The organism is Streptantibioticus rubrisoli (assembly GCF_024436055.1).
Taxonomy (GTDB): Bacteria; Actinomycetota; Actinomycetes; order Streptomycetales; family Streptomycetaceae; genus Streptantibioticus_A; species Streptantibioticus_A rubrisoli.
Genome location: NZ_JANFNH010000001.1, coordinates 505600 through 618346, shown reverse-complemented (window position 1 = coordinate 618346; position 112747 = coordinate 505600). Strand labels below are relative to the sequence as shown.

109 protein-coding genes, 6 pseudogenes and 1 riboswitch (2 of these 116 running past the window's edge) are annotated in these 112747 nt (G+C 69.6%); of the genes and pseudogenes, 54 read left to right on the top strand and 61 right to left on the bottom strand.

Features of this window, described 5'->3' with window-relative positions; all coding sequences use genetic code 11:
- The 3 genes from NON19_RS33055 to NON19_RS02995 all read right to left on the bottom strand — a co-directional run.
- Positions 1-1851, bottom strand: partial view of an Ig domain-containing protein gene (locus NON19_RS33055; RefSeq protein WP_303653209.1) — the 5' portion only. 78 nt of this gene lie to the left of the window's left edge; the window shows 1851 of its 1929 coding nt (coding positions 1-1851); it begins with the start codon at positions 1849-1851; its stop codon lies off the left edge, out of view.
- Positions 1852-2337: 486 nt separating this feature from the next.
- A complete protein-coding gene (locus tag NON19_RS03000; RefSeq protein WP_255924949.1) occupies positions 2338-2829 on the bottom strand; it encodes an SRPBCC family protein in 492 nt (163 codons plus the stop codon).
- Entirely contained in the window at positions 2817-3716 is a 900-nt protein-coding gene (locus NON19_RS02995) for an RNA polymerase sigma-70 factor (protein WP_255924948.1), read from the bottom strand. The genes NON19_RS03000 and NON19_RS02995 overlap by 13 nt, the downstream gene beginning before the upstream one ends.
- A gap of 218 nt (positions 3717-3934) precedes the next feature.
- Here NON19_RS02995 and NON19_RS02990 point away from each other — a divergent pair, with 218 nt between their 5' ends.
- Together NON19_RS02990 and phzG are read left to right on the top strand one after the other, a co-directional pair.
- Complete coding sequence (locus NON19_RS02990) at positions 3935-4858, top strand: Ppx/GppA phosphatase family protein (RefSeq protein WP_255924947.1); 924 nt, start codon at positions 3935-3937, stop codon at positions 4856-4858.
- 82 nt (positions 4859-4940) lie between these two features.
- Positions 4941-5621 carry a phenazine biosynthesis FMN-dependent oxidase PhzG gene (phzG, locus tag NON19_RS02985; RefSeq protein ID WP_255924946.1) on the top strand — a complete coding sequence of 227 codons (681 nt, stop codon included), beginning with the start codon at positions 4941-4943 and terminating at the stop codon, positions 5619-5621.
- 13 nt (positions 5622-5634) lie between these two features.
- On the opposite strand, the gene NON19_RS02980 is transcribed toward phzG, so the two are convergent.
- Positions 5635-6432 (bottom strand): endo alpha-1,4 polygalactosaminidase, encoded by a 798-nt coding sequence (locus tag NON19_RS02980; RefSeq protein WP_255924945.1) that lies wholly within the window; start codon positions 6430-6432, stop codon positions 5635-5637.
- Positions 6433-6723: 291 nt separating this feature from the next.
- Between NON19_RS02980 and NON19_RS02975 the strand changes: the two genes are divergently transcribed.
- Together NON19_RS02975 and NON19_RS02970 are read left to right on the top strand one after the other, a co-directional pair.
- Entirely contained in the window at positions 6724-7017 is a 294-nt protein-coding gene (locus tag NON19_RS02975) for a hypothetical protein (protein ID WP_255924944.1), read from the top strand.
- Between the two features lie 205 nt (positions 7018-7222).
- A complete protein-coding gene (locus NON19_RS02970) occupies positions 7223-9223 on the top strand; it encodes a transglycosylase domain-containing protein (RefSeq protein WP_255924943.1) in 2001 nt (666 codons plus the stop codon).
- A gap of 10 nt (positions 9224-9233) precedes the next feature.
- Here the strand turns inward: NON19_RS02970 and NON19_RS02965 are convergent, their stop codons facing one another.
- The 3 genes from NON19_RS02965 to NON19_RS02955 form a co-directional block, all read right to left on the bottom strand.
- Complete coding sequence (locus tag NON19_RS02965) at positions 9234-9935, bottom strand: flavin reductase family protein (RefSeq protein ID WP_255924942.1); 702 nt, start codon at positions 9933-9935, stop codon at positions 9234-9236.
- A gap of 285 nt (positions 9936-10220) precedes the next feature.
- Complete coding sequence (locus NON19_RS02960) at positions 10221-10868, bottom strand: hypothetical protein (RefSeq protein ID WP_255924941.1); 648 nt, start codon at positions 10866-10868, stop codon at positions 10221-10223.
- Between the two features lie 629 nt (positions 10869-11497).
- Positions 11498-12820: a S53 family peptidase gene (locus NON19_RS02955; RefSeq protein ID WP_255924940.1), complete on the bottom strand. Its 1323-nt coding sequence runs from the start codon at positions 12818-12820 to the stop codon at positions 11498-11500.
- A gap of 309 nt (positions 12821-13129) precedes the next feature.
- Between NON19_RS02955 and NON19_RS02950 the strand changes: the two genes are divergently transcribed.
- Positions 13130-13612: a peptidase inhibitor family I36 protein gene (locus NON19_RS02950; protein WP_255924939.1), complete on the top strand. Its 483-nt coding sequence runs from the start codon at positions 13130-13132 to the stop codon at positions 13610-13612.
- Between the two features lie 41 nt (positions 13613-13653).
- Here the strand turns inward: NON19_RS02950 and NON19_RS02945 are convergent, their stop codons facing one another.
- Complete coding sequence (locus tag NON19_RS02945) at positions 13654-14535, bottom strand: LysR family transcriptional regulator (protein WP_255924938.1); 882 nt, start codon at positions 14533-14535, stop codon at positions 13654-13656.
- A gap of 76 nt (positions 14536-14611) precedes the next feature.
- Between NON19_RS02945 and NON19_RS02940 the strand changes: the two genes are divergently transcribed.
- Together NON19_RS02940 and NON19_RS02935 are read left to right on the top strand one after the other, a co-directional pair.
- On the top strand, positions 14612-15331 hold the full coding sequence (locus NON19_RS02940) for a CTP synthase C-terminal region-related (seleno)protein (RefSeq protein WP_255924937.1): 720 nt from the start codon (positions 14612-14614) through the stop codon (positions 15329-15331).
- 134 nt (positions 15332-15465) lie between these two features.
- Entirely contained in the window at positions 15466-16080 is a 615-nt protein-coding gene (locus NON19_RS02935) for a GOLPH3/VPS74 family protein (protein WP_255924935.1), read from the top strand.
- A gap of 81 nt (positions 16081-16161) precedes the next feature.
- On the opposite strand, the gene NON19_RS02930 is transcribed toward NON19_RS02935, so the two are convergent.
- Positions 16162-16518 carry a YciI family protein gene (locus NON19_RS02930; RefSeq protein ID WP_255924934.1) on the bottom strand — a complete coding sequence of 119 codons (357 nt, stop codon included), beginning with the start codon at positions 16516-16518 and terminating at the stop codon, positions 16162-16164.
- A gap of 253 nt (positions 16519-16771) precedes the next feature.
- Here NON19_RS02930 and NON19_RS02925 point away from each other — a divergent pair, with 253 nt between their 5' ends.
- Positions 16772-17737 carry an LLM class F420-dependent oxidoreductase gene (locus NON19_RS02925; protein WP_255924933.1) on the top strand — a complete coding sequence of 322 codons (966 nt, stop codon included), beginning with the start codon at positions 16772-16774 and terminating at the stop codon, positions 17735-17737.
- A 397-nt stretch (positions 17738-18134) separates the two neighbouring features.
- Positions 18135-20084: an N-acetylmuramoyl-L-alanine amidase gene (locus tag NON19_RS02920; protein WP_372513975.1), complete on the top strand. Its 1950-nt coding sequence runs from the start codon at positions 18135-18137 to the stop codon at positions 20082-20084.
- A 39-nt stretch (positions 20085-20123) separates the two neighbouring features.
- Here the strand turns inward: NON19_RS02920 and NON19_RS02915 are convergent, their stop codons facing one another.
- The 4 genes from NON19_RS02915 to NON19_RS02905 all read right to left on the bottom strand — a co-directional run bounded on the left by NON19_RS02915 (position 20124) and on the right by NON19_RS02905 (position 23426).
- Entirely contained in the window at positions 20124-20525 is a 402-nt protein-coding gene (locus NON19_RS02915) for a thiol-disulfide oxidoreductase DCC family protein (RefSeq protein ID WP_255924931.1), read from the bottom strand.
- Between the two features lie 111 nt (positions 20526-20636).
- Positions 20637-21755 carry an amidohydrolase family protein gene (locus NON19_RS02910; protein WP_255924930.1) on the bottom strand — a complete coding sequence of 373 codons (1119 nt, stop codon included), beginning with the start codon at positions 21753-21755 and terminating at the stop codon, positions 20637-20639.
- Positions 21756-21945: 190 nt separating this feature from the next.
- Positions 21946-22053, bottom strand: a complete 108-nt coding sequence (locus NON19_RS33885) for an MFS transporter small subunit (protein WP_443729329.1) — start codon at positions 22051-22053, stop codon at positions 21946-21948.
- On the bottom strand, positions 22050-23426 hold the full coding sequence (locus tag NON19_RS02905; RefSeq protein ID WP_255924929.1) for an L-lactate MFS transporter: 1377 nt from the start codon (positions 23424-23426) through the stop codon (positions 22050-22052). Before NON19_RS02905 ends, NON19_RS33885 begins: the two co-directional genes overlap by 4 nt.
- A gap of 211 nt (positions 23427-23637) precedes the next feature.
- Between NON19_RS02905 and NON19_RS02900 the strand changes: the two genes are divergently transcribed.
- Positions 23638-25092, top strand: a complete 1455-nt coding sequence (locus NON19_RS02900) for a cytochrome P450 (RefSeq protein ID WP_255924928.1) — start codon at positions 23638-23640, stop codon at positions 25090-25092.
- Between the two features lie 40 nt (positions 25093-25132).
- Here the strand turns inward: NON19_RS02900 and NON19_RS02895 are convergent, their stop codons facing one another.
- The 3 genes from NON19_RS02895 to NON19_RS02885 all read right to left on the bottom strand — a co-directional run bounded on the left by NON19_RS02895 (position 25133) and on the right by NON19_RS02885 (position 29396).
- A complete protein-coding gene (locus NON19_RS02895; protein WP_255924927.1) occupies positions 25133-25633 on the bottom strand; it encodes an FBP domain-containing protein in 501 nt (166 codons plus the stop codon).
- A gap of 105 nt (positions 25634-25738) precedes the next feature.
- The gene (locus NON19_RS02890) at positions 25739-27742 is read right to left on the bottom strand and encodes a putative Ig domain-containing protein (protein ID WP_255924926.1); all 2004 of its coding nucleotides are present in this window, start codon (positions 27740-27742) and stop codon (positions 25739-25741) included.
- A 232-nt stretch (positions 27743-27974) separates the two neighbouring features.
- Positions 27975-29396 carry an MFS transporter gene (locus NON19_RS02885; RefSeq protein WP_255924925.1) on the bottom strand — a complete coding sequence of 474 codons (1422 nt, stop codon included), beginning with the start codon at positions 29394-29396 and terminating at the stop codon, positions 27975-27977.
- A 907-nt stretch (positions 29397-30303) separates the two neighbouring features.
- Here NON19_RS02885 and NON19_RS33285 point away from each other — a divergent pair.
- From NON19_RS33285 to NON19_RS02870, 3 genes are all read left to right on the top strand, one after another.
- The gene (locus NON19_RS33285) at positions 30304-31491 is read left to right on the top strand and encodes a cytochrome P450 (protein WP_255924924.1); all 1188 of its coding nucleotides are present in this window, start codon (positions 30304-30306) and stop codon (positions 31489-31491) included.
- Between the two features lie 4 nt (positions 31492-31495).
- Positions 31496-32494 carry an aspartyl/asparaginyl beta-hydroxylase domain-containing protein gene (locus NON19_RS02875; protein ID WP_255924923.1) on the top strand — a complete coding sequence of 333 codons (999 nt, stop codon included), beginning with the start codon at positions 31496-31498 and terminating at the stop codon, positions 32492-32494.
- A gap of 383 nt (positions 32495-32877) precedes the next feature.
- Positions 32878-33696: an alpha/beta fold hydrolase gene (locus tag NON19_RS02870; protein WP_255924922.1), complete on the top strand. Its 819-nt coding sequence runs from the start codon at positions 32878-32880 to the stop codon at positions 33694-33696.
- Positions 33697-33853: 157 nt separating this feature from the next.
- Here the strand turns inward: NON19_RS02870 and NON19_RS02865 are convergent, their stop codons facing one another.
- Both NON19_RS02865 and NON19_RS02860 read right to left on the bottom strand, forming a co-directional pair.
- Complete coding sequence (locus tag NON19_RS02865; protein WP_255924921.1) at positions 33854-35572, bottom strand: pentapeptide repeat-containing protein; 1719 nt, start codon at positions 35570-35572, stop codon at positions 33854-33856.
- A 113-nt stretch (positions 35573-35685) separates the two neighbouring features.
- Entirely contained in the window at positions 35686-35979 is a 294-nt protein-coding gene (locus tag NON19_RS02860; protein WP_372513974.1) for a Rossmann-fold NAD(P)-binding domain-containing protein, read from the bottom strand.
- Positions 35980-36195: 216 nt separating this feature from the next.
- On the opposite strand from NON19_RS02860, the pseudogene NON19_RS02855 reads away from it, so the two are divergent.
- Positions 36196-37112 (top strand): annotated as a pseudogene (locus NON19_RS02855) (LysR family transcriptional regulator).
- Positions 37113-37122: 10 nt separating this feature from the next.
- On the opposite strand, the gene NON19_RS02850 reads toward NON19_RS02855, so the two are convergent.
- Positions 37123-38379, bottom strand: a complete 1257-nt coding sequence (locus NON19_RS02850) for an MFS transporter (RefSeq protein WP_255924920.1) — start codon at positions 38377-38379, stop codon at positions 37123-37125.
- A gap of 77 nt (positions 38380-38456) precedes the next feature.
- Between NON19_RS02850 and NON19_RS02845 the strand changes: the two genes are divergently transcribed.
- The gene (locus tag NON19_RS02845; protein WP_255924919.1) at positions 38457-39029 is read left to right on the top strand and encodes a CGNR zinc finger domain-containing protein; all 573 of its coding nucleotides are present in this window, start codon (positions 38457-38459) and stop codon (positions 39027-39029) included.
- 62 nt (positions 39030-39091) lie between these two features.
- Here NON19_RS02845 and NON19_RS02840 read toward each other — a convergent pair whose 3' ends face one another.
- Positions 39092-39547, bottom strand: a complete 456-nt coding sequence (locus tag NON19_RS02840; RefSeq protein WP_255924918.1) for a protein-tyrosine phosphatase family protein — start codon at positions 39545-39547, stop codon at positions 39092-39094.
- 174 nt (positions 39548-39721) lie between these two features.
- Between NON19_RS02840 and NON19_RS02835 the strand changes: the two are divergent.
- A pseudogene (locus NON19_RS02835) lies at positions 39722-40054 on the top strand (Mut7-C RNAse domain-containing protein); the annotation flags it as partial.
- 13 nt (positions 40055-40067) lie between these two features.
- Here NON19_RS02835 and NON19_RS02830 read toward each other — a convergent pair.
- Complete coding sequence (locus tag NON19_RS02830) at positions 40068-40892, bottom strand: neprosin family prolyl endopeptidase (protein ID WP_255924917.1); 825 nt, start codon at positions 40890-40892, stop codon at positions 40068-40070.
- Positions 40893-41102: 210 nt separating this feature from the next.
- Here NON19_RS02830 and NON19_RS02825 point away from each other — a divergent pair, with 210 nt between their 5' ends.
- A complete protein-coding gene (locus tag NON19_RS02825) occupies positions 41103-42473 on the top strand; it encodes a tetratricopeptide repeat protein (protein WP_255924916.1) in 1371 nt (456 codons plus the stop codon).
- A 13-nt stretch (positions 42474-42486) separates the two neighbouring features.
- Here NON19_RS02825 and NON19_RS02820 read toward each other — a convergent pair whose 3' ends face one another.
- Together NON19_RS02820 and NON19_RS02815 are read right to left on the bottom strand one after the other, a co-directional pair.
- Positions 42487-43197: a rhomboid family intramembrane serine protease gene (locus tag NON19_RS02820; RefSeq protein ID WP_255924915.1), complete on the bottom strand. Its 711-nt coding sequence runs from the start codon at positions 43195-43197 to the stop codon at positions 42487-42489.
- Between the two features lie 70 nt (positions 43198-43267).
- Positions 43268-43372: pseudogene (locus NON19_RS02815) on the bottom strand (ketopantoate reductase family protein); the annotation flags it as partial.
- Positions 43373-43419: 47 nt separating this feature from the next.
- On the opposite strand from NON19_RS02815, the gene NON19_RS02810 reads away from it, so the two are divergent.
- Both NON19_RS02810 and NON19_RS02805 read left to right on the top strand, forming a co-directional pair.
- Positions 43420-44136 carry a maleylpyruvate isomerase family mycothiol-dependent enzyme gene (locus tag NON19_RS02810; RefSeq protein ID WP_255924914.1) on the top strand — a complete coding sequence of 239 codons (717 nt, stop codon included), beginning with the start codon at positions 43420-43422 and terminating at the stop codon, positions 44134-44136.
- A 42-nt stretch (positions 44137-44178) separates the two neighbouring features.
- Entirely contained in the window at positions 44179-44637 is a 459-nt protein-coding gene (locus NON19_RS02805) for a nuclear transport factor 2 family protein (protein WP_255924913.1), read from the top strand.
- Here the strand turns inward: NON19_RS02805 and NON19_RS02800 are convergent.
- The 3 genes from NON19_RS02800 to NON19_RS02790 form a co-directional block, all read right to left on the bottom strand.
- Positions 44581-45033, bottom strand: coding sequence for a VOC family protein (locus NON19_RS02800; RefSeq protein WP_255924912.1), 453 nt, complete (start codon positions 45031-45033; stop codon positions 44581-44583). The two genes, NON19_RS02805 and NON19_RS02800, sit on opposite strands and share 57 nt — an antisense overlap.
- A 2-nt stretch (positions 45034-45035) precedes the next feature.
- Positions 45036-45728 carry an RraA family protein gene (locus tag NON19_RS02795; RefSeq protein WP_255924911.1) on the bottom strand — a complete coding sequence of 231 codons (693 nt, stop codon included), beginning with the start codon at positions 45726-45728 and terminating at the stop codon, positions 45036-45038.
- A gap of 132 nt (positions 45729-45860) precedes the next feature.
- On the bottom strand, positions 45861-46397 hold the full coding sequence (locus NON19_RS02790) for a PadR family transcriptional regulator (RefSeq protein ID WP_255924910.1): 537 nt from the start codon (positions 46395-46397) through the stop codon (positions 45861-45863).
- Between the two features lie 122 nt (positions 46398-46519).
- Between NON19_RS02790 and NON19_RS02785 the strand changes: the two genes are divergently transcribed.
- Entirely contained in the window at positions 46520-47074 is a 555-nt protein-coding gene (locus tag NON19_RS02785; protein WP_255924909.1) for a hypothetical protein, read from the top strand.
- A 29-nt stretch (positions 47075-47103) separates the two neighbouring features.
- A complete protein-coding gene (locus NON19_RS02780) occupies positions 47104-48423 on the top strand; it encodes a carotenoid oxygenase family protein (RefSeq protein ID WP_255924908.1) in 1320 nt (439 codons plus the stop codon).
- A gap of 96 nt (positions 48424-48519) precedes the next feature.
- On the opposite strand, the gene NON19_RS02775 is transcribed toward NON19_RS02780, so the two are convergent.
- The 9 genes and pseudogenes from NON19_RS02775 to rpmG form a co-directional block, all read right to left on the bottom strand.
- Positions 48520-48645, bottom strand: a complete 126-nt coding sequence (locus tag NON19_RS02775; protein WP_255924907.1) for a hypothetical protein — start codon at positions 48643-48645, stop codon at positions 48520-48522.
- Between the two features lie 222 nt (positions 48646-48867).
- Entirely contained in the window at positions 48868-49887 is a 1020-nt protein-coding gene (locus NON19_RS02770) for a PHP domain-containing protein (protein WP_255924906.1), read from the bottom strand.
- 81 nt (positions 49888-49968) lie between these two features.
- Positions 49969-50640, bottom strand: coding sequence for an antibiotic biosynthesis monooxygenase (locus NON19_RS02765; protein ID WP_255924905.1), 672 nt, complete (start codon positions 50638-50640; stop codon positions 49969-49971).
- A 96-nt stretch (positions 50641-50736) separates the two neighbouring features.
- Positions 50737-51657, bottom strand: coding sequence for a cobalamin-binding protein (locus NON19_RS02760; RefSeq protein ID WP_255924904.1), 921 nt, complete (start codon positions 51655-51657; stop codon positions 50737-50739).
- A gap of 100 nt (positions 51658-51757) precedes the next feature.
- A complete protein-coding gene (locus tag NON19_RS02755; RefSeq protein ID WP_255924903.1) occupies positions 51758-51919 on the bottom strand; it encodes a hypothetical protein in 162 nt (53 codons plus the stop codon).
- A gap of 177 nt (positions 51920-52096) precedes the next feature.
- Positions 52097-52315, bottom strand: a complete 219-nt coding sequence (gene rpsR, locus NON19_RS02750) for a 30S ribosomal protein S18 (RefSeq protein WP_255924902.1) — start codon at positions 52313-52315, stop codon at positions 52097-52099.
- A 16-nt stretch (positions 52316-52331) separates the two neighbouring features.
- A pseudogene (locus NON19_RS02745) lies at positions 52332-52838 on the bottom strand (cobalamin biosynthesis protein CobW); the annotation flags it as partial.
- A 4-nt stretch (positions 52839-52842) separates the two neighbouring features.
- Positions 52843-53085 (bottom strand): annotated as a pseudogene (locus NON19_RS02740) (type B 50S ribosomal protein L31); the annotation flags it as partial.
- A gap of 5 nt (positions 53086-53090) precedes the next feature.
- A complete protein-coding gene (rpmG, locus tag NON19_RS02735) occupies positions 53091-53294 on the bottom strand; it encodes a 50S ribosomal protein L33 (protein WP_255924900.1) in 204 nt (67 codons plus the stop codon).
- 205 nt (positions 53295-53499) lie between these two features.
- On the opposite strand from rpmG, the gene NON19_RS02730 reads away from it, so the two are divergent.
- The 4 genes from NON19_RS02730 (at position 53500) to NON19_RS02715 (ending at position 58342) form a co-directional block, all read left to right on the top strand.
- Positions 53500-54969, top strand: coding sequence for a type III PLP-dependent enzyme domain-containing protein (locus NON19_RS02730; protein WP_255924899.1), 1470 nt, complete (start codon positions 53500-53502; stop codon positions 54967-54969).
- Positions 54959-56278 (top strand): pyridoxal-phosphate dependent enzyme, encoded by a 1320-nt coding sequence (locus tag NON19_RS02725; protein WP_255924898.1) that lies wholly within the window; start codon positions 54959-54961, stop codon positions 56276-56278. The genes NON19_RS02730 and NON19_RS02725 overlap by 11 nt, the downstream gene beginning before the upstream one ends.
- Positions 56279-56285: 7 nt before the next feature.
- Entirely contained in the window at positions 56286-57497 is a 1212-nt protein-coding gene (locus NON19_RS02720) for an aminotransferase class V-fold PLP-dependent enzyme (protein WP_255924897.1), read from the top strand.
- A gap of 86 nt (positions 57498-57583) precedes the next feature.
- Positions 57584-58342, top strand: coding sequence for a class I SAM-dependent methyltransferase (locus tag NON19_RS02715; protein ID WP_255924896.1), 759 nt, complete (start codon positions 57584-57586; stop codon positions 58340-58342).
- A 10-nt stretch (positions 58343-58352) separates the two neighbouring features.
- On the opposite strand, the gene nicT is transcribed toward NON19_RS02715, so the two are convergent.
- Positions 58353-59471 carry a Nickel transporter NicT gene (gene nicT / locus NON19_RS02710; protein ID WP_255924895.1) on the bottom strand — a complete coding sequence of 373 codons (1119 nt, stop codon included), beginning with the start codon at positions 59469-59471 and terminating at the stop codon, positions 58353-58355.
- A 34-nt stretch (positions 59472-59505) separates the two neighbouring features.
- Positions 59506-59699: riboswitch (cobalamin riboswitch) on the bottom strand.
- 83 nt (positions 59700-59782) lie between these two features.
- Here nicT and NON19_RS02705 point away from each other — a divergent pair.
- Positions 59783-60160 (top strand): ArsR/SmtB family transcription factor, encoded by a 378-nt coding sequence (locus NON19_RS02705; RefSeq protein WP_255924894.1) that lies wholly within the window; start codon positions 59783-59785, stop codon positions 60158-60160.
- A 2-nt stretch (positions 60161-60162) separates the two neighbouring features.
- On the opposite strand, the gene NON19_RS02700 is transcribed toward NON19_RS02705, so the two are convergent.
- Positions 60163-60564, bottom strand: a complete 402-nt coding sequence (locus NON19_RS02700; RefSeq protein ID WP_372513970.1) for a winged helix-turn-helix domain-containing protein — start codon at positions 60562-60564, stop codon at positions 60163-60165.
- A gap of 136 nt (positions 60565-60700) precedes the next feature.
- Between NON19_RS02700 and NON19_RS02695 the strand changes: the two genes are divergently transcribed.
- The gene (locus NON19_RS02695; RefSeq protein WP_255924893.1) at positions 60701-61093 is read left to right on the top strand and encodes a TOBE domain-containing protein; all 393 of its coding nucleotides are present in this window, start codon (positions 60701-60703) and stop codon (positions 61091-61093) included.
- Between the two features lie 19 nt (positions 61094-61112).
- Here the strand turns inward: NON19_RS02695 and NON19_RS02690 are convergent, their stop codons facing one another.
- Positions 61113-61559 carry a hypothetical protein gene (locus NON19_RS02690; RefSeq protein ID WP_255924892.1) on the bottom strand — a complete coding sequence of 149 codons (447 nt, stop codon included), beginning with the start codon at positions 61557-61559 and terminating at the stop codon, positions 61113-61115.
- A 199-nt stretch (positions 61560-61758) separates the two neighbouring features.
- On the opposite strand from NON19_RS02690, the gene NON19_RS02685 reads away from it, so the two are divergent.
- The 5 genes from NON19_RS02685 (at position 61759) to NON19_RS02665 (ending at position 68305) form a co-directional block, all read left to right on the top strand.
- Positions 61759-64158 carry a SpoIIE family protein phosphatase gene (locus NON19_RS02685; RefSeq protein ID WP_255924891.1) on the top strand — a complete coding sequence of 800 codons (2400 nt, stop codon included), beginning with the start codon at positions 61759-61761 and terminating at the stop codon, positions 64156-64158.
- A 62-nt stretch (positions 64159-64220) separates the two neighbouring features.
- On the top strand, positions 64221-65321 hold the full coding sequence (locus NON19_RS02680; protein WP_255924890.1) for a substrate-binding domain-containing protein: 1101 nt from the start codon (positions 64221-64223) through the stop codon (positions 65319-65321).
- 4 nt (positions 65322-65325) lie between these two features.
- Positions 65326-66120: an ATP-binding cassette domain-containing protein gene (locus tag NON19_RS02675; RefSeq protein ID WP_255924889.1), complete on the top strand. Its 795-nt coding sequence runs from the start codon at positions 65326-65328 to the stop codon at positions 66118-66120.
- Positions 66117-67373: a sugar ABC transporter permease gene (locus NON19_RS02670; protein ID WP_372513969.1), complete on the top strand. Its 1257-nt coding sequence runs from the start codon at positions 66117-66119 to the stop codon at positions 67371-67373. Before NON19_RS02675 ends, NON19_RS02670 begins: the two co-directional genes overlap by 4 nt.
- 143 nt (positions 67374-67516) lie before the next feature.
- Positions 67517-68305, top strand: a complete 789-nt coding sequence (locus NON19_RS02665; RefSeq protein WP_255924888.1) for a polysaccharide deacetylase family protein — start codon at positions 67517-67519, stop codon at positions 68303-68305.
- Between the two features lie 17 nt (positions 68306-68322).
- On the opposite strand, the gene NON19_RS02660 is transcribed toward NON19_RS02665, so the two are convergent.
- A complete protein-coding gene (locus NON19_RS02660; protein WP_255924887.1) occupies positions 68323-69927 on the bottom strand; it encodes a hypothetical protein in 1605 nt (534 codons plus the stop codon).
- A gap of 439 nt (positions 69928-70366) precedes the next feature.
- Positions 70367-70555 (bottom strand): antitoxin, encoded by a 189-nt coding sequence (locus NON19_RS02655; RefSeq protein WP_255924886.1) that lies wholly within the window; start codon positions 70553-70555, stop codon positions 70367-70369.
- Between the two features lie 144 nt (positions 70556-70699).
- Here NON19_RS02655 and NON19_RS02650 point away from each other — a divergent pair, with 144 nt between their 5' ends.
- Positions 70700-71134: a hypothetical protein gene (locus NON19_RS02650; RefSeq protein ID WP_255924885.1), complete on the top strand. Its 435-nt coding sequence runs from the start codon at positions 70700-70702 to the stop codon at positions 71132-71134.
- A gap of 88 nt (positions 71135-71222) precedes the next feature.
- Here the strand turns inward: NON19_RS02650 and NON19_RS02645 are convergent, their stop codons facing one another.
- From NON19_RS02645 to NON19_RS02630, 4 genes are all read right to left on the bottom strand, one after another.
- Positions 71223-71708 (bottom strand): DUF5709 domain-containing protein, encoded by a 486-nt coding sequence (locus tag NON19_RS02645; RefSeq protein ID WP_255924884.1) that lies wholly within the window; start codon positions 71706-71708, stop codon positions 71223-71225.
- Positions 71709-71796: 88 nt separating this feature from the next.
- Entirely contained in the window at positions 71797-73911 is a 2115-nt protein-coding gene (locus NON19_RS02640) for a xanthine dehydrogenase family protein molybdopterin-binding subunit (protein ID WP_255924883.1), read from the bottom strand.
- On the bottom strand, positions 73908-74909 hold the full coding sequence (locus NON19_RS02635) for an FAD binding domain-containing protein (RefSeq protein WP_255924882.1): 1002 nt from the start codon (positions 74907-74909) through the stop codon (positions 73908-73910). Before NON19_RS02635 ends, NON19_RS02640 begins: the two co-directional genes overlap by 4 nt.
- Positions 74906-75421 (bottom strand): 2Fe-2S iron-sulfur cluster-binding protein, encoded by a 516-nt coding sequence (locus tag NON19_RS02630; protein ID WP_255924881.1) that lies wholly within the window; start codon positions 75419-75421, stop codon positions 74906-74908. Before NON19_RS02630 ends, NON19_RS02635 begins: the two co-directional genes overlap by 4 nt.
- 233 nt (positions 75422-75654) lie before the next feature.
- Between NON19_RS02630 and NON19_RS02625 the strand changes: the two genes are divergently transcribed.
- Both NON19_RS02625 and NON19_RS02620 read left to right on the top strand, forming a co-directional pair.
- Positions 75655-75915: a Smr/MutS family protein gene (locus tag NON19_RS02625; RefSeq protein WP_255924880.1), complete on the top strand. Its 261-nt coding sequence runs from the start codon at positions 75655-75657 to the stop codon at positions 75913-75915.
- On the top strand, positions 75912-76130 hold the full coding sequence (locus NON19_RS02620) for a DUF6011 domain-containing protein (RefSeq protein ID WP_255924879.1): 219 nt from the start codon (positions 75912-75914) through the stop codon (positions 76128-76130). Before NON19_RS02625 ends, NON19_RS02620 begins: the two co-directional genes overlap by 4 nt.
- 5 nt (positions 76131-76135) lie before the next feature.
- On the opposite strand, the gene NON19_RS02615 is transcribed toward NON19_RS02620, so the two are convergent.
- On the bottom strand, positions 76136-76726 hold the full coding sequence (locus NON19_RS02615; protein WP_255924878.1) for a helix-turn-helix domain-containing protein: 591 nt from the start codon (positions 76724-76726) through the stop codon (positions 76136-76138).
- A 133-nt stretch (positions 76727-76859) separates the two neighbouring features.
- Between NON19_RS02615 and NON19_RS02610 the strand changes: the two genes are divergently transcribed.
- Positions 76860-77501, top strand: coding sequence for an SAM-dependent methyltransferase (locus tag NON19_RS02610; protein WP_255924877.1), 642 nt, complete (start codon positions 76860-76862; stop codon positions 77499-77501).
- 47 nt (positions 77502-77548) lie between these two features.
- On the opposite strand, the gene NON19_RS02605 is transcribed toward NON19_RS02610, so the two are convergent.
- The 4 genes from NON19_RS02605 to NON19_RS02590 all read right to left on the bottom strand — a co-directional run bounded on the left by NON19_RS02605 (position 77549) and on the right by NON19_RS02590 (position 81546).
- Positions 77549-79096, bottom strand: a complete 1548-nt coding sequence (locus tag NON19_RS02605) for an AMP-binding protein (RefSeq protein WP_255924876.1) — start codon at positions 79094-79096, stop codon at positions 77549-77551.
- A 170-nt stretch (positions 79097-79266) separates the two neighbouring features.
- Complete coding sequence (locus NON19_RS02600) at positions 79267-79770, bottom strand: LURP-one-related/scramblase family protein (protein ID WP_255924875.1); 504 nt, start codon at positions 79768-79770, stop codon at positions 79267-79269.
- A gap of 185 nt (positions 79771-79955) precedes the next feature.
- A complete protein-coding gene (locus NON19_RS02595) occupies positions 79956-80429 on the bottom strand; it encodes a hypothetical protein (RefSeq protein WP_255924874.1) in 474 nt (157 codons plus the stop codon).
- A 262-nt stretch (positions 80430-80691) separates the two neighbouring features.
- Entirely contained in the window at positions 80692-81546 is an 855-nt protein-coding gene (locus NON19_RS02590) for an RNA methyltransferase (protein WP_255924873.1), read from the bottom strand.
- Between the two features lie 323 nt (positions 81547-81869).
- Between NON19_RS02590 and NON19_RS02585 the strand changes: the two genes are divergently transcribed.
- Positions 81870-83249 carry an MptA/MptB family glycosyltransferase gene (locus NON19_RS02585; RefSeq protein ID WP_255924872.1) on the top strand — a complete coding sequence of 460 codons (1380 nt, stop codon included), beginning with the start codon at positions 81870-81872 and terminating at the stop codon, positions 83247-83249.
- A 159-nt stretch (positions 83250-83408) separates the two neighbouring features.
- Positions 83409-84653, top strand: a complete 1245-nt coding sequence (locus tag NON19_RS02580; protein WP_255924871.1) for a glycosyltransferase — start codon at positions 83409-83411, stop codon at positions 84651-84653.
- A gap of 169 nt (positions 84654-84822) precedes the next feature.
- Here the strand turns inward: NON19_RS02580 and NON19_RS02575 are convergent, their stop codons facing one another.
- From NON19_RS02575 to polX, 3 genes are all read right to left on the bottom strand, one after another.
- Positions 84823-85092: a hypothetical protein gene (locus tag NON19_RS02575; RefSeq protein ID WP_255924870.1), complete on the bottom strand. Its 270-nt coding sequence runs from the start codon at positions 85090-85092 to the stop codon at positions 84823-84825.
- A 125-nt stretch (positions 85093-85217) separates the two neighbouring features.
- The gene (locus NON19_RS02570) at positions 85218-86306 is read right to left on the bottom strand and encodes a hypothetical protein (RefSeq protein ID WP_255924869.1); all 1089 of its coding nucleotides are present in this window, start codon (positions 86304-86306) and stop codon (positions 85218-85220) included.
- Between the two features lie 66 nt (positions 86307-86372).
- Complete coding sequence (gene polX, locus NON19_RS02565; RefSeq protein WP_255924867.1) at positions 86373-88112, bottom strand: DNA polymerase/3'-5' exonuclease PolX; 1740 nt, start codon at positions 88110-88112, stop codon at positions 86373-86375.
- Between the two features lie 100 nt (positions 88113-88212).
- Between polX and NON19_RS02560 the strand changes: the two genes are divergently transcribed.
- Positions 88213-89490, top strand: a complete 1278-nt coding sequence (locus NON19_RS02560) for a pyroglutamyl-peptidase I (RefSeq protein ID WP_255924866.1) — start codon at positions 88213-88215, stop codon at positions 89488-89490.
- A gap of 212 nt (positions 89491-89702) precedes the next feature.
- Here the strand turns inward: NON19_RS02560 and NON19_RS02555 are convergent, their stop codons facing one another.
- Together NON19_RS02555 and NON19_RS02550 are read right to left on the bottom strand one after the other, a co-directional pair.
- On the bottom strand, positions 89703-90140 hold the full coding sequence (locus NON19_RS02555) for a hypothetical protein (protein WP_255924865.1): 438 nt from the start codon (positions 90138-90140) through the stop codon (positions 89703-89705).
- A gap of 15 nt (positions 90141-90155) precedes the next feature.
- Positions 90156-90713, bottom strand: coding sequence for a hypothetical protein (locus NON19_RS02550; protein WP_255924864.1), 558 nt, complete (start codon positions 90711-90713; stop codon positions 90156-90158).
- A 159-nt stretch (positions 90714-90872) separates the two neighbouring features.
- Between NON19_RS02550 and NON19_RS02545 the strand changes: the two genes are divergently transcribed.
- The 3 genes from NON19_RS02545 to NON19_RS02535 all read left to right on the top strand — a co-directional run bounded on the left by NON19_RS02545 (position 90873) and on the right by NON19_RS02535 (position 93279).
- Complete coding sequence (locus NON19_RS02545; RefSeq protein WP_255924863.1) at positions 90873-91655, top strand: SDR family oxidoreductase; 783 nt, start codon at positions 90873-90875, stop codon at positions 91653-91655.
- A 97-nt stretch (positions 91656-91752) separates the two neighbouring features.
- Complete coding sequence (locus NON19_RS02540) at positions 91753-92412, top strand: NADPH-dependent FMN reductase (protein WP_255924862.1); 660 nt, start codon at positions 91753-91755, stop codon at positions 92410-92412.
- Positions 92413-92736: 324 nt separating this feature from the next.
- Positions 92737-93279 (top strand): universal stress protein, encoded by a 543-nt coding sequence (locus tag NON19_RS02535; RefSeq protein ID WP_255924861.1) that lies wholly within the window; start codon positions 92737-92739, stop codon positions 93277-93279.
- Between the two features lie 31 nt (positions 93280-93310).
- Here the strand turns inward: NON19_RS02535 and NON19_RS02530 are convergent, their stop codons facing one another.
- On the bottom strand, positions 93311-95500 hold the full coding sequence (locus NON19_RS02530; RefSeq protein ID WP_255924860.1) for a putative Ig domain-containing protein: 2190 nt from the start codon (positions 95498-95500) through the stop codon (positions 93311-93313).
- Positions 95501-95870: 370 nt separating this feature from the next.
- On the opposite strand from NON19_RS02530, the gene NON19_RS02525 reads away from it, so the two are divergent.
- The 5 genes from NON19_RS02525 to NON19_RS02505 all read left to right on the top strand — a co-directional run bounded on the left by NON19_RS02525 (position 95871) and on the right by NON19_RS02505 (position 101059).
- A complete protein-coding gene (locus NON19_RS02525) occupies positions 95871-96875 on the top strand; it encodes a hypothetical protein (protein ID WP_255924859.1) in 1005 nt (334 codons plus the stop codon).
- Between the two features lie 104 nt (positions 96876-96979).
- Positions 96980-97606, top strand: a complete 627-nt coding sequence (locus NON19_RS02520) for a TIGR03086 family metal-binding protein (RefSeq protein ID WP_255924858.1) — start codon at positions 96980-96982, stop codon at positions 97604-97606.
- Between the two features lie 127 nt (positions 97607-97733).
- Positions 97734-98765 carry a phosphogluconate dehydrogenase (NAD(+)-dependent, decarboxylating) gene (gene gnd / locus NON19_RS02515; RefSeq protein WP_372513968.1) on the top strand — a complete coding sequence of 344 codons (1032 nt, stop codon included), beginning with the start codon at positions 97734-97736 and terminating at the stop codon, positions 98763-98765.
- A gap of 20 nt (positions 98766-98785) precedes the next feature.
- Positions 98786-100207: a glucose-6-phosphate dehydrogenase gene (zwf, locus tag NON19_RS02510; protein WP_372513967.1), complete on the top strand. Its 1422-nt coding sequence runs from the start codon at positions 98786-98788 to the stop codon at positions 100205-100207.
- Between the two features lie 69 nt (positions 100208-100276).
- Positions 100277-101059, top strand: coding sequence for an alpha/beta fold hydrolase (locus NON19_RS02505; RefSeq protein ID WP_255924856.1), 783 nt, complete (start codon positions 100277-100279; stop codon positions 101057-101059).
- A gap of 294 nt (positions 101060-101353) precedes the next feature.
- Here the strand turns inward: NON19_RS02505 and NON19_RS02500 are convergent, their stop codons facing one another.
- Complete coding sequence (locus NON19_RS02500; protein WP_255924855.1) at positions 101354-101707, bottom strand: hypothetical protein; 354 nt, start codon at positions 101705-101707, stop codon at positions 101354-101356.
- A gap of 428 nt (positions 101708-102135) precedes the next feature.
- On the opposite strand from NON19_RS02500, the gene NON19_RS02495 reads away from it, so the two are divergent.
- Positions 102136-103635 carry a DHA2 family efflux MFS transporter permease subunit gene (locus tag NON19_RS02495; protein ID WP_255924854.1) on the top strand — a complete coding sequence of 500 codons (1500 nt, stop codon included), beginning with the start codon at positions 102136-102138 and terminating at the stop codon, positions 103633-103635.
- 224 nt (positions 103636-103859) lie between these two features.
- On the top strand, positions 103860-104315 hold the full coding sequence (locus NON19_RS02490) for an SRPBCC family protein (protein WP_255924853.1): 456 nt from the start codon (positions 103860-103862) through the stop codon (positions 104313-104315).
- 6 nt (positions 104316-104321) lie between these two features.
- Here the strand turns inward: NON19_RS02490 and NON19_RS02485 are convergent, their stop codons facing one another.
- The gene (locus NON19_RS02485; RefSeq protein WP_255924852.1) at positions 104322-104969 is read right to left on the bottom strand and encodes a maleylpyruvate isomerase family mycothiol-dependent enzyme; all 648 of its coding nucleotides are present in this window, start codon (positions 104967-104969) and stop codon (positions 104322-104324) included.
- 135 nt (positions 104970-105104) lie between these two features.
- On the opposite strand from NON19_RS02485, the gene NON19_RS02480 reads away from it, so the two are divergent.
- The 4 genes from NON19_RS02480 to NON19_RS02465 all read left to right on the top strand — a co-directional run bounded on the left by NON19_RS02480 (position 105105) and on the right by NON19_RS02465 (position 107411).
- Entirely contained in the window at positions 105105-105293 is a 189-nt protein-coding gene (locus NON19_RS02480; RefSeq protein ID WP_255924851.1) for a hypothetical protein, read from the top strand.
- Positions 105294-105405: 112 nt separating this feature from the next.
- Positions 105406-106278, top strand: coding sequence for a DUF3626 domain-containing protein (locus NON19_RS02475; RefSeq protein WP_255924850.1), 873 nt, complete (start codon positions 105406-105408; stop codon positions 106276-106278).
- 66 nt (positions 106279-106344) lie between these two features.
- Positions 106345-106908, top strand: coding sequence for an RNA ligase 1 family protein (locus NON19_RS02470; RefSeq protein WP_255924849.1), 564 nt, complete (start codon positions 106345-106347; stop codon positions 106906-106908).
- A complete protein-coding gene (locus NON19_RS02465) occupies positions 106905-107411 on the top strand; it encodes a DinB family protein (RefSeq protein WP_255924848.1) in 507 nt (168 codons plus the stop codon). Before NON19_RS02470 ends, NON19_RS02465 begins: the two co-directional genes overlap by 4 nt.
- Before the next feature lie 163 nt (positions 107412-107574).
- Here the strand turns inward: NON19_RS02465 and NON19_RS33280 are convergent, their stop codons facing one another.
- From NON19_RS33280 to NON19_RS02450, 3 genes and pseudogenes are all read right to left on the bottom strand, one after another.
- Positions 107575-107808 (bottom strand): PP2C family protein-serine/threonine phosphatase, encoded by a 234-nt coding sequence (locus NON19_RS33280; RefSeq protein WP_255925026.1) that lies wholly within the window; start codon positions 107806-107808, stop codon positions 107575-107577.
- Between the two features lie 31 nt (positions 107809-107839).
- Positions 107840-107929 (bottom strand): annotated as a pseudogene (locus NON19_RS33275) (MerR family DNA-binding transcriptional regulator); the annotation flags it as partial.
- Between the two features lie 100 nt (positions 107930-108029).
- The gene (locus NON19_RS02450) at positions 108030-109406 is read right to left on the bottom strand and encodes a serine hydrolase domain-containing protein (protein WP_255924847.1); all 1377 of its coding nucleotides are present in this window, start codon (positions 109404-109406) and stop codon (positions 108030-108032) included.
- Positions 109407-109567: 161 nt separating this feature from the next.
- On the opposite strand from NON19_RS02450, the gene NON19_RS02445 reads away from it, so the two are divergent.
- Positions 109568-110836, top strand: a complete 1269-nt coding sequence (locus NON19_RS02445; RefSeq protein WP_255924846.1) for a phenylacetate--CoA ligase family protein — start codon at positions 109568-109570, stop codon at positions 110834-110836.
- A 61-nt stretch (positions 110837-110897) separates the two neighbouring features.
- Here NON19_RS02445 and NON19_RS02440 read toward each other — a convergent pair whose 3' ends face one another.
- Positions 110898-112747: the 3' portion of an acyl-CoA reductase gene (locus NON19_RS02440; RefSeq protein WP_255924845.1), read on the bottom strand. It continues 682 nt past the right edge of the window; the window shows 1850 of its 2532 coding nt (coding positions 683-2532); its start codon lies off the right edge, out of view; its stop codon occupies positions 110898-110900.

Genomic DNA, 112747 nt, shown 5'->3' with positions numbered 1-112747 from the left:
GATCACCGTTGAGCCGAACTCGCTTGCCACGTAAGGCGTCAGGTCGACGCTGACCGGGACGTACCCGGAGGTGGCATCGTGGTTGGACCAGGTGTGCAGCACCGCGATGCGCCTGCCGGAGTACTGGTCGTCGAGTTCGAGGGTGAGGGTGTCCTGCGGCTGCGCCGATGCGTTCGTGGAGTCCACGTGCAACCAGAAGGAGAAGCGGGCCCGCGTGTAGCCGGGGGTCGTCTCGACGGACTGGGAGAGCGTGTCGTCCTGGGTGGCGGTGTGGCCGAGCCAGGCGTACCCCTTGCCGGAGCGGGCGGCGTGCGTGGTGGACTGCGTGATGATCCCGGGGGCGGACTGGGTCCACCAGCCCGGATAGTTGCCCTTGGCGTCCGTGGAAACCTCGAAACCGGGATCGACGATCTGCTCGATGCCCTGGCAGCCGTACTCGGCGCTGTGGAGTATCCCGAGGCGGAAGTGGGTCGCCGCCCGGTTCCCCGCCTTGTCCTGGACCGTCACCGTGACCGTGCGGGTGCCGCGCTGGTCGCTACGGCCGTGGATCAGTCCGGTGCGCGCGTCGATGGACAGACCGCGGGGCAGTCCGGTGGCCGAGTAGCGCAGTGCCTTCGACAGCCGGTCCGTGGCGATGACCGGCACCGACACCGCTCGGTTGACCGGCTCTGTGCGGTCGCACAACGTGCTCACCACCAGCGGACGGTTGGCGATCACCGGATGGGAACCGGAGCAGGTGTGCTGGTCGTTGGACCAAGTCGTCTGGACCGCGAAGGAACCCGTGGCGAGCTGCAGGTTGAACAGCCCGCCCGGCGTTCCCTGTTGGATCCAGGCGCACTTGTCGCCGTTCTCCTGCCCGGCCGCGTCGATCCAGCCGCCGATGGCGTTCTGGTCCGTGATGGTCTCGGCGTACTCGTGGCCGCCCAGGATGCCCCAGCCGTCGAGGCGGCCGCGCGGCCCGGGGTTGATCCAGTTGGTGCCGCAGTACTTGTAGTCGGTGAGGTACGGCATGAGCGTGTACGCCACGGTGCCGTAGCTGGAACGTTCGAAGGTGTGCCAGGCACACCATGTGTTGAGTTCGTGCCAGTGGTCGGGGTCCATGCCCTGGGCGGTGGTGACCACGTACTGCACATTGCGGTTGCTGGCCGGTGTGGTGTTGCCGAAGTGCTTGGCGGCGGCCGCCGCCTCCGCGGCTATCTGCGGCTCGGTGGCTGCCTGCGGCGCGGCGGTGGAGTTGTCCACCCAGATCCCGGCGAGTGCGTTGCCGTGCGGTATGCCGACGTGCGGGGAGTCGGCGTCGCATTTCGTGGAGCCTTTGGCGGTGCTCTCGCAGTACTGGGTCATGACACCACTCCAGGTGTCGTCCTTGGTGCCGAGCCCCTTGAAGAAGGACTGCTGATAGGGCGCCGCGTTGTCCGGGTCGTTGGAGAGCGTGGTGTATCCGGCGGAGTCCTTGCCCGCGGTGCCCCACTGGGAACCCCAGTAGACGATGTAGACCTTGGGAGATCCGGACGTGACACCCACCGAGTCCTGTCCGCCGTGGTAAGTCAGGTCCGGTTGGCCGTTGTTGACCAGGCCCACGGGGTGGGCCGGGTGCTGGGTCGCGGTGGCAGTGGATCTCGCGTTCATCGTGGTGAGGGCATCAGCGGCGGTGTGCGGGCGGGCGGGCTGGACCTGCTCCCAACTGCCGTGGGTGCGCACCCAGCCCGCTGCGGCTGGATGTTGGTCCTCCGCATGGCTCGTGCCGGTGGCGACGGTGGTTCCCGCCAGCGCCAGGGCGAAGGCGATGACTGGGCCGGTCAGCTTTCCCAACGCACGCAGGCGGCCAGGGCGCGAGGGCGGTGCTGTCATGGGGCTCTCCTTCGGGGTGGGTACGAGGACGGGCAGCGTGAGAAGTTGGCGCGGGCACGCGGGCGTCACGCCGTGCGTGCCGGCGTCAGGCGCGGGTGCGGTCGCACGGGCCCGCAGGGACCACATCGATGCGCGGAGAGCGCTCCAACGGGCTGGTGAGCGAGGCCCGGTTCACGTCACAGGCGGAGGTGATGCTCCGTCAGAGCTCTTGCGTACGCTGCCGTTTCGCTGGGCGCTACTCACGTGGGTGCTCCCGAGAAGGGGCGGGCACGCGCGACCGCGTGCATGACCAGAGCATGACAGCGGTACAATTTCACATGTCACGTGGCGTCGCGCCGTCCCGCGAAGTAAAGCTTGCACAAAGGCCGGACTGACGTCAGGGGCGTCATCCGAACCCCCGTCCAGCACCCGGGGCCTGACCAAAGGCACCACCGACACCAGTGACCGGTGCTGCGGCCAGGCCCCGCCGCGAAGTTCCCGGTGGGATCAGGGCTGGTCGGTCACCCTGCCACCAGCGGGTGAGGTGCGGCTGGCCGGGTTACTCGTGAGCACCTGGTCAGCGGCGTCGAGGATCTTTCCGAAGACGTGGGCGATGAGTGGTTTGACGAGCACGCGGGTGATGGCCGCGCCGAAGGGAAGGCGGACCTCGGAGGTGGTCGTCCAGACCACCTCGGTGCCCTCGGCGACTTCGGTGAAGGTCATACGGCCCAACTCATGCCGGGCCGGTGGAAAGCTCCGATCGACGACGTAGTCGAAGTCGTACGGCGGGTTGTAGGCGGTGATCCGTTCGCGGAACCAGCCGATCAGCCATGTGTGCAAACGCACCGCACCGACTCCGTAGGGCGCGCCAAGGCCCGGTCGGGCCAGTCGCGCCTTCAGGACGAACGGGGAGCGGGTGTAGTTGGTGGTCGTGGCGCACCAGTCGAACACATCGGTGATCGGTGCCGCGATGACACGTCGCACTGTCACGGTTTCCATGTCTCGTTCCTTCTCCTGGCCAGGGGGCGCGCGATGACGGCGGCGCCCAACTTGTCGGGGTTGCGTACGGCATACATGCCATGGATGCGGGTGTCGGCGATCTCGAAGATGAGCACGTAGTCGAGCTGGTCGCCCGAGCGGCACAGCACCGCGGGCAAGGCGTTGTAGCTCGCGAGCTCGAACCTGGCTCCCGGCTCACTTGTCCTGGCGACCCCGGCGACGAACCGGGCGACCTGCTCGCGTCCCCTGACCGGGCGGCGGGCCGCGGTGACCCGGCCCCCGCCGTCGGAGATGTGGACCACACCCGGCGCCAGCAGGCCCATCAACGCTGTGACATCGCCGGTGTTGGCCGCCTGCAGGAACCGGCCGACGATCTCCTCCGCCGTCCGCGGGTCGTGCTGGAAGCGCCTGCGCCGTGACCGCACGTGTTCGCGGGCTCGGTGGGCGATCTGACGCACCGTGGCCTCCGGCTTACCGACCACCTCCGCGACTTCATGGTGCAAGTAGCCGAACACCTCGCGCAGCACGAACACCGCGCGTTCATCCGGGCTCAGTGTCTCCAGGACCAGCAGCATCGCGATGGACACCGACTCCGCGAGCACGGCGTCCTCGCTCACATCCGGCCCGGTGCGGATCGGTTCGGGAAGCCAGGGCCCGACGTACTCCTCCCGCCGCCGCCGCGCCGCGCGCAGATGGTTCAGCGCCTGCCGGGTGACGGTACGCACCAGGTAGGCGCGCGGATGCTCGATGTGCTCCCGACTGGCACGGTGCCACCGGATGTAGCTTTCCTGCACCACATCCTCGGCGTCGGCCGCGCTACCAAGAATCTCGTAGGCGATCGTGAACAACAGCGACCGGCACTCAGCGAAGTCCTGCTCCCCGCTCAACGCGCACCCCGCATGTCCATCGCCCTCCTCTGGCCCCGAACTTGATCAACCATGGAGACACCACGCAGCCCGAAACCGTGACGCCGCCGCAGGTGATACGCATCACACCCCAGGCCACCACGCGGGATCGATCGACGCCGCGCGATGACTTCAACACCGCAACCACGAAGTGTGACACCATGGTTACGGAACGCATGCCGGGTCGGGGAGGTGGCTGCATGCGCCAAACAGCGGTACTCGACGTCGGGTGCCACAGCGCTCTTCTCACCGTGGTGCGCTGGCGCCCCGGTTCGGTACTGGACCCCGTCTTCTCCCACAAGGTACGGCTACGGCTGCACGAGGCACTCGACCAGAAGGGGCGCCTGGGCGAGGCGGGGGTTGAGAGTGTGCAGCGGGCGGTGGTTGAGGCGGTGACCGCTGATCCGCGTCCTCGCCCGTCGGATCTCTTCGCCTTCGCCACATCCGTGATCCGGGACGCCCCCAACCGGGACGAAGTCATCGCCGGGATCGCCCGCAAGACAGGCATGTGGCTACGGGTGCTGCCCGGTGAGGAGGAAGCGCGGCTGACTTATGTGGCCGCCCGTACGTGGGCGGGCGGCAGGACAGAACCGATGGTGGTCCTGGACATCGGCGGCGGCACCGTGGAGATGGCCTCAGGCACAGGCGACCAGCCGCGCTTCGTACGCTCGCTGCCGCTGGGAGCCCGCATGATCACCCGGCAATGGCTGCCCGGCGGCTTACTTCCGTCCGGGCGACGCCTGGCCGAGGTACGGCGGTACCTGCGCCAGTGCCTGAACAGGCCCCCGGGCGTACCGCGTGCCGCGCGGGGCGACCGCGTCCTCGCCTGCTCCAAAACCTTCGAACAACTCGCACGGTTCGCCAACCCGCGTCGGCACTCCCACAAGCTGTCACTGCACCAACTGCGTTCGCGCATAACGCTGTTGGGTTCCCCCGGCCCAGACCACCGCATCAGCCTGCCGGGCATCTCACGACACCGCGCCGGGCAGTCTCTGGCGGGGGCACTGGTGGCCGAGAGCCTCATGGAGGCGTGCGGGGTGGAGGACGTGGAGATCTGCCCCTGGTCCACCCGTGAAGGACTACTGCTCGAACGCCTCGGCATGACAGAGGACTCTCGCCCGTAGCGCGGCCCGTCGGCTGACCGCGGCCGAACAGCCTTGCGCCGGGGAGGTAGACCCAGCGGTGGAAGATCGGCATGCTGTGATCATGGTTCAAGCGGACGCCGGTTACGTGGGGGCCCTCATGACAGCGCAGGCACAAGCACTCACCGGCGACACCAGCCTGGTACTGCCGGAGTTCGACGTTCCACCACGCGAACCGCGGGAACTGCTGCGCCAGTGGCTGGAGTCAGCCGTACAACGCGGCGTCCGTGAACCGCATGCGACAGTGCTCGCGACGGCCGACGCGGCAGGGCGGGTCTCCAGCCGGGTCGTGCTCGTGAAGGAGGTGGAGGAGCGCGGGCTGCTGTTCACCAGCTTCCGCGGCAGCCGCAAGGGCCGTGAGCTGGCGGTCTCGCCCTGGGCGTCGATGACTTTCTACTGGCGTGAAACGCTTCAGCAGCTCACGGTGCAGGGGCCGGTCGAGACGCTCACCGAGCAGGAGTCCGACGCCCTTTTCGCGCGCCGTCCGCTCGCCGCACAAGCCACGACCGCGGTCTCGCAACAGAGCCGTCCGCTGGAGAGCGAGGCGGAACTGCGCGGCAGGGCAAAGGCGTTGGTCGAGTCCGGCACCGACATCGCGCGCCCGGCCGAGTGGACCGGCTACCGGCTCGTGCCGCGGTCCGTCGAGTTCTGGTACGGCAGCCCCGACCGGCTGCACCGCCGACTGCGCTACGACCGCGCCGACGCCACCACCAGCGTCTGGACCCACCAGCGACTTCAGCCATGACGAGGAGCCGCCCCTAACACGTCCCGCGGACGTATCCGTTGTCGTGCGGGGCGGTGACTTCCCGGTCCCGCCTTACGATGCTGAGCCGATTGCCGAAGGCCGAGCATGCCTTCCGCAAGCCCTGGTCGGTGTACTCGACCACGACGACGTGGTCGGCGAACGCAGCGGCGTACGTGCCGCATTCGTCGTACTCGGCACACTCTTCGGCGACGGCGAAGTCGAGGTGGGTGCGGGAGCGACTGCTCGCCAGCTCCGCCGTGTTCTTCTGGCCGACGGCCAGACCGCGCGCATGTGCGTGGTCGGCGAGCAGGGTGACGAACGCGACGGCGTCGTTCGCGGTGAGCAGGCCGTCTGATCGGCTGTAGCTGTCGTAGTTGTCGGGCTCGACGGCGTTGAAGCCCTTCGCCGCGCATTCGTCGATCCACCGGTCGATCCTGGCCGCCACGCGGGCGCGTTTGCCGGGGGTGCCGATGTCCAGCAGCGCCTCGTTCCAGTCGCGGTCGATGACCAGCTGGCCGTTCCTGTCGTGCAGCAACAGGTCGGCGGGCCACTGGCCCTGCTCACCCGACTGGGCCTGGAACGCGTTGACGTAGCAGATGTTGTAGACCCCGGTCGCCGGGGAGGCGCTGTGGTCGCGGCTGACGATCGCCACGCCCGGCGGCGGCGAGTAGGACCCGCCGATCTGGTAGTCGAAGCCACCGTGGACGGGAGGCAGTCTCACCTTGGTGGCGTTGGCTGACTCGACCGGCCTGGCCGGTCCGGGGGTGGTCGTACGGTCGGCGCCGCACCCGGAGAGCGTCGCCGCAGCCAAGGCCACGACTGCCAACAAGGCTGCTGGCCAAAGGCGCTGGGTAGGGCCGAGTGTCGCTTGCACTGGATGACGACCTTTCACCCGTAGGGAGCTGTTGCGATGGCGGCTGCGCCGCGGTCACCGGTACGCCGACCATCTTGTCGCAGGCCCTCTCGCGCGGGAGAACGCGAGCTCCGTACTCGCGCGCCAGAGGGCGCGTTCATGCTCGACCGCGCCGTGTGAAGCGCCGACCCGGTACTGGTTTGCGTCCAGGGCCGCTGCCGGATCGTCAAGGCGGCGCTCGACGAGCCCATGTTCGCCCTCCGCACCGGGGCCGAGGAGCCGGTCGAGATCCAGGACCGCGCCCGGCGCTTCCCTGGCGGGCGCTCGTCGAGTGGCGCGCATGAGGACTTCGCGCTCACCGAACTGGCCACGGACCGGCTCATCGCCGACTGGCGTGCCGCCAATCCGCGGCGCACGCTGCGCTGGCCGGGTTTCGGACGAGCCCTGGCGGAGGTCATCCGGCTGTCCTCGCCGACCTCACGGTCCACCACGGCTCGGTGCACCGCTATGCCACCGAACGGCTCAGCGCGACCGAGGAGTTGATCGCCAAGCTACGCGATCGGCTCCTGACGGTGTGACCCATCGACCGGGTGACCTGGGGGTCAACGCCAGCTGACACCCTGGGGGTCGCTGCGTAACGCGCCGCGCGCAACAGGTTTCTTACACAGCCAGGCGACGTAACGTGCGGACTATGCCACTCATGGATTCGGGTCGGGCCGTGTCCAAGGTCCGCCTTGCCTGCCGCTTGATGGGTACGTGCATTCTGGCCGGGGTACTGGCGGCCGGTCTCGCGCTACCCGCGGTCGGCGCCATCGGGGTCAGCGCCAAGGCAGCGACAGAGGACTTCAACGACCTTCCCGACGAGCTCAAAGCACCGCCGCTCGCCCAGGCCACGTCGATCTACGACGCCGACGGCGGTCTGATCGCCACGGTCTACGACCGCGACCGGATTGTGGTGCCGGAGAACCAGATCGCTCCCGTCATGCGCACGGCGCTGATCGACATCGAGGACCACCGCTTCTACCAGCACGGTGCCATCGACGTGAAGGGCGTTCTGCGCGCGCTCAACACCAACGCGGCCAGTGGTGGTGTCGTGCAGGGTGCCTCCACCCTGACCCAGCAGTACGTCAAGAACGTCTTCGTCGACGAGGCGGGCGACGACAAGCGGGCCGTACTGCGGGCGCAGCGGCAGACCCTCGGCCGCAAGGTCCAGGAGCTGCGCTACGCCATCAAGGTCGAGCAGACCCTCAGCAAGGACCAGATCCTCACCAACTACCTCAACATCACCTACTTCGGCGAACAGGCCTACGGGATCGAAGCGGCAGCCGAACGGTACTTCAGCGTCCACGCCAAGGACCTGTCGCTGACACAGGCCGCACTGCTCGCCGGGCTGGTCCAGTCACCGTCGTCCTACGACCCGACCGTGCACCCCGCACTGGCCAAGCAGCGCCGCGACACCGTGCTGCGCAAGATGGCCCAGTACGGGAGCATCACCTCCGCCCAGGCCCGGCGGGCGATCCGCACCCCGATCCAGCTCAAGGTCAGTACACCCCGGCAGGGTTGCATCACCGCACAACAGGGTGAGGGGTTCTTCTGCGACTACGTACGCCGGATCGTGCTGACTGACCCGGCGTTCGGCAGGTCCGCCGCCCAGCGCCAAGCGCTCTGGCAGCACGGGGGACTGCGGATCCACACCACACTGGATCCCAAGGCCCAGCAGGCACTTGAGCAGTCCGTCACCTCGCACGTCTACCCCACCGACCAGGCCGCCACCGCCATGACCCTGGTGCGGCCCGGCACCGGCGCGATCGTCGCCATGGGGCAGAGCCGTGACTATGGAGTCGGCCCGAACCAGACGGAGATCAACCTCAACGTCAGCGCCAACATGGGTGGTGGCGTTGGCTTCCCGACCGGATCGACGTTCAAACCGATCGTCGCGGCAGCCGCGTTGGAGGACGGTCTCCAGCCGTCCCAGCGGTATCCGTCCCCCTACTCCATGCCCTGGCCTGACATGACCGACTGTGCCGGACACGACTATCCGCAAAGCGGCGAGGTGCACAACGACAGCACATCACTGGTCGGTCCGTTCGCCATGCCCGCCGCGATGGCGCAGTCGGTCAACACCTACTTCGCCCAGCTCGAGGCCGACACCGGCCTGTGCAACGTCGCCGGCATGGCCAGCAAACTCGGCATCACCCACCAGGCCAACGGCGCGGCGCTGCAGGTCGTGCCCTCTTTCACCCTGGGCAGCAACGACCTCACCCCGCTGGAGATGGCGAACGTCTACGCGACGTTCGCCAACCACGGTGTCTACTGCTCACCGGTCGCCATCACCTCGGTGACCACGGCCGACCACCGCGATCTCGCGGTGCCAGGGACCAACTGCACGCGGGTGATGTCGGCACAGACCGCCGACACCATCACCACCATGCTCAAGGGCGTGGTCCAGGACGGCACCGGCAAACCCGCCGGGCTCACCGATCGCGACGACGCGGGCAAGACCGGCACCACCGATGCCAGCAAGCAGGTCTGGTTCGTCGGCTACACACCGCAGTTGTCGGGTGCGACGGTGGTCAGCGACACCAGCGACACCCAGGACCTGGACGGCCAGAGCATCGGCGGCGACATCATCGACCAGGCGTTCGGCGGCACCCTCGCGGGTCCCATCTGGCGCGACGCGATGGAAGGAGCACTGGCCGGGGCCCCTGCCGGGCACTTCTCGCTGGTGCGACTCCCGCAGGGCGGTTGAGGCTCGCGGGCTAACGCAGGGCGCCCCTCACCGGGGCCATACGCGCGCGCTCGGTGTCGGGGCTGCGGTAGAGCTCCTCGTCGATCTGGGCGAGCGTGGACGGGTGCACCTGCGGGCCGACGCCGTAGAACTTCTGGAAGCTCATGATGAGCGGCCGCCACTTGTCGGGGTCGATGCGGTCAGCTGTACCGTCCATCGCTATGTCCGGGTGCACATGGACCTTCTGCACCCGCACCTCCATGGTGACGATCTGGCCGTGCAGCCGCTCGTCGTCCGCCGCCAACGGGTGCACGGCCTCCAGCACCGCCTCCAGATGCACGGGACACTCAAGGGCGCGCGGTGGCCCGACTGTCGCGGACGCCACGGGTGACAGTCCAGCGGTGCCGAACTTGTCCCGCTCATGGCGGTAGCCCCTACGTCGCTTGGCCGGGGAAACCGGGTCGGCGCCGGTGGTGCGCGCCAGGCGGTCGACGGCCACGGCCTGGGCAACGGACGGCAGGTTGAGTACGCACTCACCGGTCCGCCGCAGGTTCTGTACGGTCTGCGAGCTCGTCGCCATGCCCAGGATCGCGCGCCAGCCCAGCCAGAACACCGAGGACATGGGGGCGAGATTGGGGGTCCGGTCGGGGTTGAGCGTGCTGATGAGGACGACCGGCGTTCCGAAGTACAAGATCGCCGGTTCCATCTCGCGGTGCGGTACGGCGGGGCTCACGCGTGGGGCTCGCTTCCAGTGGTGTGTTGACTGCTACCACTGGCCACCCTGCCGCGTTGGGGTGATCAGCGCTGGCGGTGATCGGACATGGCGTTGCCGGTACGTCGTGGTGCGTCCGAAGTCGCCAGACGGGTGTGGGAGTTCGGCCGCCTTCGTTCCGACAGGGCGACATGGGATACGGCACGACCATGCCGCCCTGTCCATCACCGGCTCAAAGCCATCACCGGCCGCGATGGCCAGTGCCCTCGCGCCACACCCTGCGATGGCGTGTGTCGCTGGAGGTCGTCAGCCCTTGGCGATCTGGTACAGCCCGCGGCCCGCGCGCTGCACACGGGACGCGGCCGCCAGCCGCTCCAGCGCGGTGCGCACCGAGTTGACGCTGCCCGAGGTGTTCTCCCGGCCCAGGGCCTCGTTGACCTCACCGGCCCGCAGCGGACCGTCGGCCTCGCCCAGGCAGGTCACGATGCTCTCGCTCAATCCGCGGGTGCGCTTGCTGGCCGGAGCCTTCTTGGCGGCCGGAGCGGTTTTAACCGCCTTCACCGCCTTCTTCCGGGCCCGCCCGGCGGCCCGCCGTGCCTTGGTGGGAGCGCTGGCCTTCTTGGCCTTGGCCGGGGCTTGTTCGGCGGCCTCGACGGTCTGCTCCTGGGCCTGCCGCGGCGCGGGCACCGAGACCTCTCGCGGCTCTTCCTCCACTGCCGTGACCTGCGCCTCCACGGCTGCCTTCTGCAAGTCAGCGGTCACTTCAGGCACCGGTGCGGCGGAAGCCAACGTCTGGAGGCTGCGCAGCGCTTCGCGGACCGCCGTCTCCCTTTCGGTGACCGCCGTCAGTTGCTTCTCCAGCGTCTGGTGCTGTTCCTGCAACCGGGGAAGCTCGGCCTGCAGCAACGAGATCGTGGTTTCAATACCGTCATGTGTGTCGAAGGTGGCTGCCACCGTTGTGTTCCTCATTCGTTCGTAGCGGTTGTCAACGCGGGTCCGCGCCGTCCACGGCGGGAACCCGTGCCCCCCTTCGCGTGCACTCGTTCATGGCGCCTTGTCCACACAGGCAGGGCCACGACCGCGCACCCACTGGCGGACACCTTACGGCGGTTTACCACACTTCGCGTACACAGCGGCCTGCCGCGCACCCGAAGTTCCTCACCGCCGCCAGCAATGTCCCACTCCCGGACGGGACTTCGGCGCGGGAACGGAGTGGGGCGTGGCCCACACCACACGGACGGCAACTGGCCACGCTCCAGCCCCAGTTCCGCGCCGTAGTGCAACGGCCGGGCTGTGCGCGCATCATGCCTGCTGGAACGCATCAACACAAGGTTGATGGCCGAGGTCATGCCACGTAGCCGTCCGGATCCGCCAACGCACGGCGGATGTGGACGGCTTCGACGAGGCCCAGGCGACCGGCCTGCGCACACCGTTCGTACGGGGGACGACGACCGCACGCGGCTGTCACCCGAGGCTGTCGGTTCGTTGTGGAACAGCGACCTCTGCTGGGATGAACGGGACAACCCTCTGGTTGACGTGCTGGTTCGCGGGCGTCGGCCAGGAAGGCAGCGGCAGCGGCGCGATCAACGTGCCGACTGTCGGGCCAAAGCGCCCACCAGCAAGTCGGCGTCGACCGTGCCGAGACCGGTCGCCTGGTCGTATCCGGGTCCGGCGGAGAAGCCGCTGGTACCGGTGCGACCGGTGGTCACGTCCACGATGCCGCTCCCGCGGTGGCCGTAGAGCCGGTACAGGAGCCCGTCGATGACACCGAGGCGGTGCCCGGCGGCCTGGTCGGCCAACGCCACGATCCCAGCGAACAGCGGCGACGCCTCACTCGTGCCGTTGCCGCCCGCGGTCCAGCCGACCCGGGCCGGGTCATAGCTGGAGTACAGCCACAGGGCGCCGTTGGGGGATGCGGCCATGCTGATGTCGGGAGTGCCGCGGTGTGCGCCGACGACCTTGCGCACGGGGTTCTGGTAGGAGGGCCGGTCGAAGACCTTTGAGTGGTCTCCGCCGCTGCCTGCCCAGGCACTGTCGGGCGCGAGGCGTTTGCCTGCGTCGTCCAGGTGGAGTTCGGTGCCACCGATGGCGGTGACCAGCGGGTCGCCCGCGGGCCAGGCGGCGTCCAGCCGGTTGGCGTGCCCGCCGCCGTCGCCGGAGCTGGCGGTGAGGGTGACGCCGTGCCGGGCCGCGTTGGCGAAGGCGTACCGCAGCGTGGTCAAACTGGTGTAGTCGCCCTGGGCGAAGCCGGGGAACTCCGCTTCGCTGGTGGCCCAACTCATCGAGACCACATCGCCCTTGCCTTCGTTGACGAGATGGTTGATCGCGCTCATCATCTCCGGTACTCCGACGGGGCCTTCGGTCTCCGCGACGGCGGTCTCCACGAGCACGATGCGCGCGCCGGGCGCGATGGTGTGGGCGGCCTCGATGTCCAACGTCGTCTCGTCCGCCCAGCCGTTCTGGTCGGGGTCCTTGGGGTTGAACGGCGGTACGTTGCCCCACTTGACCACGTCCACCGCGGTGTGCGGCAGTCCCCACTGCCGGTCGAAGACATCCAGGTCGTGCTGGCAGGTGGGCGAACCGAACGAGTCAACGATGACGATGGTGCGCCCCTCGCCGGTGATTCCCCTGGCGAAGAGCGGCGCCAAGTCGTACGCGGCGCGATACTGCAATGGCGAGTAGCAACCGCGGCCGATCCGCTTTCGGCACTCGCTGGTACTCACCGGAGCGGCGAACACCGGGTCCGCCTGCCGTGCGCGCTGCGGCTCGGTCCGCGAGGTCGATAAGGCGCGCGCGGAGCCGGTGGACCCGGTCGCCGACGTGCCCAGGGCAGGCGCGAAGGCCAGCGCTGTGGAGAGGGCGGCACAGGCGAGCAGCCTACGACGCCGTCGGAAAGCCAGGTTCATGACAGTCCCCTCCCATGTGAGAACACCCGGATTCAGCGCGCACCATGGCACCACAACACGCCGCCTGCCACGCACGGTAAATCCCGTCATCTTTACTCCCCAGAAACACTCCAAGGGAGTAACGGCAACGGGGACGGCCCCGCCGTGTGCGGCGGGGCCGTCGTGGGGCTGCCACCGAACGCATCCCCCGATTGGACGAGTGTTCCTCGCCGCCGGGAAGTTCCTCGGCGAGAGTTGGAGCGGGGCGGAAGGGCCACCCGGCCATTCGTGAGTGCTTCAGCGAAGTCACCAACATCCCAGGAGCTCGCCATGCCCGTGCAGTGCGTCCAGACCGCTGGCCGGGACACCTGTCCTGAGGGCTACTACGCCCTCTACGAGCACGCGAACTACAACGCACCCTGCCCCGACGGGGCCGGTCCAACGGTGGGGCAGACGGTCATCGCCAACGAGTCCGTCGCCTCGCTCAACAGCTACGACTGGCACGCCGGATTGACCACCTCGGTGGTCAACAGAACCAAGATGCACCTGGAGTTGTTCATCGACTGCGCGTTCCGCGGCAGGTCGATGATCGTGACACCGGGCCAGTACATCGATCGGCTACCACCGTCGTTCGACAACGCGATCTCCTCAGCCCGCCTGGTCGCCGCAGGCATCCACGAGGCAGTCCTCGTGGATGCAAACGGCACCGTCACCGAACACGTCCCAGTCGGCGAAGGGATCGTACGCCGCGGCGGCCTCGTCTTCGGCGGTGCGGCGGGCGGCCAGGGCAGCGCGCAGGGCGTCCGGCCGTAGCCCGGTGCCGAGGACCTGGCGCCGGGCTGGTGTTGGGGCGGTCAGCCGTTCAAAGCGGCAACCAGAGCGCGGACGGCGGAGGTTGGAGTTCGCGGGTGGACAACTTCCGTACGGTGCACCAGTCTCGGTGCCCCGATGCGAACCGCGGCCGTGCCCGGGAGGCCGGTGGTTGACGGTAGGGGGAGGGCGGCGAGGCCGTGGCCGCTTGCCACCAGTGCCGCGAGGCCTCGTATGTCGGTGCCGTCGTAGGTGACGTGGGGAGCGAAGCCGTCCGAGCGGGCGACGGCACGGAGTTGGCCGAGAGGGACGGCCAACTCGGGAGCGTCGAGCCAGTGCGCGTCCGCGAGGTCCGGTAGGCGCAGTGAACGGCGCCGGGCCAGTGGATGGTCGGCGGGCAGCAGGAGTGCGAGAGGTTCCTCGGCAACCGCGAGGGTGGTCATCGGGCCCGCGTCCGGCAGCGGCAGCGGATCGCTGGGAGCGGCGACGCCATCCACCAGGGCCACGTCGGCCGCGCCGGTCAGTACCTCCCGCACCGCATCGTCCCGGCCACGGACCCGCACGGCCACCGCAAGCGCCGGAGTGGTCGCGCGCACATGGGCCAGCGCCTTGGTGAGTGCGGGGGTGAGCGTGGCGGGAGCGCATGCGACGGTCAGCCGTGCTGGCCGCACCTGCTGGAGTCGGGCGATGTCCGCACGGGCCGCGTCCAGGCGCAGCAGCAACGGCCGGGCGTGTTCCATCAGCCGCTCACCCGCGACCGTCGGCCCGACCGGTCGCCGTTCCACGAGTTGGGTGCCGAGATCGGATTCGAGGGCCGCGATGTGCTGCGAGACGGCCGACTGCGTATAGCCGAGGCCCTGAGCCGCGGCGGAGAACGAACGGTGCTCGATGACCGCGACGAAGGTACGGAGGAGATGTGGGTCCACGGGCATCAGTATCGCTAATGGATGATGCATGAATCATCGTTGGACGTGATGGGCCGTTGCCGCCGACGATGGGTCCATGACGCACACCGCACGTATCGCCCTGGTCGGCGACCGCTCTCCCCAAGTCCGTTCCCACGCCCGTATCCCCGCACTGCTGGACGCCCTGCGCGACCGCGACGGCCTGGACCTCGACGCCTACTGGATCCCGACCGAGGAGGCCGAAACGGCCGAGTCCGGCGGAGTCGAGGGCTTCGACGCCGTGTGGGTCCTGCCGGGCAGCCCGTACCGCAGCGAGGCGGGCGTGCTCGCGGCCATCGGTACGGCACGCAAGAAGGGCATCCCCTTCCTCGGTACCTGTGGTGGCTTCCAACACGCATTGCTTGAGTACGCCCGCGATGTCTGCGGTCTCGGCGAGGTCGTACACGCCGAGAACACGGCGCGGTCCAGCACCGAGGAGGCGCTGATCGTCCCACTCGCCTGCTCCCTGGTCGGCCATGAGGCGGCGGTCCTGGTCACCCCCGGCTCGCAGGCAGGCCAACTGATAGGCACCGAACGGACCTTGGAACGCTACCACTGCAACTACGGCCCCAACCCGCGGTACTTGGACACGCTGCGCCGTCACGGCCTGCGCTTCACCGGCACCGACGAGGCAGGCGACGTCCGGATCGCCGAACTCCCCGAGCACCCGTTCTTCCTGGCCACCTTGTTCCAGCCGGAACTGCACGGCGACGGCACCCGCCCGCATCCCATCATCAGGGGCCTGGCATCGGCAGCCGTACGGCAGGCGGCGGCCTGACCTACCCGGTGGCCTGCCGGTTGGCGGGCAGTCGCTCGTCACTGGCAGGCCAGGGCTCCTGGAGCGACAATGGCCGGGCAGGCTGGCTTGCTGGTTCTCCCGGCGCCCGCGGCGCCCGTCAGGTGGAGACGTTCATGACCACACCCCGGGACCTGTTCATCGTTTCCATGGACATCGCATCCGATCGCCCGGTGGAAAGGGGCGATCTGTCGCTCGCACTCGCCGGGGCCGAAGTGATCGACCTGCTGGCGGCACAGGCCGTCAGCCTGGACGGCGACCGCATCGTGCCGCTCTACCAGCCGACGTTCACCGATCGCCTGCTGGAACAGGCAGCGTCGTCGCTGGTACGGGACGCACCGTATGAGTCGGTCAGTGACTGGCTGTGGCGCAGGGGTCGCGATCTGTCCTCGGCCTATCTGGCTGACTTCGAGGCGGAAGGTCAGATCACCCGGCAACGGCGCCACCGCTGGCTGCTCGTCCAGTCCACCCGGCTGACGCTGGTCGACTCGCCTGCCCGCCGCCGGGCGGATGACCGCTGGGCGTCGGACGAGCCGGTCCTCGTCGCACTCGCTGCGGCGATCGGAGTCCACGGCGAGGCCAGCGCGGACTCCCCCGGTGTCACCGACGAGTCAGTGCTCACGGTGCTCGACGCGGTGGACGACGCGCTGCAGGAACTGGCGACGGAGCGGCAACGTCGGGTAAGCAGGCTTGAGAAGGCGGCCCAGGACAACCGCCAGCGGGGGTGGTGAGGCCAGCGCGGCGGATGACATCAGCCGCCTCGACGGCGCCACGCCGGGTGGCACCGTCGAGGCGAAGGCAAACACCGCGGGTCAGCGCTCGGCGATCTCGCGGAGCTCCGCGGTGACCGTCATCTGCTCGTCGTGCGCCTCCAGGAACCGCCTGGTCCACTCCAGGGCCTCGGCCTTGTCCTTCACCTGAAGGATGGCGTAGCCGCCGACGACCTCCTTGCTCTCGGTGAAGGGACCGTCAGTGCTGTTGATGCGGCCACCGGACCAGGTCAGGCGGGTGGCCTCGGAGGTAGGGGTGAGCCCGGCGGTGTCCAGCATCACCCCGGCCTTGGTGATCTCCTCCAGCAGTGCGCCCATGCGCTCACCGAACTCGGGGGTGGCGCTGTTGATGGGGTGGTTCTGCTCGTCGATACGGATCAGTGACAGATACCGCGGCATGGTGGCTCCTCAGTCGGAAGGGCGGTGACTTCTTCCCCGCCTCTCACCCTTGCGTCGAACGGGAGGGGTCCGGATCGACAGCTTCCCGAAAAAATCTTCCGGGGATCCTTCCGGGGCGGTTCGGCTCGCTGGCGCTCCGTGCGGGGCGGGCGGTCACGATGGCCGGTGCCTGCTCCTGAGCTGATCGTGTCACGCCCCCCGGCGAACGATCGGACACACGTTAGTCGCGGAATCGATCGGGAAAGCGTGCCATATGGTGCAGATCGGTTACACGATGATGACAGAGCAAGCGGGTCCCCGGGAACTGGTGGACCATGTGGTCCGGGCGGAGCAGGCGGGCTTTGACTTCTCGGTCATCTCAGACCACTACTTCCCATGGCTGGACTCCCAGGGCCACGCCCCCTACGCCTGGAGTGTGCTCGGCGCGGCTGCGCAGGCCACCGAACGGATCCCGTTGATGACCTATGTGACCTGCCCGACGCTGCGCTACCATCCCGCTGTCGTGGCGCAGAAGGCGGCGACCGTGCAGTTGCTGTCCGAGGGCCGGTTCCGGCTCGGCCTCGGTTCGGGAGAGAACCTCAACGAGCATGTCATCGGCGGTGGTTGGCCATCCGCCGCCGTCCGACAGGACATGCTGGCCGAGGCCGTACACATCATCCGTGCCCTCTTCGCGGGCGGATACGTCAACCACCGCGGCGAACACTTCGACGTCGAGTCCGCCAAGCTGTGGGACCTGCCCGAACAGCCGCCGCCGATCGGCATCGCGGTCTCCGGCCCCCGCTCCTGCGAACTCGCCGGAGAACTCGCCGACCTGGTGATCGCCGTCGAACCGAAGGCAGAGCTGCTCACCGCCTTCGACGGGCACGGCGGCACCGGCAAACCACGGGTCGGGCAACTACCGATCTGCTACGACCCGGACCGTCCAGCCGCCGTACACCGCGCGCATGACCAGTTCCGCTGGTTCGGCGGTGGCTGGAAGGTCAACGCCGAACTCCCGGGCCCCGCGGCCTTCGCCGCCGCCAACGCCCATGTGCGACCGGAAGACGTGGCCTCGGCCATCCCGTGCGGAGCCGACGTGGACGAGTTCGTGCAGGCGGTACGGCCCTACGTGGACGCCGGATTCACGGAGGTCGCCCTGGTCCAGATCGGCGGGGACAGTCAACTGCCCTTCTTCGACTGGGCGGAGAAGGAACTGCTGCCTGCCCTACGGCAGTTGTAGCCCACCACTCTGCCGTACCCGCAAGCGCTCCTCCTCTCACCGCGACCGCGCCGCTGACATCGCCCGGTCGTCAACGGCAACCCGCTGCAAGAGCTGGGCGCCCTGCGCCGGATCCAGCACGTCTTCGCGGCCGGACAGCTCGTCACGACGGTTCCGACGTGTGCGCCGGTTTCGTGAGACAGCGCTGACGGGTCGCATCGAAAGCAGTACTCAACGCCCTTTTGATGTCGCGGTGGTTGCCAGGCGGCCCTCCTGGTGGCATTGATGAAGTGGTGACATGGCGTCAAGCTGGTGGCGGCCACCCGGGCGGTGGCGGTGAGGAGGAGGTGAGCAGTCACCCGACGGGCGCCCGCGGCGCCGTGCCGCGATTACCACTACTCCATCGAAGGGCCGCGCTTTGAGTGGGCGAAGATCACGGCGATGGGCATCGGCGATCGCCATCTGCACCGCGCTGCCACTGTCAGGTCTGGTCTGCCTCCCGCCACAGGCGACGGCCCAGCCGAGCAGCGGCGCCACGGCAACCGGCAGGCAGCGGGATTTCGCCGCCGCCGCTGCCGAATTCCACGTACCGTTGCCCGTCCTGCTCGGTGTCTCCTACCGGGAGTCGCTGTGGGAGGGCCATGCCGGGCAGTACAGCACCATGGGTGGGTACGGTCCGATGAACCTCACGGATGTAACAGCCAGCATGATGGCCAGCGGCCAGTCGGGAGCCGCCGGTCGTGGCGACCTCGCCACGCTGGCCGACGATCCGGCCCTGCACACCCTCACGGCCGCCGCGGAACTGACCAAGGCACCCGCAGCGCAGTTGCGCACCGACGATCGCCAGAACATCCGTGGCGGCGCCGCCCTGTTGGCCTCGTACGAGAAGGCGCTCACCGGGGCCACCCCGGCCGACCCCGCCCAGTGGTACGGGGCGGTCGCACGGTACCTCCACTCACCGGACACGAACGCGTCCAAGCGGTTCGCCGACGATGTGTACGCGACCCTCCGCACCGGCGCCCAGCGCACCACGGCGGACGGCCAGCAGATGCGGCTTCGCGCCACCTCCGGGCAACCGGCCACCGGCCAGCTGGCGCGCCTGCACCTGCGGGCTTCCGCCACGCCGCCGACCGACTGCCCCGCCGAGCTGGACTGCCAGTTCATCCCGGCCGCGACAACGAACTACCAGCCCGCCAACCGGACCTCGGACGGACTGCGCGTCCAGTACATCGTCATCCATGACACCGAGACCACCTACCAGCAGGCCATCGACGCCTTCCAGAACCCCGCCAACGGTGCGGCGGCGAACTACGTCATGCGTGCCTTTGACGGTGCGGTGACCCAGATGGTGCCCACCAAGGACCTGGCGTTCCACGCGGGCAACTACTGGTTCAACATGCACTCGGTGGGCATCGAGCACGAGGGCTTCGCCGCACACGGCGCCACCTGGTACACGCCGGAGCAGTACCAGGCGACAGCGGACCTGGTGCGCTATCTGGCCGCGAAGTACGACATCCCGCTGGACCGCCAGCACATCATCGGCCATGACAACGTGCCGGGCCCGGTGGACGGTCACGTGGCGGGCATGCACTGGGATCCGGGACCCTACTGGGACTGGGCGTACTTCATGCGGCTGGTCGGCTCGCCCGTTGACTGGGGACCGCGCGGAGTCGGTCCGGTGGGTTCGGTCGTGACGATCACTCCCAGCTTCGACCACAACATCCAGACGGTAACGGTCTGCCCGGCCGATGACGGCTCCGGCGCCACCACGACCTGCACCGATCAAACCCAGGCGTCGAACTTCCTGTACGTTCACACCCAACCCAGCGCCGACTCGCCGCTCGTCACCGACCCCTACCTCCATCCCACCACCGGTTCCATCGGCACCACGGAGATCGACGACTGGGGTGACACCGTCTCCACCGGCCAGCAGTTCGTCGTCGCCGGACGCCGCGGTGCCTGGACGGCGATCTGGTTCAGCGGCCGGAAGGCCTGGTTCTACAACCCCAACGGGCGCAACACCACTCGCGCCTGCGACGTCACGGTGATCACTCCGGCCGGTGCGGCGTCCACGGTCGGCGTCTACGGTGAAGGCTACCCGCAGCCGTCCGAATACCCGCCGGGGCTCAATCCGTCGACCGAAAAGCCGCTCAGCTCCTACCCGTTGCCCGCTGGACAGGCCTACGTGGCCACCGCTCCCCCAGCGAACGCCGATGACTTCTTCGCCAAGAACCCGCCGGACACGGTCGTGACCGGCTCCGAGCAGTTCTACACGATCCAGTACAACCACCGCGTGGCCCTGGTGAACGCCGCGGACGTCACGGCGGACGACCCGTGGTTCCCGAGGCACCAACACGCCGGAGGCTGAGGCCGACAGGCCGGGGGCTTGGCGCTGGACCGGCCGAGGTCAGGTTCGGCCAGCGGCTCCCGGTCTTTGGTCGGCAGGCAGAGCGCAGGCTGCCGTACCGCCGGGCATCCGGTCCCTGTTGTCGGCGATGATCCGGTAGACGCCGTGCGCGACCCAGCGAATCGGAGGCAGCCTGAGCACGGCCCCCAGAACGGCCCAGCCACCGCGCGCGCTGAGCAGGAGTTTCGCGACGGCCTGCGCACCGCCGTACACCGTTCCGTGAGGAGTGATCCACAGCAGTTCGCGCTCGGCCCGGCTCTGTGTGACCCCGAGGGCGTCAAGCTCCGCGAACTGCCACGGCGTTATGCCGCAGGAGGGACGAATCCGCCTCTCAGCGAAGGTGACAGAGCTCGTACAGAATCCGCAGTCACCGTCGTAGACAAGTACAGGTTGGGTCCGCATGGTTCCATGATGCCGTGCTCAGCCCTGTCGGTTTCTGCGAGCCGGTGTCGCGGCGAACGGCATCTGGTTCCCCGCCTGCCAAGCGCTGGACTCCAACCGGCGGCATCGCGGTTATGGCCACCCCACGGGGGCGTGTTCGACGCCGCCACACCAAATGCGCTTGATGTGTCGAGTGGCGCGGATGTCCGCGAGGGGGTCTCCGTCGATCAGCACGAGGTCGGCGCGTAGGCCGGGTTCGATGGCGCCCCGGTCGGGAAGTCCGAAGTGCAGTGCGGGCAGTTCGGTCGCGGCGCGCAGCGCGTCCACGGTGGTCAGTCCGGCATCCACCAGGAGTTCCAGTTCGCGGTGGAGGCTCGTGCCGTATGGGACGTTCGCGGGCGAGCCGGGTGTGGTGTTGGCGTCGGTGCCCGCGAGGACGGGCACGCCCGCCTGGTAGAGGGCGGTGACGCTGGCGCGTGCCGGGGCGTAGTCCACGCCGGCGGCCCCCGCCCGTTCGACGATCGTCTCCATCATGGTGAGCGTGGGAACGGCGACGCGCTCGTCGGCGACCATGCGGGCCACGGCCTCGGAGTCGAGTGCTCGGTCCAGCGGCGCGTGGGTGATGATGTCGGCGTCCGCCTCCTGCGCCATCGCGTAGGCGTCGAAGGCAGCCGCGTGAGCGACAACCGCCTTGCCGTGGGCGTGGGCGGCCGCCACCAAGGCAGTGAGGGTGGGCTGGTCAAGGCCCTCGACGCCGGGGCGCTCAGCGACGATCTTGATGTAGTCCGAGCCTTCGGCCACCCGGGCGGCCACGAACCGCTCGGCGTCGGCTGGCCCGGTCACGATGCTCTCCTCGGGGATCCCGCCCAGCTTGGCGTGCATGCCACCCGCACTGATGGCGAGGGTGCCCGCACTGCGGATGTCGGTCAGCCCCGGCATGTCGCGCAGGGAGTCCACCAGGGCCGGGGGCCAGGCAGCCATGTCCAGGGCCGTCGTCACACCGTATCCACACAGCCGCCGCAGATTCTGAGCACCCGTCAAGTGGACGTGTGCGTCGATCAGACCAGGAAGCAGAACGGCGCCGCCGCAGTCGATCACCCGTGCGCCCGCGGGATCGGAGCCGATCCGGTCACCGTCGATGACGACCGTTGCGGGACCGCGTAGTTCCCTGCCGTCGAAGACCCGTACGTTCGTCAGGGCCGTTCTGTCGTTGCGGGACGTGTCGGAGGATGACGGTGCCGGTCCGGGCATTCGGGCTCTCCCCTGTCTTCCAGCTTGTCGCGGTCACCAGCCGGGCCCCCGGGTCCACTGCGGTGGTCGCGAAGGTGGGCGGTCCTTGCGAACCATCTTGGCAAACCCGTTGCGGCGCACTCAGCCTTGCGCACCATGACACGGCACGATCGCGGCCCACAGCGCGAACCGCTGTGGGCCGGGGTCGGCTTCAGAAGAGTTGCCGTAGTTTCAGTACGAGTTCGTAGATGCCGTAGGCGGACGGCAGGCCCACCCATGTCCAGCTGAGGACCATGAGCGCGGTCGAACGGGATTTCATGCGGTGGCTCCCCTCGTCGCTTGCTCCAGCGTGGACTGCGGCTCGTGGAAGCGGGGGTCGACCGGGCGGATCAGCTCGTTGGCGACGAAGCCCACCACGAGGAGCGCGATCATGATGGTCAACGAGGTGGTGTAGAGCGATGGTCCGTGGTGTCCGGAGTGCTTCGCGGCGTCGGCGATGGCGTTGACGATGAACGGACCGACGACACCCGCCACTGACCAGGCGGTCAGCAGCCGTCCGTGGATGGCGCCGATCTGGTACGTGCCGAACAGGTCCTTCAAGTACGCCGGTACGGTGGAGAATCCACCGCCGTAGCAGGACAGCACGACCATCGCGGCGATGATGAACAGCGGCTTGGAGCCGTTGCCGACCAGTTCGACCAGCAGGTACATCAGCGCCCCGGCGCCCAGGTAGCACCGGTAGATGTTCTTGCGTCCCACCAAGTCGGACAGCGCGGACCAGAAGATGCGTCCGAACATGTTCGCCAGCGACAGCAGGGCGACGAAGCCCGCGGCGGCGGCCGCGCTGACCGGTGCCGAGGTGCCGGAGAAGAAGTCCATCACCATCGGAGCGGCCTTCTCCAGGATGCCGATGCCCGCGGTGACGTTGAGGCAGAGCACCACCCACAGCATCCAGAACTGCGGTGTACGAACGGCGTTGCGCGCCGAGACATGCCCGGTGGTCACCAGCGGGCGCGGCGCCACCGCCGCGGGCTCGAAGCCGGGCGGCCGCCAGCCGGGCGGCGGTACACGGACCAGCAGTACGCCCAGCGTCATGAACACCGCGTAGACCAGACCCATCACCAAGAACGTGGCGCCGATACCGTCCGGCTTGGTGCCCAACTCGGTGAGCAGCCAGGACGACCACGGGGACGCTATCAGCGCGCCGCCGCCGAAGCCCATGATGGCGATTCCGGTGGCCAGTCCCGGCCGGTCCGGGAACCAGGCGATCAGCGTGGAGACCGGCGAGATGTAGCCGATGCCCAGACCGATCCCGCCGACGATCCCGTAGCCGACCACCACCAGCCAGTACTGACTGCTGACCGCACCCAACGCGGCGAGCAGGAACCCAACAGAGAAGCACACGGTGGAGACCGCCATCGCCCAACGCGGCCCGTTGCGTTCGACGAGCGTGCCGCCGAACGCGGCCGACAACCCGAGCACCACGATCGCGAACTGGAACGGCAACGCGCTCTCGGTGCCGTCCAGGTGCAGCGAGGATTCCAGCGGCGGTTTGAAGACGCTCCAGGCGTACGCCTGGCCGATGGCCAGATGGATGCAGAGCGCCGCGGGCGGTACGAGCCAGCGGTTCCAGGACTCGGGTGCGACGGTCCTTGGGCGGCCGAGCACTCCGGTGGGGGCGAGCAATGCCATGGACGACCTTCAGACAGGCAGGATTGACGGCGTGCCTGACACCCTAGGGAGGTCGTGTCCCCGTCAACAAGGCCGTGATCGTGACGGACCGGTGAAGTTCTGGATCACGGCACATGGCGCTCCACGTGCGTCGATCGGACCCGGTCCAGGGGCCTCCAACCTGTGGTGAGCGTCTATCACTTCCGGTCACCGAGGGTTAGTCTGTCCGGCCATGGAATCGCACGTGCCTCCTGCTTCGAGCGCCGCGGCCTCCTCACAGCTGGAGTCTCTGCCCGTCGAACCGCTGATGACCAGGGACTTCGGCATTCGTCCCGCACTGGTCTACCAGCGGTTGCGGGAGCGGTACGGTCCGGTGGCGCCGGTGGAGTTGTTCGGAGTCCCGGTGTGGCTGGTGCTCGGCTTCCGTGAGGTGCTGGAGGTGCTGCGCGACGAGAGCCGGTGGAAGAAGGACGTGCGGCACTGGCGGGCGCTCCAACAGGGCCGCATACCGTCCGACTGGCCGCTGCTGCCCGCGTACGGTGTGGACCAGTTGCTGGTCCAGGACGACCAACGGCGGGCGACGACCCGTGCCGCGGTGGACGCGGCGCTGAGGCCGTTTCAGGATCCGCGGCAGCCGCAGGCCCGCGCGCTGGCGTCCGCCGTGTCCCGGCAGGTGGATGAGTTGATCACTGTCTTCGCCGATGGCGGTGGCAGCGGATGGGTGGACCTGTGCGCCCAGTTCGCCCGGCCACTGCCGTTGATGGTGGTCAACAGGCTGTTCGGTTTCCAGGTCGAGCAGGGCGACGAGATCCTCATGGACGCCTGGCGCATGATGGATTCCGGTCCGGACGCGGCGGACGCCATCGAGCGGCTGGTGACCGCGACGACGGAACTCGCCGCTCACAAGCGGTCCCAGCCCGGCGATGACCTGACCAGTCGGCTCCTGGCCGCGGAGCCCTCGCTGACGGTGGAGCAGGTCGGCCGGGAGCTGTACGCGATACTGGTCGCCATCGCCGACACCACCAGCCATGCGATCACCAACGGCGTACTGGAGGTGCTGACCGGCAACAGCGGGGCACGGGCGAGCCTGGCGGCCGGGTTGATCGGTGAACTGGTCAACCGGGTGCACATAGCGTCGCCGCCGTGGTCCAACCTCACCTTCCGCTTCCCGGTGGCCGACACCTCGCTCGGTGGCTTCCGGGTAGCCGCGGGCGATGTGGTCATGCCGTCGATCGCCGCCGCGCACGGCGATCCGCTGTTCGCCGACGCCGTCAACCAGGACTCCACGATGAGTTCGCGCGCCCATCTCGCCTGGGGCGCCGGACCACACCAGTGCCCCGGCCGGGGCTTGGCGGACATGATGGTCAGCGCCGCGGTGGGCCGCCTGTTCGAGCGCTGCGACCTGCAACTCGACGTGTCCGTGGACCAGTTGCCGTGGCGGTCGTCGACTTATGTACGCGGAATGCGGTCGTTCCCGGTCAGGTTCCGGATGCGCGCGCAGCCGGGTCCGGTGCCGGGTACGGGGAGCGCCCGACCGGCGGCGGAGTCCGAGTCGGCGGCACCCGCGAAGGCCACGCAGACCACGGAGGGCGATGCGGACGCGGACCAGTCGCGCCCGGCTCTGCGGCGGTTCATGGCGAATCTTCGCAAGGGGGTGCCGGTGATCGGCGATGGGATGGTCCACTAGCGCCGTACCGCGTCGGGCATTTGACAGGCGCCGCCGGGAGCTATCCCGCGAAGACCTTCCGTAGGAAGTCATCGAGGTTGCCGCGCATTCGGGCGAGCCTCTCCTCCACCGTGAGGGATTCGCGGTAGCGGCTCACCAGGGCCGACATCTTCCTGCCGCGTACGTACAACGGGCAGGCAAGGTCCGCGCATATGTAGGCGCCCACGGTGTTTCCCTCACGTCCTGAGGCGCCGACCTTGCGCGCTGCCAGCAGCGAGACGCCCGATCCGGGGTGGCCGGTCATGCACAGGGAGCACAGTGTGGTCTTGGTGAAACTCCTCGGGCCGCTCTGCGGAACCCGCAGCGTGATACCCACGGTCTTCCCCTCGTACTGGGTGACGAGGTATCCGCGGTCCGGCGCTCCCGGGTCGCGCCAGCCCAGGAAGTCAAGGTCGTCCCAGGGGAGTTCGGCCAGGTCCCGCGGTAGGTTGATCCTGCGGGTTTCGCCTTTCGAGCAGTTGACGAACGAGGCGCGTATGTCGTGCTCGCCGAGTGGTTCCATGGGCGTGAAGCTAACAGCGCCGTGGGCGGGTGTCGCGTGAATATCAGCGGTCCACGGCCGTGGTGCCTGTCCCGTGATCGGGACGGGCACCACGGTTCGCGCTGCTCAGCTGACGTTGACGGCGGTGTCGTCGATGACGAACGAGGTCTGCAGCTCGTTGTCCTCGCTGCCGGTGAACTTCAGGGTGATCTGCTGTCCCGCGTAGGCCGACAGGTCGATGGTGTGCTGGGTGTAGCCGGTGTTGTGGTCGAGGTTCGAGAAGGTGGCCAGCGTGCCGAGCACCGTGCCCGAGCTGTTCAGGACCTGCACGGTGAGCTTGTCATAGGCGGTGGTCGTGCTGGTCTCCGCCGTGTCGACATGCAGCCAGAAGCTCAGCTGGTAGCTGGAGCAACCGCTGGGAATGCTGACCGACTGCGAAAGGGTGTCGGTGTGCGTGGTGCCGTAACCGTCGAGCCAGGCGTCCCAGGAGCCGCTGTGCGGCGGCTCGCTGCTGCTGTTGTTGATCACTCCGGAGGACGCTGTCCAAGGTGTCGCGCTGCCGGTCTCGAATCCTGGGTTGCCCAGCAACTGCGCGGGCGTGCAGCCGCTGGACGACGGGTTGACGGTCCAGGTGAAGCTGGCACTGCCGCTGGCGTGGGTGGAATCGGTGACGGTGACGGTGACCTGGGACGTGCCCGCCGTGGTCGGCGTACCGGATATCGCGCCGGACGCGGAGTCGATCGACAGACCCGCGGGCAGGCCGCTGGCGCTGTAGCTGAGGGTCTGGCCGGACGCCGAGTCGCTCGCCTGGATCTGGAGGCTGGCGGCGGTGCCCACCGTGCTGGTCTGGTTGCCCGGGTTGGTCACCGTGACCGTGTTGCCTGCGGCCGGGTTCACGGTCCAGGTGAAGGACGTGGAACCGGACGGGCCCGTGGAGTCCGTGGCCGTGACGGTGACGTTCGAGGTGCCCGCGGTGGTCGGCGTACCTGAGATCACACCGGTCGAGGAGTCGATCGACAGACCCGCGGGCAGACCGGTGGCCGCGTAGGAGAGTGTGCCGCCCGCGGTGTCAGTGGCCGCGATCTGCAGGCTGGCGGCGGTGCCCACCGTGCTGGTCTGGTCACCGGGGTTGGTCACGGTCACGCTGCTGCTACTGGTCTGGTTGAAGTCCGCGCTGAACGTCGACTCGATGCCGCTGAGCACGCCCGCGTCGGTGGTGATCAGACCCAACTCGCGGTTGTGGTTGAGGGAGTTGTCGGAGAAGTTCTCCGAGCCCGCGAACACCTTCGCGGTGGACGTGCCGTAGTCCGCGACGATCGCCTTGGCGTGGATGTAGAACCCGGTGGAGCTGGTGTAGGTGGTCACCTTGCCACCCGCGGCGGTGACCTGGTTGAGCTCGCCGGTGTACTTCGAGTTCTGGTTCTCCGCGACCACGCGTACGGTCACGCCGCGCTGTGCGTCGGCGACAATGGCGTTGACCAGGGCGGTGTCGCCGAACTCCTCCTCCTCGACGTCCAGACTGTGCTGCGCGCCGTTGATCAGCGACAGCAGACGGCTCTGTGAGTCGGTGGGTGACCACACCAGGTCGTCGCCGTCGGAGGGGGTGATCGAGGTCTTCGCGTAGTCGGCGTTGAAGACCTGCTCGATCGCGGCGACGTCGTTGCTGTCGCTGTCGAAGACACCGTAGTCACGCGAAGTGCTGTAGTACGTGGTGTCGAAGTTCCCGGTGCTGATGTAGGACTTGGCCCCGTCGACGGTGATCGTCTTCTGATGGGTGTAGACGTAGGCCGAGGACGAGTAGGTGACTCCGACGCCGCCCGCGGACAGCGCGCTGTAGGCGGCGCCGTTCACGGAGGTGTGCTGTGCGTCCAGGATGACGCGGACCTGGACGCCCGCCTTCTCCTTGTTGACCAGGTCGTTGACCAGGGTGGTGTCACGCAGCTCGTAGATGGTGACGTCGATCGACTTCGTGGCCGAGTTGACGAAGTCGTAGATCGCGCTTTCGCCCTGGTCCGGCAGGATCACCAGCGAGTAGGCGCTGGCGGCGTGGGCGATGGTGGGCACGAGCACGGTGGCCGCGGCTGTGGCGCCTGCTACCACGGCATGTCTCAGGCGGCGGGTGACGCTCATCCGGGGGGCTCCTCACGTAGTCCGGCAGGGGGGCAACGCGCGTAGCGCCCATTAGTAAGGCACGGGAGTCATGACTCGTGAAGTCCTCCCGGATGACCGGTAGTTGAAGATGTAGTCATGTACAGGCAAAGCGCTTCGGGCACCGGCGTCGCCGCCAAGTGCCCTTTGCGTCGGGATCGTTGCTCTGCGAGCAGGCTCACGCGACGGGCTGGCGGCGTCGGCCGCTGGCTGTCTACATGCGCTGTTCAACGGCGTTTCCGCGGACCGTCCCGGTACTGGCGCCGGGCACGGACCAGTCCCGTGGACGGCGTACCCGGCACCGCTTCCGGAGCGGCCGTCGGGTGGCCGTTACCAGAGGCAAGCCCAACTCGCCCGCATCACAGACCATTTCCGCTATCTCCACAACCGGAACCGGGTTGGCGACGAGGGCTCCGGAGAGTTCGGGCTCCGGCAACGCGACGGCACACCGACCGACCGCGTCGCCCATGCGTCGCCGTGGCACCCAGCCGTCGGCGAGCAGCGCCACCGCGGTCAGTGGGACCGCGGCCAACAGCAGCGTGGCCCCGAGGACCGCGCCCATCGCGGGGTATCCGGCGCGAGTGGACAACAGCGTTCCGGTGAGCGGTCCGCCCGCGACGCCCAGCGAGGACGCGGAGCCAGCGAAGACCACCCACCGGCCATGGGCGCCGATGGCGGCGGCCATGCCGATCAGATGGGAGAACACAACGGGGTAGACGGTGTTCCACACCACCTCTCCCACAGTGAACGCCCATGCCGTCCGGGTCGCCGAACTGGCCGCGACACAGGCCGCGATGACCGCGGTGCCCAACCCGACTGGCACCGCCCGCCCCAGCCGGGAGCCGAGCGCCCCCGCACCGACCACCTCGGCCAGACCACCGCCGAGCGCCAGGGCGAAGACGACGCCCAACGCGGCCTCGGACAGCCCCACCCGTTCCAGGCCGATGCGACTGCTGACGCTCCACAGCGCCGTCTGTACCGCGGACCAGCCCAGCGTGGCGGCCACCAAGACCAGGCCCGCCACCCGACCGGTGCTGGTCTCCGTCCGGCGCTCCGCACGCTGGGCCATCGTCGGCAGCCGCCGTACCGCGGGCAGCACACCCGCCGTGACGCAGGCAAGCGCGACGAACGGCAACTGGTGGCCGCCGCCCCGCCGTGGCAGCAGCAGATACAACCCGGCCGCGGCGGCCGAAGTGGCCAGCAGCCCCAGCACCAAGGCGCGCTGCGGGTCCGGTCGCCCGGCGATGTCGACGGAGGCCACCGCCGTGGCGGCACCGGAACCGAATCCTCCGGCGATGCTTCCGACCATCACCAGCGGCGCGCAGTCCGCGCACGCGGCGACGGCGAATCCACCGGCGGCGAGCGACAACCCGGCTCTGGCCAGCCGCCTGGGGCCGATCCTGGCGACCCGCGAGGCGAAGGCGAAACCAGTACCGGCGGAGGCGAACAACAACGCACTGCCGACGACCCCAGCCTGTGTCGCCGTCAGCCGCAGACAAATGGTCAGGCGTTCGACAACGCTCGGCAGGAGGTATCCCGCCAGCGAACCGGCGGCGTAGACGGCCACCAGGGCCAGCATGGCGGTGCGCGGCGGATGGGACGTACGGGCGGAAGGCACTTTCGCGTTCTCGATCATGATCCGGACACAGCCCCAAGTGAAACGCGCAGGTTAAAGATCACGTTAATCGGACCAGCACGCCAAATCTCATGTGCCCCCCTGGCCTTCACGGTCAGCGCCGATCCCCCGGCTGACCTGGCACTAGGACGAATCTAGGACGGCCGACGGACCCGTATCCATAGCGTCACCGTAGCGGGCCTGCCGAAGACCAGTGGGCGGGCAATGCGTGCGGAGCATGCCTTGGGATTCCGCGCTTGAGGCAACCAGGGGAGGTGGCCGGACGCTTCACCGCGCAACTAGACACTCCACACAATGCGTCGCCGGCCCTACATTCGCGGTGAGGCGAAGGGGCCGACCGGGGTGTGGGGCTTGTGGGAAACGAGACTCCATACGGCCACCCGAGGCAGCCTGATCGGGGCCGCGGCAACGCCGAGGCCAGATAGAACGTGGGTCGACGGTGGTTACTACAAGGCATTCTCGCCCTCCCAGTACGTCGGCTGAGTCGGGCGGCTCGTATCCAAGGAATGAGCCAATTGACAGTCTCTCTGCCTTTTACACAGGCTGACCTGAGTAAGCTCCGGCTTTCTATATCGCCACTCGCGGAAGCCACCTTGGCGATGCATACACCGGCCGACGGCCGCCAACATGAACATCACAGACCCTGGCTCAAGCGTGCGGAGGATCGATGCCGCCTCACCCCGGTGTGACTCGGCGTGAGTCGCATCGGAAACCATTGAGACCTCTCGGGTGTCCGTGGCCGTAGGCATGGATGACTCGAGACGGAAAGAGGGAAGTTGTATATGGAGGGGAGGCCGAGATGGCTTACAAGTGGTAATTACCAATGAGCTGGGTGGCCTTGCCTCAGGCAAGGCCACCCTCCGGCCGTCGAATCCGCTGCTCGACCCGCAGCCGTGGAGTGTCAATCGTGACTTCTGACGAGCTATTCAAGCCACTCTCAAGCGAGTTCCAAAGTGATCCGTATTCGATGTACAGGAGGCTCAGGGAGGTGGAACCAGTTCACTGGTTCGAGCCTTTGGAGTCTTGGATCATCTCACAATACGATGACTGTCGAAGAATTCTGACGGACTATCGAGGGTTCGCTGCCGACGCCGATGCCCCCGGCATCCAGAGCCTTGATCCTCCAGTGAGTCTCCCCTATAGGAGCCTGGTGCGCACCGGGCTTCGCGCTGCCGAGACGATCGAGTTTCGATCCCTGATGGCGAAGCGGGCACGCGAGTTGCTCCTCGGCCTTTCAGGTAAAGAATCATTCGACGTTATGCGCGAATTCATAGGGCCTTTCGCATTGGCGGTCCTGTGCGATCTGATAGGTGTCCCTGCCCCGCAGTTCAACGAATTCGATCACGACGCGACCGCTCTTCAACGAGCAATGGATGGCGGACTGCGCCCGGAGGTGATCTCTCCTGCGGTCGAAGCCCGGGCACGTATATCAAAGGTGATCAGCGTCTGGTTCGCAGACCACGAACCCGGACTCCTCGGCCATGTCCTGAATGGTGCGAACAATATCCAGGTCGACATGGAGTCCGTCCATGACACCGTGCGTTTTATCATATTCTCGACGTACGGCACGGGAACGGCAGCACTCGGGAATGCGGTGGTGGCCCTCCTGCAGCAACCCTCGCGTCTCAGGGGCCTGTCCGCTATTCCCGCTGATCAATGGCACACTGCATGTGACGAGCTCCTGCGCTACGACGGCCCGGTGCAGGTGACCGCGCGCCGCTGCGCTGCTCAGACCACTGTGGGCAGCCAGACCATAGCGGTCGGCGATAATTTGATTCTTCTGCTCGGATCCGCCAACCGGGATGGCCGACAGTTCGAGGAACCCGATTCCTTGGATCTCTACCGAGCGCCGAATCCGCACTTCGCCCTCGGTTGGGGTGCTCACGTATGCCTCGGCGCCAACCTCACCCTGTCGATGATGGAAACGGCGCTGCGTGCGCTTTTGGAGAACGTTCCCGACCTGATTCTCGAAGATCTGCCCCGGCGTAAGGGAATCAGCACCAGCCGCGCGTTTGCGGCGATTCCGGTCAGGCGCGGCGGGATGCCGCCGGCACCCTACGATGTGCCGTTCGCCACGCACCCTTCGAAAGGATGACCCCATGTCTGACACCGCCGACATCATGAGCGTTCGCGGAGCATGGCTACAATTGCCGCCTGCGGTGCCGCTCGATCTGGAAGCCGACGCCGAACGCCTCGGTGCGGAGGTTCAGGACCTGGTGGATTTGACCTGGGGTGGAAACCGTCCGGTCAGTCAATATGGCATCGGTGCCGAGGAGGAGTTCGACTGGAAGATAATCTCACTTCGTTCCCCGGGCGGCGAATCCGGACGTACTGATCCCGGCGGTGCCGGCCTGGAAGACTTTCTCGACACCCCGGTCATGGAGCGCTGTCCGTACCACGCTGAGATCCTCTCCGGGATTCCCGCACCCCTGTACAGCGTACGACTCATGGCGCTCGGACCGGGGGCGTCCACCCATGAGCACCGCGATGGGCGGACCAATTTTCCGTGGGGTGTGCTCCGGCTCCACATACCCGTGGTGACCCAGCCGGGCGCGGAGCTCGTCGTGGATGGTGAGACGTTTCATTGGGAGGCCGGGCGACTGTGGTATGCGGACTTCGACCGTCCGCATGTAGCCAGGAACCGAGGCTCAGCGCGGCGGATACACATCGTGATCGACTGTGGAGCGACAGTGGAGCTCCTCGAACTTTTTCCCGCCGATTATCTGCGGCGGCTCCCCTGGAGCGATGTCCTACTTTCCCGTGACGTGGTTCCGATCCAAAGATCTGAGATAGTCGGGTTTCAATGCGAGGTTGATGTTCCAGCGAACTTCCCCGACTGGTCGGACGAAACGGAGGCGCGAGCTGATCAAAGCATCTCCGGGGCCATCAAACTCATCGATGAGCGGCTGACGCTCATCATCGACGGCGCGCCCCGGTTTGGACTTGTTCACATCGGAAGCGCGGAATTCCGGTTGCAGGGGTGGACCGAAGAGCGCACCATCAAGATGGAGCTCGACGGGCAGAATCCCAGAGTTCGTTTCCGCGTTCGCTGTGGCAGGGTGCTGGAGGAGGAGATCAAAGAGGTCTCGCTCGTTTGACGACACCCGGTCGGCAGGTGTGATGGTTCGGTTCCAGCCGAAGTCGAAGTCCATGCCGCTCCCGAGCCGGGCGAGGGGACACAGCGTATCGCGGCGTTCGGCTGTCTGCGCGTGGGTGTGCGGGGCGATCGCATTCCATACGGCGTCCGTCGACCAGGTGGGCAACCGTTGTGGTCTGGGCAGCGCCGCCAACCTGCATCTGCACGTGCGCCGACCAGTGGGCACGATGCCCACGGATGTACCAAAAGGCCTTCGCCCCGTCACACCGCTGAACTCCTCGGTGGGTTCCCGGGATTACCTATGCGTGACTGATTCGCGCGGTCGCGATCCTTCGTAGCGTCGTGTTCAGCAAGAGCGACGAACCCTGAGACGAGGAGATCGAGATGCCGTTTTTCAAGACCAACGACGGAGTGCGGCTTGCCTACGAGGACTACGGCCAGGGTGAGCCCATCGTGTTCCTGGCCAGTTGGGTGCTGTCGGCCGACATGTGGGAGTACCAGGTTCCGTTCTTCCTGGAGCACGGCTACCGCTGCGTCATGCTGGACCGGCGCGGCCACGGTCGCTCTGACCGGCCTTCCACCGGATACGACGTGGACACCCGCGCCGACGATGTCGCCGCGCTGATCGAGCACCTGGACCTGGATGGGGTCACCCTCGTCGGGCAGTCGGGCGGCGGTGGCGAGGCGGTGCGCTACCTCGCCCGGCACGGCCAGGACCGCATCGCGCGGGTGGCGCTGCTGTCCACCACGTTGCCGTTCCTCAAGCTGACCGACGACAACCCGGAGGGCGTGCCGGAGGAGGCGCTCGAAGCTGACCTGGCCCAACTCCGGGCTGACCGCGCCAAGTGGTTCGCCGACCGTGCCCAGGGCTACTTCGCCACCCATCTGGGCAACAACGTGTCCCAGGCGATGGTCGACCACATGCTACGGCAGTGTCTGTCACCCTCCTTCTACGTCACCGTCGAGACACAGCGGCAGTTGTTCAACGCGGATCACCGCGCCGACCTGGCCCGGATCACCATCCCGACGTTCATCGCCCACGGGATCGCCGACCAGTCCGTTCCGATCGACGTCTCCAGCCGACGCACCGCCAAGCTCGTACCGCACAGCGTCTACAAGGAGTACGCGACCGCCGGTCATGGCCTCCACATCACCCATGCCGAGGAACTCAACAACGACCTGCTGGAGTTCATCAAGAGCTGAGTGCGCACACGCCGCCGGGGCCGCGCCGTGAACCGGGGACACGGCGCGCCCCGCACCGTTCAGTCCACGGCGAACGGCATGTGTTGGGCGCGGTGCGCACGGGCGGGAACGGTGCCCGCGCCGGGTGGAAAGGCCCCGTAGCGGAACCGTGTGCGGTTCAGTTACGGGTGAGTGTGCGGGTGGCCGCTGCCGCGATCGCGATGCCCAGGGTCCAACCGAGCACCGTCAGCACCACCGTGACCACCGCGGCCACCCCGTGGTACTGCCACACATCCGTCTGGCCGAAGTGGATGACCGGAATCAGGTGGTCGGCGGCGTACAACACGGGATTGAAGATCGAGCGGTCCTCGGTGCTGACGTGATCGGGCCGCACCGTGCTGAAGTACGCGCTACTCGCAGCCAGTAGGGCGATCGCCCAGCCGATGGCGCGCAGCGGACGGTAGCCATAGCCGACCAGCAGGTCGAGCAGGTGGCCGGGTATGCGCTGCCACCAGGGCAGCTTGGCGCGTTGTGCGCGTTGCCTGGCCAGCAGTACCGTCCTGGCCTCGCCGTCGTTGCCGAGTGAACGGTAGTAGGAAGCCAACTGTTCATACGGCTGGGCGCGGAAGCTGCCTGTCTGGCTGCGGTCGGCGCGCCGTACCTGACGGCTTATCAGCCGCAGCCTGTCCACCGCGGGGATGTAGTCGCTGAACGCGCCGTAGGTGAAGCCGTCCAGGTTCAACCGCTGTGGCCATGCGTCGAGGTCGTCGCGGATGCCGCCGACCGCGTTCGCCGCGTACAGCGTGAGCAGCGCGTCCGGGCTGTCCATGCCGCGCAGGTCCAGGTGTCCGGCGATACGGACGCCGGTGAGCCGGATCTCGCCGTCGGTGTGGAAGCGGTCGTTGAGGCGCAAGGAGCCCTCGACCACCATGCCGCCGCCGCGCAGCGCGGGCTGCCCCTCCATCGCGGTGAGCCGCGCGCCGCCGAGATCGAGCCCGCCGTCGAACCTCGCCCCCGACAGGCGCACGGTCCCCTGGGCCGTAAAGGGCCGCTCTTCGCCCGCAACCGGGCGCGGGCGGAAGGAGGCCTCGCTGGCCACCGTGAGCGAGTCGCCGTGCAGCGCCGGGCGGCCCATGCCGTTCAGCGTGGCGCCGTCCAGCAGCAGCGCACTGCCGATGTGCGCGCCCGGCAGTCGCAGTTCGCCCGATGCCTTGAGCAACTGGGCCATCAGACTGCGGCCGACGCGCATACCACCCGCGTTGAGTGATGCACCACCGGTCTCGGCATCGCCCAACTCGGCGCCCACCAGCGTCACCTGGCCGCTGATCTGCGCGTTGATCAGGGTGAACGGGCCGCGTACGGCGGCGCGGCTGGCCAACAGGCTGCCGTCGATACGAATGCCGTCCGCGTGTACGGCTCTGTCTCCCTCACCGGTGACCACGGTGTCTTCCAGGTTCAACGTGCCGCGCACATGGGCTCCGTACGCGCTGATGGTGGTCAGCCGGGACCCGCTCAGGTCTATCGATTCGGTGACGGCGCCATCGAGGTCGACGGGGCCATCGAACCGGCAACCACGCAGCAGGAGGAGGGAGTCGACCTGCCCGTGGTCCACGAAGAGTTCGCCGCTGATCCGCGCACCGGCGAGCCGCAGGGCCGCCACGGCGCCGGGTTCCGCCGAACACGCGCCGAGCAGCAAAGCGGCGATCACCTCGCCCCGTACCATCCGATCGGCGGGCCAGTCATGGGCCTTCGCCGGATCGTCCACCTCGGGATCACCAGTGCGCAGATCGACCAACTCGCCGGTGGGGAAGGCGCGCCAGACCCGGCGTTCGGTGGCGGAGAGCCTGCCGAGCCGACTCGGTACGGCGGGGTGCGAGACAACGGACGTACGACTCATGCCGATCATCTTGCCGTAGGGGTCTGACAGCTGACACGCCTGACCGACTGCCTCTCGGTGCTCACCGCCCGCTGGCGGTGAGCACCGAGGGCGCCCCCCCATCCTCAAATCCGTCAGTACGCGCTGGTCTGGCCGTTGAAGTAGTGACCGGCATCGAGGTCGGCGATGAGTCCAGGCCGCACGGGGCGCCATCCCAGTCGCTTCTGGGTCAGCGCGCTCGACGCCGGGGCGTCGAGCGAGAGGAAGGGTGCGAGCCAACCGAAATGTTCGGCTGTCCGCTCGTGGGGAACGGAGTTCACCGGCAGCTTCAGGTGTTGACCAATCGCCTCGGCGATCTGACGAACCGGTACCGCCTCCTCGCCGACCCCGTGCAGCCGTGTGCCCGCGGGTGCCGCTTCCAGGGCCAACCGGAACAGACATGCGGCGTCCAGTCGGTGCACCGCGGGCCACAACAACGAGAACCGGCCCGATGCGGCACCGCGGGGTGCTGGTCCGGTGGTTCCACCGTGCGGCCATGGGCGGCTGCGCGTCCAAGTCCCGTCCCGCGACGGGCGATGCGTTTGAGGCATCACCACAGTTGGCTTGCGGTGACTCGGCTCGACCGGTGGCGCTACGCTGGGGCCATGCCCGACTCGCCGCTGCCTTCGGCGGATCTCGATCTGCGGTTGGTGCGTTACTTCACGGTCGTCGCCGAACACCGGCACTTCGGCCGTGCCGCCGAGGCCCTGCGCGTCGCCCAACCGTCCCGAGCCGACAGATCCGCTGCCTCGAACAGCAACTGGGCGCCCGCCTGCTGGACCGCACACCGCGCGGCAGCCAACTCACCGCAGCCGGAGCGGACTTCCTGCCCCACGCCAAGGCGCTGCTGCGCTCAGCGGGCCAGGCGGCGGCGCGCGCCCGGGCCGCCGCCCAGCCCAGCCGGATCACCATCGGCTACACCACGAACCTCATCGTCACCCCCGCGGTGCGCGAGCTGCGGCGCCAGCACCCGGACGCCGACGTGCACGCCCTGCACCTGGTGTGGAACGAGGCACGCGCGGCGCTGCTCGATCACCGTGTGGACGCGGTGGTGACCCGACTGCCCCTGTCGACCGACCAGTTGCACGTGACGGCCCTCTACGACGAGCCGAGGGCGCTGCTCGTCCCCCTTGACCACCGGCTGGCGGGCAGGGAATCCGTCACGCTCGACGACATCGCCGACGAACCACTGCCCCGGGTGCCCGACCCCGCCTCGAACGCGTTCTGGCGTGTCGACCCGAGGCCCGACGCAAGGCCCGCACCCGACGGACCCCTCGTCCACGCGATCGAGGACAAGCTCGAACTCATCGCCGCCGGGGAGACGGTGGCGATCGTCCCGGCTGGCGGAACCAGCCGCCTGCGCCCCGACCTCACGGCCATCCCCCTGCACGGCGTCGAGCCGAGCCGTGTCGTACTGGCGACCCGTGCCGACGATCACCACCGCTTGGTGGCAGCCTTCCGCAAGTGTGCCCAGGACCACCTCGTCGGTCCCCGCCCCGCGAAACCGGCCTCCAGGAGCTGAAAGTCTCCGCTCACCCTGTCTCACCACGGTGGAGAACTCCGCCTCGCTCCACGGGGGTTGCGCAGCCGTGGCTCTCGATTGGGCGCTCGTTCCGGGCGGCGAGTGAGTGAGTGATCAGATACTGACCGGCGGCAAGCACCAAGCACAGCAGGGACATCGCGGCCCACAGAACCGTGGCTCCCGCGTGGTCGAGGAGTTGGGTGCCGAGGATCGGCGCGGCGACACCGGCGATGCCCCAACTGATGCCGTAGACCGCCAGGTAGCTACCCGTGCCGCCAGTTGGGGCGAGGTCGGCGACCAGGGCGTAGGCCGGACCCAGCATCAGCAGGTCGCCCAAGCTCCACACGACGATCGCCGCCATGGCGGTCGGCAGGGTGTGCGCGACCGCCAAGCCCGCCAGGCCACCCGCCAGCAGGACGTACCCAAGAGCGAGCGTCGCGGGCGCGGTCAGCGCGCTCAGCCGCTTCAGTCGCAGTACGGGCTGGGCGACGACGACGGTCACCGCGGAGACGGTGAACAGCAGTCCCGCGTCCGCGGGCCGCATTCCACGGCGTGCCAGGGACAGCGGCAGCCCCATCATGACCTGCAGGTACACCAGCGCGTACAGGGTGCCGAACACCAGCATGACGAGCAGCACGCGGTCACGCCATGGATGGCTGCCAGCGGGGCGTTCGTCGGTGTGGTCGAGCGTGCGGGGGCGGTCGGCGGGCAGGACAGCGCGCACGATGAGCGCACAGGCCAGGCAGCTCACCGCGTCGGCGACGAAGAGCCACCGCAGGTCCCATCGGCCCAGTCCGGCCGCGATCAGCCCGGCGCCCATGCCGCCCACCGCCAGGGCGGCGCTCAGCAGGCTGTACGCGCGAACGCGTTCGGCGGGTCCCACAGCGTCGGCGATCATCGCCTGGCTCGGCGGTTCGTACAGCTCGAAGGCGAGTCCGAGCAGCAGCGCGCAAACCGTCACCATTGCGATGGAGTCCGCAGCGGCGATCCCCAACTGCGCGGCGGCGCAGCCCGCCAAGCCGAACACGATCGTACGGCGGCGCCCCAGGCGGTCGGCGAGCCGTCCGCCGATGAGGCGGGACGGAATGGTCGCGAGCCCGAAGGCGGCTGAGACGCATCCAGCGGTCGCGGCGCTCACTCCGTAGTCGGTGGTGATCAGGACGGTGAGGAACGGGAGCGAGAACGCACCGAGCCGGTTGATCACTCGGGCGGCCAGCAGCAGCCATACCGTACGTGGTAACTGGCTTTGGCGCCTGAAGAGTTGCACACTCGCCTTTCGTCACTGGTGTTTTGAGCGATGTCAGTGACGCGACGCTAAACCTGGAGAGGATAACTGGTCAAGTGATGTTCGACAGTCATGTATCAGTCCTGCTGAATGCAGCTGTCGCGCTGGTCAACGCGCTGACCGACGGGCACGCGCGCGGTAAGCCGTACTCCGCACCGCGCGGTGCGGAACTGGACGCCGCGGTGCAGGCCGCGCTGCCCCGTCCCCGCGCCCGGCGCGCGATCGAGCACGAGCAGGCCGTCCATCTCGCGCGGACCGCACGGGAGATGCGCGAGGTCTTCGAGGCAGTGAGTGCCGGATCGACGGATGAGGCCGCCGAGGCACTCAACGCGCTGCTGCTGTCGAGCGGCGCCCGTCCGCAGTTGGACCGCGCCGACGGTGAGCCCTGGCAACTCCACTTCCATGGCAGGGACGACTCGTTCGCGGTGGGATGGAGCGCCGGTTGCGCCACGGGGCTGGCCATCGCGATCGGCAGCAGTCTGGCGGGCCGCATCGGCGTGTGCCAGGCGACGCGGTGCGACCGCGTCTACGTCGACACATCGCGCAACGCCGCCCGGCAGTTCTGCTCGACGGCATGCCAGAACCGCACCAAGGCGGCGGCCTTCCGCGCCCGCCGAGCCGTGCGCCGTTGACCAAACACGTAGGCGCTGGCCACTTCGCGCACCACGGGACGCACCGCCATCACCCGGCTCCCCTACCGGCGGGGCGAGTTGACGGCGCCGACCCTGAAACGGCGGACGTAGCGCCTCTGCCAGGGGGTTTCGACGGCGTGGCGGTCATAGTTCCGCCGCACGAAGTCCACGGCCTGGCTCGCCGGTACGCCGTCCAGGACCGCCAGACAGGCCAGGGCCGTACCGGTCCGACCCCGGCCACCGCCGCAGGCGATCTCGACGCGGTCGGTAGCGGCGCGTGCCCATGCCTCGGTGAGCACGGCCTGGGCCTGTGTCTGACTGCTGGGCAACCGGAAGTCCCGCCAGCGCACCCATCGCACCTCCCAGGGGACTTCGGGAGGCTGTTCGCCGAGCAGATACACGGCGAAGGCGGGCGTCGGCCCGGCCGGAAGGGGTCGGCGAAGTCCACGACCCCGGACCAGGCGCCCGGAGGGAAGCCGAAGGACACCGGCGTCGGTGGCGTTCCAGGTCTCCATCATCCACCCACCGTAGTGCGGCTGAACGGTCAATTCCCCTGCGGGAAAACGGGAGTTGACTGCGGCATCGGCGCGCTCCAGAGCTGGACACGTCGGGCTTCTTCCAGGAGCGGATGACCGACGAGCGTCACCACGCGGTGAGTCGGGCCGCCGCCGCGGCCGTTTCACCGCAAATACCGGGGACTGCTGCGGCGGCGGGAGCTCTGGGCGGGCGCGTACGTCTACAGCCACCGTCCCGCGGAGCAACTCAGGGACGTGCTGTCCCGGTTCGCGCCACCGCTCGCCCCCTGGACGCGGTGCACGACCTGCAACGGAACGTTGCGCGAGGCCCCGAAGGAATCGGTGCACGAGATGTTGCGCGTCGGAACGCAGCGCACCTACGACGCGTTCGCGCAGTGCACTGACTGCGGCCAGGCGTACTGGCAAGGTGCTCACCATGAGCGACTGGCCGCGATCGTGGACGAGGCGGTGCGTGAGTTCGGCGTGCGGTCACCGTCCCAAAGGCCCTGAACAGCTTCGGCGGTCAGCAGCGGCCGCTGCCCTCGCCACCCAGGTGGAAGCCGGTGCGGGTGATGTGGCCCGCGTCGTACAGCGCCGGACTGGTGGATGTCACGGTCAGCCGTGGTGCGTCGCTCGAGCCGATGAGGTGGAAGCCGCGGATCCAGGAGGAGCCGTGGGCGGTGCCGGGGCGCCCGTCTCCCATCTGCTCGCATGTCGAGCCGCCTGCGTGGGCGACCTCGCCGAAGGCGGTGATGACCTGAGCGCGGGTGAAGTCACCCTGCCACAGGGAGCCGGGGAAGTAGCCGACAGGCTGCTCGTCGTAGAACAGCCACCAGTCGCCGCGCAGGTTCCGGATGGTGAACCGGGCGGACGCTCCGGCTCGTAGGGCCATGCCCGCCTTGATCCGGTGCGATACCTGGACGAAGCCGCAGGCGTTGTAGCAGCTCTCGGCGCCGTCCACCCAGTGGTAGACGAACAGATGCGGGCGCATGTCGCCGTTGAGCCCCAGGTCGACGGTCCAGCCGATCTCCACGGTGGACTTGCGGTCGGTTGACTGCACGGCCAGTTCCTGCAGGGAGTGGGACTGCTGGTCACCGGCTTTGACCCGCGGTGCCGCCTGGAGCATCCGAACGCTGGCCCCCGAGGCGTCGGTGAACTGTCTGCCGGAGACGTAGTCGTAGCACGCGCCGAACCAGCAGACCGGCCCGGAACCCGTGGTCGTGGACGGCACGAGGACCGGTTGCCGCTCAGTGATTTCGGCCTGGGCCGATGTGCCCGCGCCGAGCAGACACAGTGCGGCCGCGACGAGCGTGGTCACACTGTTGCGGATCGTTGGACGTATTCGCATGGACAGCTCCGATCACGTCACGGATGTGCTGGGAGGCGTTGAGCGTCAGGGACGGCGGTTAAGCCATCTGGTAAATCCACTTACCCGGCAGGTTAAGCTAGCGTTGGCGCAACTCGGCGCGCAATAGCCAGAGTTGGCCGACATCCCACCGGGTTCGGGAACCCGCGCCACCGGGCAGATCCACGAGGGCAGTGACGAAGGGGGAGTACCGTGCCGAAGCCGACACCGAGCGTGGAGTGGCAGGGGCCGCAGGACACCGCCGGAATAGGCCAGCGCGTTCTGCGGCTGCGCACCGAACGGCGCCTCACCCAGCGCGCGTTGGCGGAGCCGAAGTACACCGCCGCCTACATCTCCACCCTCGAATCCGGCAAGGTGCGCCCCTCGGAGACCGCGCTGCGCTACCTGGCGGACCGACTCGGCGTCAGCTACGAGGAGTTGTGCACCGGTCGGCCCGCTCATCTGGCCACCGAAGTGCGCATGCGGCTCGCCGACGCCCGACAGGCCTTCTGCGAGCGCTCACTGCCGGACGCTGCGCAGCGGTACACACTCGTGGAACGGGAGGCACACCGGCTCGGTCTGCCCTCCGAGCAGGCCGCGGCGCTGGTGGGGCTGGGTGACTGCGCCCTGGAGGCCGGGGATCTCGACCAGGCCATCGAACGCTTCCAAGCGGCCGAGGAGTTGCTGGCCGACGCCCCACTGCCGCAGCGCGTACCGGCGCTACGCGGTCGCGCCGTCGCCCACCTGCTCGCCGGTGATCTGCGGTACTCGTGCTACCTGCTCGAGAACGCCATCGACGAGCTCAACAGCGCGGGGCTGCATGACCCCAACGCCCTGCTGCTGCTCTACTCGGCCGTGATCGCCCCGTACATGGACATGGGAGCGCAGGCACGCGCCGCACGGGCCGCCGAACTGGCCCTGGCGCTCGCGCCGCAGGTCAGCGACCCGGCGCTGGTGGCGCGTATGCACCGCGGAGTGGCGCGTACCCTGCTGGCCGAGGGACGTACCGCCGACGCGGACGCTTCGCTTGCCAAGGCGCAGGAGCTGTACCAGCAGTTGCAGATCCGTACCGAACTCGCGCACTGCCACTGGATGCGCGGTTACCTGCGCGCCCAGGACGGCGATCTGACGCGGGCCGAGGCCGAGTTGCGTACCGCGCGGACCATTCTGGCCGAGCGCCAGGCCACGTTGTACACGGTGCAGGTGAATGTGGAACTCGCTGATGTGCTGCGCAGACAGGGCGAGTACGGCGAGGCCGAGCAACTGCTCTCGGACCTGCTGAGCGAACTCGGCAGTGGGCGTGGCGCGGTGCACGCGGGCGCCGCGCACCGGCTGCTCGGGCTCATCGCCGAGGAACGGGACCGCCCGGAGCAGGCCGAGGAACACTACAGGGCGGCACTCGCGCTGCTGGAGCGGGCCGGTGCGAGGGGTGACAGCGCCGATCTGTGCCGACTCCTCGGCGATTTGCTGCGCCGCACCGGCCGCGTCGAAGCGGCACTTGACGTCTACCGCACGGGTCTTGGCCACCGCGCCGCACCTGGCACGACGACGTTGGGGCCCGCCCCGGCCGATCCGCCGCTGTGACCGTTGCCCCGAATCACAGCAGGCCGAGGTCGCCCAACTCCTTGTGCAGGTCAGCCCGGGGACCGGGCGCACCTGGCATCGTGGCTGCGCTCGCCTCGCTCACCGTGGCCGCGCGTGGGCGCCGGTCGCGGAAGATCCACGCCCCCACCAGACCGCCGACCAGGCCGCCGAGGTGTCCCAGCCAGCTCACACCTGGGGTTCCCGGCACGGTGAGGGTGAGGGTGTAGGCGAAGGAGGCGGCCATCACGATGCCGATCAGTGTGTCGATCAGGTGCCGGTCGAAAAGGCCCCGGACCACCACATAGCCGAAGTACCCGAAGATCAGCCCGCTGGCACCAACGGTGTCAACGCCGCCACGCTCGAGGAACCAGACCGTCAGTCCGCTGGTCACCGCGACCAGCAGACTCAACCCCGCAAAGCGGGCCACCCCGCGGTAGGCGGCGAGGAAGCCGAAGACGAACAACGGCCCGGAGTTGCCCTCGATGTGCGCCCAACTCCAGTGCAGGAAGGGTGCGACGAGAATGTCCGGCAGCCTGCCCACATCGCCGGACACCACTCCGTAGGCCCGGGACAGGCCGTAGTGGTCCGCCCAGTTGGCGAGTTGCAGCAGCCATACCAGGGCGAGGAAGCCGAACATCACGAAGAACGCCTTCCGCGCTTCCGCGATCATTTCCTCCGCGTTGATGGGTCTACCCGTGACCGCCCGCTCACCCAGCCCGCTCATGTCCAGACGTTCCTCCCCCGGCGGGACCCTTCCCGCCGCTACCGCGCACTCTAGGCGCTCCCGGACTGGTTCAGTTCTGCGCGCTGCCCAGCTCCGCCACCAGGCGTGCCGTGACCGGGGTGGCGATGCCGTGGCGGGCCGCGGCCCGTAGGACGGCGCCGCCGATGGCGTCGAGTACGCCGCCGCGACTGTCAGCGCCAACGCGCGGTTAGAGTGGGCCCCGTGCATGACATCACGGCCGAAGTCCTGCGCTCCGGTGAGCGGTTCACCGCCGCCGTTGAGGCACTGAGTGACGCGGAGGTCCGCGAGGCCTCAACACTGCCCGGTTGGAGCCGCGGTCACGTCATCACCCATGTGGCGCGCAGCATCGACGCGTATCTGTGGCTGCTGGCCCTGGCCCGCAATGGGGTTGAGCCCGGGCCGCGCACGGATGCGGCGGCACTCGCCCGCGCGGTCCGGGAAGGCGCCGAGCGTCGGGCCGACGAGTTGGCGGCTGACGTACGCGGTCGGCTCAGTCAACTGGCCGAGGACGCCGCGTCGATGCCCGCGGAGCGGTGGGACGTTCTGGTCGCGGCACTGGCAGGCTGGCGCCATCCGGCCTGGTACACCCTGCACCGATGCTGGCGTGAGCTGGAGACCCACCATGCCGACCTGAACGTCGGGTACGCCTCGGCCGATTGGCCCGCCACGTATGCGTCGTGGGCCCTTGACGACACCCTGACCGCGCTGGCAGCACGCGGCTTCCCCGTCTGCCGTGTCGAAGCCGTCGATCTGGGCCGGTCCTGGGACCTGTCCCCCACCGGCCCCACCGTCACCGGCTCCGGTCACGCACTTCTCGGCTGGCTCAGCGGCCGTGCCTGCGCAACCGGGCTCAGCGCTGACGGCCCACTGCCGGAACCACCCCGGTGGCCGTTGCCACCGGCCCCTGGGTGGGACTGAAATCGCTCGCGATCGCCTGCGCCGCCCTGGTAGGTGTGGGAGATGGATACCGAAGCCATTGATCCCATGGCACGTCTGATCGCCGAGCGGGCCTGTGAGCGCCTGATCCTTGACTTCGTCCGGCGGCTGGACCTGGGTGAACCGGGCACGGTTGCCGAGTTGTTCACCACCGACGGTGTCTGGGAGAGGCCGGAGGGTGACCGGCGGATCCAGGGCCGTGACGCGCTCCGCGAGTACTTCAGTGCTCGGCCCGTCGACCGGCTCTCTCGCCGTATGTGCACCAACGTCCTGGTCACCGTCGCTTCCCCGACAACGGCCAGTGCCACAACGTACTTCGCGACATACCGTGTCGACGGCCGCACCGAAGGCATGCTGGCGCCCCGGCTGCCCGCGAACGTCGGGCACTACGAGGACGTCTTCCGCAAGGTGGACGGTAGTTGGCTACTAGCCAGCCGAACCGTGTTCATTCCGTTCGGAGGACCGACGGAGCGCATCGGCTAGGGGGACCGCGCGGTGCAACTGGAGCAGGTCCCAGCGGTTTCCGTACACGTCCCGGAAGACGGCGACCGTGCCGTAGGGCTCGTGGCGTGGCGTCTCCTCGAAAGTGACTCCGGCGGCGCGCAGGCGCTGGTAGTCGCTGTCGAACGCGTTTGTGTGGAGGAACCAGCCGACCCTGCCGCCGGTCTGGTCGCCGATCCTGGCGCGCTGTTGGTCGGTGGCGGCCCTGGCCAGGAGCACGGCAGTCTCCCGCGCGCCTGGTGGGGCGACGACCACCCAGCGCTTGTGGTCGTCGAGCGGGGTGTCCTCCAGCAGCTCGAAGCCGAGGGTGTGCACGTAGAAGTCGATGGCTTCGTCATAGTCGGATACGACGATGGTCACCAGTGCGAGGTGGGGCACGGCTACTCCTCGATCGCCCCGCCGATCCGGCGCAGGTGCTGGCGGAAGGTGTAGGTGGGGTCGGTGGCGCGCCGGGCCAAGTAGTCGGTGAAGGAGGTCTGTTGGCGCAGCGTCTTGCCCGCCCGGATCCTGTCGGCCTGCTCGCGTTCGGTGTGCCGGATGCGATGGGCCGTCGTCAGTACCTCCTCGGCGTGGTCGTTGGCGACGAACAGCACGCCGTCGTCGTCGCCGAAGACGACGTCCCGCGCGGTCACCAGATGCGGTCCGAACCGGGCACTGGTCAGTGCCTCGGGTTCGCGCTCATCGAGCCGTACGGGGCCGGGCGGGTAGCTGCCGTAGCTGAACACCGGTAGGCCGATCTCCACCAGTTCCGGTGTGTCGCGGTGCAGCCCCCACACCACCAGACCCGCCACACCCGCCGCCGCGGCCTCCAGCGCCGCGAGGTCACCGACGCAGGCCTCGTCCAGCCGCCCGTCGTTGTCGATGACCAGCACATCACCCGGTTCCGCTCGGCCGAACGCCTCCAAAAACACATCCACGCTCCCGTAATGCCGAACCGGCAGCGCCCGTCCCGCGATTCGCTGCCCGGGCGCGACCGCGCGAATCCCGGGCGGCGCGGCACGCAGCGGCACGCCGCAGCGCAGGCAGGCGTCGGCCACCAGTGGCGTGGACAGCTCGGCAAAGGCCTTCAGCATGGACGTCTCCCAGGCTTCTCCCCGTCACCACCTGCGGGACGCGGACTCATCGATCATCCTCACCCGCGCGGCGCTTCCGCCGCCAGTCCCATGGCGGTTCGACACCGTACCGGTCGGAAGACGCACGTACGCCTATGACCCCAGGTCCTCGCCGTCAGCGGTGATCTGCTGGGTGGCCCAGCGGGCCCACTGCTCCCGCATCTCGTGCAGCCGTAGGCCGAATTCGAGGGCGAGTCTGCCGTTGGTGGTCAGCATGCCCTTGTTGTCCCAGTCCAGAGACTTCTGCAGTTCCCGCAGCCGGGCCAGGTCGGCGGCGGCCTGCTCGGCCAGTTGGGTCAGGTGCTCCACGGCCTGTTCGGGAGTGAGAACGCCGAGGAAGAACACGCGCAGCAAGGCGGCGCTGCGGTGCACCTCCGGCTGGGCGTCCATCAACCAGCCGCGCAGTTCGGCCAGGCCCTCTTCGGTGAGCGTGTACTCCTTGCGGCCGCGCGGGCCCTCGGCGGCGACGTCGACCAGTCCGGCGTCCGCGAGGCGGGCCAGTTCGCCGTAGACCTGGCTCTGGGTGGCGGGCCAGACGTTGGCCAGCGAGGTGTTGAACAGCTTCATCAGGTCGTAACCGCTGGCGGGCTTTTCCACCAGCAGGCCGAGGACCGCGTGCCGAAGACTCATGCCAGCCATCCTACCTTCCACTGTTGACAGGTCGCCCTAGGAGGTTCTAGGTTCGACATGTCAAGATTGGAATGTCAGGGAGGTCCGGAACGGCCGGGCCCGCTGTCGAGGGGGGACCTGTCATGAACTACCTTCGCGGCTTCGTCCCGTGGATCGCCTTCGCCGCTATCTCCGCTGTCGGCTGGCAGTGGGGAGCGCTGGCCGCGCTGGTCATCGGCGTATGGCTGCTGGTCGACTCCCGTAGGTCGGGGGTGGCCGCCGACGCGCTGATCCTGGAGACCAGCACCGTCGTCTACTTCGCCGCCCTGACCGCGTTCGCGTTCGCGGTGCCCGACTCGCCGCTCAAGGCGTACGGCGGTGCGCTGTCCTTCGGCTGGCTCGCCGTCACCGCGTGGGGCACGCTGGCCGTCCGCCGTCCCTTCACCCTGGGCATCGCCCGCCGCAGCACCCCGCAGGAGTTCTGGCACACCCCGCAGTTCCTGCGCGTCAACACCGTGATCACCACCGCGTGGGCCACCAGTTTCGCCCTGACCGGCGCCGCCGTCGCCGCCTGCGAAGCGGCGCACACCGGGGCGCTGGCCACGAGCGGCTGCCAGGTCGTGGGCTTCGTCGTCCCCGCGGTCTTCACCAACCGCTACCCCAAGATCGTCCAAGCCCGCCTCGGCGTGACCCGCTGAAGTCCCCTCAACCGCCTGAGGAGCCCGCCGTGCCTGCCACCGCCCCTCATCTGCTGGGCAACTACGCCCCGGTTCCCGACGAGATCACCGTCACCGAGCTGTCCGTCACCGGCGCGATACCGCCCGAGCTGACCGGCTGGTACCTGCGCAACGGCCCCAACCCGCACGAAGCCGCCTCGGCGCACTGGTTCCTGGGCGACGGCATGGTGCACGGGGTGCGGTTGGAGCGCGGGCGGGCCGTCTCGTACCGCAACCGCTGGGTGCGGACGAGCGCCTTCACTCGCGGCGCCGGGCTCCGGGACGAGCGGGGCAACGTCGATCTGACCGCTGATGTCGCCAACACCCATGTGGTACGCCATGCGGGCCGCACCCTGGCGCTGGTCGAGTCCTCCTATCCGTACGAGCTTGACTGCCGGGTTGGCCATGAGCTGGAGACCATCGGCGTCCATGACTTCGACGGGCGGCTGCGTACGCCGATGACCGCCCACCCCAAGACCTGTCCCACCACCGGCGAACTGCACTTCTTCGGGTACGGCTGGTCGTCGGCCCCGTACCTCACCTATCACCGGGCCGACAGCCGCGGTGAACTGACCATCAGCCGACCGGTAGAGGTACCCGCGCCGACGATGATGCACGACTTCCAACTCACCACCGGGCACGTGGCCTTCATGGACCTGCCCGTCGTGTACGACCGGTCACGGGCCAGGACCGGTATGCCATACGTATGGGCGCCGGACCACGGCGCGCGGCTGGGTGTCCTGCGGCGCGACGATCCATACGGCGAGGTGCGGTGGTTCGCCATCGAACCCTGTTATGTGTTCCACACCTTGGGCGCCTACGAGGAGGGCGGCGGGCAGCGGCTGGTCCTGCACGCCATCCGCCATGACCGGCTCGGCGACGGCGTGGAGTTCAACGGGCTGACTTCACTGTGGCGTTGGACGCTCGACCTCGCGGCGGGCACAGTACGTGAGGAGCAACTGGACGACCACAGGGCCGAGTTCCCGCGCATCGACGACCGCCTCACCGGTATGCCGCACCGCTACGGCTACGCCAGCACGGCCGGTGGAAACCGGGGCGGTGCGATTCACCGGTACGACCTGCGCGAGGGCACCGTCGCCAGCCACCGGTTCGGGCCGGGTCGCGTGCCCGGGGAGGCCGCCTTCGTCCCCGCCGACGACACTCCTGGCGGGCCGGGCTGGCTGATGGCGTATGTGTACGATGCGGCGACCGACCGCAGTGACCTGGTGGTTCTCGACGCGGACGAACTGACCGCGCCCCCGGTCGCCACCGTCCATCTCCCCCGGCGCGTCCCCGCCGGTTTCCATGGCAACTGGCTGGCCGATCTGTGAGCGGAACGGAGTGGCCGGACACTCTCCCGTTGACTGAACCCGCCGCCGCGGCGAGCACCAGCCGTGTCCGGACCTCCGATGTGGCGCCGGTACGCGCTACCGCGCGAACTGCCCCACACAGGCGACGATCGCCACGAGAAGACCGAGGATCCGGATCACCACATCCCACCTTTGAGGTGCGGTCCAGTGGTCGTCCGTCTCCTCCACGTCGTGATCGTCCATCGTTCCTCCTCGCTCCTCCGAACAGGCCCCGAAGGACGGGGCCCTCGCTGGCGTGGCTGCCAGCGAAGCTGCGGGGAGGAACGTGTGGAACTGCCGAAAGAATACCGCGAGTTGGCGCGCCTGATGGGGCGATTGCTTCTGAACCCCGTTGTGGGTTGGTGACGGTGACCGGTATCCACGGCTTGGCTGGGTTCGGCTCCGTCGCGCACCTGGGCGAGGCGGCTAGTCCCGACGACTGCTGGTCCACTCCAGCAGGCGTTCGACCGGCCACGTCGTGATGACCCGGTCCGCACGGACCCCGCACTCCTCGGCACGGGCGCAGCCGTAGATCTGCCAGTCGAGTTGGCCCGGAGCGTGTGCGTCGCTGTCGATGGCGAACAGCGTGTCGTACTCAACCGCCAGGCGCAGCAGGTCACGTGGCGGATCCAGGCGTTCAGGCCGACTGTTGATCTCCACGGCGGTTGCGGACTCCGCGCAGGCGGCGAACACCGCCTCGGCGTCGAACAGTGAAGGCGGCCGCTGGCGGCCGGTCACGATGCGACCGGTGCAGTGCCCCAGCACATCCACCAACGGGTTGCGGACCGCCGCGACCAGCCGCCGGGTCATGGCCACCGGATCCATCCGGAGCTTGGAGTGCACCGAGGCCACGACCACATCGAGTTCGTCCAGCAGTGCCTCGTCCTGGTCGAGTGAGCCGTCGTCGAGGATGTCGCACTCGATGCCGGTGAGCAGCCGGAACGGAGTCAGCTGCGCGTTGAGTTCGGCGACGACGTCCAACTGCTCGCGCAGCCGCTCCGCCGACAGGCCACGGGCGACCGTCAGCCGTGGTGAGTGGTCGGTCAGCACGGTCCAGCGGTGGCCGATGTAGTCACGGGCGGCGTACGCCATCTCGGCGATCGGGCTTCCGCCGTCCGACCAGTCGGAGTGCGTGTGACAGTCACCGACCAGTTGGGCGCGCAGTCGTCGGCCGCCGCTGGTGAGTTCCTCCTCGGCGGCGCGTTCCAACTCGGCCAGGTAGCCGGGCCGCCGCCCCGAGACCGCCTCGCTGACGACCCGTGATGTGGTGGGGCCGATGGCGGGCAGGGCGGTCAGTGTCCCGGCCGCGGCTCGGGCGCGCAGTTCCTCGGGCGGCAGCGCCGCGATCGTCCGCGCGGCGGCGCGGAAGGCGCGGACACGGTAGGTGGCCTCGTGGCGGCGCTCCAGCAGGAACGCGATGCGGTCCAGCGCGGTGACGGGGTCCATGAACGACGAATAGCCACCCGGAGCGTGATCGACGCGCCGACCGGCCGGGGCGTCCCCCGTCTGGCGCAGGCACCGCCCGCCCTATCGGTGTGCGTTGCCTCCCGGGCCCAGCACGCTTCCCAGCAGGCGGTAGTGCCGCGGTTGGTGTACGTGTACGTCGCCTTCGGCGGCAGTGGGCAGGGGCGGGGGCCAGGCGCCCGTGTCGTGCCCGTGCACCGCGTAGAGGACGGCGCGATCGCCATCCGTGCCCGCGAGCAAGTGTGCGGCGCTGATGCCTGCGGGCGGTGTCCTGCGGAGGGCGGCGGCGGTGGCGTCCACCCAGCGGCGGGCCTGGTCCGCCGACGCTGTGGTGACGTGCAGCAATGTGATCGCCTCGGCGGGATCGGGGGCGCCGTCCGGGACGACGCTGTGTAGCAGCCGGTAGCGGGACAGGCCGGGACGCTCGATGCCGGGGACGGCCTGGTCGATGCGGTTGACCATGTCCTGCCGGTGCTCGCGCGCGAAGGCGAGGTGCGCCTGGTCGCTGGCCCACTGGGCATGGCTGAGCAGCACCCGGCCGTCCGCACTCGCGAAACAGCTGAGCCGCAAGAAGGCGTCGGGCCGGAACCTGGCGGACAACTCATGCCACTCCCCCAGCAGCGCCTCGGCGGCGGCCCGCTGTCGTTCGGGTGCGCCGACCACCCACTCGCTGAGCAACGTGGTACCGGCATCGGTACGGGTCAGGTCGGGAAACGGCGGCCGATGGGAGGTCACGCGGCTTTTCTCGGTGCTCAACTGGACTCCAGGACTGCTTCGCGGTCAGTGCTCGTGTGATCGGCAAGCAGCCTGCAACCTCAAGTGCGGTTCAGGTCAAGCGTCCGTCATCCGACGCGCTTCCGGGTAGCTGACCGGGGCGCCGACCCGCACGTCGTGCAGGAGGTGGGCGAGGACTTCCACGCCGCGTACCACGCGGGGGCCTGGGCGGTTGAAGTGCGCGGGGCCGTCCACCACCCAGACCTGGTCGTCGCGTACCGCGGGCAGGTCCGGCCAGCCGGGAAGGCCGGTGAGCAACTGCCCTTCCGCTTCGGTGCGTTCGGGGGTGAAACCGCACGGCATCAACACGACCGCCTCGGGCCCGGCGGCCCGTACCGCATCCCACTCCACCGGTCGGCTGTGCTCGCCGGGGCGGGCCAGGAGCGGTTCGCCCCCAGCGCAGCGGATCTGCTCGGGTACCCAGTGCCCGGCGAGCCAGATCGGGTCCAGCCATTCGACGGCGGCCACCGCCGGGCGCGGCAGGCCCGCCACCGCGTCGTGGACGGCGTTCAGCCTGCCGCGGAGGTCAGCGACCCGACGAGCCGCTGTTTCCGGAACGCCCAGTGCCTCACCGACCCGCTCCAGGCAGCCCAGCACCTCGGGGAGAGTGCGGGGCTCCAGGCTGATCACCCGCGGTGCGGCCTCCAGGACCCGTACCGCCTGCGAGACATCGGTGTAGGAGACCGCGCACACCTCACACAGGTCCTGCGTGAGCACCACGTCCGGGGCGAGTTCGGCCAGGCGGCGGGTGTCCAGCGTGTACGGGGACGAGCCCTGGTGGGACATCCCGCCCACGGCGTCGGAGATCTCCCGGCTGCTCATCCCGTCCGTCCGCAGCTCGGGGGCGGTGACCACCGGTACGGACGCCACGGCCTGCGGCGGCCAGTCGCACTCGTGCGTGCGACCGACCAGATCGCCGATCAGGCCCAGCTCGGCGACGATGTCGGTGGCCGCGGGCAGCAACGACACGATCCGCATACCGCGAGCGTAGAGCCTGTCCGGCGGAACGTCACTCCACGGCCGCCGTGGAGCGAACGGCCCTGCGGGCCGCCGGGCCGGGGCCCGGCGGCGGTCGGGCTCAGAAGAAGTCGCGCTCGACGATCTCCTCCCGCTCGATGACCTCCTCGCGACCCAAGAAGCCATCGCGCTCGACCACGGTCTCACGCTCGATGATCTCTTCCCCGCCGAAGAACCCGTCCCGCTCGATGATCTCTTCGCGCTCGTAGAACTCTTCACGCACGGCGCTTCCTCATTTCCCTCGGTGGGGCCGCCCAACCGAGTTGGGACGACCGAATTGTACGGAGATCGCCAACTCCCCCGCCCAGCAGGGGAGTCGCCGATCCGAGGCATGATCATAGGGGTGGCGGGGAGCCGCTCCGCGCACGGAGGGACTCAGAGCTCCGCCGGGAGCGCGGCGCTATGTCATCGATCGTCTGCAGCTCCGTCGTGGCTGGTCGCGCTGCTGCTGGAGGGTCACTCCGGTGACCCGGCGGCTGCGGATCTTGCCCCGGTCGGAGATGAACTTCCGCAGCAGGTCGGTGTCCTTGTAGTCCATGTACGTGATGCCTGCGGCGTCAAGGGGGTTGGCGCGCTTGCGGCGCCGGTCGGTGGCCTTGGTGGTGGTACGGCGGGACATGGCCGGAGCCTTTCCCCTCGATCTGCCGGGCGAAGGTGTCGGCGATGGTGCGCTGGTCGGTGGGCGCGGCGGCCAGACCGACCTCGGCGAGGTCGTCGCCGTTGGCCAGGTACGGCAGCACGAGGGCCGGGTCCACAGCGGTGGCCACGCCGGTCAGTTCCAGCGGGGCGCCCGCGGCGGCGATCACGGCGGCCATGGCCTGCGGTTCGACGGAGTCCCACAACTCGACGACGGCCAGCCGGTAGGTACCGGCCTCGGCGAGCCGAAGCAGCTCGGGGACCAGGTCCTCGCGCAGGGCGCAGCAGGCTCAGTCGTTCACCAACAGGGTGTGGCCGCTGCTGACCGGGCCGCTCAGGTCGCGGACGGTGCGGTACACCGTGCCGTCCGGCGCGGCGGACAGGCCGTGGTGGAGGACGACCGTACCGGGCACGGCGTGCAGGATGTCACCGATCGCCGCGCGGCGGGCATCCGCGTGCAGACCACCGACCATGGCCACCGGCAACCGACGCTCGGGCAGGCTCATCGTGCTCCCGCCCGTACCGCCGCTCGAACAGCTCAGCGCGACCCGCGGTGTCCAACACGCGCTGGGTGCCGGTGTAGAAGGGGTGGCTCGCGGAGGAGAGCTCCACGTCGATCACGGGATAGGTGTTGCCGTCCTCCCACTCGATGGTGCGCTCGCTGGTCATGGTCGAGCGGGTGAGGAAGGCGAAGTCGGCGCAGCGGTCGCGGAAGACGACGTGCCGGTACTCGGGGTGGATGCCGGACTTCATCGCGGTCAGCGCTCCTCTCGGAAGTCGACGTGGCGACGGGCGACCGGGTCGTACTTGCGCAGGGTCAGCCGATCCGGGTTGTTGCGGCGGTTTTTTCGGGTCACGTAGGTGGATGGGGTCTCCCCTGTCCGAGCGGAGTCGAGAACTTGGGGAGCTGTTCCGGCGGTGGACCTGAGCTTGATGGTCGGGCGTAGTTCGTCGCGAGCCATGGACGACAGCCCACATGGCATTGATTTTCATATTCACCCCTGCGAAGTGAACATGCCGCCCATGCCTACGTGTGCTTTCCGGCCAACCTCGCCGCCATCAGACGCATCGAAGGGGGGCGTAAAGCACCTCGCGGGCGGAAATGGGTAGACCGAAACGGTCGCTGGGTCGCCGCTGACTCAGCCCACACCAGGGGAGGGAACCTCGATGGACGTCCCCTTGTACCTGGAGCCGAGGCTGAGTCCCCGGCTGGCGTCCCTGGTACGGTCCGGGCAGTTGCTGCACATGCTCGTCGGTGGACTCGGCTCCCCGCTCAACCTGGTGCTCCCCGAGCAGATCACCGACAACCTCGCGCGCTTCCGGAACGTCTACCGTGAGCACCGGCTGGGCGGTGAGGTCTTCTTCGCGCACAAGGCGAACCGTTCCAGTGCCCTGATACGGCAACTCGCCGCCGTGGGCGGTGCGGTGGAGGTCGCCTCGCTGGGCGAACTCCAGCACGCGCTGGGCGCGGGATTCACTCCCGACCGGATCATGGCCACCGGCCCGAAGAACCCCGAGTTCTTATGGCTGGCCGCCCGCACCGCAGTCGTTGTGCACGTCGACTCCCCCGCCGAACTGGAGGAGTTGGCCGCCCTGGTGCACCGGTTCCGGCTCCCCCGGGTCCGGATCCTGCTGCGGCTGTCGTGGTTCACCGCGCCCGGGGTCAAGGTGCTGACCCGGCAGAGCAGGTTCGGCTCACCGGTGATGGAACTGGACGGACTGCTCAAGGGGGTCGAACGACACGGAGACGCCGTGGAGTTGATCGGCGTCGGCTACCACCTGGACACCACCAGCCTCACCGAGAAGGCGGTGGCGCTAGAAGGCTGTCTGCAGGCGATGGACCTGTGCCGCGCCCGCGGGCTCCAGCCGCGGGTCATCGACATCGGCGGCGGCTTCGGCGCCAACTACCTCGCCGACGGCGGGCAATGGGAGCGCTACACCACGGAGCTGACCAACGCGGTGCTGGGCAGGCGCCCGCCGCTCACCTGGCGCCAGCACGGCTACGGGCTGCGCAACGAGTCCGGAACGCTGCGCGGCGCCCTCGGGCTCTATCCGGCGTACCGGCCCGTCGCCGGTGAGCGCTACCTGGGGGCGTTGCTGTCCAGCCAAGCGCCCTCGCTGCGCGGCCGGTTGGCCACACTGCTCCTGGAGAGCCTGTACGACCTGTACACGGAACCCGGTCGGGCGCTGACCGACCAGTGCGGGCTCACCCTGGCCCGGGTGCTGGAGGTGCGGCGTACGGAGGCCGGAGAGCACCTGGTTCGACTGGCGGCCAACGCGGACGACATCGGCCTGGAGGAGCACGGGGTGCTGATGGACCCCTTGCTCATCCCACCCGGCGAGGGCCACGTCCCGGCGGCGTCCGAGCCGTTGGGGGCGTACCTCGCCGGGAACCTCTGCCTGGAGGCGGACATGATCACCCGCAGGATGGTGTTCCTGCCCCGTCCGCCCGTCCCCGGCGATCTGTTGGCCTTCGCCAACACCGCGGGCTACTGCATGGACTTCAGCGCCGACCACGCGCAACGGCAGCCCGTGGCGCGCAAGGTCGCCGTCTGGCAGGACGCGGGATCCTGGCGGTGGTGCCTTGACGAGCAGTACTGGCCGATCACGAATAACGGGGGCGTGCATGAGGTTTGACCACATCACCGAGGCCATCGGCAACACCCCGCTGGTGCGCATCGACCCCGCGGTGCACGGCCTGCGCAACATCGACCTGTACGCGAAGCTGGAGATGTTCAATCCGTTCGGTTCGGTCAAGGACCGGGCCGCCTGGAACATGGCGCGCCCCGGGCTCAACGCGGCGGTGGAGGGCGGTCAGACGGTCGTAGAGCTGTCCAGCGGCAACACAGCCAAGGCGCTGGCCGTCATCGCGGGCATGCACGGGCTGCCGTTCAAGAGCGTGACCAACCGGATGCGGGTACCGGAGATCAAGGAACTGCTGCTGTTGCTGGGCGCGGAGATCGAGGAACTGCCGGGACAGACCGAGTGCCTTGATCCCACCAACACCACCGATCCGTTGACGCTTTTTCACCAGTCACTCGCCGAACCGCAGAGCGCCTACCTGTATACCGACCAGTACTTCAACGCCCGTAACACGCAGGCGCATGCCGCGGGCACCGGCCCGGAGATCGTCAAGGACCTGGACGGGCAGGCGCCCGACTGGTTCATCGCCTGCGTGGGCACCGCGGGCTCGTCCACCGGTGTGGCCAGGGTGCTGCGCGAGCGGGATCCACGGGTGAAGGTCATCGGGCTGGTGGCGCACAAGTCGGACTTCATCCCGGGGATCCGCACCATCGACGAGGTGCAGGCGGTCGGTCTGTTCGATCCGGCTACCTATGACGCGGTGGAGTCGGTGACCTCCGATGAGGCCATCGACGGCATGCTGACCCTGGCCCGCCGCTGCGGCCTGCTGGCCGGGCCCACCGGCGGCGCGGCATACTTCGGCGCCGTCCGCCAACTGCGCTCGGTGGACGCCGAGTTGACCGAGCGCAGGTCGGCGGTGTTCATCGTATGCGACCGCATGGAGAGCTATCTCAGCTACGTCCGGGAGCGACGGCCGGAGTTGCTGGGGCGTCCACCGCGGAAGAACTCCATCGCCACGCTGTCCGACGCCGAGGTGCTGTCGGCCGCGGTCATCGACACCGAGGACGCCCTGAAGTGGATAGCCAGGGAGCGGCCGCTCATCGTCGACCTGCGCAGCCCCTTCGCGTACGCCGCACTGCACATCGAGGGTTCCGTCAACATCGTGGAGGAGTTGTTCGGCGAACTCGTCCGCGGTGGGCTGCCGTTCAGCAAGAGCCAGCCGGTGCTGCTGGCGTGCCCGGTCGGTGAGCAGTCCGCCCGGTACGCGGCACTGCTGTCGCGGATGGGCCACCCCGATGTGCGCAGCCTGTCCGGTGGCATCATCGCCTGGCGCGACGCGGGCGCTCCGCTGGTGCGGGAGTGAGGCGGCGGTGACCGCCACGAGCGACCAGGCCACCGACGTACTGGAGGAGCTACGCGCATGGCACACCGCTCTGCGCGCCCAGTTCCCCATCATCGCGGGCAATCCGGAGCTGGCGTACCTGGACAGCGCGGCGACCGCGCAGAAGCCGCGGGCGGTACTGGACGCCGTACACACCTATCTGACCACGACCAACGCCAATGCCGGGCGCGGCAGTTACACCTGGGCCAACCAGACGACGGAACTGGTACGGGACACCCGGCGGCGCGTCAAGGAGTTCCTGCGCGATCCCGCGCCGGAACGCTCCGACGTGCATTTCACCAGCGGGGCCACGGAAGGACTGCGGACCGTGGCGCGGGACTGGCTGACCGGTTTCCTCTCCGACGGGGACGAGATCGTCGTCCCGTTCGCCGACCACCAGGCCAACATCGCACCATGGCTTGAGGCACGTGACCTGCTCGCCCGACGGGGTGTGCGGGTAGCGGTGCGCCCCATGCCGTACCAGCCGGACTCCCATGACTACGAGCCGGGGGCGCTGCGCGAAGTGGTCGGCGAACGCACCCGGTTCGTGGCGGTGACCCATGTCCACCATGTCTACGGCGGTGATATGAACGTGCACCGGATCCGCCGGGCGGTGGGGCCGCACATACCGATCTGCCTGGACGCCGCGCAGAGCGTGGGCCATCTGCCGGTCTCCATGGCCGAACTCGACGTTGACTTCGCGGTGTTCTCCGGCCACAAGGCGCTGGCCCTGCCGGGCAGCGGCGCGGTGTGGGCCCGCAACGCACGCGGCCCCCGGTTCACACCGGGCGGCTGGGACGGCACCCCGAACACCAGCGGAATCGCCGGTCTGCGGGCGGCACTTGACTGGCTGGACGCCGCGGGCACCGGCCGCATCGAGCGCTGGACGACCGCACTGGCGGCCCGGCTGACCGAGGGGCTGCGTCAGCTCGCGCCGTACGAGGTGCTGGGCTGCCAACGCAGTCTGGCGGCCGGGTCCGACGTGCAGCAGCGGCGAGGCATCGTCTCCTTCCGGCACCGTGGCATCGACTCGGGCGATCTGGGGTTCGTGCTGTTCAGCGAGGGGTTCATGGTGCGCAGCGACAGCCACTGCCAGGGCAGCGCGGGCGAGAGGCAGAACTCGGTGCGGGTGAGTCTGCACGTATACAACGCCCCGGAAGAGATCGACCGACTTCTGCGGGTATTGGCCACCTTGGAGTGAAGCACACTCAGTTGAAAATCGTTTCCACCTGTAGTCTTCGTACCGCCCGAGCGGACGGTACGAGACGTTGGAGGTGGCGCGACCCGATGGGACTGAGCATGGCAACGGCCGCGCTGTGGGTGGAGCGCTGGGAGCGCCAGCAGCAACGCTACGCCGTGGATCGTGAGGAGCGGTTCACGGTGATCGCGGACATCGTTGAGCATGTGGTCCGCGACGAGCCGAACCCGCTGGTCGTGGACCTCGGTTGTGGCCCCGGGTCACTGGCCGCGCGACTGGTGCGGCGGCTGCCGCACGCGGAGATCGTGGCCGTCGACCGGGACCCGTTGCTGCTGGAGTTGGGCAGAACCCATCATGCGGCGGCGGCTCAGTTCGTGGAGGCGACGATCGGGGCGGACGGCTGGGTACGGGCCATGGCACTCGACCGTCCGCTGGACGCCGTCGTCTCCACCACCGCGCTGCACTGCCTACCCGTGGAGGTGCTGGCAGACGCCTACCGGCAGTTCGCCGCACTGGTGCGGCCGGGCGGGGTGCTGGTCAACAGCGACCACTTCGAGCCCGGCGGCGATCCGGCGTCGCGGATCGCCGTCGAGGTGGGACGCCGCCGTGCCGAACGGCGGCGGCCGCACGACCTGGAGGACTGGACGTCGTGGTGGGCGGCCGCGGCGGACGAACCCGAGCTGGCGCAGTTGCTCACCGACCAGCCCAGGCCGTCCAGCGCACACCACAACCCCGACAACGGCCTGCCCCTGTCGCATCACGTCGAGTTGCTGCGCCGGGCGGGGTTCCAACACATCTGCCCAGTCTGGCAGTTCGGCACCGGATACGTGCTGGTCGCGGTGCGCTGACCGGCGCGGTTCAGTCGGCTTCGGCCGTCGGCACGGGCCAGCGGCGCTCGACCTTGGCCAGCCGCCAGTAGGTCAACGCGCAGACCCACACCACCACGAACAGACCGACGATGACGAAGCCCACGTTGTTGAGGTCGATGCCGGAGATCCAGTTGGTGACGGCGTCGTCGAGGCTGAGTTGGTCGTGCAGGACGCCGACCAGTTCGATGGTGCCGATGAGGAAGGCGACGGCGATGGACAGGCCGGTGATGGTGAGGTTGTAGTAGACCTTGCGCACCGGGTTGGAAAACGCCCAGTGGTAGGCGAAGTTCATGAAGGTGCCGTCAAGCGTGTCGAACAGGCTCATTCCGGCGGCGAACAGCAGCGGCAGGCAAAGGATCGCGTACCAGGGCAGTCCGGCGGCGGCGCCGGAGCCCGCCATCACCATCAGCGTGACCTCGGTGGCGGTGTCGAAGCCGATGCCGAACAGCAGGCCCACCGGGTACATCTGGCCGGGGCGGGTGATGGACTTGGTCAGCCGTCCCAGGACGCGGTTGAGGAAGCCACGGGAGTCCAGGTGCTTCTCCAGTTCGTGCTCGTCGAACTGGCCTGCCCGCATGGCCTTGAAGACCCGGTAGATCCCGGCCAGCGAGAGCAGGTTGAGGGCGGCGATCAGATAGAGGAAGCCACCGGAGACGCTGGTGCTGACCACGCCGAGGGTCTGGCGGGTGCTGGAGTTGTCGTTGGTCAAGGTGGTGGCGAAGTGCGCACCGGCCGCGATGCCCCCGGCGAGGACGATCACGATGGAGGAGTGGCCGAGGGCGAACCAGAAGCCCACCGAGATGGGACGTTTGCCATCGGCCATCAGCTTGCGGGTGGTGTTGTCGATCGCGGCGATGTGGTCGGCGTCGAAGGCGTGGCGCATGCCCAGGGTGTACGCGGTGACGCCCAGACCGAGGCCGAAGACCTGCTTGCCGACGGTGTAGTGGTGGGGGGCGACCATCGTCACCAGGATGGCGAAGGCGACGACGTGCAGGGCGGCTATCACCGCCAGCAGCCCGCCGGTGCGTATCCAGTCCTTGCGTTCCCAGCGGATCAGCGGCGTGGCCGGAACGGCCACGGCCGAGGCGGAGTTTTCAGACAGGGTCATCTCAGGGAGCCTCTCCAGCACCTCGTGGACGTAGGTCGCGTGCGGTGCCGTGGCCGGTCTCCTGGCTGACGGGTCGAACGCCGACGTACCCGACCTTCCCGGCACCCGAAGGCCCCAGTGGCGTACCGCCTGGTGGTGGCGGAGGTATGCCAACTCCCCGATCACAGTGGCGAGGGCCGCTCCGGCTTCGCACCGGTCTTCCCGAACACCACGGCTGGACAACGGTAGATGTCCAGCCATGGTGGCTTCAAGTCTGCACAGGTGTGCAGGTGTGTTGGTCAACAGCGCGGAGTGGGGCGAGAATGCCACCCATGCACTTGGTTCCCCCGCAGCGCGCGCACCAGCGCGCCATCGACGAGCACACGGTGTGCGATGCCATCGAGGGGATCGGCGACCCCCAGCGGGTGCGCACCTGGGCCGAGCGCTTCGCCTTGCTCGCCGACCCAGGCCGCCTCTCGCTGCTGCTCGCGCTGTACCGGGCGGGCCCCACCGCGGTCTCCGATCTGGCGCTCGCCACCGGTATGCGGGACACGGCGGTCTCCCAGGCGCTGCGGCTGTTGCGCACCTCGGGCGCCGTGTGGGCCGACCGGGACGGCCGGGTGGTCCGCTACCGCCTGCGCGATCCCGAGATCGTGGAACTGCTCAAGGCACTTTCGGCAACGCCCGGTTCGGCGTCCGCGCACGCGTGACATCACGCCGGACGGTATGTGTAGCCGACCTGGCGTACGGTCGCGATGAGCGAGCGGTGCGCCGGGCCCAGCTTGCGGCGGAGTCTGGCGACGTGGACGTCCACGGTGCGGGTGTCGCCGACGGACGGTTGCCGCCACACCTCGTTGATCAACTGCGTCCGGGTGTGCACCCGCCGCGGGGCCGTTACCAGACGGGCGAGGAGTTCGAACTCCAGATACGTCAGGGAGATCGGCCGCCCGTCGACCGATGCCGTACGCCGCTCCCGGTCGATGACCACACCCTGCGGGGATGCCGCGGGTTCGGCAGCCACGTCGGCCGCGGGCGCCGACCGCTCCCGATCCGGCCGTGCGTACAGGCAGTTGGGGTGTCTCGAGTACCGCGTGCGGGGATAGCGAACCAGCATGGCCCCTCCTTGGCGTCGACCAGGGCCGCCAGCCTATCGCAATTGAAATTCATTTTCACCTTACCGGGGCAGCCCTGGCCGCGGAGGGCGGCGACCCGTCGCAATCGCCGCGCAAAGGGCCACTATCGTGAGGCACATGCAGTCCTACACGATCGGCCAGGCGGCGCGCCTGCTCGGCGTCAGCCCGGACACCGCCCGCCGCTGGGCAGACGGCGGCCGTATCCGCACGCACCGCGACGAGGCCGGTCGCCGTCTCATCGACGGCAAGGACCTGGCCGCGTTCTCCGTGGAACTGGCGCAGAGCACTGGAGGCGACGAGGAGGCCTCCTACACCACGGCCCGCAACGCCTTCCCCGGCATCGTCACCGCGGTCAAGCTGGGCGATGTCGCCGCACAGGTGGAGATCCAGGCGGGGCCGCACCGGCTGGTCTCGCTGCTCACCCGGGAGGCCGTCGAGGAACTCGGGCTGGAGGTCGGGATGCAGGCCACCGCCCGCGTGAAGTCGACCAACGTCCACATCGACCGCTGAGCCCGGGAACTGACGGCCCCTAGCCCTGGTCGGCCTCCAGCACCTCGTGGCCGAGCAGACGGGCGTGATCGGCGTGGACGTGGTGCAGCAGCCGGTGCGTCTCCCGGGCGAGGCGCAACCGCTCCTCCTCCATACGGGTGCGCCGGCGATTGGCGCGCACCAGGTGCAAAGTGCCGCCGGCGGCGATGCACGCACCCACGTCGCTGGTCACGTTGGTGTAGTTGCCGCCGATGAGCTCCGCGGTGGCGCTCGGGGTGAGGACGTGGACCAGCGGCAGCAGGACCAGATAGGTCCCGAGCGCGACCAGGAAGACGACGTGCGCCTTGCTGGACAGGGCGCGCGGCACCCAGGCCAGGATCCGGTCGAAGGTGTGTCCCGGGTGCGCTATCCCGGTCAGTGACTCCACCGGCCGCGCTGCCGGGTCAGTCGGCCGCTCGTCGGTGACGGCGTGGGATTCCGTGCTCATTGGGCCCTCCCCTGGGGTTCCGCTGCGTTCGGGCTGGCCAATCGTAGCCACGCCACTTGCATGGTTGCGCAAGCTTGTACGAGGGTGATTCGGATCAATCCCGCCCTTAACGGGAATGTGTGATGATAAAGGGCCGGAATGCGGCGGCCCTGATGCCGCGGAACCTGAACGGTTCCGGGTACCGAGTCGACTCTCTGCTATGAGGACGCTGCGGATCGTGACGGAGCGGAGCGTGGTGTTCGCCGGGGCGGCGCTCGCCGCCGTCTACGTGCTGGACGAGGACGCGGACGAGCTACGGCAGGCCGAGACGGTGGGGGAAGGTCCCGGCGCCTGTTACGGGCTGTCGTCCCGCTACCCCTTGTCCGGCAGCTCGCCGGTGGCCGACGCCTTCCGTACCGGCCAGCCGCGGTGGCTGGACCCGGCGGAGGTGACCGGGCACGGTGCCGGGCAGGCCGCCGTCTGGCTGGGCGCCCTGCCGCTGGGCGCCGACGGCAGGCGGCTGGGCTGCCTGGTCGTGGTGGACCGCGCCGGGGACGGCTTCGATGCCGTGCGGCGCAGCCTCCTGGAGTTGTACGCGGACCAGGTCGGCGTGCTCCTCGACGCCGCCAACGCCGCCTGTGGCGGTACACCACCGGACGCCGCCCTGCGGCACATGCGCGTCGGCTCGTTCACCCTGCTGCTGGCCACCGGACAGATAGACGCCGACGCACAGGTGCTGGAACTGGCCGGGATCGGTCAGAACGAGTTCGACGGACGCGTGGAGACCCTGCTGGCGCACACCGTTCCCGAGGACCTGCCCGCGCTGATGTCCGTCGTCGAACCGGGCCATCTGGCGCCCAGCTCACGGGAGTTGGAGTTCCGGGTGCGCTGGCCGTCCGGTGAGCTGCGCTGGCTGCGGCTGCGCTGCCGGGTACTGGCTGACGCGGGCGGCAGGCCGGAGCGGATGCTGGGTGTGCTCGCCGAGGCCTCGCATCTGCGGCCCAGCACGGACGAGGTCGCCCGGGTGCAGCGGCTGTCGGCGATCCTGGCCAACGCGATGAGCGTGCGGGACGTCAGCCGGGGCGTGGTGGCCGCCCTGCGTGAACCCCTGGGCGCCGACCGGATGGCGCTGTCGGAGTTGCACGCCAGCCGACTGGTGGTCACCGTCCTCGATCCGCCGGAGCCGTCGGCATGGCCGGAGATCTGGCGCTCCCAGTGGCGTTCGGAGTGGCCCGATGCCCCGGCCCGTGCGCTGCCCACGCTGGAGGCCGCGCTGCGCGAGGGCCGCACCAGCTTGTGGACCACCAGCACCGGCCTTGAGCCGGGGCTCGCCGACATCGGCCGTGGCGGGCTGGCGGTGCTGCCGCTGCCCGCCGACGGCCGACTGGTCGGCGCCTGCCTGCTCGGCTGGGACGAGCCGCACGAGTTCGGCACCGAGGAGCGGTCGCTGCTGACCGCGACCGCGGGCCTGGTGGGGCAGGCCCTGATGCGGGCCCGTGCCTTCGACGCCGAGCACGAGCTGGCCGCGATGCTCCAGCGCAGCCTGCTGCCGCGCAAGCTGCCCGAGCTGTCCGGCTGTGCGGCGGTCGCCCGCTATCTGCCCGCCACGGCCGGGCTCGAGGTGGGCGGCGACTGGTACGACGTCATTCCCCTCACAGACCGGCATGTGGCGTTGGTCATCGGGGACGTGCAGGGGCACAGCGCCGAGGCCGCGACGATCATGGGCCAGATCCGCACCGCCATCCGGGCCTACGCCGTGGAGGGCCATCCGCCGGACGTGGTGGTCTCGCACGCCAACCGGCTGCTCGTCGGCATGGAGACGGACGCGTTCGCCACCTGCTGCTATGTCGCCCTGGACACCGAGGAAGGCGACGCCTGGATCGTCAGGGCCGGTCATCTGCCGCCACTGCTGCGCGACCCCGACGGCAACACCGGCGAGGTGGAGGCGGAGGGCGGGCCGCCGCTGGGGGTGCTGGCGGAGGCGGAGTTCCCGCTGACCGTGGTCGGCCTGGCCACCGGAAGCGTCCTCACGCTGCTGACCGACGGCCTGGTGGAGTCGTCCAGTCTGCATCTGGACGACGGTGTGCGACGGGCGTGCGAGGTGCTCTCGGCCACCGACCCGTCCGACGTGGACCGGCTGGCCGACGCGCTGATCGGCGGCGCCGACCAGCGTGAGGACGACGTCGCGGTGCTGCTGCTGCGCTACGACGGGTTGCGGACCCGACCGCTGCGCGCGGGCTGGGCGGTGTGGCGGCTACCCGACGCCGTCATGCACGCCCGCCGGTTCACCGCGCGGATCCTGCGCTCGTGGAACGTGACCGAGCAGACGGACGCGGCGTTGCTGATCGTCTCCGAGCTGGTCACCAACGCCCTGGTGCACACCCAGGGCGAGGTGCGGCTCGACCTCACCCTCGCCGGGGAGCGGCTGCGGGTGGCGGTCAGCGACTCCTCGCCGCGCGCACCGGTCAAGCCGAGGACCGTGGACTGGGAGGTGACCGGCGGCCGGGGGCTGCTGCTGGTGGAGGCCTTGTCGTGCTCGTGGGGCGCGGTGCCGCTCAGCGGTGGCAAGCAGGTTTGGGGGGAGATCATGCTGACACCGGAGGAGACCCATCGACCTTGAGTCCGATTTTTACGTATTGCGGCTATTGTCGATGAGGAAACCACGACGGGAAGTGCCCGCGGATGAAGAGTTCTCTGGGCCGCGCTGCGGTTGCCGTGACGGCGGTGTCGATGGCCGCCGTCCTCGCCGCGTGCGGAACGGCCCGCGGCCCCCTCAACACCAGCGCCCCGGCAGGCGGCGGTGGCGGCTTCACGATCGGCCTGCTCTTCCCCGACACCCACACCGCCCGCTGGGCCACCTCCGACAAGCCGCTGATGGAGCAGAAGATCAAGCAGCTGTGCCATGACTGCACGGTGCACTACGCCAATGCCTCCGCGGACGTGGCGACCCAACAGCAGCAGATCGACTCGATGATCGCCAACGGCGTCCGGGTGCTGGTCATCGACCCGGTCGACAACAAGGCGCTGCGCGCCTCCGTCATCAGGGCACATGACGCGCACATCCCGGTCGTCTCCTACGACCGGCTGGTCCAGGGCCCGGTCTCGGCCTACTCCAGCTACGACTCCCGGCAGATCGGCCGCATCCAGGCCGAAGCCCTCCTGGCAGCCATCGGCCGCAAGGACCCGCAGATCGTCATGATGAACGGCGACCCCACCGACCCCAACACCGGGGCGCTGAAGGACGGCGCACTGTCCGTCCTCAAGGGCAGGGCCAGCATCGACGCGACGTACTACACCGGCGGCTGGATCCCGGAGAACGCGTTCAACAACATGTCCGCCGCCATCGCCGAACTGGGCCCGAACCGGATCGACGGCGTGGTGTCCGCCAACGACGGCCTGGCTTCCGGCGTGGTCGACGCCCTCAAGGCCGCCGATGTCACACCGCTGCCGCCAATCACCGGCCAGGACGCCGACCTCGCCGCCGTACAGCGGCTGCTCACCGGCGAACAGACCGTCACCGTCTACAAGTCCTTCGTCTCGGAGGCCAAGGCCGCCGCCGAGATGGCCGTCGCCCTGGGCCGCGGCCAGACGCTGCACGGTATCGCCAACGCCCGGGTCAGCAACGACACCAGCAACGACATCCCGGCCGTACTGGGCACCCTGGCGCCGGTGACCGTGCACACCATCCGGCAGACCGTCGTCGACCACGGTCCCTACACGGTCAGCCAGATCTGCACGCCCCAGTACAGGGCCGCCTGCCAGAAGGCGGGTCTCATCGGTTAAGGAGATGGTCGATGTGTCCACCACGCCCGTGCTGGCCCTGCGCGGAATCTGCAAGCGGTTCGGGGCCGTCCGCGCGCTCACGGACGTGGAGTTGGAGATCCACGCCGGTGAGGTGGTCGCGCTGGTCGGTGACAACGGCGCCGGGAAGTCCACCCTCGTCAAGGTGATCACGGGTGTCGGTCCCGCGGACGAGGGTGTCATCGAGTGGAACGGCCGACCGGTGCGCATCAGCCGCCCCCATGACGCCCAGTCCCTGGGCATCGCGGGCGTCTACCAGGACCTGGCGCTGTGCGAGACCCTCGATGTGGTCGGGAACGTCTTCCTCGGCCATGAACTGTGCAAGGGCGGTGTCCTCGACGAGGTGGCCATGGAACGCCGCACCCGGCAACTGGAGTTGATGGACACCCTGTCCATCCGCATCCCCAGTGTGCGGGTCCCCGTCGCGTCACTGTCCGCGGGCCAGCGGCAGACGGTCGCGATCTCCCGCGCGCTGCTGAGCGAACCCAAGGTCCTCATCCTGGACGAGCCCACCGCCGCCCTGGGCGTCGAGCAGACCGCCCACTTCCTCGACCTCATCGACCGGTTGCGCGAACGCGGCATCGGTGTGCTGCTCATCAGTCACAACCTGGGCGATGTCAAGGCGGTCGCGGACCAGGTCGCGGTGCTGCGCCTCGGCCGCAACAACGGCTTCTTCGACGTACTGACCACGTCCCAGGAGCAGATCGTCTCCTCCATCACCGGGGCCACCGACAACGCCGTGACCCACCGCAGGACGTGGGCGTGGGAGGCGATGCTGTGAGCACCCCGGAAGCTTCGGATCCCGATCCCACCAAGGTCACCGCCGAACGGCGCCGCAACGAGCCGGTCCGGGAACCGCAAGGCCGTCTGGGCGAGTTCACCCGCAGGCTGCGCGGCGGCGAACTGGGCTCGCTGCCGGGCGTGTTGTGCACCGCGGTGATCTGGACCGTCTTCCAGATCCTGGACCACCAGTTCCTCTCCCCGCGCAACCTGTCCAACCTCAGTGTGGACCTCGTCGGTACGGGACTGATCGCGGTCGGCATCATCTTCGTGCTGCTGCTCGGCGAGATCGATCTCTCGGTCGGCTCGGTCAGCGGGCTGACGGCGGCCGTGTTCGCCGTGCTGAACATCAACGACGGCCTGCCGGAGTGGGTGGCGATCGTCGCCGCGCTGCTCGTCGGCGCCGCGATCGGCGGCCTCCAGGGGTTCTTCTTCGCCCGGGTCGGTGTGCCCTCCTTCGTGGTCACCCTGGCCGGGCTGCTGGCCTGGAACGGGCTGATGCTGCACGTCCTGGGCGCGAGCGGCACCATCAACCTCCATGACCAGGGCCTGGTCTACGCCCTGACCAACCAGTACTTCCACAACACGGCCGCGGCCTACGGGCTGGCCGCGCTCGGGGTGGTGATGTTCTTCCTCGCCTCCTACCAGGACCGGCGGCGGCGCAGGGCCGCCGAGGTGCCGTACCGGCCGCTCGGCGAGCTCGCGCTGCGCAGCGCCGTGGTCGCGGTGGTCGCGTTCGGCGCCGCCTATGTGCTCAACCAGTTCGAGGGCCTGCCGCTCGCCCTGCTGATCTTCCTGGTCCTCGTGGTCGGCCTGGACTTCGTGCAGCGCCGTACGAAGTACGGACGGCGGATCTGCTCGATCGGCGGCGGTGCCGAGGCGACCCGGCGGGCGGGCATCAACGTGGCGCGGGTGCGGGTCTCGGTTTTCGCGATCTCCGGAACGCTGGCCGCACTCGGCGGGCTCTTCCTGGCCTCGCGGGTGGACTCGGTGGGCCAGACCTCGGGCTCCAGCATCCTGATGATCAACTCCGTCGCCGCGGCCGTCATCGGCGGGGCGAGCCTGTTCGGCGGGCGCGGCAGGCCGTGGTCCGCGCTGCTCGGCATCCTCGTCATCCAGTCGATCGCGTCCGGAATGCTGCTCATGGGCATCCAGACCACGGTGCAGTACATGATCACCGGAGGGGTGCTGCTCGCCGCCGTGGTGCTGGACTCGCTCTCCCGGCGCTCCCAGCAGGCCCACGGCCTGGCGTGACCCCGGGGGCGTTCATGCTAATGGCGTAGTCCCGACTGCCGGGGAGGCGGCCCGGTGCCAGGGTGGCGGTGTAACGCGGTAGCGGGCGTCAGCGCCCGTGGCCGCCGTGGTGGGGGCAACCGCTACGAGGGAGACGATGTCCCGTGACGGTGAGCGTGCCTCGGCGGGCTGTGCTGTACACCGGCGGTCTGGTGGCCGCGGCGGTGAGTGGATGGGGCCTGCTGGTCGATCCGCCCTGGCACGGTGCCACCGGGGCGCGGACCCGGTCCCGGTTTCCCACCCCCGGGCCCGCGCGGAGCGGGGAAGAAGGCGAGCGCGGGCCGCTGTACCACGTGGACGCAGGCCCCAAGACCATCGCCATCACCTTCGACGACGGCCCCGACCCCCGCTACACCCCGCACATACTCGACGAGTTGCGGCGCCACCGGGTCACCGCCACGTTCTGCGTGATCGGCGAACACGCCGCGAAGCACCCGGAGTTGGTGGCCCGCGCCGCCGAAGAGGGGCACACACTGGCCAACCACACCTGGTCGCACCCCAATCTGCGGCATATGCGTCCGGCGCAGATACGCGACCAGATAGAACAGGCCGCCGACGCCATCGAGTCGGCCTCCGGGGGCGACCGCCCAGGGCTGTTCCGTGCCCCCTTCGGAACGTTCACACCAGAGGTGCTGGCCGCCTGCTCGGAGTACGACCTGCGGCCGCTGGCCTGGTCGGTGGACCCGCGTGACTGGTCCCGTCCGGGCAGTGCGCGGATAGCCGCCACCGTCTTGAACCGCACCCGCACCGGAGCGATCATCATCAACCATGACGGCGGCGGCGACCGCTCGCAGACCCTGGCGGCCGTGCGCAGCTACCTGCCGAAGCTGCTCGCCGCGGGCTACCGTTTCACCACACCCGTCTCCGCGGCCGAAGACAGCGACGGCGAATAACCGGTCGTCGGCATCAGTCACCAACGGACCTTCTTCGGCGGACGGCACGACTTGCTGGGCGCCGGGGTGGGACTGTTGCCCATGGTGCCGCCCGCCGGGGCGGTGGCGCTCGCGCTGGCGCCGGGCGCCGGGGCGGAGGCGGACGCGGTGGGCGGCATACCGCCGGTACCGGTGGGCGCGCTGGGCATCGCCGAACCGGAGGGCATCCCCGAGGGCATGGCCGGGGCCGAGGGCGCGGCGGACGGCGGGGTCTTGCCGAGCGGGGCGAGGGCGGCGGCGGTGACCACACCGTTGCCGTTGGTCGTCAACGTGATCGGGTTGGCGGCGTTGAGGAGTTTGCCGCAACCGAGGTTGGTGAAGCTCTGGTTCGCCCGCATCCCCAGGAAGGTGAACAGGTTGGTGGCCATCGCGGCGTCCGGGGAGGGTGCGTTGGCGAACATCGCCTGGTCCTTGAAGATCCGCTGTACGCCCATCGGGTTGTTGAACATGTTCTGGCAGTAGGTCTTGCCGTTGCCGTTGTCGGCGGCGCCGATCGGGGGCTGGTCGACTCCGGCGCGGTACAGGTTGGTCTTGGTCTGGCTGGCGTTGGCGTTGTTCAGCGTCATCGGGTCGTTGAGCGGCACGAGGGCGATCGGGGCCTTCTGGTTGGCCGCGGCGGACAGTTCGTCCAACGGCAGGGCGGCGCTCGGCTGGTTGCCGCTGGACTGGTCCGGCACGGTCCACGGGGTGCAGCCCAGGGCCGGGTCCATGAACTTGCTGATCAGGAGGTTGTCGCTGGCGTTGGCCAGGTCGGTGGCGTTCGGCACGGCGGCCATGCCCGCGGCGTTGTTCTGGGCGGTCTGCCCCTTGGCGTTGGCCAGGTAGTGGGTCACCACGTTGTCGCTCTGGTCCTGGTCCACCACGGAGAAGTCACGCGTGGTGGGACACGGCATGCCGTCCTTCGCGGTGCCCACCGCCGGGACCTGCAACTGCTTGTTGGCGATCTGGGCGTTGGCGGCCTTGAAGAACGCGGGGGCGTTGCACTGCGCGAACTCCCCGAAGACCGAGCCGTTCAGCCCGTTGACGCACTTGCCCTGGGTGAGGCTGTTGGCCCCCGCGGCCGACTTCAGCGTCAGGTTGGTGCCGTTGAACCCGAACCAGATGCCGACCGTGGATCCCGCCGGGACCTGCGCGGCCGCCGGGGTCGCGGCCGGTTGGGTGCCCTTGTCGATCACCAGCGGGTTGTACAGCGTCAGTTGGCCGTTGTTGCCCATGATCGCCGCCTCGACGAACGCCGACTGGTTGGCGTTGGCCTCGTTGCACGGGCCCATCGCGGGGTTGGTCGCCGTCAACTGGTAAGGGGTGGCCAGGCCTTGGGCGCTCAACGGGTTGGCGGGGACGATCAGGGTGCAGTTGGGGTTGGCGGCGGCTGCGGCCGCGGCCGCCTTGGCGGGAGCGCTGGCGGCGGGAGCCGCTCCGGCGGCGCGGTGATGGCCCCCGACGGCGGCGAACACGGTTCCGGCGAGCACGCCCATGGCCAGCGGCACGCCCGCGAGGGTGAGCGTCAGCTTGGAGATCCTTCGACGACGCACCCGTTGCCGTCGCAAGGTCCTTCGGGACTTCTCGGTGCGTATGTGCGACACGTATCCGGCTCCGATCTTCGTGGTTCGGTCGGCCCGCCGTCGAACGGCCGGACCGCCCTCCACACGTACGGGCGCGCGTCGGGGTTCAATTCACGGTGCGGCAGGGTCGGTTGACAGCAGGCGGGAGAGCCATGCCCAACTCGCCGACTTTGACCGCTCGATATGTCGCCGCCGTGGAAACAACCCACATAAGCGCTGTATCGCCTTACGCGAAGGAGCCTTATGGATTTTTTCCGGTCGAGTGACCGCTCTCCAAGCTGGATTCCGCTAAGCACTTCTGTTCGGCTCTGCCGAATTCCGGTGCGAATGACGCCTGTGGGCTGGAGATGTCGGGGACGCGGCGGGCGCCTGCCGTCTTCGTACGGTTGGCGGGCGGCCGGGGCGTCTCCCCCGGTGCGCCAGCACCACACAAACGCCCTGGTGATCCGCGTGGGCGCCGTCAGGCCTGCGGCGGATCCCCCTCGTCCCTGCCGAGTTGCTCTTTGAGCCTGTCCCGGGCGGTGTCGATCTGGCCGCTGTATCTGCCCTGCGTCCGCTCGTCCAGGATGTCGTCCCCCTTGTCGATGCCCCTTCCGGCCTGCTCCTCGTGGCCCTTCAGCATCTGCTTGAGTTTGTCCAGCACAGACATGGTGGTCCTCCTTGGCTGTGTGGCCCTCCCTCCAGGGTCACCGCACAGGGCACGGTCCGCATCTCCAGGCGCTGACCGCCTCGAAGGAGTGAATCGTGCGGCGCTCGCGAGCGGCTGGCGCCGCCGGGAGCGACAGTGGAGAACATGAGATACCCGAAATTCCCCGTCACCGCGCTCACGGTCGGGCTGGCGCTGTCCACCGCCGCGATCTGCGCACCCGCACCGGCCTCCGCCGCACCGCATACGAACCGGTCGGTAACAGCCGCCCGCCTCACCCTGACGAACACGGACAACGGCCACTCCGTGACCGTACGGCGGGGAGCGGTCATCACGGTCCGTCTCTCCGGCCGCCAGGCGGACGGAGAGACATGGATGTGGAGCGCGCCGAGCGCCAGCGATCAGCATGTGCTCCAGCGCACCCTCCAGGCCACCTCCCGGGGCGGCAGCGCCAGGGCCGTCTTCCACGCGAACGCCGACGGCACCGCGACCATCACCGCCGACGAGCGGTGCGCCGCCGCACGCGGCCACATCTGCCCGCACACCGTGCTGCACTGGACGGCAACGGTCCACGTGAAGTGAGATCGGGGCCCAATATCAGGGCCCCGCAAGGGAGTTGCCAGGCGAAGCGCGCCGTTCCCCGTCGGCGGACGGCGCCCGCGGCGACGCCTCACAGTTCCTCGGAGCCCGGCTCCTGACCTTCCTCCACGATGCGCATCGCCGCCTCCTCGGCCGACGCGGCGCCGCCCGCGATCCCCACGTCGTAGGCCGCGATGTCGTCGGCCTGCTCCGCACCGTGCGGCACGCCCTCGTCGACGCCCACCAGGCGCCCCGAGCGGGCGTCGCCGACCTCGCGGTCGATCAGCTCCCCGTTGCCGCCGGGCAGGTCTCCGACGCCGTCCCCCGGGGGCTCGCCCACGTCCGGTACCTCCTCCGCGAGCCGCTGTTCGAGCGACTCGCCCCGGCGCTGCTCGCTGCCGGTGACGCCGAACCGCTCCACTGCCAGGGGCCGCTCCGGCGGTGAGTACCCCTCGTCGATGGCCGGGCGGACGCCGCGGTCGTCCAGGGTGTCCTCCGGGTCGAGGACCCCGCAGTCGTCCTGGACCTCCGACCCGTCGGGTTGGTAGACCTCGTTGGCCCACATCTCGTCCGACATGGGATTCTCCTCACCACCGGGTGAGCCGCTGTACCACTCAGACTCCTGCCCGCCATGCCTTGTCTCAACTCTGTCGCACTTTGTTCCGCTATGCCAGACCTAGCTGGTCGGCCAGCCGGGTCAGCAGCGCATCGGGGTGGATGGGCAGCGCGCGCAGCCGTACCCCGGTGGCATGGTGGACGGCGTTGGCGATCGCCGCCGCGGTCCCGACGATGCCGATCTCGCCGATGCCCTTGGAGCCCATGGGGTTGAGATGCGGATCTTCCTCGTCGATCCAGTGGACGTCGATCTCCGGTACGTCCGCGCAGGCGGGTACGTGGTAGGAGGCCAGATCGCGTTCCGCGTAGTCGCCGAACTCCCGGTCCATGGTGCTGCCCTCAAGTAGCGCCATTCCCAAACCCATTGTCATCCCGCCGATGAACTGGGAGCGCGCGGTACGGGGGTTGAGGATCCGGCCCGCCGCGAAGACGCCGAGCAGTCGGCGCACCCGGGTCTCACCGGTGACCGGGTCGACCTGCACCTCGGCGAACTGCGCGCCGAAGGCGTGGCGGGCGAAGTCCTCCCGGTCGTCCAGTTCTTCGGCGATGTCCGCGGCGACGGTGATGCCCTGCTCGGGCACCGCGTGCCCGCACTCCGCCAGGCGGCGCCGCAACTCGGTGCAGGCCTTGTGCACCGGCCAGCCCCAGGAGGCCGTACCGGAGGAGCCTCCGGCCACCGAGGCGGGCGGCAGATCGCTGCTGCCGACGCGCACCCGGACGCTGTCCAACGGCACGCCCAGGGCCTCGGCGGCGATCTGGGCGAGCACGGTACGGGCGCCGGTGCCGATGTCGCTGGCACTGACGCGCACCTCGTAACCGCCGTCGGCGGCGGCGTGCGCCTCGGCGTGCGAGGGCATGACGAACGCCGGGTAAGTGGAAGCGGCGACTCCGCTGCCGATCAGGAACCGGCCCTCGCGGCTGGTGGCGATCCGGGCGTCCCGGTCGTGCCAGCCGAACCGGCGGGCGCCTTCCCGCAGGCACTCCACGAGGTGGCGGCTGCTGTACGGCAGGCCGGTGTCCGGCTCGACCGTCGGCTCGTTGCGCAGCCGCAGTTCGACGGGGTCGAGCCCGCAGGCCAGGGCGAGTTCGTCCATCGCCGACTCCAGGGCGAACATCCCCGGGCACTCGCCTGGGGCGCGCATCCACGAGGGGGCGGGCACGTCAAGGCGGGTGACCCGGTGGGTGGTGCGGCTGTGCGGAGCGTGGTACATGGTGCGGGTGGGCACCGCGGCGAACTCCACGAACTCGCCGACGGTGGCCGTCTGGGTGACCAACTCATGGGCGAGCGCGTGGATGTGCCCTTCGGCGTCGGCGCCGACGCGGATCCGTTGGATAGTGGGGGCGCGGTAGCCGATGGTGGCGGCGAGCTGGTTGCGCGGCAGGGCGAGCTTGACCGGGCGGCGCACGGTGCGGGCGGCCATCGCGGCGAGCACGACGGGAGCTCGGGCGGAGCCCTTGGACCCGAAGCCGCCGCCGACGTGCTCGTTGACCACGTGCACCTTGTCGGCCGCCAGTCCGAACAGCCGGGCGAGGGCCTGCTGGACACCTGAGGAGTCCTGGTTGGAGTCGTAGACCGTCAGCTCGTCGCCGTCCCACAACGCGGTGGCCGAGTGCGGTTCCATCGGGTGGTTGTGCAGCGCCGGGGTCTCGTAGACCACGTCGATGCGCACCCGCGCGTTGGCGTAGGTGGTGTCGAAGTCACCGTGCTCCCGGTCGGCGGGCATGCCCACGCCAACCTCGTCGGGTTTGTAGAGACCGGGGTGGTCGGGGGTCAGCACGACATCGTGCGGCTCGCAGCGGTAGGTCACCCGGATCGCTTCGGCGGCCGCGCGTGCGGCCTCCAGTGAGGTGGCGACGGCGAGCGCGACGTACTGGCCGCGGTGGTTGATGCGTGGGCTCTGCAGCACGGTGACGAACGGGTCGTCGGTCTCGCGCAGCCGCGGGGCGTTCTGGTGGCTGAGGACGGCGAGCACGGCCGGGTCGGCCAGGGCCGCGGTGGCGTCGATCGCCGTGATCTCGCCGCGCACGACGGTGGCGGGCACCGGCCAGGCGTACGCGGTCCGGTCGGTGGGGTAGTCGGTGGCGTAGCGGGCGGTGCCGGTGACCTTCTCGCGGGCCTCCAGCCGGGCCGTGGGCGCCCCGAGCAGGGGCTTGGTGGTGGTCATCGCTGGCCCCCGGCGTCCGGCGCCGCCAGGTCGGTGAGCACGCTGACGGCGAGGCGGCGGGCGAGGGGGACCTTGTAGCCGTTGTCCCGCAGCGGCCGGGCGGCGGCCAGCTCCCGGTCGACCGCTTCCCCGAAGGCCTCCTCGGTCGCGGGCTGCCCCAGCAACGCCTCTTCCGCGGTCCGGGCCCGCCAGGGCCTGGCCGCCAGCGCGCCGAAGGCGATCCGCACATGGTGCACCATTCCCCCGCGCACCTGGAGCACGGCCGCGACGGAGGCGAGCGCGAAGGCGTACGAGGCCCGGTCACGGGCCTTGCGGTAGGCCGAGCGGGCCTCGGGCACCGGCGGCGGAAGCTCCACTGCGGTGATGAGTTCACCGTGCCGCAGGACGGTGTCGCGGTGCGGTTCGTCGCCCGGCAGCCGGTGCAGTTCGGTCAGCGGCAGCGAACGCGGGCCCGCGGCCGAGACCAGGTGCACCATCGCGTCCAGTGCGGCCAGCGCCACGGCGAGGTCGGACGGATGGGTGGCGACGCAGTGCTCCGACGCGCCGAGGATCGCCAGGTCCCGGTGGACGCCCTCTCGGGCGGGGCAGCCGGAGCCCGGCCGACGCTTGTTGCACGGCTTGCCGACGTCCTGGAAGTACAGGCATCGGGTGCGCTGCAACAGGTTGCCGCCGACAGTAGCGGCGTTGCGCAGCTGCGCCGAGGCGCCGGACAGCAGTGCCTCGGAGACGATCGGATAGCGCTCGCGCACCATCCTGCGGGCGGCGAGGGTGCTGTTGCGTACCGCGGCGCCGACCCGCAGCCCGCCGCCGTCGGTCTCCTCGACCTCCTCGAACGGCAGCCGGCTGACGTCGACCAACAGGTCAGGGGCGGCCACGCCGAGTTTCATCAGGTCCACCAGATTGGTGCCGCCACCGAGGTAGGCGGCGCCAGGAGCGTCGGTCAGCAAAGCGACGGCCGAGTCGGCGTCGGTCGGCCGTTCGTACCGGAATTCCTTCACCTAGCCACTTCCCGTACCGCACTGACGATGTTCACATAGGCGCCGCAACGGCACAGGTTGCCGCTCATCCGCTCGCGGACCTCCGGGACGGTCAGCTCGACCGGACCCGGCGGAGCGTCGTGGGCGGTGACGGCACTGGGCCATCCGGCGCGCGCCTCGGCGATCGCGCCGACCGCCGAGCAGATCTGGCCCGGCGTGCAGAAGCCGCACTGGAAGGCGTCGTGGTCCACGAACGCCCGCTGGAGCGGGTGCAAGGTGGTGCCGTCGGACAGCCCCTCGATGGTGGTGATCTCGGTTCCGTCCATGGCGACCGCCAGCAGCAGACAGGAGTTGACCCGACGGCCGTCGAGCAGGACCGTGCAGGCTCCGCACTGTCCGTGGTCGCAGCCCTTCTTCACCCCGGACAGGTGCGCGTGTTCGCGCAGCAGGTCCAACAGCGTGGTGCGGTTGTCGAGTTCACGTGAGAACCGCTCGCCGTTGACGTTCAGGGTGACCGCGGTCATGGCACCCATGGCTCGTCTCCTTCCGGTGCGTGCGGTTCCGCGGAGCAACACATCGGCACAGCGTTTCGGGCTAACCGTTCCTGACCGGCGTCAAACCGATGCGCTGTCATCTCACACCGCTGGCGCACGCAAGGCCCCACCGAACCGGCGGGTCCGCCGCGAGCACGGCACACCCGCCGGGTGTCGCCCGTGCGGGGGCATGGCAGACTCGGGCTGGGCCGTGCCGGAACCGACAGGAGGGGTTGACGTTGCTGACCCTCGACCTTCACCCGATCTTCCGGAACAACCGCGACATCGAACTCGCCCTCCGGCAGACCATCTTCAAGGCCGCCCGAACCGGCGAGACCGTCGTGGAGATCATCCCCGGCAAGGGATCGGGGCAGCTCAAGCGGCGCGCTCTGGCGTTCCTCGGCCAGAAGCACATCAAGAAGCTGTACGACCGGGTCGAGGCCGACCCGGACAACCCGGGCCGTCTCCTGGTCCACTTCAGGCCAGCCCGGTGACCGCGCCGCATCCGCCCCTGCCGCTTGCGGAGGGCGACGAGCCGGAGGAACGTCGGCGCGTCAACTGCCGCCTGTGCGGGCGGCCGTTGACCGGCCGGGAGGCGCGCCTGTGGGGACTGGGCGACGGCTGCCGCGCCAAGCTGGCGGAGCGCGGCGCCCCGCGGCCGCCGCGCACGGAGGTCGAGCAGGACGTGCTGCCCGGTCTGGCGGACTGAACAGGTCACTCGTTAGTGGGGCGGGCGCGTACGTGCATCCGTTCGCCCTGCGGCCCGAACAGGCTCAGGAACTCGACGGGTTGTGATCCGGCGTTGGCGAAGCCGTGCGGGAGCCGGGTGTCGAACTCGGCGGCCTCTCCCGCGGTCAGCACGAGGTCCTGCTCGCCCAGGTACAGCAGCAGTCGGCCGGACAGGACATAGAGCCACTCATAGCCCTCGTGCACGGTGAGTTCGGGCCGCGGGTGCCTGGTCAGCCCGACGGGCATGATGTGCTTGTAGGCGTGCATACCGCCGAGGTAGCGGGTGAGCGGCACCAGGGTCTGACCATGCCGGTTGATGGGGCGCGGGTGGATGCGGGGGTCACCGGTGGCGGGCGCCCCGACCAGGTCGTCCAGTGGCACACCATGGGCCTTGGCCAGCGGGAGCAGCAGTTCCAGGGTGGGTTTGCGCCGTCCAGACTCCAGCCGGGACAGGGTGCTCAGCGAGATTCCGGTCTGCTCGCTCAGCTGGGCCAAGGTGGTGCCGCGGTCCTGCCGCAGCGCCCGCAGTCGCGGGCCTACGGCGGTCAACACGCTCGCCAGGTCGTCGTCAGCCATGGATCCATTTGCCGATTCGGCAAGAATGTTTGTCAAGCCGGTCGGCCCGGGGCGAGGCTCTGCGGTGTGCGCGGCCCACGGATCGAGGGCGGCGCTCCCGCCAGCACCCCAAACCGCCGGAAGGAAACGGCAGATGACCGAACACACCCACTCGACCGCCGAGCTCTGGGACGCCCGCTACCGCGAAAGCGAGCGGATCTGGAGCGGCAAGCCCAACACCGTCCTGTTCCGGGAGGCATCCGGCCTCCAGCCGGGCAGAGCGCTGGACCTGGGATGCGGTGAGGGAGGCGACGCGATCTGGCTCGCCGGGCAGGGCTGGCGGGTCACCGCGGCCGACATCTCCCGCGTCGCCCTGGACCGCGCGGCCCGGCACGCGCGGGCGGCGGGCGTCGGCGACCGGATCGACTGGCAGTGGCACGACCTCGCGACCTCCTTTCCCACCGGCGAGTTCGACCTGGTGTCGGCCCAGTTCCTGCACTCCTTCGGCGACATCCCGCGAGAGGAGATCCTGCGGAAGGCAGCGGCGGCGGTCGCGCCCGGCGGGGTGCTGCTCATCGAGGGGCACTGCGGCCTTCCCACGTGGGAGGACCACTCCCACCCCAGCGTGCCGCTGCCCACCCCGGAGGAGGTCATCGAAGCGCTGCACCTGCCGGACGGGCAGTGGGAGGTGCTGCTCAGCGAGGAGCACGAGCGGATCCAGACGCTGCCGGACGGCCAGTCGATCACCCGCACCGACAACACCGTCAAGATCCGGCGGCTGGCCGAGCCGCGGTGAGCGCACCGTTCCGGGCCGGGCCAGGGCGGTCCGGCCCGGAACAGCGGTCAGGCCGGGGTGGCCGCCTGCTCGGCCCGCAGCCGCAGCTGCTTCTTGTCCGGCTTGCCCGCGTCGGTCAGTGGCAGGGCGTCAACGAAGGTGATCCGCGCGGGCTCGTACATCGCGCCGCGTTCGCCGCGCACCATCTCGCGCAGTTGCCGCTCGTCGACATCGCCACCGGGCACGCGGACGACGGCCGCGTGCACCCGCTCCATCCGGTCCTCGTCCCGTACGCCGAAGACGGCGCTGTGCAGCACCTGCGGATGCGAGTTGAGCAGGTCCTCCAGCTCCGTGGTGTACACATGGCCGCCCACCACGACGATCATGTCCTTGATCCGGTCGACGATGGTCAGATAGCCGTCGGCGTCCAGGTAGCCGATGTCACCGGTGTGCAGCCAGCCGTCCCTGAGCACCTCGGCGGTCAGTTCGGGCTGCTTCCAGTAGCCGGTCATGATCTGGTCGGAGCGCACGCAGATCTCGCCGTGCTCGCCCGGGGGCAGGTCGCGTCCGGACTCGTCGCGGACGGCGACCTCGACCCCGTCCAGGATCTTGCCCGCGGACCGCAGCCGGTCCGGCCGCGCCACGTCGTGGTCCTCGGCCTTGAGCACGCTGATGCCACCGGCCTCGTTCTGCCCGTAGAACTGCATCAGCACCGGGCCGAAGCGCCGCACCGCGTCGGCGATGCGGGTGGGCGACGCCTGGCAACCGCCGTACACCACGCTGGTCAGGCTGGAGGTGTCGGTGCGGGCCGCGTCCGGGTGGTCCATCAAGTGGTAGAGCAGCGGCGGCAGCAGGAACAGATGGGTGATGCGCTCGCGCTCGATGGTGGCCAGCACGGTCTGCGCGTCGAAGTCCTCCAACAGCACCGCGCAGCCACCGGAGTTGAGCGTGGAGTCGACCAGGAATCCGGCCGCGTGGGCCAGGGTGGTGCACACCAGCTGCCGACGCTGGTCGCCCCGGTTCTCCGGCAGCCGTCCGCGCAGGTTCCGCATCTGGCCGAACGAGGTGCATATGCCCTTGGGGTGGCCGGTGGTGCCGCCGGTGTGCCGGATGGTGCAGATGTCCTGCGGCTGGGCCTGGCTGGGGAACGGCTCGGCGGACTGCTCGGCCGCCAGCGCCAGCAGGTCGGAGCCGACGGACGCGGACCCGAGGACCAGTACGTCCTTCACCGGCACCCGGCCGACGACCTCAGCGGCACGTCCGGCCAGACGCGGGTCGACGATCAGCGCACGCGTCTCCACGTCGTCGACGATGGTGGCCTGGACCTCGGCCGAAAGCTTGTTGTAAAGGTGGTTGACCCGGCATCCGATCAGATTGGCGGCGTAGCGGGCGGCGACGGTCTCCGGCAGGTTCCCGCACAGCAACGTGACCGTCTGGCCGCGGCCTATGCCCCGGGCGCGCAGGGCGCGCGCCATCCGGTAGACCAGGTCGCGCAGTTCGCCCGCGGTCATGCGTCGCCCGTCGTGTACGAGGGCTTCCCGCCCGGGATCAGTCCCCAGCGCGTCGAGGTTGTCCTCCACGTAAGTACGGAAACCGTCGTCGGCGGCGGCAGACATCTATAACTCCTCCTAGGAACCCATAGGGTTGCCCAAGGCAACCGAATGTACGATGCACCCTCATGATCCACAACGACAAATCGGGGCATCGCCATTCGGCCCAGCGAGACCGCCCACGGCACTGCCCCGCCACACGCGGGGCACCGTGAGCGCGCTGGCCGCGGCCGTGCTCAGAGGTTGGTGAGCTTGTCGCCCTTCATGTCCTGAAGCGTGTGGTCGACGCATACCGCCAGGATGAGCAGCATCAGCGTGTCCCGCTCGCTCATCACGTCCACCGCGTAGGCGTCACGAACGGTGAACCAGCGTCGGGAGATGTGCGCCAGGGTGTTGCCGTCGTGCTGGATGTCGAACTCGCGGTCCCAGAAGTTGCCCACTATCCGCAGCCGTCGCCCGTCCCGCAGGCTGACCTTGAAGCGGTCACCGAACAGGCTGAACATCCGCTTGCTGATCCATCCGTCCAGCTGGCCGTCCCGCTTGATCAGGATGGTGTGGTGCAGGGTGAACGCCTTCTTGACGATGCTGGCCACCTGGTTGCCCTGCGCGTCGACGAGGTCGAAGGTGCGGCGCAGCCGGAGGAACTTCCGGTTGACCTTGAAGACCTTCTCCCGGTGCTCGGTCTCGATCCATGCCTCCTCGTGGAAGGCCAGCATGCGATCGCGTACCAGGTAGCGCATGGGAAAACCCCGTTCAGGTCGTTGCTGCAAGTCGACGGCACTGTGCCGCTCCAGAGCGTAGTACGCCGGAAAGGCGCGCTCCGGTTGCGTCCGAGCCGTCTGTCAGCCGCGACCCGCCGACCGCGGTCCGAGTGCCGTGGCCAGCGCCGTCGTCAACGGCACACGGGGAATCGTTTCCTGAACCGTCAGCGGTAGCGCCAGCGGCTGGGCGGGAAGTAGAACCACCGGGGGCGGCGGTCGAAGTTCTGTACCAGCAGCGCCGGGTGGCGGCGGTAGAAGCCGACGATCCGGAACTGGTGGCTACCGGAGGTGTTGAACGGGATGTTGACGTCGAGGAACGTCAACACCGAACCGTCCTGGGTGGACTTGATGATGGCCTCCGGCCCGCGTCGGCAGTTCTTCAGGATCGCCCTGACACCCTTGTAGAGGAGCGGAGTGCGGGTGGGACAGTGGTAGTGGTGGGGCCCGCCGCCGAGGGCCACCCGGCGGCCGCGGCGCCGGTCGGGGGCCACGGGGCCGTGCCCGGTGCGGTGAACCAGGGCACCGGCTGCGGGGTGCGGGACGGGTGCGGGGACCGGGGCGGCATCGGCCGCGATCGGCGCGGCGAGGGCGATGACCGCACCTGCCAGCGGAGCGGTGGCCCACCTACGAAGGCTCATGGCGAAGACCTCCTCGGGCGGCGGACGCAGGCACGTGGCTGCTGCTGAACGTTCGGAAGATCCGCACCCTCACTACGAGCTAAAGGCCATTCGGCCGGTGTCGCAGCCCGGGCCAGTGACCGGCAGTCACCCCGCCGGAGCAGCCGGAGCCCGTTCCCGGTGGTTACCACGGTGACCGGACGGCGGTGATTCATCCCGCTGGCGGAGCACGATTGGTGGCGCCGCCCGGCACCGCTGGGCAGCGGCACCGGGTGACCGGTGGTCAGCGAACGGCCACCCGCTCGGTCCGCCCGGCCCCGGCGGCGATGCGCTGGCGGGCCGCCTCGTAGAGCACCGCCGTGGTGGCGTTGGCCGCGTTCAGGGAGGTGGCCGCACCGGTCATGGGGATGCGCACCATATGGTCGCACACCTCGCGCCATGCGTTGCTCAGTCCGCTGGTCTCGTTGCCGACCAGCAGCAACGTCGGCTGGGTGAAGTCGAAGTCGAAGACATCGCGGTCACCGCGCTCGTCGGTGCCCACCAGCACCACCGGCTGACCCGCGGCCCGTCGCGCGGCCACCCAGTCGGTCACCTCGCGGGGCGAGGCGACCCGTACCGCGGGTAGTGCGAACAGCGAACCGGTGCTGGCCCGCACCGACTTGGGGTCGTAGACGTCCGCCGCGTGCCCGGCGACGATCAGGCCGTGCGCACCGAAGGCGTCGGCGGAGCGGATGATGCTGCCGATGTTGCCCGGGCTGGTCGGCCGGTCGAAGAGCACACCGAGGAAGTCATCCTCGATCGTGATGCGGTCGAGGTCGTCGGCGGGCATCCGCACCACGGCGACGACCTCCGGGGCGGACTCGTTCTTCTCGCCGAGGTCGGCCATCAGGTCGGAGGCCATGGCGATGTGCTCGGCCGGTACGGTACGCAGCAGTTCCTCGGCCCACCGCGACAACTTCCGTTGCCCGTCGTGGATCAGCGCGCGCACCGGCCAGCCGTACCGCACGGCCAGCGTGATGGGCCGAACTCCCTGGACCAGGAACTCCCCTGCCCGCTGGCGCTTGTTGCGGTTGCCCAGCAGCGCCTGCCACTGCTGGAACCGCGCGTTGCGCGAGGCGATGCGTTGCACGTTGGCCACCCGTCCCCCAAACCGTGATGACCCGCAGCCTACTCGATGGCCGCCCGCCACCCTCCGTTCCGGTTCCGGACATGTGCGGTGCACCGAACGGTGGGATATCTGAGGGGTTCGGACGGTGCCCGGCAGAGCACCCACGACCGATCGTCTACACGTTGTAGTAGCTTACCTGGCGCGTTGCCCCGTCCCCGTACGCGACCCAGAGAGCGACCGTGACGACCGACGATCGAACGCCGACGCTCGCGCCCACCGCGAGACCGACACGCCAGGCCGTACGCGGGTCAGGGGCGTCCGATGGGCGCCAACGGGCTGCGGCCGGGCCGCTGATGCCACCGGTCCCCCGGGTCGCGCTGGACGGCGGCCACGCGTGCGTCGCGGCCCCACCGGACGCCCTCGGGGCCACGCTCAAGGACCGCATCGGCGACACGCTCACCCGGCCGAGGGCGGCCGTCGGCGTATCGGTGCTCGGCATGGTGCTGTTGGTGCTGGTCGGCGCCAGCGCACCCAACAACCACACGCTGCGGGCACCGCTTCCACTGCCCCTGCTGGCACCCATGCCGGGGGGCGTCTCCACGATCGCCGTCTACACATCGACAGCGCTTTGCTGCCTGGGGCTGTTCGGACTGCTCGGCGCCAACGACCGCGGCTGGCGCCCAAGACCGCGCGGGCTGTTCTGCGTCGGTGCGGCCACCGTGGCCATCGTCACCAATCTGACTCCGGTCGGCTCCTCCGACACCGCCAGCTATGCCGCCTACGGACGAATAGCCGCGCTCGGCGGCGATCCCTACGTCACCACACCAGGCCAACTGGGCGGCGGCTACGCGCACTTGGTGAGCGGCGTGTGGCTGGGTACCCCCTCGGTGTACGGGCCGGTGGCGACCTGGTTGCAGGCCGCTGCGGCGCAGATCGGCGGCCAGCGGCCGTGGTTGACCATCTGGCTGCTGATGCTGGTGAACGGCGCCGCGTTCCTCGCCGCCGGATACCTGCTGATACGCACCGCCGACGACCCGGTCCGCGCCGCGCTGCTGTGGGTCGCCAATCCGTTGCTGATCGTGCTGCTGGTCGCGGGCGGTCATCTGGACACCCTCATCGCCGCGTTGGCGGTCTGCGCCGTCCACCATTCCCGCCGGGCCACCCGGCCGCGTGACGACCTGCTGGTGGGACTGCTCGTCGGCGTGGCCTGCGGCCTCAAGATCAGCGCGGTGCTGCTGGGCGTCGGCTTGTTGTGGCCGCTGCTGCGGGACCGCGCCTGGGCGCGGGCGGCCCGGCAGACCTCCGCCTTCGCGGCCGTGTCGCTGGCGGGCTACTACCCGTTCGGTCTGCACGCGTTGGCGCCGCTGTCGTCCGCCGCACGGCTGGTCTCCGTACCCTCGTTGTGGGCGGCCGTGCAACAACTCGGCCTCGGCGTCCTGGGATCGGCCGTGACCAGCACCGTCATCAGCCTCGCCTGGCCCGTGGTGATGCTCGTACTCGCCTGGCTGCTGCACCGCCGCATCCCGGCGCAGGCGTCGCTGGCCGCCTCCGTGCCGTTCGCCCTGGGCTTCGCCTGGATCCTGGCGGCCCCCTGGTCGATGCCCTGGTACACCGCGACCGTCTGGGCCACGGCGGCGCTGCTGCCACGCGGCCCGCTGATCCGCTGGCTGATCCTGACCACGTCCGTACTCGCCTTCAGCCACAACAGCGGCGGCCACGGCTGGACCTGGTAGCGCTCCCGCACACGCGGGCGGTGAAGTTCACCAAGCCGCCGTCTGCCGCTCATGTCCGCGAGCGGCGGACCGGGACCGGCCGCCCCTACGGTACGGCGCGAACACGAGCGGAAGCCCCGCACGCCGCACCCGGCCGTGCGCTGACCTGGAGCGGAAGCAATGGACGTCCTGCAACACGCCTCCCCCGACCACGCCCACCAAGACTCCAGGCCCCAGCCGCCGCTACGCGCACTGGTCATCACTGGAAGCGTCGGCGCGGGCCACAACGGCGCCGCCACGGAACTCGTGCGTCGGCTGGCCGCGCACGGCATCGAGGCCACCTACCGTGACTACCTCGACGCGCTGCCGCGCCGCTACCGCCGTCTGCTGCGCGACGGCTACGCCTTCAGCGCGACCCGCGCGCCCTGGGCCTTCGACTGGCTGTTCCGCAGCGAGGAACGGGACTCCACGGTGCGTGCGCTCACCATGCGGTTGTGCCGCCTGGCCTGCCGCGAGCTGGCGCGCTGGCTCGGCCAGGAGTACGACGTGGTGGTGACCACGTTCCCGTTCGCCGCGCAGAGCCTGGGCATGCTCAAGGAGGACGGCACGCTGACCGCGCCCGCGGTGTGCTACCTCACCGACCCCGCGCCGCACCGGCTGTGGGTGCACCCCCGCCTCGACGCGCACCTGACCGTCACCCAGGCCACGGCCGCCGAGGGCAGCGCGCGCTACGGCGTGCCGATGACGGCCGCCGGACCGCTGGCCCCTGAGGTGTTCGGCACGCCGGTCGACCCGGCGGACCGGCGGGCGCTGCGCGCCGAGCTCGGCGTACCGGCGGACCGGCGGATGGCCCTGCTGGTCACCGGCTCGATGGGGCTCGGCGATGTGATGGCCAGCGTGCGCGCGGTGCGCGCGGCGCCGGGTACGGTGCCGGTCGTGCTGTGCGGCAGGAACCAACGGCTGCGGCAGCGTGTCGCGGGGCTGCCGGGCGTGGTCGCCCTGGGGTGGCGCGATGACGTGCCGCGGTTGATGTCCGCCGCCGATGTGCTGGTGCACAACGCGGGCGGGCTGTCGCTGACCGAGGCGCTGGTGGCGGGGCTGCCCGCGGTCAGCTACGAGGTGCTGTCCGGCCACGGCCGGGCCAACGCGGCCACCCTCGCCCGCGCCGGGCTCGCCCCCTGGCCGCGCACCCCGGCCGGGCTGGCCGAGGCCCTGGCCGAGCAGACCGCGCGGGGCCGGGTGCGGCTACCGGTGGTGCCCGCGCACCAGCAGGCCGCGCACGTGGTGGCCGAGTTGGCGCGACGGCGGCGTGACGAGGGCAGGGGTGTCCACGTGGCGGCGCCCGTGCGGCGGCGCCTGCCGCGGCCCTGGCGGCGGCAGGTGGACGCCACCGCGCCGAACGCGAGCTCGCACAAGCCCTCGTGATCCAGGCGGGCGCCACCGAAGAGCCCGGCATTCGCGCCAGCACGGGCAGCGGCCTCGCCTCCTCGTCGTCGAGGTACGCCGTCAACTCCCTTGGTCCGCGGTCCGCTTCGACACCGAGGGGCGCCACCGCCTGATCGCCTCACTGTGGTGCCTGGCGAGCGTGCGGTCACTACACCGCCGCCTGGTCGGCTCCCACCCGGGCGTCCTCGGCCTGCATGGTGGCGCGAACCACGGCCAGGCAGGGTGAGCAGCAGCGTTCCGTCGCGGCGTGGCCCGCGGCCACCAGGCGATCGTGCACCGTCTCGACGAGTTGCTGACCGCACAGGGCCATCCGGCTGTCTTCCTTGGAGATGACATGCCACAACAGCGCCAAGCTGCTAGAAGTGTTTTCCAGGCCGCCGGTCGCATCCGGGTCGAATTCGGCGCGCATCTCGTACATTGGCCTCTCCCTGGCTGATGTCCCAGCGGGCCGAGCAGCCCCGGCCCGCCCGCGGATCCATCGAAACGCCGGGCCCCCGAATGGACCATCGGAGCTAGGCCGTCAGAGTGAACGCCGGAAGTCGATCAGCCCACGGGGCGGCGGTCGATCGGGGTGAGCGGGGTGCGGATCACCACCGGCGTACGGCGCGGCCCCGACCAGGGCGCCGGGACCGCGTCGATGTCCCGCGCCAGCCGGTACGCCAACGCCTCGTAGTTCACCCGCCAGCCACGGAAGTGCGGCCACGCCTCCTGCGGGGTGCGCTCCATGGGATAGCCCTGCTCGGTCATCCGTGCCACGCCCTGGAGGAAGTCCTCGTACGTCAGCTGTAGCGGGTCGTCGGGGCGTGGGTCGGGGTCGTAGCGGATGCCGCGGCTGTCGGCGATGTCGCGCAGGCAGACGAAGCCCGCGCGCAGCGCCATCCGTACCTCGGCCCGTTGCCGGGAGGGGTTGAACGAGAGCCACAGCGCGGCGGCGTCCATCACCGACAGCAGGGCGATCAGCCAGTTGCGGACCGCCTTGGTGGACCGGAACTGGATCAGGACCGGGTAGGTGGTGTGACTCTCGCTTAGACCGGCGCTCCACCGCTCCCAGTCGCGGAACAGCTCGGTGAGGTCGTCCAGCAGCTCGACCTGGGCGTACCGGGCGAGGATCTCCGGCCCCCACGGCGGGCTCCCGGCGCGTGCCTCCAGCAGCGTGACCTCGGTCTCCCGGCGCTGGTAGGCGGTGTAGAGGGCGGGCAGGTAGCCGACCTGCAGGCCGATCACGATCGGGCCGGTGGCGGCGCCGCAGAAGTCGATGACGTTGAGCGACGCCCGGTTCCCGCTGGCGAAGCCGAGCGTGAACAGCGACGAACCGGCCTCGGTCAGCGCGGCCCTGACGCCCAGTTGGCTCACCGCCGCCTCCAGCAGCGCGTAGCCGACCAGGAAGGAGGCCAGCCAGCTGATCAGCGTCATCACGATGGCCAGGGGCGCTACGGGGGCGAGCACCCGGTCCTTGGTCTCGGCGCTGTCGGTGCGGTCGGCCAGCCACTGGAACGGCCGGTGCACCAAGCGTTGCACGACCCGGGTGAAGCTGGAACGCGTCGGCCGGGGGATCACCAGGGTGCGCAGCACCGAGGAGAAGATCCCGAGCACAACCACCGCACCGGCGACGCCCAGCAGTACCCGCAGCACAGTTTCGTTCCTTCCCCACACCGGTCAAGACCAGGGAAGCGTACGAGGTCGGCCAACGGCTCCGTGTCACGCCGCCGCCGCTCGCCCGTGCCCCTTGCGCAGGAAGCTCCTCAACCGGCGCAGCGGCCAGGTGTTGATCACGTCGTCCGCGGTCAGCCAGCCGCGCTGCGCGGTGCCGGTCGCATAGCGCAGGTACGGCAGGTGGATCGGGGTGTGGGCGTCGCTGTCCAGCGCGAACTTCACCCCGTAGCGCTTGGCCAGCAGGATGTCCTCGTCGCACAGGTCGAGCCGTTCCGGCTGACCGTTGACCTCCACCGCGGTACCGGTCCGGCCGCAGGCCTCGAACACCGCGTCCAGGTCCACGTCGATGGGCGGGCGCCTGCCGATCTGGCGGGCCGTGGGGTGGCCGATGATGTTGACGTACGGGTTCTCGCAGGCCCTGATCAGCCGCCGGGTCTGGGCCGCGCGGCCGAGTTGGAAGTACGAGTGGACCGAGGCGACGCACAGGTCGAAGTCCGCCAGGAAGTCCTCGGGCCAGTCCACCTCACCGTCGCGCCCGATGTTCAGCTCGGTGCCGTGCAGCAGCCGCAACTTGCGGTGTTTTCCGTCGAGTCGGCGCACCAGCTCGCGCTGGGCGAGCGCCTTGTCGTCGGTCATGCGCTGCATGTACAGGTCGGGGGCGTGGTCGGTGACCGCGTAGTACGCGTAGCCGCGTTCGGCCGCGGCGGCCACCATGTCCTCCAGCGGGGCGAGGCCGTCGGTCAGGTCGGTGTGGGTGTGCAGATCACCGCGGAGTTCCTTCTCCGCCACCGGATCCGGCAGGGTGCCGGCGAGCGCGGCGGCGATCTCACCCCGGTCCTCACGCAGTGTCGGCGGGATCCACGGCAGCCCGAGCCGCTCGTACACCTCCTCCTCGGTGCGCGAGACGATCAGCTCGCCGCTGTCGGCGTCGAACAGCCCGTACTCGGAGAGTTTCAGGCGCTGTCGTACCGCCACCGTGCGCAGCCGGATGTTGTGGGCCTTGGAGCCGGTGAAGTACAGCAGGCCAGCGCCCCAGGAGTCGGGTGGTACGACCCGCAGGTCGACCTGGAGGCCCTCGGAGGTGCGGATCGAGCTCTTGGTGCCGCCGTGCGCGATGACGTCGGCGGTGTACGGCAGGTTGAGGAAGGCGTCCATGAACGGCGCCGAGTCGTCCGCCGCGACGAGGATGTCCACGTCGCCGATGGTCTCGCGCATCCGGCGCAGCGAGCCCGCGTAGGCGCAGCGGACGCAGCCGGTGAGCTCGGTGAGCCTGCCCAGCACGTCCTCCGCGGTCTGCATGGCGGTGTTGAGCAGGATCCGGTCGCCCGCCTGTCGCAGCAGGCCGATGCCGTGCAGCAGGTTCTCCTCGGTTTTCGGGCCGAAACCCTTCAGTCCGCGGAGCCTTTCCGAGCGGATGGCCTCGGCCAGCTCGTCGACGGAGGCGATGTGCAGGTCCTCGTAGAGTGCCATGGCCTTCTTCGGGCCGAGTGTGGGGATCCGGATCAGCTCGCGGACGCTGGCCGGGATACGGGACCTGCGCTCGTCCAGTGCCGGGATGTGGCCGGTGCGGAAGTACTCGGCGACCTTCTCCGCGATGGACGCGCCGACGTTGGGGATCTCGCGCAGGTGCTTGGCGTCCAGCCGGGAGACATCAGCGTGGTACCCGCCCACCGCGCGGGCCGCCTTCTCGTAGGCGCGTGCCTTGAAGGCGTCGCCACCGGTGACGGAGAGCAGGTCGGCGTACTCCTGGAGCAGCGCCGCGACCTCCTCGTTGGGCCGCACCATGGTGCCCATTTTACTGAGCCTGCCCTGACGCCGCCTGGTCACCGGGTACCGCGCCCTGCCAAGGTTTGGCATGAAACCGCCAAGTTTGGAGGAAGCGCGTATGACCCGGTTACCCACCCGCGCGGGCGCCCTGCTCGCCACCGCCGCCCTCACCGTCCCGGCCGCCGTCCTCAGCGCTCCGGCCGCCCACGCGGCCCCCGGCTGCCTCAACGCGTCCGCCCCGATCACCGTCGAGGAGCAGCGCCTGGCCCAGCCCGTACCCCAGGAGATACTGCGCCGCAGCGGATTCGACACCAAGGCACCCGACTTCCTACGGCAGTTGTGCGCGGCGGGAACGACGGCGCAGGCCCGGCGCGTCGTCACCGACAGCGGCAGGCGGCTATGGCGGGCGGCGGTGGACCGGGCGCAGGGGCGCGGGGCGGTTGGCGGGGACCTGAACAGGAGCGATGACCGTCCCCTGTACTGGGCGCGGCTCGGCATGACCGAGGACCTTCGCCGGTGGCGCCCGCGCTTCCCGTTGGGCGAACGCGAACGCGGCGCGCTGCTCGGCCAGTTGGAGCGTGCCTCGCGCGGTGAGGACTCGATCGACCTGCCGACGGGCGGTCGCACCAAGCGGCTCGTCGTCACCGGATTCGATCCGTTCACGCTGGACACCGACATCCGCATCGGCAACCCCTCGGGCGCCAACGCGCTGGCGCTGGACGGGGTGACGCTGCGGACCGCCGCCGGACCGGTCAGGATCGAGACCGTGGTCTTCCCGGTCCGCTGGGACGACTTCGCCGACGGCACGGTCGAGCGGTCCCTGCTGCCGTACTTCAGGCCCGGACCGCGGCGGGTGGACATGTTCGTCACCGTCAGCCAGGGGCGGGTGGGCCGTTTCGACGTGGAGCGGTGGAACGGCGCGTGGCGCGGTGGCTACCCCGACAACGACAACCTCTCCCGCACGGGGACGATCCCACTGCCCTCCTGGGTGCCGGGCCGTCGCCCGCAGCCGCAGTGGACGGTCACCACGCTGCCGTACCGGCGGATCGTGGCGGCACACACCGGGCCGTTCCCGGTGTACGACCACACCGAGGTCACCGAGCTGCCCGCCGGGCAGAGCACCCCGGTGACCAGGCCGGACGGGCCGACGCCGGGCTCGACGGCGCGCGCGGGCGGCGGCGGTGACTACCTGTCCAACGAGATCGCCTACCGCGCGACGCGGCTGCGGGACGCGGTGGGACTCGATGTGCCGGGTGGCCATGTCCACACCCCCGTCCTGGAGTTCGGGCCGGGCAACACCGGCGCGATCACCGATCCGGTCTTCGAGCACAACCGGCTGGCCATCCTCGCCCAACTGCGCGCCATCATCACCACGGCGGCGGGAACGCTGCGCTGAACATGCGCCGCCGACGGGCGCGCGGTGCCCCGCGCCCGGGCCGCGGCCCGCAACCGCCGCCCGTTATACGGCGCGTCGCGCCGACCGCCGCGATGACCGGCCGCCACTCCTCCCTGGTGCCCGCGTCGAGGCCGACGACCTTGCCCGCTCGTCGGCCTCCCGTAGGGCCGGTGAACCAGGGCGAACGGCGCCGTGCGGCCGTTGCGAAGGAATTAGGCGAGTTGTCCGATCGTGAACAGCGCCTGGCCTGTGGCGCCGCAGCACCAGCACGCCCGCTCGTCGTCGGCGCACGGAGCCATCGGGTGGTCGTGGTCCGGGCAGGGCGGCCAGGGCAGCGCCTCATAGCCGATGAGGTGGTCCTGGGTGAGCTCGGCGACGCGGACGGTCAACTCCGCTTCGTCCACCGCACAGTTGACGCCGGTGCCGAACAGCGCCCCCTGCGCGGTCGCGAGTCCCACGACCAGGAAGTCCGCCGGGGCGCCCGTCTCCCGCCCGGCCCACCACCGTAGTTCGGGCAAGCGCGCGCGCACCGTGGCATCGTGCCGCAGGTCGTGTCCGACCCGTACGCAGGCCCTCGCCAGGGCGGTCGGCACACCCTCCGTGGGCGTACCGACCAGTTCCCAGGAGGCCAGCTTCCGTAGCGCTGACATCACCTTGCGCGGCCCCTAACGGATCGAGGCACTGCTGACCAGGGCCGGCTTGTCGGAGGGCACCGCCTGCCGGTGCGTCGCGGCGTCGCCGCCCCCGCCGTCCACGACGTACCGGAAGACGAAACGCACGTTGGCGGTCCCGGTGCGGCCGCCCGCGTTGACCGGGAAGACACAGCTTCCGCTGGCCTGCATGTGCGGCCCGATCGGGTTCTCCGGGAACGTCCAGTGCCACAGGTACCCCGGCGGGATGGAGTGGTAGTCGCTCGCGCCGGTGAGGGCACCGTTCTTGGACTGCCAGGCTCTGCACTGCATCGTTCCGGTGGCGATCGACCGCAGGTACGGGCTGATGACCAAGGAGAACGCCACCGGGTTCGCCCGGAACGGACGACCGCCGACCACATAGGTGACCTGTGCGGTGAAGTGCCCGTTGGAATCGGTGGCTTGGAAGAACTGGTCGCCGACCTCGAAGATCTTCTCGCCGTAGTCGCCCCCGGCGACCGCCGGGATGGCCAGGCCGACGCTCGCCGCGAGGAACGCGGCGAAGGCGATGGTCAGATGGAGGACTTTGCGCACTCCGTACCGCCTTTAACCGTTTGACTGTTTGGAGATGGTTAATCCTAGGGATCGGGCGCCGTGGAACGGTGTATTCACTCTGAACGGACTGTGAGCGAGGTGTGCGCCACCCCGCGCCCGCGGAAGCGGGACCGGCACGGATGCGCGACGATGGAACCGATGACCGAGCACAGGCAATCAGAGCCCGGCGGGCGACCGCTGGCCGGATGCGTGGCGCTGGTGACCGGTGCGTCGAGCGGCATCGGAGCGGCCACCGCCATGGCGCTGGCCCAGCAGGGTGCCGCGCTCGCGCTGGTCGCCCGGCGCGCCGAGCGGCTGGCGGAGCTGGCCTCCGCGATCACGGACCAGGGCGGCTCGTCCGTCCCGCTCACCGCCGACCTGCGGGATCCGGCACAGACCCATCAGGCCGTCGACGCCGCCGTGGAGCTCCTCGGGCGACTCGACGTACTGGTCAACAACGCCGGTTACGCGGCGATGGGCGCCCTCGAAGAGGGCGACCCCGAGGACTGGGACCGGATGGTCGACCTCAACTTCAAGGCCGTGCTGCACACCTCGCGCGCGGCGCTACCGTATCTGCTGTGTGCGGCGCGGGACGGTCCGCGCGAGGTGGCCGATCTGGTGAGCGTCAGCTCGGTGGCGGGCCGGGTGGCACGGGTGGGCAACGGTGTCTACTCGGCGACCAAGCACGCGGTGGGCGCGTTCAGCGAGGCGTTGCGGCAGGAGGTCACCGGTCGCGGTGTGCGGGTCGGTCTGGTCGAGCCCGGGGTGACCCGTACGGAGATGACCACCGAAGGCACCGGCGTGGCCGCCGCCCGCGGCATGCCGGAGAGCCGCTGGCTGCGCGCCGAGGACATCGCCCGCGCCATCACCTTCGTCGTCACCCAGCCGCCGCACGCCGCGGTCAACGAGATCATGGTGCGGCCGACGGCCCAGGAGTACTGACCGCCGCCCGGAAGGCGCCCGCCGCGTCGCGGATCCGCTGTGCTCGCAGCACACTGGTCCGCAGACGGTGAGCCCGCTGCGCGGGAAGGAAGTGCCCATGTCCACGGACTCCCATCCCGGTCCGCTGCGGGTGCTCGTCTTCGGCGCGGCGCTGCGGGCCGAGTCAACAAACGCCCGCCTGGCCGCACTTGTGGCCCGGCTGATCGCCGACACCGGTGCCTCGGTGGACCTCGCCACCATGCGGGAGTTCGACATGCCGCTGTACGACGGCGACATGGAGGACGCCGAGGGCCTGCCGAGCGGCGCGCTGGTGCTGCGCGACCGGCTGGAGCGGTGCGACGCCTTCGTGATCTCCTCCCCCGAGTACAACGGTTCGGTGCCCGGGGTGCTGAAGAACGCGATCGACTGGGTTTCCCGGGTGCGGCCGCAGCCGTTCAAGACCAAGCACGCGCTACTGGTCTCCGCGTCGCCCTCCCTGTTCGGCGGCAACCGCGGGCTGTGGTCGCTGCGGATTCCCCTGGAGCACCTGGGCACCCGCGTCTATCCGGACATGTTCAGCCTCGCCAGGTCCTACGACGGCTTCGCCGAGGACGGACGACTGGCCGACCCCGGTCTGCAGCGGCGGTTGACCGAAACCGTCCAGGCGTTCCTCAGCCTCGTCGAGGCCGATGCGCGGTACGTCTGCCTGCAGCGCCGGTGGTACGAGTTCCTGGGGGACCGTACCGGCGCGGGCGTCACCCAACGAGCGGAGGACTAGGGCCGGTCCGCCCCGGGCGTCGCGCTACCTGCCCCAGTCGCCGTCGTCGTCCTCTCCCCATCCCGCGTCCCGCTCGTCGTCGCTGCGCCGCAGGTCGTTGTCGTCGTCACCGAAGAGCTCACGCAGATCGTCCATGGCCACCATGATGCCGACTGCGCGCCCGAGGGTTCACTCCACATCGCCCCGTACCGGTTGGCCGTCACCCCAACAGGTGAACGGACCATAGAATGTATGGAAACTCACCCCGAGAAGCCTAAGATTCTCCTGCCGCAACTGCTATTCTTCTGATGAATCTTAAGCGTTGAGGGAAAGGGGTAGGCGGTCATGGCCGGGGGCAAGCGAGTCTTCGTCGGCGTGAGCGGATCGACGGCCAGCTTGGCGGCGCTGCGCCGGGCGGTGGCGGAGGCGCGGCGCACCGACGCCCTGCTGGTACCGGTGCTCGCCTGGACCCCGCCGGGCGGCGAGACCGCGTACCGCAAGCACCCTGTCCCGGCCCTGATGCGCCAGTGGCACGAGGCCGCCCGCAAGCGCCTGGACACCGCGTTCGAGGAGTCCTTCGGCGGCTACCCGTCCGACCTGGACATCCGCCCGATGCCGGTGCGGTTCGCTCCCGGACCCGCCCTGGTCCAGATCGCCGACGAACCCGACGACCTCCTCGTCGTCGGCACCGGCCGCCGCGGCCGGATGCGCCGCGTCTTCCACAAGTCGGTCAGCCGCTACTGCCTGGCCCACGCCAAGTGCCCCGTCATCGCCGTGCCCCCGCCCGAGCTGCTGCGTGAACTGAGCTTCACCGCAAGGGCGTTGCGGCGCATGCCAGCCCTGGAGGCCCCGGACTGGACGGCGGCGGTCCACGCACACCGGGGCTGACCGGCGCGGGCCGGCCAGCCCCGGGCGGGGGTCAGCTCAGTGTGAGTGCGGTGTCGTCGATGACGAAAGAGGTCTGCAGCGACTGGTCCTCGGTTCCGGTGAAGGTGACGGTGACGGTCTTCCCCGCCAGGGACGACACGTCGAAGGTCTTCTGGCTGTAGCCGGTGGCGGCGTCAAGGTTGGAGTAGGTCGCCAAGGTGGTGCCGTTCGCCGTGACGGTGAGCGTGTCGTACGCCGTCGTACGCGATGTCTCGGCGGTGTCGACGTGCAGGTAGAAGCTCAAGGCGGCCTTGCAGCCTGACGGTATGGTCACCGACTGGGACAGGGTGTCGGTGTGGGTGCTGCCGTAGCCGTCCAACCAGGCGTCCCACGTGCCGCTGCGGGCGGGCTCGCCCTGTGAGGCGTACTGCCCGATGACGCCCGAACTGGCGGACCACACCGTGTTGCCGGACTCGAAGCCCGGGTTACCGAACTTCTGGCCGGTACTGGTGCACGTACCGCCGCCCGCCGGACTGACCGTCCAGGTGAAGTTGGTGGATCCGGTGGCCTTGGTGTCGTCGGTGGCGGTAACGGTCACCTGGTACGTACCGGCGGTGGTCGGCGTGCCGGAGACCAGGCCGGCGCCGGAGGCGATGGCCAGGCCGGGCGGCAGGCCGGTCGCGCTGTAGCTCAGCTTGGCGGTCGGCGAGGAGTCGGTCGCGGTGATCTGAAGGCTCGCCGCGGTGCCGACGGTGCCGGTCTGGTCACCGGGGTTGGTGACGGTGACGGTGTTGCCGCCGGGCTGGCCGCCGCCGATCGGCAGTCCTCCGGTCGGCGCGTACATCCCCACGTCGAACGTGCTGCCGCTGGGGGCGTGGGCGACCGGGATCACGGTGACGGCGTTGCCGCCGGACAGCACGGAGGTCGAGATGTAGTCGCCGAACATCCGGCCCTGCGTGGTGTTCGGCAGCCAGGCCAGCGTCATGGGACCGGCGAGTTGGGTGGGCGCCGTCCAGGTGGTGCCGCCGTTGGCGGAGGACACGTAGCCCGCGTAGAGCTGGCAGGTGGTGTCCGTGCAGGAGGCGTTCGGGTAGTAGTAGTAAGTCAACCCGATGCGGGCTGAGTTGCCCGAACTGCTGGGGTCCACACCGATGCCCGGCACGAAGTGGTCGGCGGCGCTGGTGGCTTCGTCGATCGGCACACGGGTTGGTGAGCTCCACGAGGTGCCGTCCGTCGAGGTCGACAAAATGATGTCGTTGCTGGCGCAGTTGGCGCGGAAGCGGCAGTCGGACCAGACCACGTAGACCTTGCCGGAGCCGTCGATCTCGGCGGACGGCAGCGGCCCTTCGCGCAGGGTGTCCAACCGCGACATGTCGGCGGCGGCGTCCTCCAGCCCGGCGACCGGGTGGTGCGAGACAGTGGCGATCTGCACGCTGGAGCCCCAACTGGCCCCGCCGTCACCGGAGGTGAAGGACCGCTCGCTGTCCTCGCTGCCCGAGGCGAACGGCACCACGACGGTGCCGTTGGGCTGCACGACCGGCTGCCCACCGAGCCCGCTCGGACTGTCGGCCGGGCTCTGCTCCGCACCCCACGTCGCGCCGCCGTCGGTCGACGTCCTCATGTGCTCGGCGTCACCGGCGTTGGCGTCGTCGTACTCGGTGTAGCAGTGGCCGTAGTACGGGCTGGACGGGTGGTTGTCGCACACGGTCCAGTTCTTGTCGTCGAACGTGCCGGTGGAGACGGTGACCGGGCTGCCCCAAGTGTGACCACCGTCCGTGGAACGGCTCAGGTCGACGTCGACGTTGTTGCCGGAGCCGATGCCCAGCCAGGAGACCATCCACACGTTGTCCTTGGCGTCGTAGGCCACCGAGGCGTCACTGGCGGCGGAGTACGGGCCGCCGGTGTTCGTGGTGGAGTTGGGCATGAAGCCGTGCGTCCAGGTCTGCCCGCTGTCGGTGGAGGTAGCCCAGCCGATGTTGGACGCGCCGCCGCCGGAGACCCGTCCGACCTGGAACCCGGCGACGACGGTGGTGCCGTAGCTGAAGGTGTCCGGCTCGACCTCGGTGGCGTGCTGGGCCTGCGAGTCGGAGTACGGGTCACTGCTGATCTGGGCCAGGGCGGTGGCATGCGGGGTGGGGGACGCCACCAGGGCCTGGGCGGGGAGGGCGGGGGTGGCGAACGCCATCGCCGCGGCCAGGGCACCAACGAGGAGTTGGGGTCTTCCTCTTGCCAGTCTGGACATGTCTCTCCTGACATGCAGAGCGGTACCAGTGGATGTCGACGGTCGCCGACACGGGACAGCGGGATAGTGGGCGCCACCACCGCCGCTGGGGAAGACAACAGCGCTGTCGGGAAGTCGACATGGCGCGATGGCGTCAGGTGCCGCCGCGGGGATTGCGCGCGAACTGATGTCGGACTCGGTGCGCGCGCTTCCGGCCGATGCGTCACCCAACGTCAGTGACCGGGCGGCGGCGCCGACGATTTTCAGCAGCCCCGAGTATTGCTGACACTCCTTCAGCGCGCTTGACTGGACACGGACAAGCGACTGAGCCGTGGCGCGAACCGCCGCCCAGTCCTTCGTCCTTCCCCCACCAACGCTTGAGGAGTTCGGGATGCGCAACCACAGATCCCGCAACACCAGCTCCACGCGTTCTTCAGCCAACCGCATCCGGCACACCCTGATGGTGCTGGCCGCGGCGCTGACGGCCGTACTGGGCGCCGCCGCCTCCAGCACGGCGACCCCCGCCGCCAGCACGCCGAACGCAACCCCCGCCAACCGCTCCGGCCAGGTGCGCTACGTCCACACCCACGGCCGTACGGTGCGAGTGGTGACCCACGGACGGTTCGGCGTCGTACCCACCCTGCGCGGTACGCGGACACCGGGCACCGCCGACCGGCGGCGGCCGTCCGCAGGCAGCACCCTGCAGTACAACGGCGGGCCGGTGCAGCACCAACTCGCGGTGTACCTGGTCTTCTGGGGCAACCAGTGGGACAGCGACAGCAACGGCGTCCAGGCCTACGAGACCAACCTCTTCAACGGCCTGGGCACCTCGCAGGACACCTGGTCGACCGTCACCTCCCAGTACACCGACTCCTCAGGCCAGGGGCCGACCTTCAACGGACCGGTACTGGCCGGTACCTGGGTGGACGACTCAGCGGCCGCGCCCAGCTCCGCCGCCGCCTCGGACATCGCCGCCGAGGCCACCGTCGGCGCCCAGCACTTCGGCGTCTCCGGCAACGACGTGCAGATCGTGGTGCTGAGCCCCAGCGGCACCTCCCCCGACGGATTCCCCAACTCCGGCTTCTGCGCCTGGCACGACTACAACGGCACCGTGCCGTACACCAACATGCCGTATGTGCTGGACGCCGGTTCGAGCTGCGGCGCGAACTCCGTGCAGAACCAGCTCGACGGCTTCAGCATCGTCGAGGGCCACGAGTACGCGGAGACGGCCACCGACCCGCAGCCGTCCAGCGGTTGGGTGGCGTCGGATGGTTCGGAGAACGGTGACCTGTGCGCCTGGCAGAACCTGGGCGCGATCAGCCTGCCGACCGGCTCCTTCGCCATGCAGCCCACGTGGAGCAACGCCGCGGGCGGCTGCGCGATGTCGTCCAGCTGACCTTGAACGAACACCACGGAGAGGGCGCCGCCGCGCCCTCCCCGTGACCGCGGCGTCCGATGTCCGCCAGCCAGGACCGACCGCGGCGGGGCATGCTGCCGCGCATGGCTGACCGTACTGACTGTTTCGACGGGATCACTGACCGGTTCGCGCTGTCCAGCGCCGGGTTCGAGCGCAGACTGCGCATGGTGCGCTCCGAGCAGTGGAACTGGCCAACTCCCTGTAGTGAGTGGGACGTTCGGCGACTGGTCAACCACATGACGCGCGGAAACCTCAACTACGTGGCGCTGCTCGGCGGTGCGACCGCCGCGGAGTTCTGGCGGGCGCGTGATGCCGACGCGCTGGGTGCGGATCCGGTCGGCGCCTACGCCCGGTCCGTGCGGGAGTGCGCTGCGGCGTTCGGCGGGCCCGGTGCGCTGCGGCGGGTGCTGGACTACCCGTTCGGCCGGATGACGGGAGAGCAGGCGCTCGCGGTGCGGACCACCGACAGCGCCATTCACACGTGGGATCTCACGCGGGCGATCGGCGCCGATGACGAGTTGGACACCGGCCTGGCGGCATGGATCGACGACCATCTCCGCGAGATCTACTCCGGCCTGGCCGAGACCCCCGTGTCCACCGACACCACCCACCGGGCCTTCGCCGCTCCCGGTGACCCCCTCCCCCAGGGCGCGTCGCGCCAGGACCGGCTGCTGCACCGCATGGGGCGCAACCCCTCCCACGACCGCTGAGCAGTCGGCACAGTCCACAAGCCCGGGGGGAATCACCCTGTATGGACTATTTCCCGCCGATGCCCCCAGGGTAGGAACTCCTCATGATCGTCGCGCGTCCGCGGTCAGACAGGCGAGGAGTACAAAAATGGCAACCGACCGTCCCATGCAGCTCGGCATGATCGGGCTCGGCCGGATGGGTGCGAACCTGGTGCGTCGGCTGACGCGGGACGGGCACCGGTGCGTCGTCTACGACGTCAGTGACAGCGCGGTGAAGGAACTGGAGGGCGAAGGCGCCCTGGGCGCGGTGTCCGTGGCGGACCTCGTGGCCAAGCTGGACAAGCCCCGGGCCGTGTGGCTGATGCTGCCCGCCGGTGTCGTCCAGTCCACGCTCCACGAACTCATCGCACTGCTCGATCCGGATGACGTGGTGATCGACGGCGGCAACTCCTACTACCGGGACGACATCGCCCGCGCGAAGCAACTCGCCACGCGGAACATCCACTATCTGGACTGCGGGACCTCCGGCGGAGTCTGGGGCCTGGAGCGCGGGTACTGCCTGATGATCGGCGGCGCGCGGGAGCCCGTCCAGCGGCTCGACCCGATCTTCCGCAGCATCGCCCCCGGCCGGGGCGGCGCGGAACCCACCCCCAGCCGAACCCGTACCGACGGCACCGCGCCGGAGGGCTATCTGCGCTGCGGCCCCAACGGCGCGGGCCACTTCGTGAAGATGGTCCACAACGGGGTGGAGTACGGCATGATGGCCGCCATCGCCGAGGGGCTGAGCATCATCCGGCACGCCAACGTCGGCGAGGCGGACCGTACCGTCGACGCGGAGACCGCGCCGCTGCGCGATCCGCAGGCGTACCAGTACGACATCGACGTCGCCGAGGTCGCCGAGGTGTGGCGGCGCGGCTCGGTCGTCGGATCGTGGCTGGTCGACCTGGTGGCCGACGCGCTGGCCCGCTCCCCCGAGCTCGCCGACTTCACCGGACGGGTGTCGGACTCCGGTGAGGGCCGGTGGACGGTGCTCGCAGCGGTGGACGAGGGGGTTCCGGCGCCGGTGATCACCGCGGCGCTGATCGAGCGGTTCCAGTCCCAGGGTGGCGGTGAGTTCGCCGACAAGGCGCTGTCCGCGATGCGCAGCGAGTTCGGCGGCCACGCGGAGCGGAAGGGCTGACGATGTCGCAACCTTCGGCGGTGCCCGACGACCATGTCATCGTGCTGTTCGGGGCGACCGGCGACCTCGCCAGGCGCAAGTTGCTTCCCGGCCTCTTCCACTTGGCCAAGGCCGGTCTGATGCCGTCGAGTTGGCGGATCGTCGGGTCGGCGCCCGCCTCGTCCGCGCTGAGCGACGAGGAGTTCCGGCAGCACGCCAGGGACGCGGTCGCCGAGTTCGGGCTGGCCGAGCCGGTGGGCGAGGCATGGCGGGCGTTCGAGGACGCGTTGAGCTTCGGCGCCGCGGACGCCGGGGATCCGGGGCCGCTCGTCGCCGCGGTGGGCGCGGCGGAGCGGGCCGTCGGGGGAAGCCCGCGGCGGCTGTTCCATCTGGCGGTGCCGCCGACCGCGTTCGGTTCCGTGATCGGCATGCTGGGCGCCACGGGGCTGGCGGAAGGCGGCCGGGTCATCATCGAGAAGCCGTTCGGCACCGATCTGGCCTCGGCCCGTGCGCTCAACGAGACGGTCCACACCGTCTTCGACGAGTCCAGGGTGTTCCGCATCGACCACTTCCTCGGCAAGGAGTCGGTGGACAACATCCTCGCGCTGCGTTTCGCCAACGGCCTGCTGGAGCCGGTGTGGAACCGCGACCACATCAGCCATGTGCAGATCGACGTGCCGGAGACCATCGGGATCGAGGGCCGCGCCGGTTTCTTCGAAGGCACCGGCACCTTCAGGGACATGATCGTGACGCATCTGCTCCAGGTGCTCGGCTTCGTCGCGATGGAGCCGCCGACCTCACTGGCCGCCCGGCCGCTGCGGGATGAACGCTGCAAGGTCTTCGAGGCGATGCGGCCGCTCGACGTACGGCATGTGGTGCGCGGCCAGTACGAGGGGTACCGGGACGAGCCCGGCGTCGATCCGCGGTCCCAGACGGAGACGTTCGTCGCGCTGCGCGTGGAGGTGGACAACTGGCGTTGGGCCGGAGTCCCGTTCTACCTGCGTTCTGGCAAGTCCCTGGGGCAGCGCCGCCAGGTGGTGGCGCTGCACTTCAGGGAACCGCCCTTGCGGATGTTCCCGGTTGACGCGCGGCCGGACGCCGACGGCCGGGGCAACGCGCTCGTGGTGGACTTCGACGACCCCGGCTGGATCTCGTCCCGGTTCCTCGTGAAGCGACCCGGCCCCACCATGCGCCTCGCCCCCGCGGAGATGACCTTCCGCTACACGGACTCGTTCCAGAAGGCACACGGCCTGGAAGCCTACGAACGGCTCATCCTGGAAGCGATGTCGGGCGACCAGTCCCTGTTCACCCGCTCCGACGGCATCGAACGCCTCTGGCAGGTCGCCGAACCGCTGCTCGACTCCCCACCGGACGTACAACCGTACGCTCCGGGCTCATGGGGCCCCGACGCCATCAACGACCTGATCGCGCCGCACCGTTGGTACCTGCCGGACGGCAAGTAGGGCAGCCCGACGGGCCGCTGGACAGGCGGCCGGTGGAATACCGGCGCCGCGGGCCGGGCTGACCATGACATGCCACACGTCGTCGCGGCGGACGGGGTCCGCATCGCCTACCAGTGCCAGGGCGCCGGAGCGCCGCTCGTACTGCTCGCCGGTCAGGCGAACAACCATCACTGGTGGGACCGGGTACGAGCGGACTTCCACACCGGGCACCGCACCATCACGCTCGACTACCGCGGTACGGGCGACAGCGACAAGCCCGACGATCCGTACAGCACCGAACTGTTCGCGCGGGACGTGATCGCGGTGCTCGACGCTCTGGGTGCCGAACGCGCCGATGTGTACGGCACGTCGATGGGCGGCCGTGTGGCGCAGAGGCTGGCCGCCGACCACCCGCACCGGGTACGCGCCCTGGTGCTCGGCTGCACGTCCCCGGGTGGCCGACACGGCGTCGAGCGCGGCCCCGACGTGCGCAGGGCACTGGCCCAGCCGGAACCAACGGCCGCCAGGCAGGTTCTGCTTGAGCTGATGTACACCCCGGTCTGGCTCGCCGCCCACCCCGGTCCGTACACCACGCTCGGCGACACCGGCATGCCGCCGCACGCCCGGCGGCGCCATCTGCGCGCCAGCGACCAGCACGACGCCTGGGACCTGCTGCCCGGCATCAGCGCACCCACTCTCGTGGTGCACGGCACCGATGACCTGCTCAATCCCACCGCGAACGCCCACCTGTTGGCTGACCGCGTCCCCGGCGCGCGGCTGCATCTGGTGCCCGGCGCGCGGCACGGCTACTTCGAGGAGTTCCGTGCCATCGCCAGCCCGCTCGTCCTGGAATTCCTCAACCAGGTGCGGTAGGCGTCCCAGCGGTCCGGCCCGGTCCCTGGCCTTTCTCCGCCCGCGGCCCCGGCGTGGCCTCGACCAGGCTGTCGATGCCCGATGGCGGGCGACCGAGACGTTCCGTCACGCCATCGGTGTCCCGGGACCAGCCAGGCTCTACGGCGAACACTCCTCCTCCCGGGGGGCGTTGGCCCGGCACGCGGTGCGGCTGGCCGTGGGGGACGCGTGGTTCCTCACCGAACTCCAGCGTGGGCACGCCCCGCCCCGCCCGGCGCGGTGCCGGGCGGGGCGAAACCTTACGTCAGCCGTGTGTCACCTCGTGCACCAGCGGACGTAGCGGTAGTTGTTGACGTAGTAGGCGGGAATCCAGCCCTGACCGCCCGCCAGCTTGTACCAGCGGTCGTTGGTGCCGACCCGGTCGCCCCGGACCTTGCACACGATCCACACGTGCATTCCGTTGTTGATCGTCCCGGTCGCCCAGCGGTTGACACCGGGGCCGTAGTGGACGGTCACCGGCTGCGGGGAGACCACCCGCCCCTCGACGCGGTGGTGCCAGAAGCCGTGGTGGGCGGGGGTGAGGGCCTGGGCTCCGGTGGCGGTGCTCAGCGCGACCCCTGCGGTGAGCAGGGCCGTGGTGATGGCCCTGCGGATGGAGTGACGTTTCATCATGACGCTCCTCTCTCCAATACCGGCACACACAATGGGATTTGCTGTTTTGCCGGTATTGGCGACAAGATCCTGCCCAGAGCGCGATGCACTGTATGCCACACGTTGGAGTGATTGGCTAGTCAAGTGACTTGACCGGCTCACAGTTACCGCACAGACAACCGGGCACACCCGGGCGCGTGGGGCCACCGCGCCAACGGTCAATCAACGCCAGCCACTTTCCTTCCTTCGAGGAATTCCGTTCGGCGTGTCGGGATGAGAGCGGCGAGCTTCGGCAACTCTACGTATGCGACAAATCACCCTATTGGCCTTCATGGGCCCCACGTGCAAGGGAGGGGGATCGCTGCCATGTCCGTCGCATCAGCGGTAGCCGGGTTCGGGCTCGCCGGTCACGACGCGGAGCGCCGACGAGTGCGGCGTCCGCCGCGATGAAGAAACGTAAAGCCGCCGTACACGGGCGGCATGCCCGACGGACCGCGGCGGACGCGCTCCCAGAGCCCAACTCGCCATCAGTGGACGGGCGTTGGTCGGAGCAGTTGCGCCGGACGATGCTCGTCGTCCTGGTGGCGGCGGTCATCCTCTTCCTCGACTCCTCCGTCGTCCATGTCGCGCTGCGGCCGCTGTCCACCGGTCTGCACATGTCGTTGAGCGCCGGACAGTGGATCGTCTCGGCGTACATGCTGTCCTTCGCGGCGGCGATCCCGACGAGTACCTGGGCGGCGCAGCGCTTCGGCCCGGAGCGGGTGTACCTGACCGCGATGAGCGTCTACATCCTGGCGACCGTGTCGTGCGGGCTGGCGCACGTGCCCTGGCAACTCATCGGCGCCCGCGCCGTACAGGGCGCCAGCGGCGGGCTGATCAGTTCGGTCTGCCGGATCATGCTGGTCACCGCCGCTGGTCCCAAGCGGCTGCCCAGGGCCATGGGCACCCTGGGGCTACCGGTGATGCTGGTGGCGGTCATCGGGCCGCTGCTGGGCGGTGGACTGCTGGCGTACGTGGGATGGCGCGCGATCTTCTTCATCAACGTGCCGATCGGCATCGTGGCGCTGTCGCTGGCGCGCCGGTTGCTGGGGCCGAAGCCGCCGCGGACCAACTCGTCGCTGGACGTGGTCGGGCTGCTGCTGGTCTCCCCCGGACTGGCCGCCCTGACGTACGCGCTGACCCAGGCCGGTCGATCCGGTCGGCTCGGCTGCCCGGCGGTGGTGGTGCCGCTGTGCACCGGCACCGTGCTGATCGTGGCGTTCGTGGTGTGGTCGCTCCAGGGCAGCAGTCCGCTGCTGGACCTACGGCTGTACCGCGACGGGGTGTTCCGGGCAGCCGCGCAGTCGATGCTGGTCATCGGTGCGGTGGTGTTCGGTGGAACGATCCTGCTGCCGCTGTACCTGCAGACCGTACGCGGTGACGACCCGTGGCGCACCGGTCTGCTGATCGCGCCGCAGGGGCTGGGCACGGCTGCCGCGATGTGGCTGTCAGGGCGGTTGTTCGAGCGGCTGGGCAGTGCGACGGTGCTGGTCGGCACCGGTGCGGTACTGCTGTCCACGCTGCCGTTCGCGTTCCTGACGGCCAGCACTCCCTACTGGTGGCTGATCACCGCGACCGTGCTGCGTGGCGCGGGCGTCGGGCTGGCGCACACCCAGGCGATGACCGCCGCGTACCAGTCGCTGTCTCCCGCGTACATCGGGCAGGCCAGCACCCAGTTCAACACCCTTGAGCACGTGGGCGGTTCACTGGGCTCCGCGACGCTGGTGCTGCTGCTGGCCCGGATGCCGTACACCTACAGCCACGCCCCGGTCTCCCGGGCGCACGCGGTGGACATGGCGTACTGGGCGCTGATCGGGGTGAGCGGATGCAGCCTGCTGCCCGCCGCCGCGCTGGTCGCCGCGCAACGCAGAAGCGGCCAGGGCGTCGCCGCCGCCTCGCCGCGCTAGGCGCTCCGCTGGGAGTGGTGCCGACGATGCGCCGTCGATCGTCTGCAGCACCACTGTGGCTGGTCGCGCCCACGCGGCGGAGCCGCACATGAACACAGTCCCGCGCCCCTTCGGGGCGCTAGCGAACCGCGGCCGACTTCACCCGACCTGCTCGGCCCGCGCGATGGACGACGCGCCAGTCCGCCTGCGAGCATCTGGCCCGGTGACGACGAGTGGAGGACGACATGGCGGACACGTCCGCAGTCAGATACGTGACCTACATCGGCAGCAGCGCGGAACGGGTCTGGCACGCGCTGACCGACGCCGACGCGACGGGCGCCTACTGGGGCCACAGCAATGTCTCCGACTGGAAGGCGGGTTCGACCTGGGAGCACCAGCGGACGGACGGTACACGCACCGCCGATGTCGTCGGCACGGTGCTGGAGAGCGCACCGCCGACCCGGCTGGTGAGCACCTGGGTACTGCCCGGCGCGGACCCCACCGGGGAGGCCGCCTCCCGGGTCACCTTCGACATCCAGCCGTACGACGGGATCGTCCGGTTGACCATGACCCATGAGAACCTGCCCAGCGATGCCGAACGGGAAAAGGCGGCCCACGGGTGGGCAGCGGTGCTGTCCAACCTCAAGACGTACGTCGAGACCGGCAACCCGCTGCCCCAAGAACCGTGGCGGATGCCGTAGTTCGCTTCACACACTGACGAAGCGGTCGCACCGCTCGCCTTCGAGGTGGCCCGGCGGGACCTTGCGGCCGTAGGCGAGCAACAACAGGTCCTGGGCGGAGCCGGAGATGGGCGTTCCGGTGCCGTAGGTCCAGTCGAGGTCGTTGGCCCGCAGTTGTACGCCGTGCAGGTCGGCGCCGAAGAACTTCAGGGTCCTTGCGTTGATGGTGTCCAGCAGGATCCGCAGGCGGTCCTGCGGTACCCGGCGGTCGTGCCCCAGCGCGACCGTGATGTCCAGGCCGTGCACCACATCGTGCCCCAGCGCCGACTCGTACCCGCCGACCGGCGGCTTCCACGGATTGTCGGCGTTGTCCCGTAGCGAGGCGGCGAGCGCACGTGTGGAGTGGGCCGCCGCGTCCACCCTGGCGCACCGGTCGGTCATCCGGTGGAGGTTGCCGCGCGCCTTGACGAGTTCCCACGCTGTCTTGCCGAACGAGTACCGGAATCCCATCGACATGTGCGCCGCGACATGCCGCACCTGCCAACCCGTGCACAGGGTCGGCGCGGCCCACTCCTGCTCTGACAGACCGTCCAGCAGGTCGGCCAACTCGCGCCGCTCCGCCGCGATTTCGGTCCTGACTTCCGCTGTCGTCCTGCGGTGCGCTGTGTTCCCCATGTCCCAAGGGTGTCGGCACTTGGGCCGCAAGTCCAAGAACGTGCGATTATCGCGGCCAGCATGGCTGGTTATCGACTTCGGGTACGCGCGGGTGTCCCACCGTCACCTGGCGGCGTCTCGTCCGTTGATGTGGTCGTGGACGAATCGGATTACGCGGATTACCCGGTCGACGCCCCTGACCAGCGGGAGGACGCCGAGGCCCTGGCGACCGAGCCGGAGCGTACGGCCACCCGCGCCACCCGGACCTGGGTCGTGTCACGTGCGGGCATCGCGGAGGCCCACCCGCAGAACGGCGCTGCGCGCCGGACCGAGGGCGCGCTCTGAGGGTGGCGGGCGACCGGGGAGACGGGGGTCGTAGCGGTGGCGCCGGCCGGTGCAAGGTCGCTTGAGCGTAATCGGGATGTGGTAGCGGTGGGCGTTCGTGCACACTGCGGCGATGGAAATTGACCCCGCCTGGTCACCGCAGCACAAGGCCCTGCGCCATGTCGCCAACCTGTCCTCGGGAGGCCCGCTCGACCCCCGGTTGCGGCTGACGATGAACTTCCACCCCGACCGGTCAGCGGACGGCCAGCCGATCCTGTGCAAGATGGCCGCGGACCGAATCTACCGCTCGCAGTTCGTGACGGGCACCAGCAACGGCGGTCTCACCGCCCACCCCGGCGGGGACCGGTGGCGATGGGAAAGCCGCATCTTCGCAGGCGCCTACGACCACGCCGCCGACGCCGAGCGCCCTGTCTACGGAGCGCTGGACTTCCGCCGCAGTCCCGTCGGCGGAGCACCACGGTTCGGCTCCTCGTACTTCCGGCTCACCGGTGAAACCCTCGCCCGGGCCACGTTCTGCTACCCCGACAGTTCCACCGGGCCCCGCGACTTCGGCGTCGCGGATCACTTCTCGCTCATCGCGCTGGCCGAGGCCGACGACCTGGATGACCTGGACGGCCACATCGAAGCGCAGATACACGGCCCGGTCAGGCTCGACCGTGATGTCGAGGCACTCGTCCTCGATCCCAGCTATCGCGGTACGGCCGTGGAGGACGCGGCCCGCGCGCTACCGTGCCCGATCGAGTGGCATCCTGGCTTTCGGCTCAGCGTGCCGCACCTGCGGCGCCACCCGGAGTACCGGGGACAGCGCTATGTGGACCTGGGAGCGGAGATCGCGGTCGGCGGCCGACTCGATCCCAGGATCATCGGGGACGCCGCTCGAACAGGCCGGTACGACCCGCAAGACCTCAAGAAGGTCTGGCACTGCCTGGCGCGTTTCGGGGCGCCCGCCTGCCGCCGTCCCGGGCGGCCAGGCGTAAATGGGTAACAGGCAAACGCCCGACGGTGGTTCACTACACCCCGACCAGATGGGAACGGCCACACCGGGGGAATCATGCGTAAGGTCCCGACACTGTTCGTGCGCGATCCGCGGGAGCGTCGCTTCGTGCTGCCTGAGGTGGCGCCCGACTGTGCGTGGGTGGTGGCCGGTGAGGGCCTGCCGACGCGTAAGTGGGACGGGACGTGCGTGATGCTGGACGAGCACGGCGCGTGGTGGGCACGGCGCGAGGTGCGGGCCGGGAAGGCGGCGCCCGCGAACTACGTGCCCGTCGAGACGGACCAGACCACCGGCAAGACGGTGGGTTGGGAGCCGATGGCCCAGTCCTCGTTCGCCGGGTTCCACGCGCAGGCCGTGCGGCTGGGTGATGGGTGGACGCCCGGCACGTATGAACTCGTCGGTCCGAGGATCAACGGCAACCCGGAGGGGTTCGAGGCCCACACCCTGGTACGTCACGGCTGGGCGCCCGCAGCGGTCCTGGCCGAAGTGGCGGCCGCGCCGCGGGACTTCGAGGGGCTACGGGAGTGGCTGCTGGCCCGCCCGCGGTACGAGGGGATCGTATGGCACCATCCAGACGGAGTGCGGATGGCGAAGATCAAGCGGAGGGACTTCAGGGCATGACGGTAGAACGCGTCGGGCCGCCGTTGATCGGGCCGGAGCGCGAGATGCTGCGTGCCTTCCTCGACTACCAGCGTGCGACGCTCGCCATGAAGTGCGAGGGTCTGAGCGACGAGGAGTTGCGCCGTCAGTCGTCACCGCCCTCGACGCTGTCGCTGCTCGGCCTGGTGCGGCACATGGCCGAGGTGGAACGCACCTGGTTCCGGCGGGTGATCAACGGCGAGGACATTCCGCTGGTCTGGTCGCGGGAGGACGACTACCAGGTGGCGTACGACGCGAGCGCGTCCACCCGGTCGGAGGCGTTCGCCGCCTGGCAGGCGGAGGTCGAGCACGCGCGGCGGATCGAGCGTGAGGCGGAATCCCTTGATGTGGTTGGGCACCAGGCTCGTTGGGGCGAGGACGTGTCGCTACGGCTGGTGATGCTGCATGTCTTCTACGACTACGCCCGGCACAACGGCCACGCCGACTTCCTGCGCGAGGCCATCGACGGCACGGTCGGGGCGTAGAGGGGTCTGGCCGCATCGCCGGTGAGGTCCCGGGCGATGCGGCCCGACTATGAAGTACACGACGGACACCAACCACTGAGAGCCGGTGACCCTGCCGTGGAAGTCCGGCAAGGGCTGCAACCAGCCGTTGATTAGGCGAGTTCGGCCTGCGGAACGGGTGCCGCTACCGCCGCGCCTCCGCGACGTGGGCCACCACGCAGCTCACGTTGTCGGGGCCGCCGCGGCGGTTTGCCTCGTCGATCAGTTCACGTGCCGCCTGTTGGGGGCCGAAGTCTGCTGCGATGACCTGGCACAGGAGTTCGGCCGGTACCACTGCGGACAGGCCGTCGGAGCAGAGCAGATAGCGGTCGCCGGGCCGGGCCTCGTGCAGACGGACATCGGGGATGGCCTCGTCCACGCCGGTCAACGCCCTTGCTAGTAGAGCGCTGGGTCAGCAGTCCCAACTCGTCGTAAAGGCGCAGGGCCTTCGGTGAGAGCCGGGACGCCTTGGCGAAGGCCCCGATGGTCAGCAAGCCCATGCCCGCTCCTCCTCATACCGGGCGCCTCGCCCGGCCCGATCGATGCTGCGGCCTGCCCCAAGGTGAAGGTCAACTTCGGGGGCCGCAGGCGAGGCGGCCCCTAGTTGGCGCGCCAGCCCCGGGGGTCCACGCCGCCCGGAATCGAGGCGGCGGGCTCGTAGGGCTGGCGGGTGAGGACGAAGCTGCCGATGTCCAGATGGCTGGCGGTGCCGTCGGCGATCCTGACCACCCGCAGCCGCTCACCGGTGTAGTAGCCGTCCAGGCCGGTCCACGTGCCGTCCGGCTCCGCCCGGAAGCGCGAGCTGCGGCCCACCGCGCCCAGGGCGGTCAGTTCCAGCGCGCGGTCCGCCCGCAGCCGTAGGGTGAACGGGGCGGCGCCCCAGTACCAGGGGCCGGTGAGCGCCAGCAGCTCCTGATCGACGTCGCGCAGCGGGCGCCACGGCTGCGGGATGCGCGGCTCGTGCTCGGCGACGATCCGGATGAGATCTGCGGCGATCACCGTGGTGTTCATCCCCGAGGTCACATTGGCCAGCGTGACGGCCGCGACGTCGTCCGCCTCGCTCACCCAGACGCTCGCCAGGAACCCGGGCATCGAACCGCCGTGGCCGTACAACTCCCGCCCGTCCCGCCGCAGGATCTGCAGGCCGAGCCCGTAGCCGGTGGTCCACTGCGGGTCGTACGGCTCCGCGGTGGGGCGGCGCATCTGCGCGACCGTCGCCGGGCTGAGCACCTTCTCGTCACCGTCGGCCAGGAACGCCGCCCACCGGCACAAGTCGGCCGTGGTGGACCACAGTTGGCCCGCGGGCCCCATCACGCCGGTGTCCTCCAGCGGTTCGGGCAGCATGACGTCCGCCCACGGGTGCACCGCGAACCCTGCGGCGTGCGGGGCCTGCGGCAGCAGCGTGGTCCGCGTCATACCGAGCGGTTCCAGCACCTCACGGTGGAGCACCTCGCCCCACGGCGCACCGCGCAGCCGGGCCACCAGCGCGCCCAGCAGGGCGTAGCCGGGGTTGGAGTAGTGGAACCGGCGACCGGCGGGATGGCGCACCGGCTGCTCCCCCAGCACATCCGCCAGGTCGGGCCGCAACTCACCGGGTGTGCGCTCCCACCACGGTCCGGGCGTCTCAGCGGCCAGCCCCGAGGTATGCGCGAGAAGCTGATGTACCGTCAGCTCACCGACGGAGGTGCCGGGCAGATGCCGTTCCAGCGGGTCGGCGAGGTCCAGCAGCCCCTCGTCGCGCAGCCGCAGCACCAGTACCGCGACGAACGACTTGGTGAGCGAACCGATCCGGTACTGCACGTCATCGGTCGGCTGGTGGTCGTCCAGCATGCCGCGCGCCCCGGTCCACGCCGTGCGCCCGTTCCGTACCACCGCTCCCACCAGCGACGGCGTACGGCCCTCGGCCTGGCCGACGGCCAGCCGGTGCAGCAGGGCGCGACGTGTGGCGGGCAGCAACTCTTCTGGTGCGCCGTCCATTTGGCACCTCATCCTTCAGCCCCGTATCCGAACCGGTCGACAGTACCGGCCGGGGGCCACAGATTCGAACGAATTTCACCATCCCCCAACAGACCTACGGATCCACGGCAAACCCGGGTTCAGTACCCTGGAATCCTTGCCCCACAGGGAAGTTGGACCACATGAACGCTCAACTAGCCGAGCTCATATCCTTCGCGCGGCAGAACTCGCCGTACTACCGCGACCTCTATGCCGAGCTACCCGCCGAGTCGGCCGATCTGACCGCACTGCCACTGGTCGATCACACCGCGTACTGGAAGGCGCACGGCGCGCCGGTCAGCCAGGTGCTGACCGGACCGCACACCGAGGGCATCGTCTTCAAGACCGGCGGGACCACGGGCGCTCCCCGGGTGTCCCGCTACACCCGGGACGAGTGGCGGGCGATGAGCCGCCGGTTCGGGGACGGCCTGCCCGCGGCCGGGCTGCGGACCGGGGACCGGGTGGCCAACCTCTTCTACGCCGGGGAGCTGTACTCCAGCTTCGTCTTCACCCTCAACTGCCTGCAGGACGCGCCGGTTCCCACCGTACAGCTGCCGATCGGCGGCGGCAGTCCGCTGGACTTCACCGTGCACGCGCTGCGTGACTTCGACGCGACCGTCATCGCCGCGCCGCCGACCTCGCTGTGCCGCCTGGCGCTTGAGGTGGTCAACACGGTCGGCACGCTGCCCGGCGTCCGGCTGGCGCTGTTCAGCGGTGAGGCGCTGTACGGCGATCAACTCTCGTTGCTGGACCAGGCGTTCCCCGGTATCGAGGTGCGCTCCATCGGCTACGCCAGTGTTGACGCGGGCGTGCTGGCCGGGCCGGTCGCCGGGGAGGCGGATCCCCGGGTGCACGAGGTGTTCACCCCGGACAAGGTGGTGGAGCTGCTCGACCCGGAGACCGGTGAGCCCATCGAGGAACCGGGCCGCCCCGGCCGGGTGGTGGCAACGGACCTGGTGCGGCGGTTGATGCCGGTGATCCGCTACCCGGTCGGTGACATGGCCGAGTGGGTGGACTTCCCCCGGCGGCGCCTGCGGCTGCTCGGCCGCTCCGAGGAGGGGGCCAGGGTCGGGGTGGTCACCGTGTACCTGGAGGACCTGCGGCAACTGGTCGAGACCGAGGACAAGCGGGGTCTGGTGGCCGGGACCCAGGTGGTGCTCCGGCACCGGGAGACCCGGGACGAGCTGGTGCTGCGTCTGGCGGCGCGGCGCGGCGATGGCGCGGACCGCCAGGCCCTGGAGGACGCGCTGACGCAGCGACTGGCTTGCGTGCGGCCGATGTTCGACGAACACGTACGCCAGGGCAAGATCCACCCGCTCGCGTTCGAGTGGGTGGATGTGGACGGCCTGACCCTCAACCCCCGTACCGGCAAGCTGGTCAGGCTCATCGACGAGCGGATGTCGGGCTCATAACGACGAGTCCCTCCGCCGGACCCCAGGCGGTCCGGCGGAGGGACTGTGCCGCGCAAGCCGGTCAGCGGTTGCGTTCCCGGCGGTCCACGACCGCGAGCAGCTTGCCGCTGGCGGCGGTCTGCTCGAAGCGCTCCACGGGGGCCCACTCCACCCGCAGCTCCACCATGCGGTCCCGGTTCACCGCGATGTCCAGCGCGGGGTACTCATCGAGGAAGACCCGTGCCGCGTCGGCCTCGGGCCGGGTGGCGTCGCCCTCCAGCCGTACGGTCAGCCGCTCGTCGGCGTGCTCGTTCTCGTCCAGCAGGATCTGTACGGCGCCGGTGTGGCCCAGCGCGTCCTCCGCGACGGCGGCGAACCTGCGGTAGTTGAGGAAGTGGCTGCCGCTGCGGAAGATGTCACCGAACCGGCCCAGCAGTTCGAAGCGCGGCGTGCGGCGACCGCACGAGCACTCGCCCGGCACCCAACGGCCCAGGTCACCGATCTCATACCGGTCCAGTCGCTGGCCGCGCCGGGTGTGCGCGGTGAACACCAGTCGTCCCGTCTCGCCGACCGGTGCCGGGCGGTCCGCGACCGGTTCCAGGATCTCCAGCGTCTGCAGACCGCTGAACAGGTGGTGCACCCGAGCCGGTGACGCACCGCACTGGTAACCCAACGGCCCGGCGTCAACGCTGCCGTAGGCGGCCGAGCGGATCAACTCGACCCCGAACTCCTCGCGCAGCCAGGCCTGTTGGCGCTCGGGGAAGTGCTCACCGCCGTAGAAGATCTTGCGCACCCCGCGGTACCCGCGCAGTTCCTCGGCGCCCTCGGTGAACACCCGTAGTAGGTAGTTGGGCATGCCGAGGAGGGTGTCCACCCGGTGTTCCACGATGGAGCGGGCCACCGCGGCGTGGTCCTGCTGTGCGGCCATGGGGAACTGCACCGCGTTCAGGGTCTCCAGCACCGAGAAGAAGCTGGGGAAACCTCCGTAGAGCAGACCGCCGAAGAACAGGTTCATGGCCCGGTCGGTGCGCGGCTCGAACCCGGCGGCCAGCAGGCCCTCCGCGCCGTGGCGCATGTGCTCGTGGTAGTCGTCCCAGGTGAACGCGGACAGCTTGGGCGCGCCGGAGCTGCCGCCGCTGCGGAAGAACACCTCGGCCCGGCTCAGGTCGCTTTGCAGTTGCTCGAAATCCGCCTTGGCGGTGACCGGCACGGCGGGCGGCGGCAGTTCGCGCGCGCCGACCAGGTCGTCCAGGCAGGCGTCGGTGGAGAACCGGGCGTCGAGTTGCACGTCCACCCGGCGGCTGTAGCGCTGCAGCGCGTAGACGCCGTCGTGCGGTTCGCCGTTGTAGCTGCCCAGCATCTCGCCGGGTACGGTGACCCGTTGGGCTCCGGCGGCCAGCACGGCGGTGGCCAGTTCGGCGGTGTCGCGGCGATCGGCGCCCAGGCCGACGGTCTGCAGGTAGCGGCGCATCGGGCGCAGCACCTCGCCGATCCGTTTGCGCGGCAGGGGCTTGACCCACACCGTGCGGTGCAGCGGTGAGGCCCGCAGCGCGCCACGGGTGTCGGCCAGTACGTGCCAGCTGCCGTCCGGCGCGGCGTGCACCCGGGTGAGGTCCAGGTGCTGCTCCAGCTGGGCCACCAGGACGGTGTTGGTGATCTCCGCGCTCTCCATCAGCTCCGGCTCGGCCGGACGCGACTCGCTGACGGCGTCGGCCAGTACGGTGGCGAACCGCTCGGCGAACGCGAAGACCTCGTCGGTGTCTTCGGTGTCCAGATAGACGACCTGCGGGCTGGAGCACGCCTGCTGGCCGAGGCGGCAGATGTCGGCGGCCACCGCGCGCAGTGTCTTGGGGGCGGACCAGGTGTCCGCGGTGAGGTAGGCGAAGGAGAGCTTCGGCCCCCAGTCGACCAGCCGGCAGCCGGGCCGCACCA

Coding starts and splice junctions, on each gene's coding strand:
- NON19_RS02645 (WP_255924884.1), bottom strand. CDS start 71,708: ATGTCGGACGAGATGTGGGCCAACGAGGTCTACCAACCCGACGGGTCG.
- NON19_RS02955 (WP_255924940.1), bottom strand. CDS start 12,820: ATGAACCTGGCTTTCCGACGGCGTCGTAGGCTGCTCGCCTGTGCCGCC.
- NON19_RS02775 (WP_255924907.1), bottom strand. CDS start 48,645: ATGGACGATCACGACGTGGAGGAGACGGACGACCACTGGACCGCACCT.
- NON19_RS02970 (WP_255924943.1), top strand. CDS start 7,223: ATGGGTACGTGCATTCTGGCCGGGGTACTGGCGGCCGGTCTCGCGCTA.
- NON19_RS02615 (WP_255924878.1), bottom strand. CDS start 76,726: ATGGCTGACGACGACCTGGCGAGCGTGTTGACCGCCGTAGGCCCGCGA.
- NON19_RS02540 (WP_255924862.1), top strand. CDS start 91,753: ATGTCCACGGACTCCCATCCCGGTCCGCTGCGGGTGCTCGTCTTCGGC.
- NON19_RS02950 (WP_255924939.1), top strand. CDS start 13,130: ATGCCCGTGCAGTGCGTCCAGACCGCTGGCCGGGACACCTGTCCTGAG.
- NON19_RS02700 (WP_372513970.1), bottom strand. CDS start 60,564: ATGCTGGTTCGCTATCCCCGCACGCGGTACTCGAGACACCCCAACTGC.
- NON19_RS02910 (WP_255924930.1), bottom strand. CDS start 21,755: ATGCCCGGACCGGCACCGTCATCCTCCGACACGTCCCGCAACGACAGA.
- NON19_RS02895 (WP_255924927.1), bottom strand. CDS start 25,633: ATGGAACCACTCGGCGAGCACGACATACGCGCCTCGTTCGTCAACTGC.
- nicT (WP_255924895.1), bottom strand. CDS start 59,471: ATGACCCTGTCTGAAAACTCCGCCTCGGCCGTGGCCGTTCCGGCCACG.
- NON19_RS02675 (WP_255924889.1), top strand. CDS start 65,326: ATGGTCGATGTGTCCACCACGCCCGTGCTGGCCCTGCGCGGAATCTGC.
- NON19_RS02975 (WP_255924944.1), top strand. CDS start 6,724: ATGTTCGCCCTCCGCACCGGGGCCGAGGAGCCGGTCGAGATCCAGGAC.
- NON19_RS02445 (WP_255924846.1), top strand. CDS start 109,568: ATGAACGCTCAACTAGCCGAGCTCATATCCTTCGCGCGGCAGAACTCG.
- NON19_RS02865 (WP_255924921.1), bottom strand. CDS start 35,572: ATGAGTCGTACGTCCGTTGTCTCGCACCCCGCCGTACCGAGTCGGCTC.
- NON19_RS02905 (WP_255924929.1), bottom strand. CDS start 23,426: ATGGCATTGCTCGCCCCCACCGGAGTGCTCGGCCGCCCAAGGACCGTC.
- NON19_RS02695 (WP_255924893.1), top strand. CDS start 60,701: ATGCAGTCCTACACGATCGGCCAGGCGGCGCGCCTGCTCGGCGTCAGC.
- NON19_RS02580 (WP_255924871.1), top strand. CDS start 83,409: ATGGACGTCCTGCAACACGCCTCCCCCGACCACGCCCACCAAGACTCC.
- NON19_RS02475 (WP_255924850.1), top strand. CDS start 105,406: ATGGAAATTGACCCCGCCTGGTCACCGCAGCACAAGGCCCTGCGCCAT.
- NON19_RS02535 (WP_255924861.1), top strand. CDS start 92,737: ATGGCCGGGGGCAAGCGAGTCTTCGTCGGCGTGAGCGGATCGACGGCC.
- NON19_RS02795 (WP_255924911.1), bottom strand. CDS start 45,728: ATGCTGAAGGCCTTTGCCGAGCTGTCCACGCCACTGGTGGCCGACGCC.
- NON19_RS02925 (WP_255924933.1), top strand. CDS start 16,772: ATGGTGCAGATCGGTTACACGATGATGACAGAGCAAGCGGGTCCCCGG.
- NON19_RS02575 (WP_255924870.1), bottom strand. CDS start 85,092: ATGTACGAGATGCGCGCCGAATTCGACCCGGATGCGACCGGCGGCCTG.
- rpmG (WP_255924900.1), bottom strand. CDS start 53,294: ATGGCTCGCGACGAACTACGCCCGACCATCAAGCTCAGGTCCACCGCC.
- NON19_RS02915 (WP_255924931.1), bottom strand. CDS start 20,525: ATGCGGACCCAACCTGTACTTGTCTACGACGGTGACTGCGGATTCTGT.
- NON19_RS02605 (WP_255924876.1), bottom strand. CDS start 79,096: ATGTCTGCCGCCGCCGACGACGGTTTCCGTACTTACGTGGAGGACAAC.
- NON19_RS02630 (WP_255924881.1), bottom strand. CDS start 75,421: ATGGGTGCCATGACCGCGGTCACCCTGAACGTCAACGGCGAGCGGTTC.
- rpsR (WP_255924902.1), bottom strand. CDS start 52,315: ATGTCCCGCCGTACCACCACCAAGGCCACCGACCGGCGCCGCAAGCGC.
- NON19_RS02730 (WP_255924899.1), top strand. CDS start 53,500: ATGGACGTCCCCTTGTACCTGGAGCCGAGGCTGAGTCCCCGGCTGGCG.
- NON19_RS02790 (WP_255924910.1), bottom strand. CDS start 46,397: ATGAGTCTTCGGCACGCGGTCCTCGGCCTGCTGGTGGAAAAGCCCGCC.
- NON19_RS02990 (WP_255924947.1), top strand. CDS start 3,935: ATGCGCCAAACAGCGGTACTCGACGTCGGGTGCCACAGCGCTCTTCTC.
- NON19_RS02870 (WP_255924922.1), top strand. CDS start 32,878: ATGCCGTTTTTCAAGACCAACGACGGAGTGCGGCTTGCCTACGAGGAC.
- NON19_RS02525 (WP_255924859.1), top strand. CDS start 95,871: ATGCGCAACCACAGATCCCGCAACACCAGCTCCACGCGTTCTTCAGCC.
- NON19_RS02805 (WP_255924913.1), top strand. CDS start 44,179: ATGGATACCGAAGCCATTGATCCCATGGCACGTCTGATCGCCGAGCGG.
- NON19_RS02900 (WP_255924928.1), top strand. CDS start 23,638: ATGGAATCGCACGTGCCTCCTGCTTCGAGCGCCGCGGCCTCCTCACAG.
- NON19_RS02785 (WP_255924909.1), top strand. CDS start 46,520: ATGAACTACCTTCGCGGCTTCGTCCCGTGGATCGCCTTCGCCGCTATC.
- NON19_RS02490 (WP_255924853.1), top strand. CDS start 103,860: ATGGCGGACACGTCCGCAGTCAGATACGTGACCTACATCGGCAGCAGC.
- NON19_RS02830 (WP_255924917.1), bottom strand. CDS start 40,892: ATGCGAATACGTCCAACGATCCGCAACAGTGTGACCACGCTCGTCGCG.
- NON19_RS02530 (WP_255924860.1), bottom strand. CDS start 95,500: ATGTCCAGACTGGCAAGAGGAAGACCCCAACTCCTCGTTGGTGCCCTG.
- gnd (WP_372513968.1), top strand. CDS start 97,734: ATGGCAACCGACCGTCCCATGCAGCTCGGCATGATCGGGCTCGGCCGG.
- NON19_RS33885 (WP_443729329.1), bottom strand. CDS start 22,053: ATGAAATCCCGTTCGACCGCGCTCATGGTCCTCAGCTGGACATGGGTG.
- NON19_RS02940 (WP_255924937.1), top strand. CDS start 14,612: ATGACGCACACCGCACGTATCGCCCTGGTCGGCGACCGCTCTCCCCAA.
- NON19_RS02505 (WP_255924856.1), top strand. CDS start 100,277: ATGCCACACGTCGTCGCGGCGGACGGGGTCCGCATCGCCTACCAGTGC.
- NON19_RS02500 (WP_255924855.1), bottom strand. CDS start 101,707: ATGAAACGTCACTCCATCCGCAGGGCCATCACCACGGCCCTGCTCACC.
- NON19_RS02930 (WP_255924934.1), bottom strand. CDS start 16,518: ATGCCGCGGTATCTGTCACTGATCCGTATCGACGAGCAGAACCACCCC.
- NON19_RS02655 (WP_255924886.1), bottom strand. CDS start 70,555: ATGTCTGTGCTGGACAAACTCAAGCAGATGCTGAAGGGCCACGAGGAG.
- NON19_RS02485 (WP_255924852.1), bottom strand. CDS start 104,969: ATGGGGAACACAGCGCACCGCAGGACGACAGCGGAAGTCAGGACCGAA.
- NON19_RS02560 (WP_255924866.1), top strand. CDS start 88,213: ATGACCCGGTTACCCACCCGCGCGGGCGCCCTGCTCGCCACCGCCGCC.
- NON19_RS03000 (WP_255924949.1), bottom strand. CDS start 2,829: ATGGAAACCGTGACAGTGCGACGTGTCATCGCGGCACCGATCACCGAT.
- NON19_RS02545 (WP_255924863.1), top strand. CDS start 90,873: ATGACCGAGCACAGGCAATCAGAGCCCGGCGGGCGACCGCTGGCCGGA.
- NON19_RS02725 (WP_255924898.1), top strand. CDS start 54,959: ATGAGGTTTGACCACATCACCGAGGCCATCGGCAACACCCCGCTGGTG.
- NON19_RS02890 (WP_255924926.1), bottom strand. CDS start 27,742: ATGAGCGTCACCCGCCGCCTGAGACATGCCGTGGTAGCAGGCGCCACA.
- NON19_RS02470 (WP_255924849.1), top strand. CDS start 106,345: ATGCGTAAGGTCCCGACACTGTTCGTGCGCGATCCGCGGGAGCGTCGC.
- NON19_RS02685 (WP_255924891.1), top strand. CDS start 61,759: ATGAGGACGCTGCGGATCGTGACGGAGCGGAGCGTGGTGTTCGCCGGG.
- NON19_RS02650 (WP_255924885.1), top strand. CDS start 70,700: ATGAGATACCCGAAATTCCCCGTCACCGCGCTCACGGTCGGGCTGGCG.
- NON19_RS02845 (WP_255924919.1), top strand. CDS start 38,457: ATGTTCGACAGTCATGTATCAGTCCTGCTGAATGCAGCTGTCGCGCTG.
- NON19_RS02820 (WP_255924915.1), bottom strand. CDS start 43,197: ATGAGCGGGCTGGGTGAGCGGGCGGTCACGGGTAGACCCATCAACGCG.
- NON19_RS02595 (WP_255924874.1), bottom strand. CDS start 80,429: ATGAGCCTTCGTAGGTGGGCCACCGCTCCGCTGGCAGGTGCGGTCATC.
- NON19_RS02450 (WP_255924847.1), bottom strand. CDS start 109,406: ATGGACGGCGCACCAGAAGAGTTGCTGCCCGCCACACGTCGCGCCCTG.
- NON19_RS02640 (WP_255924883.1), bottom strand. CDS start 73,911: ATGACCACCACCAAGCCCCTGCTCGGGGCGCCCACGGCCCGGCTGGAG.
- phzG (WP_255924946.1), top strand. CDS start 4,941: ATGGTTCAAGCGGACGCCGGTTACGTGGGGGCCCTCATGACAGCGCAG.
- NON19_RS02840 (WP_255924918.1), bottom strand. CDS start 39,547: ATGATGGAGACCTGGAACGCCACCGACGCCGGTGTCCTTCGGCTTCCC.
- NON19_RS02610 (WP_255924877.1), top strand. CDS start 76,860: ATGACCGAACACACCCACTCGACCGCCGAGCTCTGGGACGCCCGCTAC.
- NON19_RS02600 (WP_255924875.1), bottom strand. CDS start 79,770: ATGCGCTACCTGGTACGCGATCGCATGCTGGCCTTCCACGAGGAGGCA.
- NON19_RS02520 (WP_255924858.1), top strand. CDS start 96,980: ATGGCTGACCGTACTGACTGTTTCGACGGGATCACTGACCGGTTCGCG.
- NON19_RS02585 (WP_255924872.1), top strand. CDS start 81,870: ATGCCACCGGTCCCCCGGGTCGCGCTGGACGGCGGCCACGCGTGCGTC.
- NON19_RS02705 (WP_255924894.1), top strand. CDS start 59,783: ATGCACTTGGTTCCCCCGCAGCGCGCGCACCAGCGCGCCATCGACGAG.
- NON19_RS02715 (WP_255924896.1), top strand. CDS start 57,584: ATGGGACTGAGCATGGCAACGGCCGCGCTGTGGGTGGAGCGCTGGGAG.
- NON19_RS02935 (WP_255924935.1), top strand. CDS start 15,466: ATGACCACACCCCGGGACCTGTTCATCGTTTCCATGGACATCGCATCC.
- NON19_RS02555 (WP_255924865.1), bottom strand. CDS start 90,140: ATGTCAGCGCTACGGAAGCTGGCCTCCTGGGAACTGGTCGGTACGCCC.
- NON19_RS02875 (WP_255924923.1), top strand. CDS start 31,496: ATGTCTGACACCGCCGACATCATGAGCGTTCGCGGAGCATGGCTACAA.
- NON19_RS02770 (WP_255924906.1), bottom strand. CDS start 49,887: ATGGACCCCGTCACCGCGCTGGACCGCATCGCGTTCCTGCTGGAGCGC.
- NON19_RS02885 (WP_255924925.1), bottom strand. CDS start 29,396: ATGATCGAGAACGCGAAAGTGCCTTCCGCCCGTACGTCCCATCCGCCG.
- NON19_RS02690 (WP_255924892.1), bottom strand. CDS start 61,559: ATGAGCACGGAATCCCACGCCGTCACCGACGAGCGGCCGACTGACCCG.
- NON19_RS02760 (WP_255924904.1), bottom strand. CDS start 51,657: ATGCGGATCGTGTCGTTGCTGCCCGCGGCCACCGACATCGTCGCCGAG.
- NON19_RS02465 (WP_255924848.1), top strand. CDS start 106,905: ATGACGGTAGAACGCGTCGGGCCGCCGTTGATCGGGCCGGAGCGCGAG.
- polX (WP_255924867.1), bottom strand. CDS start 88,112: ATGGTGCGGCCCAACGAGGAGGTCGCGGCGCTGCTCCAGGAGTACGCC.
- NON19_RS02495 (WP_255924854.1), top strand. CDS start 102,136: ATGAAGAAACGTAAAGCCGCCGTACACGGGCGGCATGCCCGACGGACC.
- NON19_RS02680 (WP_255924890.1), top strand. CDS start 64,221: ATGAAGAGTTCTCTGGGCCGCGCTGCGGTTGCCGTGACGGCGGTGTCG.